At 69.1% G+C, this 111,717-nt stretch carries 112 protein-coding genes and 1 tRNA gene (1 of these 113 only partly in view); 37 read left to right on the top strand and 76 right to left on the bottom strand.

Annotated elements, in window-relative coordinates; genetic code table 11:
• A protein-coding gene (locus LC041_RS16205; protein WP_226534122.1) for a hypothetical protein crosses the window boundary here: on the top strand, positions 1-437 show its end. Its footprint begins 496 nt before the window's first position; 437 of the gene's 933 nt are visible here — the last part of the coding sequence; its start codon lies beyond the left edge, outside the window; the stop codon is at positions 435-437.
• Between the two features lie 149 nt (positions 438-586).
• On the opposite strand, the gene LC041_RS16195 is transcribed toward LC041_RS16205, so the two are convergent.
• The 6 genes from LC041_RS16195 to LC041_RS16170 form a co-directional block, all read right to left on the bottom strand.
• Complete coding sequence (locus LC041_RS16195; protein WP_226534121.1) at positions 587-1,000, bottom strand: heat shock protein transcriptional repressor HspR; 414 nt, start codon at positions 998-1,000, stop codon at positions 587-589.
• Positions 1,001-1,127: 127 nt separating this feature from the next.
• Positions 1,128-2,111 (bottom strand): DnaJ C-terminal domain-containing protein, encoded by a 984-nt coding sequence (locus LC041_RS16190; RefSeq protein WP_226534120.1) that lies wholly within the window; start codon positions 2,109-2,111, stop codon positions 1,128-1,130.
• 7 nt (positions 2,112-2,118) lie between these two features.
• Complete coding sequence (locus LC041_RS16185; RefSeq protein ID WP_226534119.1) at positions 2,119-2,772, bottom strand: nucleotide exchange factor GrpE; 654 nt, start codon at positions 2,770-2,772, stop codon at positions 2,119-2,121.
• 2 nt (positions 2,773-2,774) lie between these two features.
• Complete coding sequence (gene dnaK, locus LC041_RS16180) at positions 2,775-4,640, bottom strand: molecular chaperone DnaK (protein ID WP_226534118.1); 1,866 nt, start codon at positions 4,638-4,640, stop codon at positions 2,775-2,777.
• A gap of 150 nt (positions 4,641-4,790) precedes the next feature.
• Positions 4,791-6,092 carry an HNH endonuclease signature motif containing protein gene (locus LC041_RS16175; RefSeq protein WP_226534117.1) on the bottom strand — a complete coding sequence of 434 codons (1,302 nt, stop codon included), beginning with the start codon at positions 6,090-6,092 and terminating at the stop codon, positions 4,791-4,793.
• Positions 6,093-6,182: 90 nt separating this feature from the next.
• Positions 6,183-6,644, bottom strand: a complete 462-nt coding sequence (locus LC041_RS16170; protein WP_226534116.1) for a DUF3817 domain-containing protein — start codon at positions 6,642-6,644, stop codon at positions 6,183-6,185.
• 147 nt (positions 6,645-6,791) lie between these two features.
• On the opposite strand from LC041_RS16170, the gene LC041_RS16165 reads away from it, so the two are divergent.
• On the top strand, positions 6,792-7,709 hold the full coding sequence (locus tag LC041_RS16165; protein ID WP_226534115.1) for a helix-turn-helix domain-containing protein: 918 nt from the start codon (positions 6,792-6,794) through the stop codon (positions 7,707-7,709).
• A gap of 15 nt (positions 7,710-7,724) precedes the next feature.
• Here the strand turns inward: LC041_RS16165 and LC041_RS16160 are convergent, their stop codons facing one another.
• On the bottom strand, positions 7,725-8,921 hold the full coding sequence (locus LC041_RS16160) for an MFS transporter (RefSeq protein ID WP_226534114.1): 1,197 nt from the start codon (positions 8,919-8,921) through the stop codon (positions 7,725-7,727).
• Between the two features lie 115 nt (positions 8,922-9,036).
• Between LC041_RS16160 and LC041_RS16155 the strand changes: the two genes are divergently transcribed.
• Positions 9,037-10,140, top strand: coding sequence for a hypothetical protein (locus LC041_RS16155; RefSeq protein WP_226534113.1), 1,104 nt, complete (start codon positions 9,037-9,039; stop codon positions 10,138-10,140).
• A 186-nt stretch (positions 10,141-10,326) separates the two neighbouring features.
• Positions 10,327-11,202, top strand: a complete 876-nt coding sequence (locus tag LC041_RS16150; protein WP_226534112.1) for a serine protein kinase RIO — start codon at positions 10,327-10,329, stop codon at positions 11,200-11,202.
• A 1-nt stretch (position 11,203) separates the two neighbouring features.
• Here the strand turns inward: LC041_RS16150 and speB are convergent, their stop codons facing one another.
• The 4 genes from speB to LC041_RS16130 are packed head-to-tail and all read right to left on the bottom strand — an operon-like array spanning position 11,204 to position 16,808.
• Positions 11,204-12,151 carry an agmatinase gene (gene speB, locus LC041_RS16145; protein WP_226534111.1) on the bottom strand — a complete coding sequence of 316 codons (948 nt, stop codon included), beginning with the start codon at positions 12,149-12,151 and terminating at the stop codon, positions 11,204-11,206.
• 43 nt (positions 12,152-12,194) lie between these two features.
• The gene (locus LC041_RS16140; protein ID WP_226534110.1) at positions 12,195-13,796 is read right to left on the bottom strand and encodes a thiamine pyrophosphate-binding protein; all 1,602 of its coding nucleotides are present in this window, start codon (positions 13,794-13,796) and stop codon (positions 12,195-12,197) included.
• 10 nt (positions 13,797-13,806) lie between these two features.
• Positions 13,807-15,474: an amidohydrolase gene (locus tag LC041_RS16135; RefSeq protein ID WP_226534109.1), complete on the bottom strand. Its 1,668-nt coding sequence runs from the start codon at positions 15,472-15,474 to the stop codon at positions 13,807-13,809.
• Positions 15,471-16,808 (bottom strand): MFS transporter, encoded by a 1,338-nt coding sequence (locus LC041_RS16130; protein ID WP_226534108.1) that lies wholly within the window; start codon positions 16,806-16,808, stop codon positions 15,471-15,473. Before LC041_RS16130 ends, LC041_RS16135 begins: the two co-directional genes overlap by 4 nt.
• A 222-nt stretch (positions 16,809-17,030) precedes the next feature.
• Here LC041_RS16130 and LC041_RS16125 point away from each other — a divergent pair, with 222 nt between their 5' ends.
• Positions 17,031-17,927: an Lrp/AsnC family transcriptional regulator gene (locus LC041_RS16125; RefSeq protein ID WP_226534107.1), complete on the top strand. Its 897-nt coding sequence runs from the start codon at positions 17,031-17,033 to the stop codon at positions 17,925-17,927.
• A 142-nt stretch (positions 17,928-18,069) separates the two neighbouring features.
• A complete protein-coding gene (locus LC041_RS16120) occupies positions 18,070-19,476 on the top strand; it encodes an MFS transporter (protein ID WP_226534106.1) in 1,407 nt (468 codons plus the stop codon).
• Positions 19,477-19,578: 102 nt separating this feature from the next.
• Here the strand turns inward: LC041_RS16120 and LC041_RS16115 are convergent, their stop codons facing one another.
• Positions 19,579-20,160: a MarR family winged helix-turn-helix transcriptional regulator gene (locus LC041_RS16115; RefSeq protein WP_226534105.1), complete on the bottom strand. Its 582-nt coding sequence runs from the start codon at positions 20,158-20,160 to the stop codon at positions 19,579-19,581.
• 103 nt (positions 20,161-20,263) lie between these two features.
• Here LC041_RS16115 and LC041_RS16110 point away from each other — a divergent pair, with 103 nt between their 5' ends.
• Positions 20,264-20,929 carry a hypothetical protein gene (locus LC041_RS16110; RefSeq protein ID WP_226534104.1) on the top strand — a complete coding sequence of 222 codons (666 nt, stop codon included), beginning with the start codon at positions 20,264-20,266 and terminating at the stop codon, positions 20,927-20,929.
• A gap of 72 nt (positions 20,930-21,001) precedes the next feature.
• Here the strand turns inward: LC041_RS16110 and LC041_RS16105 are convergent, their stop codons facing one another.
• Positions 21,002-21,646: a TetR/AcrR family transcriptional regulator gene (locus LC041_RS16105; protein WP_226534103.1), complete on the bottom strand. Its 645-nt coding sequence runs from the start codon at positions 21,644-21,646 to the stop codon at positions 21,002-21,004.
• Between the two features lie 72 nt (positions 21,647-21,718).
• Here LC041_RS16105 and LC041_RS16100 point away from each other — a divergent pair, with 72 nt between their 5' ends.
• Positions 21,719-22,669 (top strand): alpha/beta hydrolase family protein, encoded by a 951-nt coding sequence (locus LC041_RS16100; RefSeq protein ID WP_226534102.1) that lies wholly within the window; start codon positions 21,719-21,721, stop codon positions 22,667-22,669.
• Positions 22,608-23,642 carry an FUSC family protein gene (locus LC041_RS17410; protein ID WP_226534101.1) on the top strand — a complete coding sequence of 345 codons (1,035 nt, stop codon included), beginning with the start codon at positions 22,608-22,610 and terminating at the stop codon, positions 23,640-23,642. Before LC041_RS16100 ends, LC041_RS17410 begins: the two co-directional genes overlap by 62 nt.
• 6 nt (positions 23,643-23,648) lie before the next feature.
• On the opposite strand, the gene LC041_RS16090 is transcribed toward LC041_RS17410, so the two are convergent.
• From LC041_RS16090 to LC041_RS16080, 3 genes are read right to left on the bottom strand one after another with little or no spacing between them, the layout of a single operon-like run.
• Positions 23,649-24,125 (bottom strand): hypothetical protein, encoded by a 477-nt coding sequence (locus tag LC041_RS16090; RefSeq protein ID WP_226534148.1) that lies wholly within the window; start codon positions 24,123-24,125, stop codon positions 23,649-23,651.
• A 1-nt stretch (position 24,126) separates the two neighbouring features.
• Positions 24,127-24,732: a dCTP deaminase gene (gene dcd, locus LC041_RS16085; RefSeq protein WP_226534100.1), complete on the bottom strand. Its 606-nt coding sequence runs from the start codon at positions 24,730-24,732 to the stop codon at positions 24,127-24,129.
• A gap of 9 nt (positions 24,733-24,741) precedes the next feature.
• Positions 24,742-25,542 carry an IclR family transcriptional regulator gene (locus LC041_RS16080; RefSeq protein WP_226534099.1) on the bottom strand — a complete coding sequence of 267 codons (801 nt, stop codon included), beginning with the start codon at positions 25,540-25,542 and terminating at the stop codon, positions 24,742-24,744.
• 126 nt (positions 25,543-25,668) lie between these two features.
• On the opposite strand from LC041_RS16080, the gene LC041_RS16075 reads away from it, so the two are divergent.
• The 7 genes from LC041_RS16075 to LC041_RS16045 all read left to right on the top strand — a co-directional run bounded on the left by LC041_RS16075 (position 25,669) and on the right by LC041_RS16045 (position 31,894).
• Complete coding sequence (locus LC041_RS16075; RefSeq protein WP_226534098.1) at positions 25,669-27,012, top strand: MFS transporter; 1,344 nt, start codon at positions 25,669-25,671, stop codon at positions 27,010-27,012.
• Between the two features lie 30 nt (positions 27,013-27,042).
• Positions 27,043-28,080, top strand: a complete 1,038-nt coding sequence (locus tag LC041_RS16070) for a zinc-dependent alcohol dehydrogenase (protein WP_226534097.1) — start codon at positions 27,043-27,045, stop codon at positions 28,078-28,080.
• Entirely contained in the window at positions 28,077-29,255 is a 1,179-nt protein-coding gene (rhmD, locus tag LC041_RS16065) for an L-rhamnonate dehydratase (protein WP_226534096.1), read from the top strand. Before LC041_RS16070 ends, rhmD begins: the two co-directional genes overlap by 4 nt.
• A 16-nt stretch (positions 29,256-29,271) precedes the next feature.
• Positions 29,272-30,126 (top strand): fumarylacetoacetate hydrolase family protein, encoded by an 855-nt coding sequence (locus LC041_RS16060; RefSeq protein WP_226534095.1) that lies wholly within the window; start codon positions 29,272-29,274, stop codon positions 30,124-30,126.
• Positions 30,127-30,228: 102 nt separating this feature from the next.
• A complete protein-coding gene (locus LC041_RS16055) occupies positions 30,229-30,912 on the top strand; it encodes a TetR/AcrR family transcriptional regulator (RefSeq protein WP_226534094.1) in 684 nt (227 codons plus the stop codon).
• Positions 30,896-31,729, top strand: a complete 834-nt coding sequence (locus LC041_RS16050; protein WP_226534093.1) for an alpha/beta fold hydrolase — start codon at positions 30,896-30,898, stop codon at positions 31,727-31,729. The genes LC041_RS16055 and LC041_RS16050 overlap by 17 nt, the downstream gene beginning before the upstream one ends.
• A gap of 91 nt (positions 31,730-31,820) precedes the next feature.
• A tRNA-Gly gene (locus tag LC041_RS16045) sits at positions 31,821-31,894 on the top strand.
• Positions 31,895-31,960: 66 nt separating this feature from the next.
• Here the strand turns inward: LC041_RS16045 and LC041_RS16040 are convergent.
• Positions 31,961-33,124 carry an MFS transporter gene (locus LC041_RS16040; protein ID WP_226534092.1) on the bottom strand — a complete coding sequence of 388 codons (1,164 nt, stop codon included), beginning with the start codon at positions 33,122-33,124 and terminating at the stop codon, positions 31,961-31,963.
• A 4-nt stretch (positions 33,125-33,128) separates the two neighbouring features.
• Positions 33,129-34,154, bottom strand: a complete 1,026-nt coding sequence (locus LC041_RS16035; protein WP_226534091.1) for a zinc-dependent alcohol dehydrogenase family protein — start codon at positions 34,152-34,154, stop codon at positions 33,129-33,131.
• Between the two features lie 126 nt (positions 34,155-34,280).
• Here LC041_RS16035 and LC041_RS16030 point away from each other — a divergent pair, with 126 nt between their 5' ends.
• Positions 34,281-35,183, top strand: coding sequence for a helix-turn-helix transcriptional regulator (locus tag LC041_RS16030; RefSeq protein ID WP_226534090.1), 903 nt, complete (start codon positions 34,281-34,283; stop codon positions 35,181-35,183).
• Positions 35,184-35,239: 56 nt separating this feature from the next.
• Here LC041_RS16030 and LC041_RS16025 read toward each other — a convergent pair whose 3' ends face one another.
• From LC041_RS16025 to LC041_RS15990, 8 genes are read right to left on the bottom strand one after another with little or no spacing between them, the layout of a single operon-like run.
• Positions 35,240-36,646, bottom strand: a complete 1,407-nt coding sequence (locus tag LC041_RS16025) for a rhamnulokinase (protein ID WP_226534089.1) — start codon at positions 36,644-36,646, stop codon at positions 35,240-35,242.
• The gene (locus tag LC041_RS16020; RefSeq protein ID WP_226534088.1) at positions 36,643-38,679 is read right to left on the bottom strand and encodes a bifunctional aldolase/short-chain dehydrogenase; all 2,037 of its coding nucleotides are present in this window, start codon (positions 38,677-38,679) and stop codon (positions 36,643-36,645) included. Before LC041_RS16020 ends, LC041_RS16025 begins: the two co-directional genes overlap by 4 nt.
• Positions 38,680-38,719: 40 nt before the next feature.
• Positions 38,720-39,886 carry an L-rhamnose isomerase gene (gene rhaI, locus LC041_RS16015; RefSeq protein WP_226534087.1) on the bottom strand — a complete coding sequence of 389 codons (1,167 nt, stop codon included), beginning with the start codon at positions 39,884-39,886 and terminating at the stop codon, positions 38,720-38,722.
• Positions 39,883-40,245 carry an L-rhamnose mutarotase gene (locus LC041_RS16010; protein WP_226534086.1) on the bottom strand — a complete coding sequence of 121 codons (363 nt, stop codon included), beginning with the start codon at positions 40,243-40,245 and terminating at the stop codon, positions 39,883-39,885. The genes rhaI and LC041_RS16010 overlap by 4 nt, the downstream gene beginning before the upstream one ends.
• Before the next feature lie 56 nt (positions 40,246-40,301).
• Positions 40,302-41,348 (bottom strand): rhamnose ABC transporter substrate-binding protein, encoded by a 1,047-nt coding sequence (gene rhaS / locus LC041_RS16005; RefSeq protein ID WP_226534085.1) that lies wholly within the window; start codon positions 41,346-41,348, stop codon positions 40,302-40,304.
• A gap of 42 nt (positions 41,349-41,390) precedes the next feature.
• The gene (locus LC041_RS16000; protein WP_226534084.1) at positions 41,391-42,446 is read right to left on the bottom strand and encodes an ABC transporter permease; all 1,056 of its coding nucleotides are present in this window, start codon (positions 42,444-42,446) and stop codon (positions 41,391-41,393) included.
• On the bottom strand, positions 42,443-43,435 hold the full coding sequence (locus LC041_RS15995; RefSeq protein WP_226534147.1) for an ABC transporter permease: 993 nt from the start codon (positions 43,433-43,435) through the stop codon (positions 42,443-42,445). Before LC041_RS15995 ends, LC041_RS16000 begins: the two co-directional genes overlap by 4 nt.
• A 23-nt stretch (positions 43,436-43,458) precedes the next feature.
• On the bottom strand, positions 43,459-44,985 hold the full coding sequence (locus tag LC041_RS15990) for a sugar ABC transporter ATP-binding protein (protein ID WP_226534083.1): 1,527 nt from the start codon (positions 44,983-44,985) through the stop codon (positions 43,459-43,461).
• Between the two features lie 159 nt (positions 44,986-45,144).
• Between LC041_RS15990 and LC041_RS15985 the strand changes: the two genes are divergently transcribed.
• Entirely contained in the window at positions 45,145-46,149 is a 1,005-nt protein-coding gene (locus LC041_RS15985) for a LacI family DNA-binding transcriptional regulator (RefSeq protein WP_226534082.1), read from the top strand.
• Positions 46,150-46,169: 20 nt separating this feature from the next.
• On the opposite strand, the gene LC041_RS15980 is transcribed toward LC041_RS15985, so the two are convergent.
• From LC041_RS15980 to LC041_RS15945, 8 genes are all read right to left on the bottom strand, one after another.
• Complete coding sequence (locus tag LC041_RS15980) at positions 46,170-46,805, bottom strand: DUF1684 domain-containing protein (RefSeq protein WP_226534081.1); 636 nt, start codon at positions 46,803-46,805, stop codon at positions 46,170-46,172.
• Positions 46,802-47,644, bottom strand: a complete 843-nt coding sequence (locus tag LC041_RS15975; RefSeq protein ID WP_226534080.1) for a hypothetical protein — start codon at positions 47,642-47,644, stop codon at positions 46,802-46,804. Before LC041_RS15975 ends, LC041_RS15980 begins: the two co-directional genes overlap by 4 nt.
• Positions 47,645-47,734: 90 nt before the next feature.
• A complete protein-coding gene (locus tag LC041_RS15970; RefSeq protein WP_226534079.1) occupies positions 47,735-48,505 on the bottom strand; it encodes an SDR family NAD(P)-dependent oxidoreductase in 771 nt (256 codons plus the stop codon).
• Complete coding sequence (locus LC041_RS15965) at positions 48,502-49,116, bottom strand: nucleoside/nucleotide kinase family protein (protein ID WP_226534078.1); 615 nt, start codon at positions 49,114-49,116, stop codon at positions 48,502-48,504. Before LC041_RS15965 ends, LC041_RS15970 begins: the two co-directional genes overlap by 4 nt.
• A 96-nt stretch (positions 49,117-49,212) precedes the next feature.
• Entirely contained in the window at positions 49,213-50,220 is a 1,008-nt protein-coding gene (locus LC041_RS15960) for a sugar ABC transporter substrate-binding protein (RefSeq protein ID WP_226534077.1), read from the bottom strand.
• 52 nt (positions 50,221-50,272) lie between these two features.
• Entirely contained in the window at positions 50,273-51,310 is a 1,038-nt protein-coding gene (locus LC041_RS15955; protein WP_226534076.1) for an ABC transporter permease, read from the bottom strand.
• Positions 51,307-52,806 (bottom strand): sugar ABC transporter ATP-binding protein, encoded by a 1,500-nt coding sequence (locus tag LC041_RS15950; RefSeq protein ID WP_226534075.1) that lies wholly within the window; start codon positions 52,804-52,806, stop codon positions 51,307-51,309. The genes LC041_RS15955 and LC041_RS15950 overlap by 4 nt, the downstream gene beginning before the upstream one ends.
• Entirely contained in the window at positions 52,803-53,858 is a 1,056-nt protein-coding gene (locus LC041_RS15945; protein WP_226534074.1) for an NAD(P)-dependent alcohol dehydrogenase, read from the bottom strand. The genes LC041_RS15950 and LC041_RS15945 overlap by 4 nt, the downstream gene beginning before the upstream one ends.
• Before the next feature lie 182 nt (positions 53,859-54,040).
• On the opposite strand from LC041_RS15945, the gene LC041_RS15940 reads away from it, so the two are divergent.
• Positions 54,041-55,108: a LacI family DNA-binding transcriptional regulator gene (locus LC041_RS15940; RefSeq protein WP_226534073.1), complete on the top strand. Its 1,068-nt coding sequence runs from the start codon at positions 54,041-54,043 to the stop codon at positions 55,106-55,108.
• A 26-nt stretch (positions 55,109-55,134) separates the two neighbouring features.
• Here the strand turns inward: LC041_RS15940 and LC041_RS15935 are convergent, their stop codons facing one another.
• Genes LC041_RS15935 through LC041_RS15925 form a run of 3 tightly spaced genes read right to left on the bottom strand, consistent with a single transcriptional unit; the run spans position 55,135 to position 57,946 of the window.
• Positions 55,135-55,791, bottom strand: a complete 657-nt coding sequence (locus LC041_RS15935) for a transaldolase family protein (protein WP_226534072.1) — start codon at positions 55,789-55,791, stop codon at positions 55,135-55,137.
• Between the two features lie 8 nt (positions 55,792-55,799).
• Entirely contained in the window at positions 55,800-57,257 is a 1,458-nt protein-coding gene (gene xylB / locus LC041_RS15930) for a xylulokinase (protein WP_226534071.1), read from the bottom strand.
• Positions 57,254-57,946, bottom strand: a complete 693-nt coding sequence (locus tag LC041_RS15925) for an SIS domain-containing protein (RefSeq protein ID WP_226534070.1) — start codon at positions 57,944-57,946, stop codon at positions 57,254-57,256. The genes xylB and LC041_RS15925 overlap by 4 nt, the downstream gene beginning before the upstream one ends.
• A gap of 97 nt (positions 57,947-58,043) precedes the next feature.
• On the opposite strand from LC041_RS15925, the gene LC041_RS15920 reads away from it, so the two are divergent.
• Positions 58,044-58,994, top strand: coding sequence for a sugar-binding transcriptional regulator (locus tag LC041_RS15920; RefSeq protein ID WP_226534069.1), 951 nt, complete (start codon positions 58,044-58,046; stop codon positions 58,992-58,994).
• Positions 58,994-59,647, top strand: a complete 654-nt coding sequence (locus tag LC041_RS15915; protein WP_226534068.1) for a hypothetical protein — start codon at positions 58,994-58,996, stop codon at positions 59,645-59,647. Before LC041_RS15920 ends, LC041_RS15915 begins: the two co-directional genes overlap by 1 nt.
• On the opposite strand, the gene LC041_RS15910 is transcribed toward LC041_RS15915, so the two are convergent.
• Together LC041_RS15910 and LC041_RS15905 are read right to left on the bottom strand one after the other, a co-directional pair.
• Positions 59,644-60,954 carry an FGGY family carbohydrate kinase gene (locus LC041_RS15910; RefSeq protein WP_226534067.1) on the bottom strand — a complete coding sequence of 437 codons (1,311 nt, stop codon included), beginning with the start codon at positions 60,952-60,954 and terminating at the stop codon, positions 59,644-59,646. The genes LC041_RS15915 and LC041_RS15910 overlap by 4 nt on opposite strands.
• 66 nt (positions 60,955-61,020) lie before the next feature.
• The gene (locus LC041_RS15905; protein ID WP_226534066.1) at positions 61,021-62,310 is read right to left on the bottom strand and encodes a serine hydrolase domain-containing protein; all 1,290 of its coding nucleotides are present in this window, start codon (positions 62,308-62,310) and stop codon (positions 61,021-61,023) included.
• Positions 62,311-62,407: 97 nt separating this feature from the next.
• On the opposite strand from LC041_RS15905, the gene LC041_RS15900 reads away from it, so the two are divergent.
• Positions 62,408-62,719 carry a DUF2470 domain-containing protein gene (locus tag LC041_RS15900; RefSeq protein WP_226534065.1) on the top strand — a complete coding sequence of 104 codons (312 nt, stop codon included), beginning with the start codon at positions 62,408-62,410 and terminating at the stop codon, positions 62,717-62,719.
• Between the two features lie 82 nt (positions 62,720-62,801).
• Positions 62,802-63,449, top strand: a complete 648-nt coding sequence (locus LC041_RS15895; RefSeq protein WP_226534064.1) for a biliverdin-producing heme oxygenase — start codon at positions 62,802-62,804, stop codon at positions 63,447-63,449.
• An 11-nt stretch (positions 63,450-63,460) separates the two neighbouring features.
• On the opposite strand, the gene LC041_RS15890 is transcribed toward LC041_RS15895, so the two are convergent.
• Positions 63,461-64,846: an ATP-dependent DNA helicase gene (locus LC041_RS15890; protein ID WP_226534146.1), complete on the bottom strand. Its 1,386-nt coding sequence runs from the start codon at positions 64,844-64,846 to the stop codon at positions 63,461-63,463.
• Positions 64,847-64,960: 114 nt separating this feature from the next.
• On the opposite strand from LC041_RS15890, the gene LC041_RS15885 reads away from it, so the two are divergent.
• A complete protein-coding gene (locus LC041_RS15885; protein WP_226534063.1) occupies positions 64,961-66,031 on the top strand; it encodes a hypothetical protein in 1,071 nt (356 codons plus the stop codon).
• An 18-nt stretch (positions 66,032-66,049) separates the two neighbouring features.
• Here LC041_RS15885 and LC041_RS15880 read toward each other — a convergent pair whose 3' ends face one another.
• From LC041_RS15880 to LC041_RS15775, 22 genes are all read right to left on the bottom strand, one after another.
• Complete coding sequence (locus LC041_RS15880) at positions 66,050-68,008, bottom strand: cytochrome c oxidase assembly protein (protein ID WP_226534145.1); 1,959 nt, start codon at positions 68,006-68,008, stop codon at positions 66,050-66,052.
• A 142-nt stretch (positions 68,009-68,150) separates the two neighbouring features.
• Entirely contained in the window at positions 68,151-68,438 is a 288-nt protein-coding gene (locus LC041_RS15875) for an HU family DNA-binding protein (RefSeq protein WP_017203554.1), read from the bottom strand.
• Between the two features lie 312 nt (positions 68,439-68,750).
• Entirely contained in the window at positions 68,751-69,575 is an 825-nt protein-coding gene (locus tag LC041_RS15870) for an endonuclease domain-containing protein (RefSeq protein WP_226534062.1), read from the bottom strand.
• A 338-nt stretch (positions 69,576-69,913) separates the two neighbouring features.
• Entirely contained in the window at positions 69,914-70,219 is a 306-nt protein-coding gene (rpsN, locus tag LC041_RS15865; protein ID WP_017829734.1) for a 30S ribosomal protein S14, read from the bottom strand.
• Positions 70,220-70,222: 3 nt separating this feature from the next.
• Entirely contained in the window at positions 70,223-70,393 is a 171-nt protein-coding gene (rpmG, locus tag LC041_RS15860) for a 50S ribosomal protein L33 (protein WP_017203558.1), read from the bottom strand.
• The gene (rpmB, locus tag LC041_RS15855) at positions 70,393-70,629 is read right to left on the bottom strand and encodes a 50S ribosomal protein L28 (RefSeq protein ID WP_025102729.1); all 237 of its coding nucleotides are present in this window, start codon (positions 70,627-70,629) and stop codon (positions 70,393-70,395) included. The genes rpmG and rpmB overlap by 1 nt, the downstream gene beginning before the upstream one ends.
• 186 nt (positions 70,630-70,815) lie before the next feature.
• Positions 70,816-71,559, bottom strand: a complete 744-nt coding sequence (locus LC041_RS15850; protein WP_226534061.1) for a DNA-3-methyladenine glycosylase — start codon at positions 71,557-71,559, stop codon at positions 70,816-70,818.
• Between the two features lies 1 nt (position 71,560).
• Positions 71,561-73,375 carry a DUF3999 domain-containing protein gene (locus tag LC041_RS15845; RefSeq protein WP_226534060.1) on the bottom strand — a complete coding sequence of 605 codons (1,815 nt, stop codon included), beginning with the start codon at positions 73,373-73,375 and terminating at the stop codon, positions 71,561-71,563.
• Positions 73,365-74,162: a TIGR03943 family putative permease subunit gene (locus LC041_RS15840; RefSeq protein WP_226534059.1), complete on the bottom strand. Its 798-nt coding sequence runs from the start codon at positions 74,160-74,162 to the stop codon at positions 73,365-73,367. The genes LC041_RS15845 and LC041_RS15840 overlap by 11 nt, the downstream gene beginning before the upstream one ends.
• Positions 74,155-75,195, bottom strand: a complete 1,041-nt coding sequence (locus LC041_RS15835) for a permease (protein ID WP_226534058.1) — start codon at positions 75,193-75,195, stop codon at positions 74,155-74,157. Before LC041_RS15835 ends, LC041_RS15840 begins: the two co-directional genes overlap by 8 nt.
• Entirely contained in the window at positions 75,192-75,608 is a 417-nt protein-coding gene (locus LC041_RS15830; RefSeq protein ID WP_226534057.1) for a Fur family transcriptional regulator, read from the bottom strand. Before LC041_RS15830 ends, LC041_RS15835 begins: the two co-directional genes overlap by 4 nt.
• Before the next feature lie 132 nt (positions 75,609-75,740).
• Positions 75,741-76,619, bottom strand: coding sequence for a metal ABC transporter permease (locus tag LC041_RS15825; protein WP_226534056.1), 879 nt, complete (start codon positions 76,617-76,619; stop codon positions 75,741-75,743).
• A complete protein-coding gene (locus LC041_RS15820) occupies positions 76,616-77,449 on the bottom strand; it encodes a metal ABC transporter ATP-binding protein (protein ID WP_226534055.1) in 834 nt (277 codons plus the stop codon). Before LC041_RS15820 ends, LC041_RS15825 begins: the two co-directional genes overlap by 4 nt.
• Positions 77,446-78,429 (bottom strand): metal ABC transporter solute-binding protein, Zn/Mn family, encoded by a 984-nt coding sequence (locus tag LC041_RS15815; RefSeq protein WP_226534054.1) that lies wholly within the window; start codon positions 78,427-78,429, stop codon positions 77,446-77,448. The genes LC041_RS15820 and LC041_RS15815 overlap by 4 nt, the downstream gene beginning before the upstream one ends.
• Before the next feature lie 163 nt (positions 78,430-78,592).
• Positions 78,593-80,605 carry a BCCT family transporter gene (locus tag LC041_RS15810; RefSeq protein ID WP_226534053.1) on the bottom strand — a complete coding sequence of 671 codons (2,013 nt, stop codon included), beginning with the start codon at positions 80,603-80,605 and terminating at the stop codon, positions 78,593-78,595.
• A 165-nt stretch (positions 80,606-80,770) separates the two neighbouring features.
• Positions 80,771-81,178, bottom strand: a complete 408-nt coding sequence (locus LC041_RS15805; RefSeq protein ID WP_226534052.1) for an arsenate reductase ArsC — start codon at positions 81,176-81,178, stop codon at positions 80,771-80,773.
• Between the two features lie 23 nt (positions 81,179-81,201).
• Complete coding sequence (locus LC041_RS15800; RefSeq protein ID WP_226534051.1) at positions 81,202-82,191, bottom strand: metalloregulator ArsR/SmtB family transcription factor; 990 nt, start codon at positions 82,189-82,191, stop codon at positions 81,202-81,204.
• Complete coding sequence (arsB, locus tag LC041_RS15795) at positions 82,188-83,300, bottom strand: ACR3 family arsenite efflux transporter (RefSeq protein ID WP_226534050.1); 1,113 nt, start codon at positions 83,298-83,300, stop codon at positions 82,188-82,190. The genes LC041_RS15800 and arsB overlap by 4 nt, the downstream gene beginning before the upstream one ends.
• Before the next feature lie 49 nt (positions 83,301-83,349).
• Positions 83,350-84,690 carry a dihydrolipoamide acetyltransferase family protein gene (locus LC041_RS15790; protein WP_226534049.1) on the bottom strand — a complete coding sequence of 447 codons (1,341 nt, stop codon included), beginning with the start codon at positions 84,688-84,690 and terminating at the stop codon, positions 83,350-83,352.
• Positions 84,691-84,810: 120 nt separating this feature from the next.
• Positions 84,811-85,776 (bottom strand): alpha-ketoacid dehydrogenase subunit beta, encoded by a 966-nt coding sequence (locus LC041_RS15785; protein ID WP_226534144.1) that lies wholly within the window; start codon positions 85,774-85,776, stop codon positions 84,811-84,813.
• An 11-nt stretch (positions 85,777-85,787) separates the two neighbouring features.
• Entirely contained in the window at positions 85,788-86,915 is a 1,128-nt protein-coding gene (locus tag LC041_RS15780) for a thiamine pyrophosphate-dependent dehydrogenase E1 component subunit alpha (protein WP_226534048.1), read from the bottom strand.
• 106 nt (positions 86,916-87,021) lie between these two features.
• Complete coding sequence (locus LC041_RS15775) at positions 87,022-88,089, bottom strand: histidinol-phosphate transaminase (protein ID WP_226534047.1); 1,068 nt, start codon at positions 88,087-88,089, stop codon at positions 87,022-87,024.
• Between the two features lie 86 nt (positions 88,090-88,175).
• Here LC041_RS15775 and LC041_RS15770 point away from each other — a divergent pair, with 86 nt between their 5' ends.
• From LC041_RS15770 to LC041_RS15760, 3 genes are all read left to right on the top strand, one after another.
• Positions 88,176-88,382, top strand: coding sequence for a ribbon-helix-helix protein, CopG family (locus LC041_RS15770; protein ID WP_226534046.1), 207 nt, complete (start codon positions 88,176-88,178; stop codon positions 88,380-88,382).
• On the top strand, positions 88,379-88,741 hold the full coding sequence (locus tag LC041_RS15765) for a type II toxin-antitoxin system death-on-curing family toxin (protein ID WP_226534045.1): 363 nt from the start codon (positions 88,379-88,381) through the stop codon (positions 88,739-88,741). The genes LC041_RS15770 and LC041_RS15765 overlap by 4 nt, the downstream gene beginning before the upstream one ends.
• Positions 88,742-88,807: 66 nt before the next feature.
• Positions 88,808-89,212 (top strand): phage holin family protein, encoded by a 405-nt coding sequence (locus tag LC041_RS15760; RefSeq protein WP_226534044.1) that lies wholly within the window; start codon positions 88,808-88,810, stop codon positions 89,210-89,212.
• Between the two features lie 8 nt (positions 89,213-89,220).
• Here LC041_RS15760 and LC041_RS15755 read toward each other — a convergent pair whose 3' ends face one another.
• Together LC041_RS15755 and LC041_RS15750 are read right to left on the bottom strand one after the other, a co-directional pair.
• Positions 89,221-90,504: a hypothetical protein gene (locus LC041_RS15755; protein ID WP_226534043.1), complete on the bottom strand. Its 1,284-nt coding sequence runs from the start codon at positions 90,502-90,504 to the stop codon at positions 89,221-89,223.
• Positions 90,501-90,758: a hypothetical protein gene (locus LC041_RS15750; RefSeq protein WP_226534042.1), complete on the bottom strand. Its 258-nt coding sequence runs from the start codon at positions 90,756-90,758 to the stop codon at positions 90,501-90,503. Before LC041_RS15750 ends, LC041_RS15755 begins: the two co-directional genes overlap by 4 nt.
• Before the next feature lie 86 nt (positions 90,759-90,844).
• Between LC041_RS15750 and LC041_RS15745 the strand changes: the two genes are divergently transcribed.
• Together LC041_RS15745 and purB are read left to right on the top strand one after the other, a co-directional pair.
• Positions 90,845-91,384: a low molecular weight protein-tyrosine-phosphatase gene (locus tag LC041_RS15745; protein WP_226534041.1), complete on the top strand. Its 540-nt coding sequence runs from the start codon at positions 90,845-90,847 to the stop codon at positions 91,382-91,384.
• A 23-nt stretch (positions 91,385-91,407) separates the two neighbouring features.
• Positions 91,408-92,790 carry an adenylosuccinate lyase gene (gene purB / locus LC041_RS15740; RefSeq protein ID WP_226534143.1) on the top strand — a complete coding sequence of 461 codons (1,383 nt, stop codon included), beginning with the start codon at positions 91,408-91,410 and terminating at the stop codon, positions 92,788-92,790.
• A 13-nt stretch (positions 92,791-92,803) separates the two neighbouring features.
• Here purB and LC041_RS15735 read toward each other — a convergent pair whose 3' ends face one another.
• The 3 genes from LC041_RS15735 to LC041_RS15725 all read right to left on the bottom strand — a co-directional run bounded on the left by LC041_RS15735 (position 92,804) and on the right by LC041_RS15725 (position 95,314).
• The gene (locus tag LC041_RS15735) at positions 92,804-94,234 is read right to left on the bottom strand and encodes an MFS transporter (protein WP_226534040.1); all 1,431 of its coding nucleotides are present in this window, start codon (positions 94,232-94,234) and stop codon (positions 92,804-92,806) included.
• A gap of 76 nt (positions 94,235-94,310) precedes the next feature.
• Positions 94,311-94,667: a hypothetical protein gene (locus LC041_RS15730; RefSeq protein WP_226534039.1), complete on the bottom strand. Its 357-nt coding sequence runs from the start codon at positions 94,665-94,667 to the stop codon at positions 94,311-94,313.
• Positions 94,664-95,314: an acyl-CoA synthetase gene (locus LC041_RS15725; RefSeq protein ID WP_226534038.1), complete on the bottom strand. Its 651-nt coding sequence runs from the start codon at positions 95,312-95,314 to the stop codon at positions 94,664-94,666. Before LC041_RS15725 ends, LC041_RS15730 begins: the two co-directional genes overlap by 4 nt.
• Positions 95,315-95,613: 299 nt before the next feature.
• Here LC041_RS15725 and LC041_RS15720 point away from each other — a divergent pair, with 299 nt between their 5' ends.
• Positions 95,614-96,537, top strand: coding sequence for a hypothetical protein (locus LC041_RS15720; RefSeq protein ID WP_226534037.1), 924 nt, complete (start codon positions 95,614-95,616; stop codon positions 96,535-96,537).
• Here the strand turns inward: LC041_RS15720 and LC041_RS15715 are convergent.
• The gene (locus LC041_RS15715; RefSeq protein ID WP_226534036.1) at positions 96,525-97,364 is read right to left on the bottom strand and encodes a sulfurtransferase; all 840 of its coding nucleotides are present in this window, start codon (positions 97,362-97,364) and stop codon (positions 96,525-96,527) included. The genes LC041_RS15720 and LC041_RS15715 overlap by 13 nt on opposite strands.
• 157 nt (positions 97,365-97,521) lie before the next feature.
• On the opposite strand from LC041_RS15715, the gene LC041_RS15710 reads away from it, so the two are divergent.
• The 3 genes from LC041_RS15710 to LC041_RS15700 all read left to right on the top strand — a co-directional run bounded on the left by LC041_RS15710 (position 97,522) and on the right by LC041_RS15700 (position 99,078).
• Positions 97,522-98,181: a GTP cyclohydrolase II gene (locus LC041_RS15710; RefSeq protein WP_226534035.1), complete on the top strand. Its 660-nt coding sequence runs from the start codon at positions 97,522-97,524 to the stop codon at positions 98,179-98,181.
• 29 nt (positions 98,182-98,210) lie between these two features.
• Complete coding sequence (locus LC041_RS15705; protein WP_226534034.1) at positions 98,211-98,684, top strand: MarR family winged helix-turn-helix transcriptional regulator; 474 nt, start codon at positions 98,211-98,213, stop codon at positions 98,682-98,684.
• Between the two features lie 64 nt (positions 98,685-98,748).
• Positions 98,749-99,078 (top strand): helix-turn-helix domain-containing protein, encoded by a 330-nt coding sequence (locus tag LC041_RS15700; protein ID WP_226534033.1) that lies wholly within the window; start codon positions 98,749-98,751, stop codon positions 99,076-99,078.
• A gap of 21 nt (positions 99,079-99,099) precedes the next feature.
• Here LC041_RS15700 and LC041_RS15695 read toward each other — a convergent pair whose 3' ends face one another.
• Entirely contained in the window at positions 99,100-99,690 is a 591-nt protein-coding gene (locus LC041_RS15695) for a ClpP family protease (RefSeq protein ID WP_226534032.1), read from the bottom strand.
• The gene (locus LC041_RS15690; RefSeq protein WP_226534031.1) at positions 99,687-100,301 is read right to left on the bottom strand and encodes a ClpP family protease; all 615 of its coding nucleotides are present in this window, start codon (positions 100,299-100,301) and stop codon (positions 99,687-99,689) included. The genes LC041_RS15695 and LC041_RS15690 overlap by 4 nt, the downstream gene beginning before the upstream one ends.
• A 124-nt stretch (positions 100,302-100,425) precedes the next feature.
• Here LC041_RS15690 and LC041_RS15685 point away from each other — a divergent pair, with 124 nt between their 5' ends.
• Positions 100,426-100,899, top strand: a complete 474-nt coding sequence (locus tag LC041_RS15685; RefSeq protein ID WP_052193822.1) for an acyl-CoA thioesterase — start codon at positions 100,426-100,428, stop codon at positions 100,897-100,899.
• Between the two features lie 14 nt (positions 100,900-100,913).
• On the opposite strand, the gene LC041_RS15680 is transcribed toward LC041_RS15685, so the two are convergent.
• The gene (locus LC041_RS15680) at positions 100,914-102,128 is read right to left on the bottom strand and encodes a trans-sulfuration enzyme family protein (protein WP_226534030.1); all 1,215 of its coding nucleotides are present in this window, start codon (positions 102,126-102,128) and stop codon (positions 100,914-100,916) included.
• 112 nt (positions 102,129-102,240) lie between these two features.
• Between LC041_RS15680 and LC041_RS15675 the strand changes: the two genes are divergently transcribed.
• Positions 102,241-102,708, top strand: coding sequence for an Lrp/AsnC family transcriptional regulator (locus LC041_RS15675; RefSeq protein WP_226534029.1), 468 nt, complete (start codon positions 102,241-102,243; stop codon positions 102,706-102,708).
• A 188-nt stretch (positions 102,709-102,896) separates the two neighbouring features.
• Entirely contained in the window at positions 102,897-104,606 is a 1,710-nt protein-coding gene (locus tag LC041_RS15670) for an AMP-binding protein (protein ID WP_226534028.1), read from the top strand.
• Between the two features lie 4 nt (positions 104,607-104,610).
• On the opposite strand, the gene LC041_RS15665 is transcribed toward LC041_RS15670, so the two are convergent.
• The 5 genes from LC041_RS15665 to LC041_RS15645 form a co-directional block, all read right to left on the bottom strand.
• Positions 104,611-105,030, bottom strand: coding sequence for a hypothetical protein (locus LC041_RS15665; protein WP_226534027.1), 420 nt, complete (start codon positions 105,028-105,030; stop codon positions 104,611-104,613).
• 135 nt (positions 105,031-105,165) lie between these two features.
• On the bottom strand, positions 105,166-106,638 hold the full coding sequence (locus LC041_RS15660) for an MATE family efflux transporter (protein ID WP_226534026.1): 1,473 nt from the start codon (positions 106,636-106,638) through the stop codon (positions 105,166-105,168).
• Between the two features lie 213 nt (positions 106,639-106,851).
• Positions 106,852-107,475: a response regulator gene (locus tag LC041_RS15655; protein ID WP_226534025.1), complete on the bottom strand. Its 624-nt coding sequence runs from the start codon at positions 107,473-107,475 to the stop codon at positions 106,852-106,854.
• Positions 107,472-108,782: a sensor histidine kinase gene (locus LC041_RS15650; RefSeq protein WP_226534024.1), complete on the bottom strand. Its 1,311-nt coding sequence runs from the start codon at positions 108,780-108,782 to the stop codon at positions 107,472-107,474. Before LC041_RS15650 ends, LC041_RS15655 begins: the two co-directional genes overlap by 4 nt.
• Positions 108,748-110,877: an MMPL family transporter gene (locus LC041_RS15645; RefSeq protein ID WP_226534023.1), complete on the bottom strand. Its 2,130-nt coding sequence runs from the start codon at positions 110,875-110,877 to the stop codon at positions 108,748-108,750. Before LC041_RS15645 ends, LC041_RS15650 begins: the two co-directional genes overlap by 35 nt.
• A gap of 116 nt (positions 110,878-110,993) precedes the next feature.
• Here LC041_RS15645 and LC041_RS15640 point away from each other — a divergent pair, with 116 nt between their 5' ends.
• The gene (locus LC041_RS15640) at positions 110,994-111,647 is read left to right on the top strand and encodes a YigZ family protein (protein WP_226534022.1); all 654 of its coding nucleotides are present in this window, start codon (positions 110,994-110,996) and stop codon (positions 111,645-111,647) included.
• The last annotated feature ends 70 nt before the right edge of the window (positions 111,648-111,717 follow it).

Below are 111,717 nucleotides of genomic sequence, written 5' to 3'. Positions count from 1 at the left end.
ACCTGATCCTCACCGCGACGATGGGGAACTGGGCGCGATTGCGGCGGCTTCAGCTCGCCGACCGCACGGTGACACCCGCAGAGCTGTGGCCGGACTTCTCCGGTACTTCATTCACCCGGCACGGACGCTTCCCCCTCGCCGAGCTCATGCGCGATGGTGAGGCGGCGGTCGTGAGCGCGACGGGCGACGAGGAGGACCCCTGGTCGGTCGACTACTCCGCCGATACCGCTGCGCACTGGCGCTTTCTCGGCCGACGCGCGGTGCAGACGTGGCGCGTCGACGACCCGCACCCCGAGCTCGAGGCCGTGGTGAACGCGCGGTGGTCCTACTGGGCGAGCGCCTCGCCGATCCCGGGCGGTCCCGCCTACGAGAACTTCGAGATCATCGAGCCCTTCCGTCAGGGGGCCGCACTCCGGTTCTCGGTCGAACCCCTCTGAGCCGGACCCCCCTGAGCCGAACCCCTCTGAGCCGAACCCCTCTGAGCCGGACTCCCCTGAGCCGGACTCCCCTGAGCCGGACCCCTCTGAGCCGAGGCGCCTACACGTCGACGGTCCACCCCCGGTCGGCTCGGTGACGAGAGCGGTTTCTACGCGTGGCCGCGCGGATCCCAGAGCACGATGTCGGTCGAACGGCGGATGCGACGGCCGCTCGGCACGGGCACGACGCCCGCGGAACCGGCAGCGAAGACTCGCACACCGGGACGGTTCTCCCGCTCGGTGCGCAGGGCGCCCTCGAGCACGGCGATGCGACCACGGAGCGCCCGATTCTCGTCTTCGAGGTCGAGCAGACGCGCGATCGCAGGGAGGCTCACGCCTTCCGAAGAGAGCTGGGCGACCTCGCGCAGCTGTTCGATGTTGCGGGCGGAGTACCGACGCGAGCCACCCGACGTCCGCCCCGGGACCACGAGTCCGATGCGGTCGTACTGCCGCAGGGTCTGCGGGTGGAGACCGGAGAGCTCGGCCGCAGCCGCGATCGCGAACACCGGCGTGTCAGCGTTCATCACGGGTTCCTCTCTCCTCCCTCGCACTCGTGCGCAGGCAGAAGCGCCGGATCAGGCACGTTCCTGTCAGAACGGCCTGATCCGGCGCGAATGCCTGATTCCACGCGCTGCGAGGGGGCGAGGCAGGTCATCGACGCGCCTTCGCCATCAGCTCCGCCCGCGGATTCTCCGTGGGCTCGAGCTCCTGGAACTTCTCCAGAGCCTCCCGCGCGGCGTCATCGAGATGCGTGGGCACCGCGACCTGGAGCTCGGCGAGCAGGTCGCCCGTCCCCTTCGCCGTCGCGACCCCTCGGCCCTTGACACGCAGCACCCGCCCGGAGGGGGTACCGGGGGCGACGCGGAGCTTGACCACGTCGCCGCTGAGCGTCGGGACCTCGATCGTCGCCCCGAGAGTCGCCTCGGTGAAGGTCACCGGGACGACGACGCGCAGATTGAGCCCGTCGCGGGTGAAGACGGGGTGCGGGCGCACCGTGATCTGCACGACGATGTCACCGCTCTCCCCGCCGTCAGGCGAGGGACGACCGCGGCCGCGCAGGCGGATCTTCTGTCCGTCTGCCACGCCTGCAGGGATCTTCACCTTGAACGGCTTGCCGTCGTCGCCCTGGAGGGAGATGGTCTCGCCCTGCACGGCGGTGACGAAGTCGAGCGTCGTGCGTGCGGTGACGTCGGCACCACGCTGCGGTCCACCGAAGCCGCGGTATCCGCCGCTCGGCTGTCCGAACCGCCCGCCTCCGAAGCTCGACCCCTGTCCCTGGTTGAACATCGCGAAGATGTCCTCGAAGTCCGCGGTCTGCCCGCGACCCTGCTGGCCGAACCGGCTGAACACGTCTTCGAAGCCGCCGGCGCCCTGGCCGCCCGCCGTGAAGCGAGCACCGGAGCCCATGGCGCGGATCTCGTCGTACTCCTTGCGCTGTTCAGCGTCGGAGAGCACCGAATAGGCTTCGCTGATCTCCTTGAACGTCGCCTCTGCTTTGGCATCACCCTGATTGGAGTCCGGGTGGTACTTCCGCGCGAGCTTGCGATAGGTCTTCTTCAGATCCGCATCGCTGACGTCCTTGGAGACCCCGAGGGTCTTGTAGAAGTCCTTGTCGAACCAATCCTGGCTGGCCATCGATCACCTACTCTGCAGGGACAGCGACGACGACCTTCGCGGGACGCAGCTCGATGTCACCGAGGCGGTAGCCCACCTCGACGACCTCGAGGATCGTCGTCTTCTCGGCGCCGGGAGTCGGCTGCTGGAAGATCGCCTCGTGGCGCTGCGGGTCGAATTCCTCACCCTTCTCACCGTACGCGGCCACCCCGAGACGCTCCACGACCGCTCGCACCTTCTCGGCGATCACGGCGAAGGGCGTGCCCTCGACCAGATCGCCGTGCTGAGCGGCGCGATCGAGGTCGTCGAGCACCGGGATGAGGCCCTTGGCGGCCTCGCCCTTCGCCCGCTCGATCTCGATCTGGCGCTGCTCCTCGGTGCGGCGGCGGTAGTTCGCGTACTCGGCCTGGAGACGCTTGAGGTCGTTCAGCAGCGTGGACTCGAGGTCGGCGAGCACGGCGTCCTCCGCCGCGGCCTCGCCGGTCTGCGTGGCTCCGAGGATGTCGTCGACCGTGAGGTCATCGACACCGTCTTCCGGAGTCTCGTCCGAGCCCTCAGCGGCCTTCGCCTCGGTGGAGTCCGGGTTCTGCGGCGCGGGGCCGGACGCCTGAGCGTCCGACCCCTCGCTGCGACCTTCGGCGGACTCAGGATTCTGGTTCTCGTCGAAGTTCTTATCCGTCATGATTACTTCTTCTCGTCCTCGTCGTCGACGACCTCGGCGTCGATGACGTCCTCGTCGGAGGAGGGAGCGTCACCGGTAGGGGCCTCGCCCTCAGCCGACGCACCGGCAGCGGCATCCGCCTGCGAGGAGGCGTAGATGGCCTCGCCGAGCTTGGACTGCGACTGGTTGAGCGTGTCGAACGCGGTCTTCACGGCCTCGTCGTCTTCGCCGGCCAGCGCCGTCTTGAGCGCTTCGACGTCGGCCTTGACCTCGGTCTTCACGTCTTCGGGCAGCTTGTCGTCGTTCTCGGTGATCAGCTTGTCGATCGAGTACGCGAGCGTCTCGGCCTGGTTGCGGACCTCGGCGGCCTCACGGCGCACCTTGTCCTCAGCCGCGTGCTCCTCGGCCTCGCGCACCATGCGCTCGATGTCCTCCTTCGACAGCGAGGAGCCGCCGGAGATGACGATCGACTTCTCGGTGCCGGTGCCCTTGTCCTTGGCGGACACGTGCACGATGCCGTTGGCGTCGATGTCGAAGGTGACCTCGATCTGCGGGATGCCACGGGGCGCGGGAGCGATGCCCGTGAGCTCGAACGTGCCGAGCGGCTTGTTGTCGCGGGTGAAGTCGCGCTCGCCCTGGAAGACCTGGATCGCGACGGACGGCTGGTTGTCGTCTGCCGTGGTGAAGGTCTCGCTGCGCTTGGTCGGGATGGCCGTGTTGCGCTCGATGAGCTTGGTCATCATGCCGCCCTTGGTCTCGATGCCGAGGCTGAGCGGGGTGACGTCGATCAGGAGGACGTCCTTGCGCTCGCCCTTGAGGACACCGGCCTGGAGAGCGGCGCCGACCGCGACGACCTCATCCGGGTTGACACCCTTGTTGGCGTCCTTGCCGGTCTCGCGCTTGACGAGATCGGCGACGGCGGGCATACGGGTGGAACCACCGACGAGCACGATGTGGTCGATCTCGGACACCTTGATGCCGGCTTCGCGGATGACGTCCTCGAAGGGCTTCTTAGTGCGGTCGAGCAGGTCCTTCGTCAGGTCCTCGAACTTCGCACGGGTGATGGTCTCGGAGAGCGACACCGGGCCGGACTCCGTCAGCGACAGGTACGGCAGGTTGATGCTCGTCGAGGTGGAGGAGGAGAGTTCCTTCTTCGCCTGCTCCGCGGCCTCCTTGAGACGCTGCAGCGCGATCTTGTCGCCCGCGACGTCGACGCCCGTGGTCTCCTTGAACTGCTTGATCAGGTAGTCGACGAGACGCTGGTCCCAGTCGTCGCCACCGAGACGGTTGTCACCGGCGGTCGCGCGCACCTGGATCGTGGAGAAGTCATCGTCCTTGCCCACCTCGAGCAGCGAGACGTCGAACGTGCCGCCACCGAGGTCGAAGACCAGGATGAGCTCGTCTTCCTTGCCCTTGTCGAGACCGTAGGCGAGGGCTGCCGCGGTCGGCTCGTTGATGATGCGCAGGACGTTGAGGCCGGAGATCTCACCGGCCTCCTTGGTGGCCTGGCGCTCGGCGTCGTTGAAGTACGCGGGGACCGTGATGACCGCGTCGGTCACCGTGTCGCCCAGGTACGCCTCGGCGTCGCGCTTGAGCTTCATGAGGATGCGCGCGGAGATCTCCTGCGGCGTCCACTTCTTGCCGTCGACGTCGAAGCTCCAGTCCGTGCCCATGTGGCGCTTGACGGAAGCGATCGTCCGGTCGACGTTGGTGACGGCCTGGCGCTTCGCGGTCTCACCGACCAGCACCTCCCCGTCCTTGGTGAAGGCCACGACCGAGGGGGTCGTGCGGAAGCCCTCGGCGTTGGCGATGACCTTGGGCTCGCCACCCTCGAGGACGCTGACGACGGAGTTGGTGGTTCCGAGGTCGATACCGACAGCACGTGCCATGTGTTCTCTCCTTTGTTGGAAGTTGCTTGGTGGAAATTCGTTGGGTTCGAAAATCTGCGGCGATCAGGGAAACCTGAGTCGCGATGACTCAACTGTACGCCGACGCTCCACGGGTGTCAAATCAACTTGATACGACTCGACTCAACTTTTTCAGAAGGGCGCGAGAACGGTCGGATCTTCCATGAAAGTGACGGTGTTCGGGGCTGGGGGCCGGTCGACGTAGACCCTGCCGGTCGGGCTCGTCCAGGCGTAGACGCCACCACCCAGGGGCTCGACCGCCCACGGTGAATGATGCTTGAGCACATGATGGCGACGACACAGGTGACCGAGGTTCGACTCCTCGGTGGCTCCCCCGAGCGCGGCATCGTGATGATGGTCGATGTCACAATCGACAGCCGCATGGCTGCAGGTCGGGAATCGACATCGCTGATCCCTCGCCCTCAGATGCCGCTTCAGGTCCGGACCGGGACGATAGCGGTCGACGGCGAGGACCGCGCCGGTGATGGGTTGGGTGAGGATCCGGTCCCACCCCGCTGCCGCACCGGCGAACCGGCGGGCGGTCGCGGGGTCGACCGGAGTGCGGCCGTTCAGCTCGGCCGGAGTCGGGTCCTCGCCGATCAGCGTCGTGACAGGAACCGTGATCGACACCGCCCCGCGAATCGCCGCCAGGAGCCCTTCGGGGCAATCGTGCCCGACCGGAGCGCCGGTGAGGAGCAGGTCGAGGGCGAGATCGGCGCGGCGTTGCGCGAGGGTGCGCCGATCGGGATCCCGGGATTCGGTTCCCAAGGATTCGGGTTCCTGGGACTCGGGTTCCCGCACCACCGCGGCCATCTGCGTCAGGCGATCGAAGACCCCGTGCACGAGAGCCGAGGGACCGAGCAGGCCGAGTTGCGTCATTCCGTCACCGACGTCGTTCACCCACACGGCTCTCTTCTCGCGCGCGTCGAGGTGCCGCTCATCGATCGACCGCGTCTGGAACCGCTCCGCCACCCGGCGAGCCATCCGTCCGACACGGGCGGGAGATTCCGTCTCGGCGAAGGGGATCATCTGAGTCGCGTAAGCGGCGCGGCTCGCCGCATCGTCGAGGTGCTCGCCCGCTTCGCACACGATTCGGGCGTGCGCCGCACTGATACGACCTGCTCCTTGCGCTTCCCAGACCAGCGGGAAGTGCTCCACGACCCAGTCCGCATCCGCCATCCGGCGCTGCACCGTCCGATCACTCACCCGGAGGGCCGTGGCGAACTCCGCGGCGACCGTGCGGGCCGACATGTCTCCATTATCGGGATGCTCCGCCTGCGCGGCCACTTCGAGTGCGAGCCGCGAGCCCACGGCCAGGATGCCGTCTCGCGCGGCCTGCAGACTGCTGATCGTGCGCTCGACCTCGACGAGCATCTCGGTGAGCGCTGCGAGGGCATCCACCTGCTCGTGAGTCGCATCCGCCAGTGCCGTCATACCCTCAGTGAACCAGGGGCCACCGACATTCAAAGGCCCAGATCAGGATCGGAAACCGAGATACCGGAATGGGCGCGGACGCGGCTCGGCTCACTTGCCGCCGGGCGGTCCGACCAGCAGCAGGATGACGTAGAGCGCGACGATGCCGACCACGAGCAGCACCGCGAGCGCCCAGGGCTTCCGGAGGAACCAGCGCATCAGCCGGTCGTACCACCGTCGATCGCGGGGATCGTCCGTCGCCTCCAGACGCCACGCACCGTCGAGCCGCCGGGTGCGGTGCAGCCAGATCTCCGTCGGGATGGTGGCGTAGGGGACGACCGCGCTCGCGACCGCGAGCACGCCGACCCCGACGTGCCAGCGCTGGTTCAGGGCGACCAGGATCGCCGTCGCCGCGTAGGCCAGGAAGACGAAGCCGTGGACGCCTCCGCCCACCGTCACCACCACGCCGGGGGCGCCGACGGCGCGGGCGATGATGGCGCCGATCAGGATCGTCCAGGTGATCGCCTCCGCGATCGCGAGGACTCGGTACAGACGGTCGGGGGTGCGGAACACGGTACTCCTCGGGTGGGGTGCTTCCACCGTATCCGGCCCGTCATCCCCTTCGAATCAACCGAATGGTTGAGTCCGTCTGGACAGACGATCCCCCCCCCCCGGAATCGACGGCGGAATAGCAGACCGCGCGACGACGTTGCCGAAGGCATGGTGACAGTGGATGCGGATGCGCTCTCGAGCGTGCTCGGTGCGGTCGACCTGCGCGTCGGCATCGGACGCCGAATCTCGGTAGCTGCGGGAGCGCTGCTGCCGATCCCCGCCGATACCATCACCCTGGTCTACATCGCCGAGGGCGCTGTGCAAGGCCATCCTCCACTCCGAGATGGCTGCCGCCTCGACGTCGACCCCGCCTCGCAGCGGCTCAGGCTCGACACGGAGACCCGCCACGACCTTCTCGTGACGGGTGACGCGTTCCTGACCCTCGGCCGGTCGCCGTTCGCGCTCGAGGCCCACGACGAGACGAGCCTGATGATCGCCGACATCGAGCTCGCGGATGCGGCGTCGCCCCTGCCTGCGCTGCTGCCCCCTTTCCTCACCGTGACCGGTTTCGACACCGTGGAACCCGCCGCCGCCGCGCTCGCTTTGAACATGGGGGTGGTCGACCACACGGTCATGCCCGCCCGCCAGGGAGATCCGGTGATCTGCCGTCTGATGGCCACGACCGTCCTGTTGTCGGTCATCCGCGCCTGGGCCGCGAACGGCTGTGCCCCCACGGGCTGGCCCTCCGTGTCGCGCGATCCCTTCCTGGACCGCGTGATCGACGCCATCCACGAGGAACCGGGTCGCGACTGGACGGTCGAGCGTCTCGCCGGCATCGGAGCGATGTCGCGCTCGACCTTCGCCGAGCGATTCCGCAGCGCCGTCGGACGCTCTCCGGCCGACTACGTCACCGAGGTGCGCGTCGACGCGGCGAAGCGGATGCTCGACGCGGGGCGCTCCGTCTCGGACATCTCCCGCGAACTGGGCTACGCCTCGGATGAAGGGTTCAGCCGCGCGTTCCGACGCCGCACCGGGCAGAGCCCGTCCGTCTGGCGCCTCGCGAACCGCACTCCCGTCTCCGCCTGACGGTCCCGGCACGGGTCAGGCTCTGCTGCTGACCCGGTTCGAGGCGCCGAACAGCACCGCGCCGGCAAGCAGCGAGACGGCACCGATCACGTAGACCAGTTCGACGCTCAAAGTGTCGACGAGCACTCCGCCGAGGCCGGCCGCGAGCATGATCGCGCCCTGGAACCCCACGACGACCAGGCTGCCCCCGGCTTCGAGCCGATCGGGCATCCGGTGTCCGACCCAGGTGTTCACGACGATCAGCCAGGACGAGAAGAAGAAGCCCCACACCAGCACGACGACACCCACACCGGCGATCGATCCGGAGAGCAGGATCATCGCGGTCACCGACACGGCGATCACCAACGGCGCGAAGACGGCGAAGAAGGCGAACGTGCGGTCGATGACGAGCCCGATGGTGATGTTGCCGAGCAGACCACCGACGCCGAACAGTGCGAGCAGCACGACGATGGTCGAGGCGTCGACGTCGGGGATGCGCTCCAGAGCGAGACGCACGTAGGTATAGGCGAGGAAGTGCCCGAGGACGACGAGCACATGCCCGACCATGCCGAGGCCGATGCCCGGACGGCGCAGGGTGTCGACGAGCAGCCGCAGACTCGACGCCTGTTCTGCCGGAACGGACGGCAGGGCGAACCGCAGCACGACCGCGAGCACGAGCATCAGCACGCCCGCGAGAGCGAAGACGGTCCGCCAGTCCATGAGCTCACTGAGCATGACGCCGAGCGGCACTCCCGCGACCGTCGCCAGCGACACACCGGCGGAGGTGAACATGACACCGCGTCCGAGGTTCTCAGGCCCAGCCAGGCGTGCAGCCACGGTGATCGACATCGCCCAGTACGCGCTGATCGCGGCGCCCAGCAGGAAGCGCGCCAGCAGCACGATGATCAGATTCGGCGCGATCGCCACGATGAGGTTCGACACGGCCGCGGCGAGCGCCATCCACAGCAGCAGCGACCGTCGGTCGAGGCGCGGGAAGATCAGCCCGACCGTCGGAGCGACGACGAGACCGACGAGTGCGGTCACGGTCACCGTCTGCCCGGCCTGCCCCGGGGTCACCCCGAGGCCATCGGCCATCTCGGTGAGCACGCCGTTGGGCAGGAACTCTCCCGTGACCAGCAGGAACCCCATCAGCATCAGCACGATCAGCCCGCCGTAGCGGATGCGGGACGCCGCAGAGGAAGACACGGTGGGTACAGGGGCTGTGGTGGTCATGATTCCACGGTCGCAGGGTCCGGACGCCTTCGCCCGACCACGCGTCCGCCGCATCCGACCGATCGTCCGGGGCGGACCCGGCAGGTTCCCAGCCGGAGCCCGCAGAGTGGTCGGTATGCAGGAGCGGGGCGGAGCACGGCGACGGATGGCGCGCGGCGCCCTGATCGTCACGGGAATCCTGGTCGTCTCCGGTTGCACCCCGGAGCCCGTGGTCGGTCCGGACGACTGGGGCCTCGAGCCCATCCCGTTCCAGAATTCCGTCACCGGATCCGGCCCACACGCCGAGCCGGTCGGGCGTCCGATAGACCTGGCCTACGGGATGCACGTGCTATCGGCCGACGGGGCGGGCGGGTTCTGGACCGTGTCCTCGGGGTCGTGGCTGCACGTCGATGAAAACGGCGAGACACTCGCCCGGTTCGACACCGAGCCCGGTGACGCACTCTCGCAGATCGCAGCGATGGCGCCGATGTCGGAGACCGAGCTGGTCGTGGTGCAGGGCGATCGGGCCCACGTGATGCCGCTGCTCTCGGTGCTCGACACCACCACCATGACGATGCGCGATCTGCCGGGCGACGCCGTGGGGGACGAAGGCGACTTCGACTACGGGGACTTCGAGTTCGGCGACGTGGCCGTACACGACGGCGACGCGATAGTGGTGCGGTACCAGCCGCGACCTCCCGAGCAGTACCTCGACTACGAGGTGCTGCGCGTCGACCTCGACAGCGGGGCACGGACCATGCTGCACAGCGAGCCGATCGAGTTGGACGATGCACCGGGCGCCCGGCCCGGGGTGCCTCCGATCGGCCTCGATGTCGACGACGAGGGACGCGTCTATCTGGCGACCCCTTCCGCACGGATCGTGCTCGCCGCCGACGGAGAGGAGTTGAGCCGGGAGCCCCAGGTCGCCAACCGCCCTCTGGTCGCCGTCGCGTCCAACGGGGCTGTGCTGTGGTGGGGCGGAGCGCCGGAGAGCACCGGAGCCCAGGGTGTGATCGTCGGTGGCTCCTCCGAAGCGCGGGCGGCGATCGAGCCACGCCTGCACTGCCCCGAGACCTCCGACGGCGATGCGCTCCGCCTCAGCGACGACGCAGGACAGCATCCGCTGCCGTTCCTGTGCGGTGCGAACGCCGCCGCGTGGACGGGCGGCTCCTGGGTCGTCGCGACCGGCGGCGAGGGCGACGGCGTGCTCATCCGGCTCACTCCGCCGGTCGGGCACTGACCTCGCCCCTGGACAGGCTCGACGGAGAAGCCGTATGCTCGACGACGCACCGGGATGAGCCCGGGAAGCCCGAGCGGAAGGAGCCGAGGACATGAACACCGTCTTTGTCGCGCTCTCCGCCGACGACCTTCCCCTCGAGGCCACCCGCTCCTGATTCCGGCGTGGCCTCCCTCCTGGAGCCACACCTTGACTGATCTCTCCGCTTCCCCGGAAGCCTCCTCGTTCGACGCATCCTCGTTCGAGACCCTCGAAACCGAACTCTCCTTCGCCGACGTCGACCCCGGCGAGGGCCAGCGCTGGTCCACCTGGCCGGCGATCACCCCGTCCGAGCGCGGGCCCGAGCCGTGGCCCGCGTGGCTGGTGACCTCCGCCGGTGCGCTCGACACCGAACGGGGCGTCCTCAAGACCGGCAAGGAAGCCGACGTGTTCTTGATCGAGCGCGCCGTGCCCGGTGATCCGGCGCAGCACACACTGCTCGCCGCGAAGCGCTACCGCAGCGCCGAGCACCGCAGCTTCCACCGTTCCTCGACCTACACGGAGGGTCGCAGCACCCGCAACACCCGCGACACCCGAGCCCTCGCCAAGAAGTCGAGCCACGGTCGCGATGTCGCGGCCGCGCAGTGGTCGTTCGCCGAGTTCGAAGCGCTGTGCCGAATGTGGGAACTCGGCGCGCCGGTGCCGTACCCCGTGCAGGTGAACGGCACCGAGGTGCTGATGGAGTTCCTCGGCGACGCGGACGGCACGGCCGCGCCCCGGCTCGCGCAGTCCCGCGGCGACCGTGCCGAGCTTCGGGAGTACTACGCCCAGATCGTCGATCTGATGCGGATCTTCGCGGCGGCCGGCTTCGCCCACGGCGACCTCTCCGCCTACAACCTGCTTGTGCATGAGGGACGGGTGCGGGTGATCGACCTGCCGCAGATCGTCGACATCATCGCGAACCCACAGGGGCTCGACCTGCTGCACCGCGATTGCGTGAACATCTGCGACTGGTTCGCCCGGCATCGCGTCGAGTGCGACCCCGAGGAGCTGTTCGCCGAACTGCTCGCGGCGTCGTTCGCCTGAGTCAGGCCGCGAGGCGGGCGGCCAGCAGCGTCACGAGCTCGTACACGACATGGCTCGCGGCGATGCCGGTCATCTGCGCGTGGTCGTAGGCGGGCGACACCTCGACCACGTCCGCACCGACGATGTTCTGCGCGGACAGGGCGCGCAGGATCCGCAGCAGCTCCCGGCTCGTGAGGCCACCGGCCTCGGGCGTACCGGTCCCCGGCGCGTGGGCGGGGTCGAGCACGTCGATGTCGATCGACACGTACAGCGGCTTGTCGCCGATGCGTTGGAGGATGCGGGCGATACCGGCCTCGACCCCGTGCTCCTCGATGTATTCGCTCGACACGATCGAGAAGCCCAGCCGCTCGTCGTCCTCGAGGTCCTGCTTCGAGTACAACGGGCCGCGGGTGCCGACGTGGCAGCTGGCGGTGAGGTCGATCAACCCCTCCTCGCTCGCGCGACGGAAAGGCGTGCCGTGGGTGACGGGCGCTCCGAAGTAGGTGTCCCACGTGTCGAGGTGCGCATCGAAGTGCAGCACCGCGACGGGGCCGTGCTTCGCGGCGACCGCGCGCAGCAGCGGCAGCGCGACCGTGTGGTCTCCGCCGATCGTGACGATGCGCTGCACCTGCTCGCCGAGCACCAGGGCCGCGCGCTCGACCTCGTTCACGGCTTCCGTGAGGTCGAAGGGGTTGACCGGGATGTCACCGGCATCCACCACCTGCGCGATCGCGAACGGCGACACGTCCTGCGCCGGGTTGTACGGCCGCAGCAGTCGCGACGACTCGCGCACGTGTGACGGACCGAACCGCGTGCCCGGCCGGTAGCTGACGCCCGAGTCGAAGGGGATGCCGACCACGGCGATGTCGGCGCGCGGCACGTCTTCGATCCGCGGCAGCCGCGCGAAGGTCGCGATACCGGAGTAGCGGGGGTTCACGGACGCGTCGATGGGGCCCACGTTCTCGGTCATGGCTCGTTCCTGTTCGTCGGGGAGGATTCGTCGGATGCTGGTCTCAGAGGGCGTGCTGCGGGATGTGCACCAGCTGCACGCCGCCGTCGGCGATCGCGTTCCGGATGCTCGATCCGATGTCGTCCCGTCGTGGCACACGACGCCCGGTCGCGCCGAAAGCCGTGGCGAGAGCCGCCCAATCGGGCTGCACCAGATCGACGCCGATCGGGGTCATGCCGCGGTCGACCTCGTTCTGCCGGATCTCGGCATAGCCGCCGTTGTCGACGCACACGATCGTGACGTCGAGGCGCTGCTCGACCGCGGTGACCAGCTCGTTCACGCAGAACATCAGGGCTCCGTCACCGATCACCGTGACGACCGGATGCTCCGTCTGCGCGACCCGCGCACCGATCGCGGCGGGAAGGCCGTAGCCGAGGGTCGCGTAGGTGGGCGTGTAGAGCAGGGAGTGCGGATGGGCCGACTGCAGCACGCTGCCGAGTGCCAGGTAGACGATCTGGGACGAGTCGCCCGCCACGATCGCATCCTCGGGGAGGGCATCGGCGATGATCCCGGCGAGCGCCACCGTCTCGGGGGCGGTCTCGCGCATCTCGGCCTCGATCGCGGTGCGTTCGGCGGCGAGGTCGGGCGTGCGCGCAGGGAGCTCCGGAAGGGCGGCGAGCAACGCCCCCAGCGCGGCAGCCGCATCCGCCGTGATCCCGACCGTCGCGGCGAGGTTCTTGTCGCGCTGCGCCGGCGAGATGTCGATACGGATCACGGAGCCGCAGGCCGCGAGCCGCGGTGCCCACAGCTCGGCTTCGCCGAGCTTCGAGCCGACCACGAGCAGCACGTCGGCGTGCTCCGCCACGGCACGAGCCGCCGCGAGGCGGAGGTTCGAACCGAGCGAGAGGGCGTGCCGCTCATCGACCACGCCCTTGCCGTTCAGCGTGGTCAGCACCGGGGCCCCCAGTCGCTCGGCGAGGGCTGTGACCTCGTGCGCCGCATCCGTCGCTCCCCCACCGGCGACGATCACCGGGGTCTTCGCGGCGGTCAGCAGGCGCACGGCCTCGGCAAGCGCCGCCGCATCCCCGGACACCCGTGCCGGGACCGGACGCGGCCGGCGCGCCTCGGCGGCGACATCGGCCGGTGCCTCCAGCACGTCGAGGGGGATCTCGATGTGCACGGGACGGGGGCGACCGGTGCGGAACAGCGCGAACGCGTCGTGCACGGCCTCGACCGCCTCGGCGGCGCTGGTCACCCGTCGCGACCATTCGGCGATAGCGCCGACCATGGCCGTGGCGTCCTTCGTCTCGTGCAGCGTGCCCACGTCGGCGAACTCGGCACCGAGCGGCACCCCCGGAGAGAGGACGAGGAGGGGACGCGATTCGCAGAACGCGGTGCCGATCGCGCTCAGGGCGTTCTGCAGGCCGGGCCCGGAGGTGGTGATGACCACCCCGGGGAGACCGGTCTGCTGCGCCCAGCCGTCTGCACCGTAGCCGGAGCCCTGCTCGTGGCGGTTCGTGATGGCGCGGATCCCGAGCTCGGCGAGCGGCCGGTAGAGCTCGAGGTTGTGGGTGCCGGGGATGCCGAAGATCGCGGTCACACCGTAGGCGCGGATCGTCTCCAGGACCGCCCGGCCCGCGGTGTCGGCGTACTGCTCGGAGTTCATCGGATCATCCTCACACCCGGTGGCGGCGAACGCCGTCGACCCAGGTCTCGCGCACGGTGATCGTCGAGATCTCCTCAGCCGGAACGGACAGCGGATCGCCGGACAGCACCGCGAAGTCGGCGTACTTCCCGACTTCGAGGGAGCCCAGATCGTCTTCGCGACCGATCGACGCGGCGCCCTCGATCGTGTGCGCGCGCAGGGCGGCGAGCGCGGAGATCCGCAGGTCGTCCGGTCCGAGCTTGTGCCCTCGTCGGGTGACGCGGGTGACGGCGGTCTGGATGGCCTCGAGCGGGATCGGCTCCGCGACAGGCGCATCCGAGGAGATCGTGATCGGCACCCCGGCCCGTTCGAACTCCCCGAGCGGGTTGAAGCGCTCGCCCGGGGTCCCGATCGCCTCCTCGACGCCCTCACCCCAGTTGAAGTAGTGCTGCGTCTGGTTGACCGGACGGATGCCCGAGGCGGCCATCCGCTCGATCTGCGCGGGCGTCGGCAGACCACAGTGCTCGATGCGATGGCGGGCATCGTCATCCGGATGCTCGGCGAGCGCGGACTCGATCGCCGCTACGACCATCTCGATCGCGGTGGGCGACTGCGCGTGCGTCGCCGTCTGCAGCCCCGCGGCGTGCGCCTTGCGGATGAGCCCCGCGTACTCCGCGGGCTCGTGGTAGAGCTGACCGGTGCGGCAGGGGTCGCCGACGTAGCCGTCCGGGAAGTACGCGGTCCAGCCGCCGAGCGTGCCGTCGGCGTAGAACTTGATGCCCGCGAAGCTCAGATGCGCGTTGCCGAACTGACCGACGAGACCCATCTCGAGCGCCTCGTCGAGCAGGTGCGACAGCAGGTACATCGACACCCGCAGCTCCAGGCGTCCGGCCTCGGCCAGCCGCAGGTACATGTCGAACTCGCGCCGCGTGACCTGACAGTCGCCGATCGAGGTGACACCGCCGGCGAGGAAGCGCTGCGTCGCCGCATCCAGCTGTCGCAGGTGCTCCTCCGGCTCATCGGCGAGGTGGAAGTTCGGGCCGTGGTGGCCGATCTTCACGCCGTGCACTCCGGTGAGGATGTTGCAGGCGGCGTCCGAGAGCTCGCCCGTCAGCTCGCCGTCCGCGTCGCGGAAGAACTCGCCGCCGTCGGGGTTCGGGGTGTCGCGGTCGACGCCACCCGCCTGTAGCGTGTACGAGTTCACGACGCCGCCGTGACCCGAGGCGTTCATGAGGTACACCTCGCGATCGGCGGCGACCTCATCGAGCTCGAACCGGGTGGGGTGCCGCTTCTCCGCCAGGTTGCGCTGCTCGTAGCCGTAGCCGCGCACCGGTCGCCCCTCGGGCAGATCGGCGGCCGCCGCCTTCAGCAGCGCCACGATCTCGGGGATGCTTCCGGCCTTCTCGGGCCCGCAGTCGACCCAGGTCATCATCTGCCCGAACATGAGCGGGTGCGCATGCGCGTCGACGAAGCCGGGGACGACGACCGCGTCACCGAGATCGATGCGCTCAGGCGAAAGACCCGCCCGTTCGACCGCGGCCTCGCACTCCGCGGACGTGCCGATCGCGAGGATCCGCCCCCGGTCGGTCAGCATCGCCGTGGCCGTGGTGGCTGCGGCATCCGCGGTGTGGATCGCCTGCGCGGTCAGGAGGACGGGTGTCTCCTGCGCCGAGCGGTCGAAGGGGGTGAGCTTTCTCATGGCAGCCTGTTCGCGGTCGTGTCGGTGCGGGCGGTGAAGGAGGCGGTGACGGGGGCCTCGTCGGAGTGCTGCGGCGCGAGACGCGTGCAGATGCCGGCGATGAGGGCCATGCCGATGAACATCGCGATGACCGACCAGATGCTGCCCGTCCAGGCGATGAGCTGGGTCGCGAACCAGGGCGAGAACCCGGCCCAGACCGCCGCCCCCACGCCGTAGGACAGCGCGATCGAGGTGTAGCGGGCCTGTGGGCGGAACATCTGCGAGAGCAGAGCGGCGATCGGCGCATAGGTCGCGCTCATCGCGATGCGCACCAGGGAGGCGAAAAGGAAGATGAGCGGTTCGACGCGGCCGGGCAGGATCAGCAGGAACGGCACGAAGGTGAGCACCGAGGTGAGCAGGCCGAGGTACATGACGGTCTTGCGCCCCCACTTGTCGCCCAACCAGGCGACGGGGAGGGTCACCACGAACTCCACGAAGGAGGCGATCGTCATGGCATCGAGGATGACCTGCTCGCTGATCGCGACCGGCTCGCCCGTGGCGTACGCGGTGGCGAAGGTCGTGGCCAGGTAGTAGCCGCCGGTCGAGATCGGCAGGATGCCGATGCCGAGGAGGATCGGACGCCAGTTGGTGCGCAGTGCGAAGGCGAGCGGCATCGACTGCTTGCGGCCCTCGACCTTCGTCTCGAAGACCGGGGTCTCCTCGACGCGGTAGCGCACCCAGAAGCCGACGCCGACCAGCACGATCGACAGCAGGAACGGGATGCGCCATCCGCCGTTGATGATGAAGTCGTCGCCCATCCGCGTCATGATCGCGAAGATGCCCGACGCCAGCAGTGCGCCTGCCGGGTTGCCGAGCTGCGTGAAGCCGCCGTAGAAGGTCTTGGACTTCTCGGGGGCGTGCTCGACGCTCATGAGCACCGCGCCACCCCACTCGCCGCCGACTGCGAGGCCCTGCACGGCGCGGAGCAGGATCAGCAGGATCGGGGCCAGGATGCCGATGTTCTCGTACGTCGGCAGGCAGCCCACGAGCACCGTGGCCGCGCCCATCATCAGCAGCGTGATGACCAGAGACGTGCGCCGGCCGAGCTTGTCGCCGATGTGGCCGAAGATGATGCCACCCAGCGGGCGGACGAGGAAGGCGACGGCGAAGGTCGCGAAGGCCGCTGCGGTCTCGGCCAGCCGGTCGCCGCTCGGGAAGAACAGCGGACCGAAGACGAGCGCCGCGGCGGTCGCGTAGACGTAGAAGTCGTACCACTCGATGGTGGTGCCGACGAAGGCGGCGATGCCGGCGCGTCGTGCCCTGCTGTGCGTGCCGCTGGTGGGGGTGGTGGTCATGAGGGTGCCCGCTCCTTTGCGGAAGTTGTCGGATAGCGAAGGATGCTACGGACGTGAGGAGTCATCAGCAAGGTCAGAACTCCAGCGAGAATGAGTATTCACTGAACTTCTGATCGCAGAACCGCGCAATGCTCTCCTTCTCGACAGCACGAGCGCTCCTAGACTGGATAAGCGCGCGGCAAACCGTGCGTTCGCGGGAATCTGACGAATCGAGGCGAAACCATGGATTTCGATGCCGAACTCATCCGTGCGCTGCAGGAAGACGGTCGCGCCAGCATCCTCTCGCTCTCCGAACGGCTCGGGCAGTCGCGGGCGGCCGTCGCGACGCGGCTGCGGACCATGCTCGCCGACCGCACGGTCCGGGTGGTCGCCGCCGTCGATCCGGTCTTCCTCGGGCAGCACGTTCTCGCCCACGTCTCCCTCCGCACCGACGGAACGGTCGAGCACGTCGCCGAGCACCTGCGCGACATGAGCGAGACCGTGCTGGTGTCGGCTGTCGGCGGCTCGCACGACGTGGTCACCGAGGTGCGCGTCGGGTCGATGTCGGAACTGCACGATCTGCTCGCGCTCATCCGAGCGATCGACGGCGTCCACGACATCAGCACCATCATCTACTCGACCGTGATCAAGGGCTTCTTCGTCTCCGAGTACCACGGTGACGTCACACTCGATCTGATCGACGAGGCGCTGATCGAGCGACTTCAGGCGGACGGCAGGGAGAGTTTCCGCGCCCTGGGTGAGGAGGTGCGCCTCTCCCCCTCGGCCGTGGCGACCAGGGTGCAGCGACTGATCGACGCCGGGGTCATCAAGATCAGCGCGGTCGAGGCACGCGGGCTCGCGCACCGGCAGCTGTCGATGGGAGTCGGCATGACGCTCGGCGACGACGACGGAGCTGTGATCGACGAGCTGCGGCGCGGGCGCGGGGTGGACTTCGCCGCACGCACCCTCGGTCGCTTCGACGCGGTGGCCACGCTCGTCGAGCCCTCGGCCGGAGCGCTGTATGCGAGCCTGGAGCGGCTGCGTGCGCTGCCCGGCGTGACGCGCATCGAGGCCTGGCTGCATCTCGCGGTCCTCAAGGAGGACTACGCCCGCACGCTCCGTCCCCTCCGCACGGACTGACCCCATCGCCCCCGCTACCTTTCGAATCGCGTGAATGGCGGTATCCGGGCCGGAGATCCGACCAGTTGCGCGATTCGAAGTCGGAGGTGTCGACGCGGCGCGCCGTCACCGGACGTTCACCGGAGGCCGCCAGACTTCCCCCATGAGCGAACCCGAATCTCGCCCTGGCGTCCCGGAGCCCGCAGCGACTGCCAACAGCGGCGCCGTCGCCGTCGTCGGGCTCGACCTCCGCGGTGAGACCCCCGCCCCCAGGAAGCAGGTCTACTCCTGGGCGCTGTGGGACTGGGCGACCCAGCCCTTCAACACCGTCATCCTCACGTTCGTCTTCACCGCGCTGTATCTGGTCAGCGAGTCCTTCCTCCCCGCCGACATCGCGGCTCTGAGCGAGGACGATGCGGCCCGGATCGCGGCGGAGGCGGACCTCGCCTCCGGGCTCGGCCTCGGGTCCACCATCGCCGCCTTCGGCATCCTGCTCCTCGCACCGGTGCTCGGCCAGCGCGCCGATGCCGCCGGTCGGCAGAAGCTCTGGCTCGGGATCGGCACCGGTGCCCTGATCCTGTGCATGCTCGGGCTGTGGTTCGTGGAGCCGGCCCCGAGCCTGTTCTGGCTGGGCGTCGCGCTCATCTCGGCGGCGACCGTGTTCCAGGAGATCGCCGCGGTGAACTCCAACGCGATGCTCATCGGCATCGCCACACCTCGAAACGTCGGCCGCATCTCCGGGCTCGGCTGGGGCTTCGGCTACCTCGGCGGCATCATCGCCCTGGTGATCGTCGTCGTGCTGGACACCTTCGACTGGTTCGGGATGTCCACCGACAACGGACTCGCCTACCGGTTGATCGCGGTCGGCTGCGCGGTGTGGGCGATCATCTTCAGCATCCCGATCTTCCTCAATGTGCCCGAGCCCTCGCTCGGCCGCCCGGAGCGCAAGGTCGGCTTCTTCGCCTCCTACCCCCTGCTCGTCAAGGACGTCGCCGGGCTCTACCGCAACGAGGAGACCCGGCCCACCTTCTGGTATCTGCTGGCGAGCGCGGTGTTCCGTGACGGACTCGGCGGCGTCTTCGCCTTCGGTGCAATCATCGGGACGGCAGTCTTCAAGTTCGGCACTCAGGACATCATCGTCTTCGGCATCGCGGCGAACCTGATCGCCGGAGTCTCGACGATCGCCGCAGGCCGACTCGACGATCGACTCGGACCGAAGCGGATCATCCTCATCTCGATCGGCTCGATGATCGTCGCGGGCCTCGCGGTGTTCTTCCTGCGGGACGTCGGCGCCATGGTGTTCTGGATCGGCGGCCTGATCCTGTGCGCGTTCGTCGGACCTGCCCAGGCAGCGGCCCGCTCCTTCCTCGCCAGGGTCACCCCGGCCGGGCGCGAAGGCGAGATCTTCGGTCTGTACGCCACCACCGGGCGGGCGGCGAGCTGGATGGCCTCCGGCGCGTGGACCCTGCTGATCGTCCTCACGGCTCAGACCGCGTTCGGCATCCTGGGCATCGTGATCGTGCTGCTCGCCGGCTTCCTGCTGCTGCTTCCCGTGAAGGCGCCGCGCTGACGGGAGGCTCCCGTTCACAACTCCGGAGAAACGGGCCGAAACCGCGCCTCAGGGGGCGTTCAGACGGCGGGTCGCCGATTTCTTCCGGAGTTGTGAACGAACTCAGCGCTGCCAGTTGTCTGCGAGCTTGTTCAGCAGCCTGGCGAGTTCGACACGCTCCTCCTCGGTGAACGAGGCGAGCGCAGTCCGCAGCATCTCGCGCCGCTCTCCGCGCATGCCGCGGGCGATACGGCGTCCCTCGTCGGTCAGCGCGATGCGCGTGCGCCGCGCGTCGTCGGGGTCGGCCTCGCGACGCACATAGCCACGCTCGACGCCCTGCTGGACAAGCCGTGATGCCCGCGGCTGGTCGACGCCGATCGCCGCACCGAGGTCGCTCACACTGAGCGGAGCCGCGGCCGCGGCCAGCGCCTCCAGCATCCGCATGCGGGCAGGACCACCGAGGCGTCCGGAGGGGTCCGCCATCCAGGGTGGCATGCCCGGGTGTCCACGATGGTGATCGAAGTGGTCATGCGCATCGTCGCCGTGCGGCCCACCGTGCCAGCCGTGCGGGCCGCCCTGACCACGACCGGCCCCACCTCGCCCGCCGGGACCGCGCTCTCCCTGACGGCGTCCACGCAAGCGGGACAGAGCCTGGGCGATGGCCTCGGCGGGATCCGGCTGGGCGTCGTTCGAGTCTGGGGTCACCTCTCGATTTTACATGCGACTTGACATGCATTCCAACTTCATGTCACACTACATATACATGCACTGTGACATACACATGCACACGGACAACGAAGGACTTCCCATGAACACCTCTGAATCACACAACTCCGAGAACACCACCCGCCCGTTCGGCTATTGGCTGAAGGCCGCCGACCGCCTGATGGCGGCCGAGTTCGCCGCCGCCTTCGACAGCGAGCACGCGAACCGCCGCGACTGGCGGATCCTCAACGCCGTCGACGGCACCGTCGCGCCGGATCGTCCGCTGAACACGCACAAGCTGCACGGCCTGATCGAGCGCGGCTGGGTCGCCGCCGACGGCGACGGCTGGGCACTCACCGACGATGGTCGCGCGGCGAAGGATCGCCTGGGCGCCATCGTGGACGAGATCCGCGCGAAGGTCGCCGATGCCGTGCCCGCCGAGGACATGGCCACCACGCTGGCGTCGCTGGAGAAGATCGCACGCGCGTTCGGCTGGGACGAGGAGACCCCTCTTCCCCGCGGGCGTCGCCACGGATTCGGCGGCCACCGCCTTGGTCGCGGGGCCCGCCACGGGTTCGGCCACCCGTTCCGCCGGGACTTCGGCCCGGGCACCGACACCGAGCACGGATGCCGTCATGGCCACCCGCACGAGCACGGCCACCCGCACGAGCACGGCCACCCGCACGGACACGCTCCGTCCGGACGCAAGGCTCAGCGCGCGTTCGAGCGCGGCTTCGACGCCGGCTTCGCCCGCGGTCGCGACGCCTGACGCCCTGCACACCATCGACGAAACGCCTCATCCGGCAGCGGGTGGGGCGTTTCGCGCGTCGCAGCTCCGGCGTCAGAAGTCGAGGAGCGCCACCGCGGACTCCTCCGCACCGGCAGCACGGAGGCGACCGCGCATCGCCGCGGCGGCGAGCGCGTACGGGCGATCATCGTCCATCAGCAGCGAGCGCGCGTTGGCATGCTCGTTCAAGGCGATGAGCTCGAACGCGAGCACCTCCGCATCGGCGTCGATCTCCCCCGAGGCCACCGCGTGACGGAGCTGGGCTTCGAGGTATCCGTACCAATCGACCAGCGCCGCACGCACCGCGTCACGGACGGGTCCGGACTTCGAGTCCACGTCGGCCGCGGTGGCGGCGAAGAAGCATCCCCCGCTGAAGACCCGATCCTTCGAATAGGCGAGGGAGTTGCGCAGCAGCGCGGCGAGGCGGTGGACACCCCGCGGATGCTCCCGAGCGGGCTCGACGACCCGGGAGGTGAAGATCTCCCTCGCGGCCTCGACCGTGGCGAGCTGCAGGCCCTCCTTGCTGCGGAAGAGCGTGGCGATGCTGCTCTTGCTCGACCCGGAGGCCTCGGCGAGCCTCCCAATAGTCAGCCCGTCCAGACCTTCGACGGAGGCGAGATCGGTCGCGCTGTGCAGCACGATGCGACGGGAGGCATCGCCACGAGCCCGCCGCCCGTCCTGCACCGTATGGATCGACATCCTCCTAGTATACGAACGATCGTTCGCCTAGTATACGTATGATCGTTCGTATTGTTTGGCGAAAGGGTCCCCATGCCGTCGATCCCCGTGCTGCTCACCCGCGGCATCCACGCCGCAGCCCGCGTCTCCCCCGCGCTCGCGGGCGACCTCGCGTACCGCCTCTTCTTCAGCACCTCTCCCCGGATGCCGGTGCGCGACGCCGACACCCCGACGTTCGACGACGCGCGCCTCGGGAGTCTGCGCGTGCGAGGCGTCGACGTGTCGACGTACGAGTGGGGCCGCGGCCCCCGCGCAGTGCTGCTCCTGCATGGGTGGCGCGGACGGGCCTCGCAGTTCGCACCGCTCGTGCGCGAACTCGTCGCAGAGGGCTTCCGCGTGCTCGCCTTCGACGCGCCCGCCCACGGCGACTCCGCCGGCGGCCGCACCGATGTGCGCGACTGGGTCGACGCCGCCGAACAGCTGCACACCGCCCACGGCCCCTTCACTGCGATCGTCGGCCACTCGTTCGGGGCCTTCGCCGCGTTGACGGCCGCCCGATCCACGGTGCCCACCGACGCGGTCGTCGCGATCGCCGGAGCAGCCGGGCCCGACGCCTTCCTCGCGGAGTTCGCGCGGGAGCTCCGCCTCGATCCTCCGACGACCGCGCGACTCTCGGAGCGATTCCGCCGACGGCTCGACCTGGATCAAGCCACGATGCGGGCGCGCTACGACGCCGTACGGTATCCGCTTCCGGCGCAGACCGCACTGCTGGTCGTGCACGACCGCGATGACGGACGGATGCCGGACTCCGATTCCCTCCGGCTGCACGCGGCCCACGGCGAGCGCTCCCGCCTGCTGCGCACCGAAGGGTTCGGACACACCCGCGTACTGTCGGCGGATGCGACGCTCGACGCAGTCGTCGCGCTCGTGACGGGCGGGCTGACCCGTCCGGCGCCGGCCCCGTCGGACGTAGGCTGGATCGGTGGCGGAATCCCGGGGAAGAGTATGGACGGGCGTCCTCCGCGTCGAACCGCACCGCGGTGATCACCGAGTGGCCCTCCGAGCGGCGATCAGCGTGGCGGCGCCATTGCTCGTGCTGTGGATGCTGGGCCGCCTCGACCTGAGCATCTATGCGAGCTTCGGCGCCTTCGCCGCCCTGTACGGGCGTCATGACGTGTTCCGCGATCGCATCCGGATGCAGGCGAGCGCCGGCGGGATCATCCTCGCGTCGATGCTCGTCGGCACCGCGCTGTCGGCCCTCGCCGTCCCCGCTGCGGTCAGCATCCTCGTCGTCGCCGTGATCGCCTCCGCCGTCACCCTGCTCGCCTACACGATGCGCTGGCACCCGCCGGGGCCGCTGTTCCCGGTTTTCGCGGTCGGAGCGTGCGCGACCATCCCGGCCACCGTCGCCTCCTTCGGCGACGTGCTGCTGGTCGGCGGACCGAGCGTCCTGTTCGGGCTATCGATCACCGCGCTCGTCGGCGTCTTCACCCGCCGCACGGACGACGTGCCGCCGAAGACTCCGCAACCCGTGGGCCCGATCGCCCGGGAGATGGCGCTGTCGGTCGGCATCGCGATCGTCGGGGCGGGCGTCGCCGGGCTGCTGATCATGGACTCCCACTGGTACTGGGCGGCCGTCGGAGCGGTCGCCGCCGTCAGCGGCCCACAGCTCAACGCCCGCGTGATCCGCGGGATCCAGCGTCTGCTCGGGACGCTGCTCGGGGTGCTCGTCGCAGCCGGGATCCTCGCCTTCGACCTGCCGCCCCTCGCGGTCATCGCCCTCGTGGTGATGCTGCAGGCCGCCGCCGAACTCTTCGTCGGGCGCAACTACGGCATCGCGATGGTGTTCATCACACCGCTCGCGCTGCTCATGGTGCACCTCGCCGCCCCGGCGCCCGTCGACGTGCTCCTGCAGGATCGCGCGATCGAGACGGTCATCGGCGTGACGGTCGGCACGCTCGTCGCCGTCGCCTCGGCCGCCCTGCGCCGGCGGCGACGGATCGGGAAGAGCGCCTGAGCGACCTCAGATCCGCAGGACGACGGCAAGCGTCTCCCCGCCGTCGGCGCCGGCCCAGGGGAAGCTCACCGTGTTCAGCAGGAACACCACGAGTCCGATCGCGGCGATCAGGAGCACGAACAGGAAGACGAAGATCGCCACGGTGAGACCGCCGTAGCTGCCGGAGGTCGGGGCCTCCGGCGCGACCGAGGGCCGAGCCCAGTCATCGGCGACGGCGGCGGGTGGTTCGCCGTCGAGGATGGCGGGGGTCGGTCGCGGTCGGTCGGAGCGTCGACGCGTCTCGGACGGAGGCGGTGGGAGCACCGCATCCGCGGGTGGGATCGCTGCCGACGGGGGCGGGCTGAGCAGGCCGTCCGGAATCGGGATGTCCGGCGGGGGCGGCGGGATCACCGCCTCCGCGGGCGGAATCAGCGGCTCCTCGGGAACCCCGCCCTCCTCAGGGCCGATCGGTTCTTCCGGGGTGGTGCCGCTGATATCGCTCATCTCAGCCTCCGACTGCTCCGACGTCGGTCACGCCGACGTCCGTCCGATGGAAGTTCTGGAACGACCGGGAGGCCGTCGGTCCGCGCTGTCCCTGATAGCGGTTGCCGTAAGGGCCGGACCCGTAGGGGTTCTCCGCGGGCGACGTCAGCCGGAAGAAGCACAGCTGCCCGATCTTCATCCCGGGCCACAGCTTGATCGGCAAGGTGGCCACGTTCGCGAGCTCCAGCGTCACATGGCCCGTGAATCCCGGATCGATGAACCCGGCCGTCGAGTGCGTGATGAGCCCGAGACGCCCGAGCGAGGACTTGCCTTCGAGGCGGGCGGCGATGTCATCCGGGAGGGTGACCTGCTCGAACGTCGCCCCGAGCGCGAACTCGCCGGGGTGCAGGATGAACGGCTCCTCGGGGTCGACCTCGATCAGACGCGTGAGCTCCGGCTGATCGACCGACGGATCGATGAACGGATACTTGTGGTTGTCGAACAGCCGGAAGTAGCGGTCCAGACGCACGTCGATGCTCGACGGCTGGATCATCCCCTCTTCGCGCGGCTCGAGGCCGACGCGGCCGGATGCGAGTTCTGCTCTGATGTCGCGATCGCTGAGAAGCACGGCACCAGCCTAGTTGCCCTCGGCACGCGCGACGCCGGGCAGGTTCATCTCCTCGCGCATCCGGATCACCGTGCGCCGCAGCGGCTCGACCATCGAGTGGGGCCATCGCGCGTCCGTGCGGCTGGTCGGCATCGTCACGCTCAACGCAGCCGCGACCCCGGTCTCCTCCGGCCAGGTGACCGGCATCGCCACGCACCGGCATCCGTCGATGAACTCCTCGTCGTCGACGAAGAAGCCCACGTCGCGCCCTTTCGCGATCACCTCGAGGATGTCGTCCGGATCGGTGATCGTCCGGGCGGTCAGACGAGGGATGGCGACCTGTCGCAGTCTCCGGGAGGCGTCGTCGTCCGCCAGCGTGCTCAGCAGCGCCTTCCCGATGCCCGTCGCGTGCGCGTGCAAGCGCATCCCGACGTTCGAGGCCAGCCGCATCGGGTTGGGGGAAGGACTGATGGCGATGTAGACGTTCTCGACCCCGTCCAGGCGTGCCATCTGGACGGTCTCCCCCGTCTGATCGGTGAGCGCGCGCATGAGTGTCGGTCCCGACTCCAGGAGCAGACGATGCCCGTCGTAGCGCTGACCGATCTGCCAGGCCTTCAACCCCAGGGAGTAGCGCTTGGTCACCGGATCGAGCTCCACCCAGCCGGCCGCGACCAGTGTGCGCAGCAGACCGTGCGTGCTCGAACGCGGCAAGCCGAGGGCTTCCAGGAGCTGGAGGAACGTCTGCGCCTCGGACTCCGCGAGATGCTCGATGATCTCCAGCGCGCGCCCCGCGGACTTCACAGCGCTCGGCGTGTGCTCGGTGTCCGTCATGTCTCCCCCGATGGATGAATTGTGCGGGACGCGATCGTGTGTCACACTATCGCGCGTTCAGGTCTGAGACACTCAGTTCACATACGTGAACGCATTGGATACCCACCCGTCAATGGAGATGCCCCGATGTCCACTCAGTCCACCACGCGGCCCGAACTCGCCGCGATCGTCCGCAAGGTCACGCTCCGGCTGATCCCGATCCTGCTCCTCATGTACATCCTCGCGTTCCTGGATCGCGCCAACCTCGGCTTCGCCAAAGTCGCCTGGCAGGCCGACACCGGCATCTCGGATGCGGCCTACGCCCTGGGAGCCGGGATCTTCTTCCTCGGATACGCCCTCTTCGAAGTCCCCTCGAACCTCATCATGCGCAAGGTCGGCGCCAAGATCTGGCTCGCGCGGATCATGATCTCCTGGGGCATCGTCTCCGGACTCATGGTCTTCGCGACCAACGAGTGGATCTTCTACATCCTCCGCGTGCTGCTCGGCATCACGGAGGCCGGGTTCTTCCCCGGAGTCATCCTCTTCCTCACCTATTGGATCCCGCTGAAGTACCGTGCGCGCGTCAACGGACTGTTCTACTTCGGGGCGCCGCTCGCCTTCATCTTCGGTGGCCCGCTCTCCGGAATGCTGCTCGACCTCGACGGCAAGGTCGGCATCCACGGCTGGCAGCTGATGTTCCTCGTCACGGGCGCGCTCACCGTCCTCGTCGGCATCATCGCCTTCTTCTACCTCGACAACGGCCCGAAGGACGCGAAGTGGCTCGACGAGGGAGAGCGCTCGACCCTGCTCGCCGCGCTCGAGGCGGAGGACACCGCCAAGGAGAACCACTCCCCGCGCGGCGCCCTGCGCGCGCTCGGCAACCCGATCGTTCTCTACTTCGCCGCCATCTACCTGACGATCCAGATGAGTGTCTACGGGGTGACCTTCTACCTCCCGACGCAGATCGCCACCATCGTCGGCAAGCCTGTCGGACTCGAGGTGGGACTGCTGACGGCGGTGCCCTGGACGTTCGCGCTCATCGTGACCTTCGTGCTCTCCCGGCTCGCCGACAGCACCGGGCAGCGGCGCCTCATCGCCACGTGCGCGCTCGCTGCCGCCGGTGTGGGCATCGTGCTCTCGGCCGTCATCCAGGACCCGATCCTCGCACTGGCCGCCCTCAGTGTCGGCGCCGCGGGGTTCATCTCGGTGCAGCCCGTGTTCTGGACCCTGCCGACCTCGTTCCTCCTCGGCGCCGCGGCCGCGAGCGGCATCGCTCTCATCAACTCGCTGGGCAGCCTCGGCGGCTTCCTCGCCCCCATCCTGAAGAACTGGGCCGATGCCACCTTCGGCGACAGCGCCGGACTCGTCGTCCTGGCGGCGATCGCCCTGCTCGGCGCGGTGCTCATCGCGCTCAGCCGGATCGTGAGCCCCGCGGTCCGCGAGACCGACGGGGTCGGACTCGCCGCGACCATCCCCGCCCGCCAGCGCTGACCCCGGTCAGCAGAATCAAGGAGACAGCCCATGCGCGAGCTCGTCCTCACCGAGATCGGACGCCTCGACGTCCGTGAAGCCCCCACACCGACGCCCGGACCCGAGGAGGTGCTCATCCGGGTGACTGCCACGGGGATCTGCGGATCCGACGTGCACGGCTACACCGGAGAGAACGGCCGACGGTTCCCCGGCCAGGTGATGGGGCACGAGTCGAGCGGCACGATCGCCGCGATCGGCGACGGTGTGGACGGGCTCGCGATCGGCACCGCGGTGACCTTCAACCCGGTCGTCGTGCCCGCGGAGGATGCCGCCGCCTATGCGGGACGTGAGCAGCATCATCCGGGAAAGCACGTGATCGGGGTGGCGGCCGCGATCCCGGCCGCGTTCGCCGACTACGTCGTGGTGCCGCAGCGCAATGTCGTACCGCTCCCCGACTCCCTGCCGATCGAGCTCGGCGCGCTGATCGAGCCGCTCGCGGTGGCCGTGCACGCGGTCCGGCGCCTGCCGAAGGAGAGCCTGGGCCGCGTGCTCGTGATCGGCGGCGGACCCATCGGCCAGTCCGTGGTCATCGCGCTGCGGAATGCGGGGGCAGGAGAGGTGATCGTGAGCGAGATGGATGCCGCGCGCCGCGACCTGGTGCAGCGCCTCGGCGCCGAGACCATCGATCCCGCCGACGGCGCGGTCGCCGACCAGCTGCGAGACCGCGGCGGGCTCGCGGACGCGGCCCTCGACGCCGTCGGCATCACTCCCACGCTGCGCGACGCCCTCACCAGCACGGTGCTGGGCGCGCCGATCTGCCTGGTCGGCATGGGAGCGCCGCAGGTGAGCCTGGACGCCTTCCTCATCAGCACCGAGGAGCGCGCGCTCATCGGAAGCTTCACCTACGGATCGGACGACTTCATCGACGCCACCGCGATCATCGGCGCAGAGCCCGACACCTATCGCGCACTGATCAGTCGGGAGATCGACGTCGCCGACGCGGATTCCGCCTTCTCCGCCCTCGCGGCCGGAGACGGCACCCCGGGCAAGGTGCTTGTCCGGTTCGACCGAGAGGAACAGACACGATGATCGGCACCCCGACCATCCGCGAGGTCCGCGCGTACACCGTGCGCGGCGGCGGCGCGGACTACCACGACCAGGGCGCGGAGCACTGGATCGACGACCACATCGCCACCCCGATGAGCGTGTACCCCGAGTTCCGTCAGTCGCGTCAGAGCTTCGGCATCAACGTGCTCGGCACCCTCGTGGTCGAGATCGAGGCGAGCGACGGCACCGTCGGCTTCTCGATCACGACCGCGGGCGAGATCGGCGCCTTCATCGTGGAGAAGCACCTCGCGCGCTTCCTCGAAGGACGCCCGGTCACCGATATCGAGCGCATCTGGGACCAGATGTACAAGTCGACGCTCTACTACGGTCGTCGCGGGGTGGTGCTCAACGCGATCAGCGGCGTCGACCTCGCGCTGTACGACCTGCTCGGCCGCATCCGCCAGGAGCCGGTGTTCGCCCTGCTCGGCGGTCCCGTGCGCGACGAACTGCAGTTCTATGCGACGGGCGCGCGCCCCGACAAGGCCAAGGAGCTCGGCTTCATCGGCGGCAAGATGCCCCTGCACCACGGCCCGGCCGAGGGGGAAGAGGGCCTGCGCAAGAACATCGCACTGCTCGCCGACATGCGCGAGAAGGTCGGCGACGACTTCTGGCTCATGTACGACTGCTGGATGTCGCTCGACGTCGACTATGCGACCCGCCTGGCGCACGCCGCATCCGACTACGGCCTGAAGTGGCTGGAAGAGGCCCTCATCCCCGACGACTACTGGGGCTATGCGGAGCTGCGCAAGCGCGCCCCCTCGTCCATGCTCATCACGACGGGCGAGCACGAGGCGACCCGATGGGGCTTCCGCCAGCTGCTCGAGACCGGTATCGACCTCATCCAGCCCGATGTGGGATGGTGTGGCGGGATCACCGAGCTCGTCAAGATCTCGGCGCTCGCCGACGCGCACGGCACGATGGTCGTCCCGCACGGCTCCTCGGTGTACTCGTACCACTTCGTCGTGACCCGCACGAACAGCCCGTTCGCGGAGTTCCTGATGATGCACCCGACGGCGGAGGAGGTCGTCCCGATGTTCTCCCCCATGCTCGTCGGCGAACCCGTCCCCGAGAACGGACGCCTCAAGGTCCCCGAGACGCCCGGCTTCGGCGTCGAGCTCTCGGACGCCATCCAGAAGCACCGCCCCCACACCCACTGACCCGGGAGACTGACCCATGGAGTTCCTCCGACTCGGCGCGCTCGGCGCCGAACGCCCTGCGGTGCGCCAGGACGGCCGCGTCCACGACCTGGCGCCCCTCACGACCGACATCGACGGCGACTTCCTCGCCCGCGGAGGCATCGAGCGTACGCGGGAAGCGCTCGCCACCGGTGCTCTGCCCGTGCTCGACGGCGCCGAGGCGCTGCGCATCGGCGCCCCCATCGCCCGCCCGATGGCAGTGCTGTGTATCGGGCAGAACTATGCCGCACACGCCGCGGAGTCCGGTGACGCGCCGCCCGCGGTGCCGATCCTGTTCCACAAGCACCCCAACACGATCGTCGGCCCGTTCGACGACGTTCTCATCCCGCCCGGCGCCGAGAAGGTGGACTGGGAGGTCGAGCTCGGCGTCGTGATCGGCACCACCGCGCGCTATCTCGACAGCCCCGAGGCCGCGCTCGCGCACATCGCCGGGTACGTCGTGTCGCACGACGTCTCCGAACGGGCGTTCCAGGTCGAGCAGTCGGGCGGGCAGTGGTCGAAGGGCAAGAACGCCGAGACGTTCAACCCGCTCGGTCCGGCGCTCGTGCCCGCAGACGAGGTCGACCCGCAGGCGCTGCGGCTCTGGTCCACCGTCAACGGCGAGACCCGTCAGGACTCGAACACCGCGGACATGATCTTCACCGTCGCGCAGATCGTCCACCACCTGTCGCAGTACCTCGTGCTCGAACCGGGCGATCTGATCAACACCGGCACTCCGCAGGGAGTGGCCCTCTCCGGTCGCTTCCCCTACCTGAAGTCCGGCGACGTCGTCGAGATCGGCATCGACGGACTCGGCAGTCAGCGCCAGCGCCTGGTCGACGCCCGACGCTGAGTCACGGCGCCGACACCGGAGCGGGGATGGCGCGAGGGCGGTTAGCCGTGTAATGTACACCGTTAATTAGGCCCATTCGCCCGCACCGCCACCGGAGGATCCATGACCACAGCACGCGCGGGGCGGGGACGCGGCCGGGGAATCCCTGCGGGTCTGAGCACGGAGCGCGTGATCGAAGCCGCGGAGCGAGTGGTCGACCGTGGAGGGTTCGAGGCCCTGTCGCTGCGCCACGTGGCCACCGAGCTCGGGGTGTCCCCCACAGCCATCTACAACCATGTACGAGATCGCTCTGCGTTGATCGATGCCGTAGCCGACGCCTTCGTCGCGCGCGAGATGGTCGCTGACCTCCCGACGGATGCCACCCCCGTGGAGGTCGTTCGAGAGGCCGCTCGACGCGTCCACCGTGCAGGGTGCCGACACCCCGAGCTGCTCCTCTCCATCGCCGGCCACCGCCCCGAGGCGGATCGCACGGCGCAGCACCTGTTCGGGGAGCTGATCCTCGAGAACCTGCTGGCGGCCGGGGCGTCGGAGGAGCGGGCGCAAGATCTCTACCGCACGATCGTTGCGCTCGCCGCCGGAGCCGCGATCGCCCACCGCAACCTCTCCCGCCCGTCGTCGACCCCGACATCGCTACGGCGGGAGCAGCAGCGCGCTGCGTCGAGCCGTCCGGCCGCCGCACGTCTGCTGCACGAGCTTCCCGCCCCCTGCGACGAGGCAGCGTACGACAGGCAGCTCGACCTCGTCCTGGACGGCCTGAGGCAGGAGCACGATGAACGCACACGATGAGAGCCACGTGTCGTTGAGCACCGGCGACGCGGTGACCGTGCTCGGGGAATCCGGCCCTGCGGTGCTCCTCCTCCCCGGCGGGGCCGAGCCGAGCGCGGGATTCTTCCCCGGCCTCCCCGAGGGTCTGCTCCGCACCCCCGGATGCCGCGTGATCCTCTTCGACCGGCCGGGGACCGGGCACTCGGAGCGCGAGGGACGTCTCTCCACGGCGACCGAGGACCTTCATCGCCTGATCACCGAGCTAGGTCTCGGCCCCGTGCTGATCATCGGCCAGAGCCTGGGAGGCGCCGTCGCCGCCCTGCTCGCCCGCGACCATCCCGACGACGTCGCCGCCCTCCTCCTGCTCGACCCGACCCCGATCAACGAGCCGGCCTTCGCCGCGCGTGTCGAAGCGAGCATGCGGCGACTCGAACGCATCTCACGCACCCCCGTCCTGGGCCGCGGCGTCGGCGCACTGCTTCGGACGGCCGCACGGAGGTCCGCACGGCGTCATCGGATGTCACCCGAGGCCACGGAGGCCATGTGGGCGACGGCGCACGCCGACCTCCCGCAGCTGGCACACGCGGTCGCAGGGCTCGGCGCTCTGGCACGCACGTTCGATGACGCGCCTCTGCCGCAGAGACCCTCGGTCGTGGTCACCGCGGATCGCCCCGAACGCTCTCCCGCCCGCCGCGCGCACGTCCGACTCGCCGACACCCTCGGCGCCACTCTGGTGTCGTGGCCGAAGGCCGAGCATCACGTGCACCTCACCCATCCCGCCGAGGTGCTCGACACCGCCCGCGCTCTCATGCGCACGATCTCAGAGCCCGAGGGTTGAAAGACCCTCGAGTGCGTTTGGGCATTCCCTACCCGCCCTGTAGGCTGACGGTACTCTTTCGCGCCGCGGAATTCCGCGGGTGCTCGAGTACGGGGCTGTAGTTCAATGGTAGAACTTCTGCTTCCCAAGCAGACAGCGCGGGTTCGATTCCCGTCAGCCCCTCCACTGGCACCTCGCCCTCTTCCGGCGCCGTCGCGGGAGGCGGACGCGCCGCTCGGTCGCGCCCCGCAATCAGACCGCGATGGGGGCTTTCGACCGTTCGAGGACGGCAAGCGCGCCGAGCGGAAGGAAGATCAGGACTCCGAAGACGACTCCGATGATGGCCGGCTCGTTGGATCCCCACGGGCCGAGCAGGAGTGCGCTCGTGAGTCCGGTCCCGAGCGCGGTCCCCAGATTGAAGATCGACGTAGGCATCGCCGCAGCCAGCGCCTCCGACTCCCCGCCGAATCGGACAGCGAGTGACACCATGATCGGGTTCGCGGAAAGTCCCACCAGTCCCAGAAGCGTGAACAGCACGAGCAGCACCACAGGTTGCGACGAGAAGGCCCAGATGCCTGCGCACGCGATGAGGGTGACTCCGGCCGTGACGAACGAGGTCGCGTATGGATGCCTGTCGCCGAGGCGTCCGCCCACGACATTGCCGACGAGTGCGCCGACACCGAACGCCATGAGCGCGAACGGGATGACCGCCCCGGGCAGGCCTGCGCTGTCGGTGATGAGCGGGGCGATGTAGCTGTACACGGAGAGCACCCCGGCGTTGATGACGGCGCAGGTGATGAGCACGAGCCACAGGCGTCCGTTGCGGAGGAGGCGGAGTTCATCGAGAGCGGTCGGACGCTTCGCGGGCGCTGTGTCGGCCGGGACGAGTCGCGCGACCCCTACGGCGGCGATGGCGGCGAGCACGGCCAGTGCCCCGAAGGTTCCGCGCCATCCGATGAGCTGTCCGCTGAGGGAGCCGAGGGGAACGCCGAGGACGTTCGCGAGCATGCCGCCGCCGAGGACCAGACCGAGAGCGCGCGAGCTCGCATCGGGTCCAGCGCTGCGAGCAGCGGCGGCGGATCCGACGGCCCAGAACGCACCTGTTGCGACGGCGGTGAGGAAACGAGCCACGAGCAGGAGTTCGAAGCTCGTCGTCAGCGCGACCGCGACATGTCCGATGGCGAACACTCCGAGCGCCGAGGCGAGCGTCACCCGGCGAGGCAGTCGCAGTGTCATGAGAGCCATCGCGGGCGCGCCGACGATCATTCCCACGGCGAAGACCGTGATGGACAGGCCGACGTGGGCCACGGTGGTGCCGAAGTCAACGGCCATCTCGGGGAGAAGGCCGGCAACGACGAACTCGGTCGTGCCCATGAGGAAGGTGCCGACGGCAAGGACGTAGATGACGAGCGGCATCGGTTCAGAGAGTCAGCAGCACCTTGATGGCGCGGCGTTCGTCCATGGCTTGGTAGCCCTCGGCCGCCTCCTCGAGCGGGAGGGTGAGGTCGAACACCTTGCCGGGGTCGATCTCACGGTTCCAGATCTTCTCGATGAGTTCGGGGAGGAATCGGCGCACGGGTGCGGGACCGCCGTGCAGATGCACCTCGGCGAAGAAGAGTTCGTCGAGCGGGAGGGTGACGCCCTCATGGGCCACGCCGACGAAACCGATGTGGCCGCCGCCGCGGGTGGAGCGGATGGCCTGGAGCATCGACTCCTCAGTGCCGACGGCCTCGATCACGCTGTGAGCGCCGAGTCCGTCGGTGAGCTCCTTGATGCGGGCGGCTCCCGCCTCTCCGCGCTCTTCCACGATGTCGGTGGCACCGAACTCACGGGCCAGCGCCTGACGATCCGCGTGGCGGGACATCGCGATGATGCGCTCGGCGCCCAGCTGCTTGGCGGCGAGCACCCCCATCAGGCCGACCGCTCCGTCGCCGACCACGGCGACGGTCTTGCCCGGTCCGACCTCGGCAGCGACCGCAGCGAACCAGCCGGTCCCGAGCACGTCGGATGCGGCCAGCAGCGAGGGGATGAGGTCGGCGTCAGGCTGACCGGGAGTCGCGACCAGCGTGCCGTCGGCGTGGGGAATGCGGGCGAGCTCGGACTGCGTGCCGATGCCCATCGACACGAACTGGGCGTGCACGCACTTGGAGGGGTATCCGGACTGGCAGATCTCGCAGGTGTTGTCGGAGATGACGAAGGACCCGACGACGAAGTCGCCGACCTTCAGGCTCTTCACCTCGTCGCCGATCTGCTCGACGACACCGACGTACTCGTGTCCCATGACGGTGTGGTCGACGGGCTCGACGCCCCGATAGGGCCACAGGTCCGAACCGCAGATACAGGTCGCCGTGAGCCGGATGACGGCGTCGGTCGGATCGACGATGGTGGGGTCTTCGCGTTCTTCGACCCGAACGTCGCCGGGGGTGTGCATGACGACTCCGCGCATGATGATCTCCTTCGTCTGAGGGCGTTGTCACCATTGAACGCCGCATCAGGAACGCGGGGGAGTCTCTATCGAAAGGTGTACCAGGAGGGCACCCCTCGCGGGCGGGCTCGGACGTATGGTCGGGGTATGGACAATCGAGCAGAGGTCCGAGAGTTCCTCATGTCGCGTCGCGCCAAGGTCTCGCCGGAGCAGGCTGGTCTGCCTGCCGGTCCGAACCGGCGGGTCGACGGCTTGCGGCGGGCGGAGGTCGCGATGCTGGCCGGAGTGAGCGTGGAGTACTACGCCAAGCTCGAACGTGGTGCGATCTCCGGCGCCTCGGCTTCGGTCCTCGACGCCGTGTCTGGTGCGTTGCAGCTCGACGACACCGAACGCGCTCACCTGTTCGATCTCGCGCGAGCCGCGGACGGCATCCCCGCCTCTGGTCGCCCACGTCGTCGGGCCTCGAAGCCAGGGAACTTGCGACCCAGTCTGCACTGGGCCGTGGACTCCATCGCCGACGGCATCGCCTTCGTGCGCAACACCCATCAGGACATCCTGGCCACCAACGAACTGGGGCGAGCGTTCTACTCGCCCCTCATCGGCGACGGCGGCCGCACTCCGAACCTCGCCCGCTTCCAGTTCCTCGACCCCGCGTCGCACGAGTTCTACCCCGATTGGGACCTCTTCGCCGAGATGTGCGTCGCCATCATGCGCGCCGAAGCGGGGCGCGACCCCCACGACAAGAGCATCCAAGAACTCGTCGGCGAGTTGTCCACCAGAAGCGACGTCTTCCGGCGTCTGTGGGGAGCCCACGACGTGCGCAGCCATGGCGCCGGGACGAAGCGCTTCCACCACCCCGTCGTCGGCGAGCTCATCCTCGCCTACGAGGAGCTCGCCATCACGGCCGACCCCGGTTCCGTGCTCATGATCTACACCGCCGAACCGGGATCGCCGAGCGCGGAACGACTGCGGCTCCTCGCCAGCTGGGCCGCGTCGAACCGTCCAGCAGTGACCGCCGTCACGGAAGAAGCCGCGCACCAGATGGACTGATACCCGGCGATTCCGTTCCCGGCCGAGGGCTACAGCAGATCGGCGAGATCGATGCTTCAGCTCGGGTCGAACCGACGGGACGGATGGGTCGCGGCGACCAGGGTGCGCAGCTCTTCCAGCTCGACCTTCGCGCCCTCTCGCGCTCGCGCCTGCATGAGCACGTTGCCGAGAGCGGTCGCCTCGACGGGGCCCGCCAGCACAGGAAGCCCCGAACGATCGGCCGTCGCCTGACACAGCAGCGCGTTGAGGGAGCCGCCACCGACGAGGTAGATCACGTCGACCTCACGCCCCGACAGCGTGGACGCCGTGCGAACGGCGTCGGCGAACGCAACGGCGATGCTCTCGACGATGCTGCGCGCGAACGCGGTGCGAGTCGACGGAACGGACGCTCCGGCCGCCTGGATCAGCGCGGCGATGCGCGCCGGCAGGTCGCCGGGAGCATTGAGCGACGGGTCGTTCGCATCGAACAGCGGCACCTCTTCCGCGACCGCGGCCGCTGCCGCGAGCAGCTCCGGAAGATCGATCGACACGCCGTCCTCGGCCTCCCACGCACGCACGCTCTCGCTCAGCAGCCACAAGCCGGTGACGTTGTGCAGGAAACGGTATCGACCGTCGACGCCGAGCTCGTGGGTGAAGTTCGCCTCGCGCGCGGCCTCCGTCAACACCGGCTCGGTCAATTCCAGTCCGACCAGGCCCCACGTGCCGCACGAGATGTACGCAGCGGAGGGCGAGGCCAGAGGTACCGCGACCACCGCGGATGCCGTGTCGTGCGAACCCACCGCAATCACCGGCAGATCCTTGCCGATCCGCCCGGCGACCTCGGGTCGGAGCGACCCGATCACCGTGCCGGGATCGATGAGCGGGGGCAGCATCTGCGTCGGGATGCCGATGCACGTCGCGAGTTCGACGTCCCACTCGCCGTCGTCCACTCCGAGCAGCCCGGTCGTCGAGGCGTTCGTGCGCTCCGCGGCGCGGACGCCCGTGAGCAGGAACGCGATCAGGTCGGGGATGAGGAGGGCGGTGTCGGCGTCCGCGACCCTCTCGTCGATCCGATACTGGTAGAGCGTGTTGAAGGGCAGGAACTGCAGGCCGTTGCGCGTGTAGAGCTCCGAGAACGGAATGATCTCGTGCACCTCGACCACGCCGCGCGCCGTGCGCTCATCGCGATAGTGGAAGGGCTCGGCGAGAAGCTCCCCTCCCGCGATCAGACCGTAGTCCACGGCCCACGAGTCGATGCCGATGCTCTCGATCGCAGGCTCTCGGCGCACGGCCTCCGCCAAGCCTGCGAGCACGTTCTCGTAAAGGGCGTCGAAGTCCCAGTGCAGTCCGTCGCTCCGCACGACGGGGCCGTTGGGGAATCGTGTCACGAGCTCGAGGTCGAGCCTGCCGTCGCCTACGCGGCCGATCATGACCCGGCCACTGGTCGCGCCGAGGTCGACGGCCGCGACGGCGCGCATGCTCATCGCAGGAACGCCGCGGCGACGCCGGAGTCGACCGGGATGTGCAGACCCGTGGTGCGGCTGAGCTCCGGCCCCGTGAGCACGTAGACAGCGTCAGCGACGTTCTCGGGCACGACCTCGCGCTTGAGGATCGTGCGGTTCGCGTAGAACTGTCCGAGGTCCTCTTCGGCGACGCCGTAGGTCGCTGCGCGGTTCGCTCCCCAGCCGGAGGCGAAGATGCCGGAGCCTCGCACGACGCCGTCGGGGTTGATCCCGTTCACACGGATTCCGTACTCGCCCAGCTCGACCGCGAGCAGGCGCACCTGGTGGGCCTGGTCGGCCTTGGTCGCGGAGTACGCGATGTTGTTCGGGCCGGCGAAGACGGAGTTCTTCGACGAGATGTAGACGATGTCGCCGCCGAGCTTCTGGTCGATGAGCACGCGCGCGGCAGACTTCGATACGAGGAACGAGCCCTTGGCCATGACATCGTGCTGCAGATCCCAGTCCTTCTCGGTGGTCTCGAGCAAGGGCTTCGAGAGCGAGAGGCCGGCGTTGTTGACGACGAGGTCGACGCCGCCGAACGCGAGCACCGCGTCGTTCAGCGCGGCCTGGATCGCGTCGGCGTCGGCCACGTTCGCCGCGACGCCGATCGCGACGTCGGTGCCTCCGAGCTCAGCGGCTGCGGCCTGGGCCTTGGCGAGGTCGAGGTCGGCGATGACCACACAGGCGCCTTCCGCGGCGAGGCGGGTGGCGATGGCCTTTCCGATGCCGGAGGCGGCGCCCGTGACGAAGGCGATACGGCCCTGATGCGACTTCGGCTTCGGCATCCGCTGCAGCTTGGCCTCTTCCAGCGCCCAGTACTCGATACGGAACTTCTCGGCGTCCGAGATCGGCGAGTAGGTCGACAGCGCCTCGGCCCCGCGCATCACATTGATCGCGTTGACGTAGAACTCGCCGGCGACGCGGGCGGTCTGCTTGTTCGCCCCGTACGAGAACATGCCCACCCCGGGGACGAGCACGATGAGCGGATCGGCACCGCGGATCGCGGGGGACTCGGCCGTCGCATGCGCATCGTAGTACGCCTGGTAGTCGGCGCGGTACTGCTCATGGAGCTCATGCAGACGGGCGATCTGCTCCTCGGCGGACGCCGTCGGCGGCAGATCGAGGATCAACGGCTTGACCTTGGTGCGCAGGAAGTGGTCGGGGCAGCTCGTGCCCAGCGCGGCGAGGGACGGCGCCTTCTCGGATGCGAGGAACTCGAGCACCTCCGTGGCATCCGTGAAATGCCCCACCATCGGACGGTCCGTCGAGGCGATGCCCCGGATCGTCCCGGCGAGCGCGGCGGCGCGTTCACGGCGCTCTTCCTCGGGCAGAGCTTCGAAACCGGAGCGGATGCCCCCGAACGGATCGGCCGCGCCGTTCTCCGCGATATATGAGGCTGCGGTGTCGATGATCCACAGCGAGTTCGCCTCGGCCTCGTCGGACGTGTCACCCCAGGCCGTGATGCCGTGTCCGCCGAGGATGCATCCGATCGCCTCGGGGTTCGCCTCCTTGATCGCGGCGATGTCGAGGCCGAGCTGGAACCCGGGGCGACGCCACGGTACCCACACGACCTTCTCGCCGAAGATCGTCCCGGTCAGCGCTTCGCCGTCGGCCGCCGTCGCGATCGCGATGCCGGAGTCCGGGTGCAGGTGGTCCACGTGCGCGGCGTCGACGAGACCGTGCATGGCGGTGTCGATCGAGGGGGCGGCTCCCCCCTTGCCGTGCAGACAGTAGTCGAACGCGGCCACCATCTCGTCTTCACGCTCGAGACCGGGGTACACGTCGACGAGCGCACGCATCCGGTCGAGGCGCAGCACCGCGAGGCCGCTCTCGGTGAGGGTGCCCAGGTCGCCGCCCGAGCCCTTGACCCACAGCAGCTCGACCGGCTGCCCGGTGACCGGGTCGATCTCGGTGCCCTTCGCGGAGGTGTTGCCACCGGCATAGTTCGTGTTCTTCGGGTCGGCGCCGAAGCGGTTGCTCCGCGCGAGGAGGGCGGCGGCGGTCGGATTCGTCATGTGTGTCGTTCCTTGATCGATGGGTCGAAGGACGGAGCGCTCAGGCGCCCCAGCCGGCCTGGACGCCGCCCACGCGCTCGGCCGCGATCTTCTGCTGGTATCCCGAGGCGAGGTAGGCGGCCATCGGGTCGGCGGCGAGGCCGCGGCTCTCGCGCCACTCTGCGAGCGCGGGACGCACGTCGGTGTAGAACGCATCCATGAACACGGCGTTCGCAGCCAGGACGTCGCCCGCCGTCTGCGCAGCAGACAAGGCCTCACGGTCGACGAGCAGCGCGCGGGCAGTCATCTCCTGCACGTTGAGCACCGAGCGGATCTGGCCGGGGATCTTGTCTTCGACGTTGTGGCACTGGTCGAGCATGAACGCCACGTCGGGGTTGTTCAGACCACCGCCGCGCACGACCTCGAACAGGATGCGGAACAGCTGGAACGGGTCGGCGGCGCCCACGATCAGGTCATCGTCGGCGTAGAAGCGCGAGTTGAAGTCGAACGACCCCAGCTTGCCGAGGCGCAGCAGCTGCATCACGATGAACTCGATGTTCGTGCCGGGGGCGTGGTGCCCGGTGTCGAGGCACACCATCGCCTTGTCGCCGAGGGCACTCACCTGGGCGTACGAGGTCCCCCAGTCCGGAACGTCGGTGTGGTAGAAAGCGGGCTCGAAGAACTTGTACTCCAGCACGAGCCGCTGGTGCTCGCCCAGACGGTCGTAGATCTTCTGAAGCGAGTCGTTCAGGCGGTCCTGACGTCCGCGCAGATCGGCCTGGCCGGGGTAGTTCGACCCCTCGGCGAGCCAGATCTTGAGGTCGCGGCTTCCGGTCGCATCCATCACGTCGATGCAGGCCAGGTGGTGGTCGATGGCCTTGCGGCGGATCGCGGCGTCCTCGTGTGTCAGGGCCCCGAACTTGTAGTCGTCGTCCTGGAAAGTGTTGGAGTTGACGGTGCCGAGCGAGACGCCCAGGTCTTCGGCATACGCGCGCAGGTCGGAGTACGAGTCGACCACGTCCCACGGGATGTGCAGCGCGACCGCGGGGGCGAGCGCCGTGTAGCGATTGACCTGCGCGGCATCTGCGATCTTCTCCCAGGGGTCGCGCGGCGTCCCGGGGGTGCCGAACACCTTGAACCGGGTACCGGAGTTGCCGAACGCCCAGCTGGGGAGCTCGATGCCCTGCTTCTCGAGGGCTGCGAGGTTTTCAGGGGAGAGGATGCTCACGATGTACTGCTTTCGTTGTGAAGATCGGAGGTGGGGAGCTGGTCCTCGAGGTGGAACACCTCGGGAAGTATGGTGGCGGCCTGGTCCGGCCGTCCGTCGAGACCGACGAAGAAGCGAGCCATCTCTGCCTCCCAACGGGCGGCGATGGGCGACGCGGCGAGATAGGCCTGAGCCGCGGCATCGTCATCGGTCTCGTAGTATCCGATGAGCTCGCCGTCGGGCGCGAGGAAGAGCGAGTAGTTGCGCCGTCCGGCTGCCGCGATCTCGGCGAGCATCTCCGGCCACACGGGCGCGTGACGCTCGCGGTACTCGTCCAGAAGCTCGGGCCGCACCTGGAGCTTTACGCACACGCGCATCATCGGGACCTTTCTGCGAGCGCCCGGCCGGTGCTCTGCCGACCGGGCGCTCGATTCGCTCAGAAGTCGAACTCGCCGATGTTGTCGGCGTCGAACACGAACGGGTCGCCGAGCAGCACGACTCCGTCGTCTCCGACCGTGTACTCGCCGAGCTCGCCCGCCGTGAAAGTGTCGCCCTTCTCGCCGGTGATGTCGCCCTCGATGAGCGCCTGGGCCGCGAAGGCCGCGAGGTAGCCCAGGTCCTCCGGGTTCCACAGAGCGAAGGAGGTGACGGTGCCGTCTTCGACGTACTCGCGCATCTGGTTCGGGGTGCCGAGGCCGGTCAGCGAGACCTTGCCCTTGTAGTCCGAAGTGGACAGGTAGCGGGCCGCCGCGGCGATGCCGACCGTCGTGGGCGAGATGATCCCCTTCAGGTCGGGGTGGGTCTGCAAGAGCGCCGCGGTCTTGTCGAACGACGTCTGGTCGTCGTCGTCACCATAGACGGTCTCGACGAGAGTGATGTCGGGGTAGTCGCTGGCGAGGTACTCCTTCATCAGGTCGATCCACGCGTTCTGATTCGTCGCGTTCGCCGAGGCCGAGAGGATCGCGATCTCACCGGCACCGCCGATCTGCTCCGCGATCTGGTCGACCTGCACCTTCGCGATGCCCTCGGAATCCGCCTGGTTGATGAAGACGTCGCGGCACTCCGGGTTGGTGTCGGAGTCGAAGGTGACGACCTTCACGCCGGCATCGCGCGCTTCGTTCAGCGCGTCGCAGATCGCCTTCGGGTCGTTCGCCGAGACGACGAGGGCTCCGACGCCCTGCTGCGTGGCCGTGTTGATGTAGCTGACCTGGGCGTCGGGGGTGGCCTCGGCCGGTCCGACCTCGGCGAAGGTGCCGCCGAACTCATCGACGGCTGCCTTGCCGCCCTTGCTCGACGTGTCGAAGTAGGGGTTTCCGAGGTTCTTGGGCAGGAAGGTGACGGCGAGGTTGGCGTCACCGCCGCTGCCGCCGTCGCCGCCGTCGCCGCCGTCGTCCCCGCCGGTGCTCGCGCATCCGGACAGGGCGACCGCTGCGGCCACCGCGAGGGCGGCGAATGCGGTCACACGCTTACGTGCAAACATCATTGTTCTTTCCTTTCGTGAGGTGCCGCGACTGCGGCGTCGGCGTCATGAAGCTGTGGAGGTGGCGCCGGTGGTTGAGCGTCCTGGTCTGCGTCGGGTCTTCTGCAGCCAGGCGAGGAGGCTGGCGGCCACCACGGAGACGACCAGCAGGGCACCGGTGATGATGTTGATCACATCGGAGGTCACATTCATCAGACGCAGCGCGCTGGCGAGCGAGCCGATGAGGAGCGCTGCGGCGACGACACCGTAGATCTTGCCCCGCCCGCCGAACACCGACACTCCGCCGAGGACGACGGCGGCGATCACTTGGAGCTCCAGGCCGGTGGCGTTGTCACCGCGGGCGCTGCCGTAGCGGAGCGTGTAGAACACCCCGGCGAATGCGGCGACGAGTCCGGAGAGCGCGAAGAGGATGAACTTCGTCCGCTCGACGTGCACGCCGGAGAAGCGGGCGGCGTCCTTCGCGAGACCGATCGCGTAGACGCCACGACCGAACGGCGTGTAGTGCAGCAGCAGGATGAAGCCCACCAGCAGGACGAGGAACGGGATCATGACCACAGGAACCGTCGTGCCCGCGATCTTCGCCTTGGCGAGGTCGGTCCAGAACTCCGGGAACTCCGTGACCGCCGCCGTGCCGAGAATGCCGACGGCGAGGCCTCGGAACAACGCCAGCGTCCCGATGGTGACGGCGAGCGACGGCAGACCGACCACGGTCACGAGGAATCCGTTGAAGGCTCCGCCGACAAGGCCGACGAACAGTGCCGCAAGGGCGGCGACCTCGAACGGGATCCCTCCCTGTACCAGCGCTCCGGTGACGACGCTGGAGAGGCCGACCATGCTGCCCACCGACAGGTCGATCTCACCGGTGATCATCACGAGCGTCATCGGCAGGGCGATCAGCAGGATCGGGGCGATGTCGAGGAGCAGGTAGGTGAGCGTGATCGGCTGGCCGAAGCCGCGGACGGTGCTCGCGGACACGATGACGACGAGGACGAGCAGGGCGACGATCGCCATCTCTCTGGTGAGAAGGACGCGTCGCCACAGCGGCTTGTCGAAGGCGCGGATGACCCGGGTGGTCGCGGTCGTCGTGGTCGCGGCGGTCATGACTGGTCCCTCGCTTCGATGAGCCGACGTTTCTGGCGGACGGCGAGGACGCGGTCGAGCACGATCGCGCCGATGATCAGGAGGCCGACGACGGCGCGCTGCCAGAAGTCGGGGATACCGAGGATCGGGAGAGCCCGGTTGATGGTGAGCAGCAGCACAGCACCGATCGCCGCGCCCCACACGGAGCCGATGCCGCCCGTGATCGCGACGCCCCCGATCACGGCTGCCCCGACCGCGTCGAGCTCCCACCCGGCCCCGGCCTGCGAGTTGATGGTGCCGTAGCGGGCGGCATAGAACACGCCGGCGAGACCGGCGAGGGCACCGGAGACGACGAACGCGGTCAGCACACGGCGAGTGACACGGAGGCCGTACAGCTCCGCGGCAGCAGGATCGGAGCCGATCGCGTAGTACTCACGGCCGCCTCGCGTGTTCTTCATGTACCAGGCGGCGCCGGCGAGGACGATGAAGGCCACCATCGTGAGGATCGGGATTCCGACGAGCTGCCCGGTGCCGAGGGCCAGGAAGTCCTTCGGCATGTCCGAGGCGTTCACCCGGTCGCTGCCGGTCCAGAGCACGTTGATGCCACGGTAGGCGTAGAGCGTGCCGAGGGTGATCACCATCGCGGGCACCTTGGCGAAGGCGACCAGGGCACCGTTGACGAGTCCGAGAAGCGCTCCGAACACGACGGCGGCCACCACGACGATCACGATCGGGATCCCGGGGACGTCGATGAACAGGCGACCGGTGAGGTAGGCGGTGAGCCCCATGACCGAGCCGACCGAGAGATCGACGTTGCGCGTGATGAGGACGATCGCCTGCCCGACCGCGACGAGCACGAGGATCGACGGTGTGAGCAGCAGGTCGCGCCAGCCGTCGGGGCTGAACAGGAAGTTCGAGTTGTTCGTCGTGGCGGCCACGATCACGAGCACCAGGGCGAGCAGGATGCCGAACTCCCGTGCCCTGCCGAGCGCGGAGAGCCTCTTCGTCATCGAGGAGACGGGGATTGCGGTGGTCACGAGGGAAGCTCCGATGCGTGCGTCGCGGCGTACATGACGTTCTCGGACGTTGCCTCCGAGCGGGCGATCTCTGCGGTGATCCGCCCCTCGCGCATGACGAGGACGCGGTCGGCCATGCCCAGCACCTCCGGGAGTTCGGACGAGATCATGAGGACTCCCATGCCCTTCCCCGCGAGCTCCGAGAGCAGCCGGTGCACCTCGGACTTGGTCCCGACATCGATCCCCCGGGTGGGCTCATCGATGATGAGAACCCTCGGCTGCGTGGCGAGCCACTTGGCGAGGACGACTTTCTGCTGGTTGCCGCCGGAGAGCGTGGCGGCGACGGTGTCGAGGGCGTGAGTCTTGACCTCGAGCCTGGTCGCCCACTCTCGGGCGGCGCGGTTCTCGATGCCGGTGGTGAGCAAGCCCAGCTTCGCGAGCTGGCGACGGATCGAAAGGGTGATGTTGCCGCCGACGCCGGACTCGATCACGAGTCCCTGCTTGCGGCGGTCTTCCGGCACGAGTGCGAGGCCGGCACGCATGGCGTCGGTGGGACGCCCGCGCGGGATACGCACGCCCTCCATCGTGACGCTGCCCTCGCGATAGGGATCGACCCCGAAGACCGCACGAGCCACCTCGCTGCGCCCCGCGCCGACCAGACCGGCAAGCCCCACGATCTCTCCCGCCCGCACGGTGAAGGAGATGTCGTGGAAGACACCGGGACTGGTGAGGTTCTCGACTTCGAGGAGCGGAGCGCCGACGGTGGTCTCCTGTTTCGGGAACAGCTCGGTCACCTCCCGGCCGACCATCTGGTGAACGATCTCCTCCACCGAGGTGTCCGCGATCGCGCTGGTGGCGATGTAGGCGCCGTCGCGCATGACCGTGACCGTGTCGCAGAGGGCGAACACCTCGTCGAAGCGGTGCGAGATGAAGATGAGCGCGCGCCCCTCGTCGCGAAGGCTCCGCGCGATCGTGAAGAGACGATCGACTTCGACGCCGGACAGCGCGGCCGTCGGCTCATCCATGACGAGCAGGCTCGCGTCGAGGGAGACGGCCTTGGCGATCTCGATGACCTGCTGGTCGGCGATCGACAGACCTTCCGCCGGACGGTCGGGATCGATCGTCACGCCGAGTCGGGTGAACAGACGCTCGACCTCGTGCCGCATGGCCTTGCGATCGATGCGTCCGAAGCGCCCCGTGGGCTGGCGGCCCATGAAGATGTTCTCGGTGACGGACAGGTCGGGGAAGAGCGTCGGCTCCTGGTAGATCACGGCGACGCCCGCGCCCTTGGACTGCGCGGTCGAGGTGAAGTCGACGTCTTCTCCGTGGAAACGGAAGATGCCGTCGTCGCGCTGATACAGTCCGGCGACGATCTTCACGAGGGTGGACTTGCCCGCGCCGTTCTCGCCGACCAGAGCGTGGATGGATCCACCGTCGACCGAAAGAGTCCCGGAGCGGAGCGCGACCACCGCGCCGAAGGACTTTCGGATGTCGCGGAGTTCGAGCGCCGGCGGAGAGCCTGGAGCCCCTGAGGGAATCGTCATTGATCGGACCTAAACTGCAGAGCGTTCCTGCGGATTGAATCGTTTTAAAATATTGCGCATCTGTAAACTACGACCCTCGGAGTCTGACTGTCAAGTCATGGAACAGGCGATGGTACGTTTCAGGGACAGGTTTCACGGGTCCCGCCGAAAGGAAGCGCCGTGGTCGTCAGTGTTCGAGATGTCGCTCTCGCCGCATCCGTCTCCGTGGGGACCGTGTCGAATGTGCTGAATCACCCGGACAAGGTCTCCCCGGCCACCGTGGAACGTGTCACAGCGGCCATCGAAGAGCTCGGCTTCGTGCGCAACGATGCGGCCCGGCAGCTCAGGGCCGGCCGCAGCCGTTCGATCGGCCTCGTGGTGCTCGATGTTCGCAACCCGTTCTTCACCGATATCGCGCGGGGAGCGGAGGAACGCGCCGCCGAGGCGAGGATGACCGTCACCCTCGGCAACAGCGACGAGAAGGTCGAGCGCGAGCGCGCCTACATCGACCTGTTCGAGGAGCAGCGCATCGCCGGACTCCTCATCTCCCCCCTCGCCGACGATCTCCCGCGTCTGCGCCGCCTGCGCGACCGCGGCACGAGCGTGGTGCTCGTCGACCGCGAAGTCGCCGACGAGACCTTCTCCTCGGTCTCGGTCGACGACGTCGGCGGCGGCTACCTCGCCGTCCAGCACCTCGCGTCCCAGGGTCGACGACGCATCGCCTTCGTCGGCGGTCCGATGAGCATCCGCCAAGTCGTCGACCGGCTGGAAGGGGCCAGCAAGGCGGCCAGTGAGGCCGGCATCTCACTCGAAGTCATTCTGACCGACTCGCTGAGCGTGCTCGCCGGTCGCACCGCGGGCGACGCCCTCAGCGCGCGCGCCCCGGAGGATCGACCGGATGCCGTCTTCGCCGCGAACGACCTGCTCGCGATGGGCGTGTTGCAGGCGCTCATGATGCGGAACAGCATCCGGGTGCCCGACGAGATCGCCCTCATCGGGTATGACGACATCGACTTCGCCGCGGCTGCCGTCGTCCCGCTCTCGTCGATCCGCCAGCCTGCCGAACTCATCGGCTACACGGCCGTCGACCTGATGCTGCGAGAAGCGGACGGGCAGTCGAACCCCGAGCGCGTGGTGTTCCAGCCGGAACTCATCGTGCGGGAGTCGACTGCTCGACACGCCTGAACCTGGTCTGAGAAGAGGGCTCAGACGCTCCCTGTCCCATACCTCTCTCCCACGGGCACCGGAGCGGTCAGGACGTTGCCCGGCTGCGCAAGCGGACAGGCCCAGGCGGGGTCGTAGGCGCAGGACGGGTTGTAGGCGAAGTTGAAGTCCAGCACGATCGTGCCGCGCTCTGCATCGGACCCGAGATCGGCGCCCTTGATCGTGTCGACCAGATAGCGACCGCCGCCGTACGTGCCACCAGGACTCCCCGCGAGCCCGTCACGGACGGGGACGAACAGACCACCGCCGTAGGAGGCCAGTCGCCAGACATCGAGCGACCCGGCATCGGGGATCTCGACGCGGCCGACGCGCTCGAACGGCACGACACCGTCGGTGCCGGTCTCGAAGTCGAAGCCGCCGGCTTCGGCGGGCAGGATCGGAAGCTCGAACCTCCATTCCGGGTCGTACGAGGCGATCGGCAACCCCTCGAACAGGGCGCGGTCCGGAGGCAGCAGCGGGGTGGCCGGATGCCGGAGCATCAGGTCGTCGCGCTCGATCCGCCAGAGTTCGTGCGCCTCTTCCGGGGAGTCGGCCAGACGCACCGCGGCGTAGAGCGCGAAGACACGTCGGCGCCAGTCGACGACCTCGACGGCGGTGCGTGCGGCGTTGGCTGTCATGCCTCCAGGCTACGTGTCGGGGGCGACATGTCGGCGATCATCGCCCGGTACCCCTCCTCGTAGGTCGGGTACTCGAGGTCGCCGAGCACGGCGCGCAGCAGAGCCCCGTCGTACACGAAGCCACTCGGCCCTGCGGACCCCACGTCGGGCGGCACCTGACCGCCCCATTCCTGCGCGATGAAGCGGACCACGTCGCCGAGCGGTGCGGGGCGCTCATCCACCGCGTGCACGAGCCGGGGCGGAGCATCCATCCGCACCAGAAGATCGAGCGTGCGGACGAGGTCGCTCTCGTGGATCCTGTTCGTGCGCCGCTGATGGTCTACCGCGGCCCCCTCCCGCACCTTCCGGAGCAGGAACTCACGGCCCGGTCCGTAGATCCCGGCGGGCCGGACGACCGTCGCGTCGAACAGCTCGATCGCGGCCCGCTCACCATCGCGGAGCCCCCGCGAGCGGTCCGTCGCTTCCTCGGGCTCGTCGCTCTCGGTGAGCGGTCGCGCGGACCCCGCCCCGTCGAAGACCCCGGTCGACGAGACGAAGACGGTGCGGGCAGGAGGAACCGGCAGCGCCCGAGCGAGACGAGTCAGCGCGGCACGGTAGCCGGAGACCTCCCCGGGCGGGGGAAGGGTGACGACCATCGCCTCGACCTCGGGCAGTGGCGGCACCGAGGCGGACACGTCGGCCGTGATCGCCGACACCCCTCGCGACAGCGGCCCCTCGGTCCGGCGCACAGCGAAGACGTCACCGCCGTCGCCGATCAGGCGTGTGGCAAGACGCGCGGCGAGTCTGCCGGAGCCGACGAGCAGGGTGCGAGGGGGCGGAGGTGCGGGCGCGTCTTTCATCCGTCCCAATCTCGCACACGCGGCCGGGAGCGCGTTGCATCGGATGCCGCCGGAGGCCCAGGAGCCCTCCGGCGGCATCCGCTCCGCAGGTCAGAACAGGGTGTAGCCGCCGTCGACCACCAGCACGGTGCCCGACATGAAGCTCGCCGCGTCGGAGGCGAGGAACACCACGGACGGGCTGACCTCACTCGGCATGGCGTAGCGCTGCTGCGCGGAATCCTCGATCCAGAAGCGACGGAACCGCGGCTCGTCCACCGGCGACATGTCGGTCTTGATGTATCCCGGGGCGACGGCGTTGACCCGCACGCCCGCCGGAGCCCACTCCGCCGCGAGCGACTTGGTCAGGTGGTGCACGGCGGCCTTGGAAGCGTTGTAGGCGGGCTGGAACTGAGGACGGTTGACGATCTGCGCGGAGATCGACCCGACGTTGACGATCGAGCCGGAACCGCGTCCCACCATGTGCGCACCCACCGTCTGCGACATGCGCCACAGCGCGGTCAGGTTGGTGTCGATCACGTGCGACCACTCGTCATCGGTCACCTCCAGCGCCGGACGGTGGATGCACGCACCGGCGTTGTTGATGAGGATGTCGAGGCTCCCGCCGGCCGCCTCGATCGCCTCGGCCGCGATGCGATCGACGGAAGCGCGCTCTGTCAGGTCGCCCAGGACGACCCAGGCGCGACGGCCGCGCTCCTCGATCTCGCGCACGACGTCGTTCGCGGCCTGCTCATCGCGGCCGTGCACCACGACGTCCGCTCCGGCTTCTGCCAGCGCACGGGCGAACTCCCTTCCGAGGCCGCGGGTGGCGCCGGTCACCAGAGCGGTGCGGTCGGTGAGGTCGAATGCGTTCATGACGCTCATGCGTCGTCTCCTTCGGTCAGAGTGATGATCGCGTCGGCCCGGTGCCGGGTCGCGCGGATGAGGACGGCGTTGGGGCCGTCGACGTCTGTGGCCCAGCGCACGGCCTCGGCGTGCGGCCGGCCGAACGACTGGTGCCGGGCGACGAGCCGGCGCACGCGGAGATCCTCCGGCACGTCGAGGTACCACACCTCGTCGAGGAGCGGACGGATGCGTTCCCACCCGTCCGCGTCGTGCAGCAGGTAGTTGCCCTCGACGACGACCACACGGTCCCGAGCGCACAAGGGGAGCGCTCCGGCGACCGCCGCGTCGAGGTCGCGGTCGAACCTCGGCGCCACCACGTCCTCCCCCGCCCGCAGCCTCGCGAGCTGGGCGGCGAAACCGTCCACGTCGAAGGTGGCGGGAGCACCCTTGCGGTCGCGCAGCCCGAGGCGGTCGAGGTGCTCGTTGGCGAAGTGGAAGCCGTCCATCGGGAACGACGGCTCGCCGAGCGCCTCGGCAAGCGTCGACTTGCCGGCCCCGGGCGGACCGACGATCCCCAGCAGGAAGGGACGTCCGTCCCGGGCGAGCCGACGGGCCCTGTCACGGGCGTCGGCGAGGGTGAGGTCGCGCATCGCGGGATCCACCTTCCTGGTGCGAGCGGGCAGACGTCGGGGGAACAGGCGGGCGCCTGCTCCCCCGACGACGGTTTTCTCAGGGTTCGAGGGGCCTCACTGCTCGAGGAGGCCGGCCTCCTTGTACAGGTCGATGTACTCCTGCACGTTGTCCTTCGTGATGAGCGGGTTGCCGATGTCGACGTTCACCTCGTCCTCGGCACCCGTGAGCAGATCGTGCACGGCCTTGAGGTTGAGCTCTGCCAGCTCACGCGCGTTCTGCAGCGAGGTCGCCGTCATGGTGCCAGCCTCGATGAGCAGCACGGCTTCCGGGGTGCCGTCGACGCCGTACGCGAGGATGCCGTCGAAGCCGCCCTTGCCCTTGACCGCTTCCAGAGCGCCCGAGGCCATGTTGTCGTTCATCGAGATGATCGCGTCGATCTGCGGGTTGGCGAGCGACCAGTCCTCCATGAGGGTCATGGCCTCGTCCTTGTTCCAGTTCGCGATGTCCTCGGCGACGATGTTCACATCGGGCCGCTTCTCGAAGAACTCCGCCTCCCAGGCGTCGCGACGAGCCGTGCTGTGGAAGTTGCCTGCCGGACCGTTGAGGACGACGACGTTCGCGCCCTCGGGGATCTGCTCGACGGCGAGTTCCGCCACCACGGCACCCTGCTTGTACGGATCGGCGTCGACAGAGTTGCCCCCGGTCAGTCCCTCCACGCGCGGGTTGGTGGTGATGGTGACGATCCCGGCGTCGATGGCCTGCTGGATGTACGGCAGCTGGGCGTCGGCGTTGTTGGCCTGGATGATGACGGCGTCGAAGCGGTTGGCGATGGCGTTCTCGATCATCTTGTTCTCGATCTCGTCATCGGCCTGGCCGTCGAAGACCTCGAGCGTGATGTCGTCGTAGGTCCCGGCCTCCGCCTTCATCTCGTTGGCGAGCCATGCGGCGAACGAGTCGGCCTGGGCGCGGGCGATGTACGCGACTCGGTACTCGTCCTTGTCCTCGCTGGCGCCGCCTCCGCCTCCTGCCGGGTTCCCGGTGGTGACGGCGCAGCCGGCGAGGCTGATCGCCGCGGCTGCTGCGGCGCCGAGCGCGATGATCCTGCGGGTAAGACTCTTCATTGTCTTCTCCTGATTTCTGTGTGGGTGGGTGAAGCGGTGCGGAGGGGAGAGGTCAGGCTTTCACCCGGCCGCCTCCCGGATCGGAAGAGGGAGAGGAGACCGGGAAGGGATCGCCCTTCGTGTCGGACTTGAGGATGGTGGTCTTCGCCTTGCCTCGCTTGCTGAAGACGTCGTAGGCGACGGCGACCACGATGATGGCGCCCATCACGATCTGCTGGATGTACGAGCCGATACCGATGAGGTTCATGATGTTGCCGAGGATGCCGACGATCAGTGCTCCCGCGAGGGTGCCCATCACCGTTCCGACGCCGCCGGAGAAGCTCGTGCCACCGATGATCGGGGCGGTGATGGCCTGCAGCTCATAGCCGACGCCCGCATTGGGGAGTCCGGCGTTGACGCGCGACATGAAGATGACACCGGCGATGCCGACCAGCGCACCGTTGACGAGGAACGCCTGGTACTTCACGCGCTCCACGGAGATGCCTGCGGCGCGCGCCGCCTCCTCGTTCCCGCCGACCGCGTAGACCGAGCGGCCGTAGCGGGTCTGGTTCATCAGGTACCAGATCACGATCGTGACACCGATCAGCACCAGCACCGGGATCGGCAGCCAGCCGAGGTTCCCCTGGCCGATCAGGACGAAGTCTCCGAGCTGGAGGACGTTCTGGCCCTGGGTCAGCTCGAGGACAGCGCCGCGGGCCATGAGCATCATGCCCAGCGTCACGATGAACGCCGGGGTCTTGAGCGTCGCGACCAGGAAGGCGTTGACGAGGTTGCAGAGCATGCCGATGAGGATGCCGGCGAGGATCGCGAGCAGCAGGTTGCCGGTCGACTTGTACACCATGACCGAGACGACACCGGCGAAAGCCATCACGGCTCCGGCGGAGAGGTCGATCATGCCGCCGATGATGAGCGTCATCGCGCCGAAGGCGAGGATGGTGATCACCGCGACCTGGCGGAGCACGTTGAAGATGTTGTCCGAGCTCAGGAAGTTCGGGCTCAGGAAGCTCGCCGCGACGATCACCACCAGCAGGATGATGTAGATCGAGAAGCGGTTCACCTCGAGTCTCTTCAGGGTCTGGAGCATTGTCATGCCACCTCGATTTCATTCATGGCGTAGGTGAGGATGGTTTCCTGCGAGAACTGATCGGGCGTCAGCTCCGCGGTGAGGCGTCCGGCCGACATCACGTAGATGCGGTCGCACATGCCGATGAGCTCGGGGAGCTCGGAGGAGATCATGAGGATGCCGCGCCCCTGGCGGGCGAGCTCGGTCATGATCTTGTAGATCTCGAACTTCGCCCCGACGTCGATGCCGCGGGTGGGCTCGTCGAGCAGCAGCACCTTCGGGTCGGAGATCAGCCAGCGTGCGAGGAGCACCTTCTGCTGGTTGCCGCCGCTGAGATTGGCGATGCGCGTCTGGAGGCTGGGTGCCTTGACGTTCATCTTCTGGAAGTACTCGGTGACGAGCTGCTCCTCTTCGCGCCGCCGGGCGAAGCCACCGCGGATCACCTTGCGCAGACTCGCGAGCGTCGCGTTCTTCATGATGCTCAGCTGCGGCACGATGCCGACGAGCCGGCGGTCCTCGGAGAGCATCGCGACGCCCGCCTTGATCGCCTGGGTGGGGTTCTTGATCCTGATGGTCTGCGTGTCGACCTCGATCTCGCCGCTGTCGAGCTTGTCGAGTCCGAACACCGCGCGGATGACCTCGCTGCGTCCGGCGCCGATGAGACCGGCGAGGCCGACGATCTCCCCCGCACGGATATGCAGGTCGATGTCCTCGAACATGTGAGCGGCGGAGAGCCCGGTCGCGCGGAAGACCGTGTCGCCGATCTCGACCTGCTCCTTGGGGTAGGACTGGTGATCGAGATCACGGCCGACCATCTGCGCGATGACCTGGCTCGAGGTGATCTCCGACGCGGGCTGCGAGCTGACGACCGTGCCGTCGCGCAAGACGCTGATGTCGTCGGCGAGCTCGAAGACCTCGTCCATCTTGTGCGAGATGTAGATGATCGACTTGCCCTGGGCCTGCAGATCGCGGATCTTGGCGAAGAGCGATTCGACCTCCTTGTGCGCGATGGCGGAGGTGGGCTCGTCCATGATCAGCACGTCGGCGCTGTGGTAGACGGCGCGCAGGATCTCGAGGGTCTGGATCTCCGAGACCGTGAGCGTGCCGAGGCGGCGGTTGATCGAGAAGTCCAGCCCCTCCTCGGCGAGGATGCGCCGTGCTTCGCTGCGGATGAACCGCCAATCGACCTTGCCGAGCTTCATCGGAAGACGGCCGAGGAAGAAGCTCTCGGCGATCGTCATGCCCGGCACGTAGTTGAGCTCCTGGGAGATCATCGCGATGCCGCGGGCGCGGGCGTCGATCGGGTTCTTGATCCGCACCTCCTCGCCGCGCACGCGGATCGTGCCGCCGTCGGGCTGATAGATCCCGTTGATGATCTTCATCAGGGTCGACTTGCCGGCACCGTTCTCCCCGCACAGGGCGTGGACGGTGCCGGGGCGCACGTCGAAGGACACGTCGTCGAGGGCCTTCACGCCCGGGAACGACTTCGAGACGCCTTCGACGGAGAGCAGCGTGTCGGTCATGATGCGGCCCTGACGGAAGGCTCCTCGACCCGTCGGGTGCGAGGCAGCACGATGCGCTTGAGCGAGTCGACGGCCCCCTCCCCCGAGAGCGCCTCCTCGACCTGCTCGATCCCGTACACGTGGGTGACGAGCGAGTCGAGCTCCACCTGACCGGACTCCAGCAGCGCGCGGGCGATCGGCCAGGTGCCGGTGTAGCGGAAGGTTCCGGTCACGTTGAGCTCGCGCATGGCGACCTCCGGCACCGAGAGCGGGAACTCGTCGGCGCTGCCGACCAGGACCACCGTTCCCCCGGCGCGCGTGGAGCGGATGCCGTTGACGATCGCCGGCGTCGCTCCCGAGGCATCGATGAAGACGTTGGCCTCCAGCTCGACGGTGGACTCGGCGGCCGGATCGACGACGCGGACGCCGTACGAGGCCGCCAGCTCGCGGCGCGCCGGGTTGATGTCGGCGATCACGACGTCAGCCGCGCCGAACGCGCGAGCGACCTGGGCGGCGATGATGCCGATGGGCCCTCCGCCGGCGATCAGCACGGTGTCGCCGACCTTGACGCCGCCCTTCTGCGATGCGGCGATGCCGACCGACAGCGGCTCCATGAGCGCCGCGGCGTGGTCGCTGATCGCATCGGGGATGTCGTAGGCGAAGTCGTCCTGGATGATCACGTAGTCGCAGAAGGCGCCGTCGATCGGCGGGGTCGCGTAGAACTCCATCTTCGGGCACAGGTTGTACTCTCCGGCGCGGCAGAAGTCGCAGCGGCGGCAGGGACGCTGCGGCTCGATGGCGACGCGTCGCCCGATGCGGGCGGGGTCGACCTCGGACCCCACGGCGACGATCCGGCCGCTCACCTCGTGGCCGAGGACCATCGGGCTCTCGACGATGTACGGCCCGATGCGACCGTGCTCGTAGTAGTGCACGTCCGAGCCGCACACCCCGACACTCGCGACCTCGACCAGCACCTCGTCGGCGGCGGGAACGGGAACGGCGCGCTCTTCGAGCACGAGATCCTTCACCCCTCGCAGCACACTGGCGGTCATCTTCGACGGAAGCTCAGTCATGAGAATCCTCTCTCTCCTGTGAGAACGGGGTGAGGCGAAGCTTCGGGGCTCGCACTCGTTGCATATTAGAACGTAAAACGAATGAGGTCAACATTGCCATTTCTGCTTTGATTTCGTGCTAAATCTCGGGAGCCAACGCTTCGATCTAGTCCTTGAAACGTCAAATCCACTAAGCTGACCAGATGACCAAGACGCCTGGAGCGCCGCCTCCGACGCTGACGAGCATCGCGCGGTCGCTCGGCCTGTCTCCGGCCACGATCTCGAACGTGTACAACCACCCCGAGCGCGTCAGCGAGGATGTGCGTGAGCGGGTGCTCGCGACCGCCGATGCGGTCGGATACCCCGGACCCGACGCCGCCGCGCGGCGATTCCGGCGCGGGAAGTCGGAGACGATCGGCGTCGTGTTCACCGACGAGATGCCGTTCGCCCTCGCCGACCCCGCATCCGTCGCCCTGCTCGCCGGGCTCTCGACGACCTTGCAGGAGGCGCGCCTGAACCTCCTGCTCCTCCCCGCCGGTCCATCGATCGACGAGTCGCGTGTGTCGAACGTGATGAGCGCCGTCGTCGACGGCTTCGTCTTCTACTCGGTGCCGGAGGGTGATCCGCATCTGCAGGCGGCACTCCGCCGCCGACTTCCCACCGTGGTCGTCGACGAGCCGCGTGACGACCTCGGGGCCGACTGGGTCGGTCTCGATGATCGCGCCGCCGCGGCCGAGCTCGGCGAACACCTGGCCGGTCTCGGACACCGGAAGGTGGGCGTGATCACCTCGCGGCTCGGACGCGCCCGCTACAACGGACCCGCCGACGAGCAACGCTGGACTCAGGCGGTCTACTCGGTGCAGCGTAATCGGATCGCCGGCCTCCGCGAAGGTCTGGGCGGCGCTCCCCTGGTGGTCGAGGAGAGGTTCGAGAACGCCGTCGAAGCCGGCGCCGCGGCCTTGCACTCGCTCCTTCAGCGTCATCCCGACCTCACCGCTGTCTGCTGCTTCGGTGACGTGCTCGCGATCGGCGCCCTCGAGGCCGCCCGCCGTCAGGGCCTGAGCGTTCCGGGCGATCTGACCATCACCGGCTTCGACGACATCCCCGAAGCGGGACGCATGGGCCTCACCACCGTGAGTCAGCCCCTCGTCGAGAAGGGCCGCATCGCGGGCGAGCTTCTGCTGAGCAACGCCCTGTCGGAGACACCCCGACGCCGCTTCCTGCCCACGGCGCTCGAGATCAGGACGACGAGCGGACCCCCGAGACGCTGAGAGCGTTGTGTCGAACGGTGCCGCGATCATGACGGCACCGTCGCCGAACGCACGGCTCTCGTCACGAGGTCCTCGAACTCGGCGCTCGCCGCGAGGGTGAGCTCGTCGTCGAAGAGCGCACGGGCGATGGTCGGTGCGAGCGTGAGATCGTGCGCCCCGCCCGCCGCGACGGCTGCCACCTGGTCGGGCGAGCGCAGACTGGCGGCCAGGATGCGCACCCCGGGCGCGCTGCGGGCGATCCGCTCGACCAGCGCGATGCCGTCACGACCGTTCTCGCTCGCCCTGCCCACGTAGGGGGCGATCTCGGTGGCCCCCGCCGCGGCGGCGAGCAACGCCTGTGCCGGGTGGTAGACGGCGGTGATCAGCACCTCGCGCCCGGCGCTCGCGAGCTCGTGAGCCACGGCGAGGGCATCCTGGGTCGCCACGAGCTTGATCACCACGTCATCGCCCAGCTCGGCGACGCGCCAGGCCGAGTCGCGCACCTGCGCACGCGTGGACCCACTGGCCTGTGCGTAGAAGCGCGTGACTCCCTGAGACCGCAGCCATGCGGCGAGCGCGGGCAGATCGTCCGATGTCAGGCCGGAGCGGGCGAGGATTGCGGGATTGGTGGTCACGCCCGCGAAGAGTCCCGTCGCCAGGAGCGGCGCGAGCTGGTCGCGGTCTGCGCTGTCGAGATAGAGCATGCGTCCCCCTAGAAGCTTCCGCCGTCGGCCTGCAGATCGGCGAGGCGGAGGTAGCGGTCCCAGACGTCCGAGCGGTCGGCGAGCGGCTCGGTGACGGAGGTCGTCTCGGGGCGCCAGGCGGCGGTCACGGCCGCCACGGTCTCGCCGCGCACCACTGCGGCGGCCTGGATCGCCGCTCCCCGAGCCGTTCCCTCCGGGGCGTCCACCGTGTGCACTGCGCGCCCGGTCACGTCGGCGATGACCTGTCGATAGGCGTGCGACCGCGCGCCGCCGCCGATCGCGATCGTGCGTCCCGTCGCCGGGATGCCCAGGTCTGCGAGGGCGCGCTCGCCACGGAACAGCCCGAACGCGACTCCCTCGAAGGCCGCGAGTGCCAGCTCCTCCCTCGTCGTCGCCGTGCTGAGGCCGGCCAGCAGGCCCCGCGCCTGCGGCAGACGCGGCGAGCGCTCCCCGTCGAGGTAGGCGGCGAGGACGAGCCGGTCCGGATCGAGTGGGGCGGCGAGGGCGAGGGCGGCGAGCTCGGTGTAGTCGACGCCGAGCAGACGTGCGATCGTCTCGGTGACCTTGGTCGCGTTGAGCGTGCACACGAGAGGGAGGTACCCGCCCGTGGCGTTCGCGACGCCGTCGACGGAACCGGTGAGGTCGACGACCGGATCGGACGTGGTGGCGAAGACCACGCCCGAGGTGCCGAGGCTGTACGCCACGTCGCCCTCGCCGAGTCCGATGCCCTGCGCGGCGAGGTGCTGGTCCCCACCCCCTGCGCCGACGACCGCCTCGGGGTCGATGCCGAGCTCGGCTGCGGCCTCGGGGTCGATCCGTCCTGCAGCCTCTTCGGGACCGAGCACCTCCGGCAGCATCGGCGCCCATGCGCGCTCCGCCACGACGTCATCGAGGATGTCGGTGCGCCAACGCCCCGTGTCCGCGGAGTAGTACCCGGTTCCCGAGGCGTCGGAACGGTCGGTCACCCGGCGCCGCGTCAGGCGGAAGGTGAGCCAGTCATGGGGAACCGAGATCTGACGCACGCTGTCGAAGATCTCTGGTTCGGTCTGCGCGAGGAGTGCCAGCTTCGTCACGGTGATGGCCGCCGACGGCACGATCCCGATCTGCTGAGCCCACCAGGAAGCGGGGTGCCGTTCGAGCAGGGCGGCGGCCTGCGGGCCGGAGGTCGTGTCGTTCCACAGGCGCGCGGGGCGGAGCACGCGGTCCGCTCCGTCCGAGACGACGAGCCCGTGGCACTGAGCGCCGACGCTCACACCGATGATGCGCACGTCGACATCACGTCGGGCCTGTGCCATCGCATCGACGAGCGCGCGCCACCACGACTCCGGGTCCTGCTGACTCTCAGGCGGATGGGTGACCGGATGCGGGGCGCGTCCGGTGGAGATCAGCACGCCCGAAGCGGCATCTCGGAGTTCGACCGTGCACGACTGCGTGGAGCTGTCGACTCCCGCGACCACCTCGATCATCGCCCGACCTCCTCCGGGGCGGGGACGACGACGCGGGGCGGATCGGCCGGAAGGTCCTCCAGCCGTCCCACGGCACCGGCCGGGTGCGTGGTCATGAACTCGGCCCAGGTGTATCCGCGACCGCGCATGAGCACTTCCGCCAGGGCGTCGCCCCACGCGGACTGCGCGATGGTGATGCCGGTCGCGACGATGCCGCCGATATCGGCCGAGGAGTCCACGGCCACCGCGACACTGTGGTCCGCGAGGCGTGCGAGCGGGGTGTCATGCGCACGGGTGAGCGAGATCACCCTGGCCCCGCGGCCCCGGGCGATGCGGGCCAGCTGCACGACCTCGTCGGAGGCGCCTCCGTTCGAGATGAGCAGGACGATGTCGCGGGAGGTGATCGCACCCGATGCGCCGTGCAGGCCGTCCATGGGCGAGAAGGGCAGCGACGGCGTTCCGGTCACGGAGAGGATGTGCGCCATCCGTCGCGCCACGGTGCCCGAGGTGCCGGACCCGCCGATGAAGAGCTTGCCCGTACCGGAGAGGATCAGAGACGCCGCGGTGACGAGGGAGCCGTCGACGGTGTCGATGAGCGCCGCCACAGCGTCCGCCTCCGCGCGCAGGCGTCCGCGCGCTACCGCCAGGATGTCTTCGTTGACCGTCAACACGTGCTCCTTCAATCGCGCGATGATTTCAGTCGCGCTCATCTGTGATGCTTGGATGTACGTTTGAGCATAGGAAATCCGCCGATCCCCAGGAAGGCAGTCGTCACATATGTCACAGATTCGTGATTTCGCCGCTCAAATGAGCGATGTCTCGACGGGCATGGACCATGAGCGCGCCCTCATGGCGGCGGTGGCCCGTGCCCACTACCTCGAGGACCGCTCGCGCGTGGAGATCTCGGAGGCGCTCGGGATCTCGCGCTTCAAGGTCGCACGTCTCCTCGCGCGCGCTCGCGAGGAGGGTGTCGTCACCATCGAGATCCACGATTGGGGCCTGCCCGATGTGGAGCTGAGCCAGCGCCTGCAGGACAAGCTCGGGCTGGAGCGCTGCCTCGTCGTGCGCTCGCACGGCGACGACGACACCGTCCGCCGCCAGATCGGCGGCGCCGCCGCCCGCGTCCTCAGCGAGAGCCTGCAGGAAGACGAGGTCCTGGGTGTCACCTGGGGTCGGACCCTGACGGCCACCGTCCGCCAGTTCGAGCACCTCCCCCGGCTGTCGATCGTGCAGCTGACCGGCGTCGTGGCCGGCGACCTCGCCTCTTCCCCCATCGAGGTCGTTCGCCAGACCTCGCGACGCTCCGGCGGCGACGTCTACCCGATCTTCTCCCCGCTCATCGTCGACGACCTCGAAACCGCCCGCAGCCTTCGTCGGCACCCCGACATCCGCTCGGCGATGGATCTGTTCCCCGATGTCACGACCGCGCTGCTCTCCGTCGGCGCCTGGAATCCGCCCGTGTCGCAGGTGCGCGACGTGCTGCCGATCGACGATCTGGCGAACGCGCTCAGCAAGGGATGCGTCGCCGACATCGCCGGCATCCTGATCCAGAGCGACGGCACGCCCGTCGACCCCGGCTTCCAGGACCGTTGCGTGAACATCTCCTACGAGCAGCTGCAGAAGGTGCCCCGCGTGGTCGCCGTCGCCGGCGGCGCGGCCAAGGCCGACGCGATCCGCACCGTGTCACGCGTCGGGCTCATCACCGAGCTGTTCACCGACCACACGCTCGCCGAGGCCGTGCTCGCGGAGGACAGCTGATGCAGATCGCCGGATCCCTCTGGTCCGTTCCCCCGGCGGACCGCCTGCCCACGGCGCTGCGGTTGCGCGACGCCGGCCTCTCCCGCCTGCACTGGGACACGACCGACGGCAGCTTCGCCGCGGCGGGCGGGTTCTCCCCCGACGCCGCCTCCGAGCTGGCGGCCGCGACGGGACTGGCTGCCGAAGCGCATGTGATGGCGCATCGCACGGCCTCGGAGGTGGACGCCTGGGCCGCGTTCTGCGACCTCGTGATCGTGCACATCGAGAGCGAGGATTGGAAGCAGGCGATCGACCGCATCGCGCGCCGCGGCGCTCTGCCGGGGCTGGCCGTGTCGCCGCAGACCCCGGCCACGGCGGTGCCGGGCGATGTCGCCGCGCTGTGCATGTCCATCGTGCCGGGACAGGCGGGCAGCGCCTTCGATTCCGGCGTCCTGGAGAAGATCGCCGCGCTGCGTGCCGCATCGCCGCGACGGCGGATCGGAGTCGACGGCGGTGTGCGGCGCATCCACGCCGATGCACTCGCGACCGCCGGAGCGGATTGGGCCGTGGTGGGGACGGATCTCGTCTTCGACCGTGAGGACGCGTGGGCGGATCTGCTCGGCGGCGAGGCGGACCCGTCGATCCCGCGAGCCGCACTGCGGGACGCTCGCTAGGCCGCGGGCGGCAGCTCCCGTCCGATCGTCCGCGCCGCCTGCCGCGCCATGCCCCACGCCACGAATTCGCCCGGGGGCGGGGCGGTCATCGGGATGTCGAGGATCTCGGGGGCGATCGCCCGCACCGCAGCCGACCGCGCGCCCCCGCCGATCAGGATGCCGCGGTCAGTGGGCACCCCGAGCTCGCGGATCGCGTTGAGACCGTAGAGGAGACCGCCGAACACGCCCTCGTACGCGGAGCGGGCGAGGTTCTCGCGTGTGGTCGAGGCGAGCGTCAACCCGAACAGCGTTCCCGTCGCATCGGGGAGGTTCGGCGTCCTCTCCCCCTCCAGATAGGGTTCGAGCACGAGGCCGCCCGCTCCCGGCGCGGCGGCGAGAGCGAGCACGCTGAGCCCCTCGTGGTCCACGCCGAGCAGAGCGGCGACCGTGTCGAACACGCGCGCGGCACTGAGCGTCGCCACGAGCGGCAGGTGCCCGCCGGCGGCATCGGCGAAGCCGGCGACGGTGCCGGTGGGGTCGATCGTCCGGTGCGAGCTGGTCGCGAAGACCGTCCCGCTCGTGCCGATGGAGACCACCACGTCACCGACCTGTGCCCCCAGACCCAGAGCGGCCCCCGCGTTGTCGCCGGACCCCGGCCCCACGGATCGACCTTCCGCGTCGTGGACCACGGCGTCGTGGGAGAGCACTCTCGGCAGGATCGCGTCCCGTCCGAGCGCGTCGCCGAAGAGGTCCCTGTCGTAGCCCTCATCGGTCCAGTAGCCGGTGCCGGAGGCCTCCGACCTGTCGGTCACGAGCTCGTCGAGATCCGGGCCGAGCGGTGCACCGGGTCCATACCCGCGCAGGCGCCAGGTGAGCCAGTCATGCGGGAGCGCCACAGCGCCCACGCGGCGAGCGTGCTCCGGCTCGTTCTCGCGCAGCCAGCGGACCTTGGTGAGAGTGAACGAGGGGACGGGCACGAGACCGGTCCGCCGCGCGAGAGCCTCCGCGCCGTACTGCGCGATCAGGGCTGCGGCGGCATCCGCCGAACGCATGTCATTCCACAGGAGCGCCGGGCGCACGACGCGCCCCTCGCCGTCCAGGGCGACCATGCCGTGCTGCTGGCCGCTGATGGCCCAGGCTCGGACATCGTCGAGGCCTCCGGCCGCGGCGAGCGCGTCCTGCAGTGCTCGCCACCAGTCCTCAGGATCGACCTCCGTGCCCGCTGGGTGCAGCGCACGGCCCTCGCGGACCACGGCGCCGGACTCGACGTCGGCGATGACGACCTTGCAGGACTGGGTCGAGGAATCGATTCCCGCCACGAGTTCCATGATGCGATCATCCCATGCCCGGCGGAGCCCGACGATCGTCGCCCCCTCGCAGGGATCAGACGCCGGTCACTCCGCGGGCGGCTCGACGCACGTGATCGCCCCATCGGTGATCGACTGGTGATACTGCTCCGCGGTGAAGGGGAGCCCGAACTCCGGCGCGGTCTGTCCGGACGCCGCCTGCGCCTTCGAGGCGATGGCCGCGAGCTCCCACGAGAGCTGCTGCGCGAACTTCGACCCCGCCGTCGAGTCGTTCAGCACGACCGCGACCGTGAACCCGGTCGCCGGGTCCGAGTACGCCGAGGTGGCGTAGCCGGGGACCCAGCCGTGCTGACCGACCATCGAGCCGACGAGATACGCACCGCCGGTTGCCTGGTACCACGAAGGGCCCTTTTCGCTGACCGGCAGCGGTGACCCGAAGCGGTCCGGCTCCGGGTCGTCGCCTCGCAGTGCCTGGCGCGCCTCCGCCTGGATGTAGCGCCCGAGATCCTCGATGGTCGATACGGCGCCGGAATCGGTGAAGCCCGAGCTCGAGGAGAGGGTGGAGATGTCGGTGGGGGCCGCGCAGGTGAATCCGCCCTCGACCGCAGGGAGGACGTGCCCCTTCATCGGGTCGGCCCCCGGAGCGGCCGGAGCAGGGTCGGGGAGCGACGTGGCCGCGAGGTCGAGCGGGTCGGCCACGTACTCCGCGATGAGTTCGGACGCGGTCATCCCGGTGGCGCGCTCGAGGGCGAGGCCGAGCAGGAGGTACCCCGCATCCGAGTCGCGGAAGGCCGTGCCAGGGTCGACACGCGGGCGCGCCAGTCCGTACCCCGCGAGCTCCAGCGGCGCCCAGATGCGCTCGGGTGTATTGATCAGCGCGGTCTTCGTGGTCGACTTGGACGAGCCGGCGCCGCTGGTGCCGTTGCACAGATCGAGGAGCGTGACCCCCTGCTCCCGCATGTCCGCGACACCGGAGACGTAGTCCGCGACGTTCGCGTCGAGCTCGACCGTTCCCTCATCGGCGAGGGCGTAGAGCACGTCGCACGTCATCAGACGTGTCACATCGGCGATGCGGAAGGACATGTCGGTGGAGACCTTCCCTCCCCCGTCCCGGTCCTGCGTGCCCGCGGCGGTGACCCAGCTGCCGCTCCAGGGCACCCAGACGCCCACGATCGCTGCGGTGGCCCCGGACGCGAGGAGCGCGTTGTCGACAGCGGCCTGCATCGACGCGACCGTTTCATCGGGCAGGGCCCCGTCGACCTGAGCCGGCGGCGTGTAGCTGAAGGACTCCTCGGAGGAGCATCCGGTGAGGACGAGAGCGAGCGCGGCCGCACTGGCCGCAGCGGCACGCCAACGGCGCGACGAGAGAAGCTGCATGTAGGAACCCCCGAGGATGTATCCCCCGAGTCTAGAGCGACCTTCCTGAAAGACGGCATCGGGCCGGGCACCTTTCGGCGCGCGTAGGGTGAGAACCGTGCCCCATTACTTCGATGCCGACGTCGTCGCCGCCGTCCTGCGCCATATGAACGGCGACCACACCGACGACAACCTCTTGATCGCCCGCGCGTTCTCGGAGCGCTCCGACGAGATCACCGCCTCCGTGATGACCGGATTCGACGGCGATGGAGGCGTCTGGGAGATCACCATCGACGGCGAGCCCTCCGAACTGCGCGTCGCGTGGCCCGGCGGCTCCATCGCGGATCGCCCCGCGGTCCGTCGCGAGGTCGTCGCGCTCTACGACCAGGCCTGCGCGCGCCTCGGGGTCGAGCCCCGCCCGCACGCCTGATCCGGTCGCGACGACATCGCCCAGCTCGACCTCGCGCGGAGGGGGCTTCCTTCCGAGGTAAGGCAACCCTTACACTAGGCACATGCCCGAGATCCTCTCCTTCTCCGCCGCCCTGCGCGAGCGCTCGTCGGGATCGCACTCCCGCAGCGAGACCGCCGGCTTCATGTCCGATCTCCTGAAGGGCGAGGGCTCCCGCGAGGACTACATCTCGCTCGTCGCTCAGCACTACTTCATCTACGAAGCGCTCGAAGGTGCGGGCGAGCGCATGCGGCAGGATCCGGTGGCAGCGGTCTTCCTCAGCGACAAGCTCACGCGTCTGCCCGCCCTCGAGGCAGACCTGGAGTTCCTGCTCGGTGGCGACTGGCGCGAGCAGATCGTGCCGCTGCCGACCACCGTGCGCTACGTCGAGCGCATCCGCCAGGTCGGTGCCACGTGGGCGGGCGGCTTCATCGCCCACCACTACACCCGCTACCTCGGCGACCTCTCCGGGGGCATCTTCATCGGCCGGGTGATGGCGCGTCGTTTCGGCTTCGAGACGAACGGCATCGGGTTCTACCTGTTCGACGACATCGCCGACCCCGCCGCGTTCAAGGACGTCTACCGCGAGCAGCTCGACGCCGCCCCGTGGGACGACGCCGAACGGGAGCGGGTGATCGACGAGGTGCTCCTCGCCTACCGCTTCAACACCGAGCTCTTCGAGGATCTCGACCGGGCCCGCGCGGCCGCCTGACCGCGCCGGCGTCAGGTCTTCGGCAGCTCGGGCGTCGACGCCGCCAACCAGGCGTCACGCATGAACCGGCGCACGTCTTCATCCACCCGGATGTCTCGGGGACGCAGATCGCGCGACAGGTACAAGCCGTCCAGCGATGTCAGTCGACTCAGCGCCACGTAGGTCTGACCCGGTGCGAACGCCCCGGATCCGAGGTCGATGATCGCGCGCTCGTAGGTCTTGCCCTGCGACTTGTGGATCGTGACCGCCCAGGCGAGGCGCAGCGGGAACTGGGTGAATTCGGCGACCACGTCGCGGGTCAGCTTCTTCGTGTTCTGGTCGTACGCGTAGCGGAACCGTTCCCACACGGCGGGCTCGACGTCGACCTCCTCGCCGTCGATGTCGACCCGCACGGCGCTGCCGAGGATGCGCGTCACCGTGCCGATGGTGCCGTTCACCCACCGTGGCGGCTCACCCGACATGGCCGTGTCGTTGCGAAGGAACATCACCTGCGCGCCGACCTTCAGCTTCAGTTCGCTCTCGGCGGGGAGAGCGGCTTCACCGCGCCCGAAGTCGCCGCTCACCTCGGCCCGCGCGGTCTGCTCCTTGCCGGGCAGCGCGTTCAGGTGCTGGCTGTTGATCCTGTTCACGATGTCGTTGCGCGTCGCCAGGGTGATCATGGGCACCTCGCCCGGCTCCGGTTCGGGCGGCGTGCGCCGTCCCTGCGTGTTCAGCACTCCCGCGATCTCCGCCGTCACGCGGCCGTAGCGCACCGCGTTGAGCATCGACTTGAAGCCGTCGTCGGACTGCCGGTGGATCTGCACCAGCTCCCGCACGTGCAGTTCGGCACGGGTGTCGACCTCGAACAGCCCCTGCTGGTCCGAGATCCCCGATCCACCCGACCAGACCTTGGCATCGAAGAACCAGAACGAGCGGTAGTGGTCCTGGACGTAGCGCGCCTCGTCGCCGCGGGGTGGGACGGGGGCGAGCTGATAGGGGTCGCCGAACATGACGACCTGTACACCGCCGAAGGGCTCGCCCCGGCGCCCCCTGGCCTGACGCAACGAACGGTCGATTGCGTCCATCAGGTCGGCGTTGACCATCGAGATCTCGTCGATCACCAACGTCTCGATGGCGTTCAGGATGCGCCGGGTCGCGTCGTTCTGGTCGATGTCGGCGTCACCGATCAAACCGATCGGCAGACGGAAGAGCGAGTGGATGGTCTGACCCTCGACGTTGAGGGCCGCGACGCCCGTCGGGGCGCAGATGGCGATCTGCTTCTTCGTGTTCCAGGCGAAGTGCTGCAGCAACGTCGACTTGCCGGTGCCGGCGCGACCGGTGATGAAGACGTGCTCGCCCGTGTCCTCGATGAGCCGGAACAGCTCTTGCTGCTCCTCGGACAGGGCGGGAAGGGACACGGCACTCACAGGGGCAGCGGGCGGGAGACGGGCGCCCTCCATGCTACGTCCCGGCATCCGCGCCGGGCCGCCGACGCTCGGCGTCCCCCCAGGACGCACTCCTAGACTGGCGCCATGGAGCGGGCCAGGTCGAGCGCGCCCCGGCGGTCGCGCCTGGGCGTCGATCTTGCGATGCTCGCGGTGGTCGGGCTGATGCTCATCGCGGCGATCGGCGCCGGCGGCGCCACGCTGTACCAGCAGTTCTACGGCCCCTCCGCCTTCGTCACACGCTACCTCGACCTGCTCTCCTCCGGCCGCGCGGCGGATGCCCTCCGGGTGCCCGGCGTCGCGATCGACCGCGACATCCTCGAGCAGTCCGGCATCGATCCCGCGGCGTCCGAGGCCATGCTGCGTCACGCCGCGCTCGCGCCGCTGACCGAGGTGGAGGTGGACTCCGAGGAGCAGGTGAAAGGCGGCACCTCCGTCACCGTCAGCTACGAGGCGAGCGGTCACCCCGGCACCAGCACCTTCCTGGTCGAGCAGGACGGCTGGGCGGGGGTCACGCCGAACTGGCGCTTCGCGGAGAGCCCGCTGGCCGTCGTCGAGCTCACCGTCCGCGGCGTGGACCAGTTCGCCGTGAACGGCTTCGCGGTCGACCGACGGCAGGTCTCTGCCGCGGGTGCCGAGGCCGACACGCTCGAGCCACTGCCTTTGCTCGTGTTCACCCCGGGACTGTACGCCGTGACGGTGGACACCCCGATCGCGACGGCCTCCGGGCACGGCGTGCTCGCGGACACCCCGCTCGCCGTCACACCTCTCGACGTGCAGACGACACCGACCGACGAGTTCGTCGACGTCGTGCAGCAGCGGGTCGAGGAGTTCCTCACCGCGTGCACCACACAGGACGTGCTGCAGCCGACCGCCTGCCCGTTCGGCCTGCGGGTCACGAATCGCATCTCCTCGCCGCCGAAGTGGTCCATCGCGACACAGCCCGAGGTCTCGGTCACCCCCGACGGCGGACAGTGGCAGATTCCCACGACCGATGCCGTCGCGCACGTCGACGTCGAGATCCAGTCACTCTTCGACGGCTCGATCGACCCCGTCTCGGAAGACGTGCCGTTCCAGCTCAACGGCACCATCGCGATCCTGCCCGACGGTTCCGCGTCGATCAAGATCGGCTCCCCGGGCGAACCCCCCGTCGACTGACGGTGCCGTCCGCGGGCCTCAGCGCCTCTCGCGCTCCTCGCGCCGCTGGTCCTGGGCGGCGAGCTCGGCCAACCTGGCGTTGTACTCCTCGAGTTCCGCGTCTCCGGTGCGATCGGCATGGCGGTCGCGCCGGCGCTGCAGCTTCGTGTCGCTCCGGCTCCACTGGATCGCGACCGTGATGGCCAGGATCAGGGTCGGGATCTCGCCGATGGACCAGGCGATGCCGCCGCCGACGTACTGATCCTGCAACGGGCTGGCACCCCAGTCACGGCCCATCGACCCGAACCACTCCGCGACCATCAGCCCCTCCTGCATCATGATCGCGATGCCGAAGAAGGCATGCATCGCCATGACGGCGATCAGGGTGATCAGGCGTCCCGGGTAGGGAAGTCGGTACGGCACCGGATCGGCACCGATCAGGCTCATCACGAACAGGTAGCCCGAGATCAGGAAGTGGATGACCATCCACTCATGCCCGATGTGCTCGACCATCGCCCACCGCACGAGGTCGGTGAAGTAGAACGCCCACAGCGACAGGATGAAGACGGCCGCGGCGACGAACGGATGGGTGACGACTCGCGCGAAGGGCGAGTGCACAGCCCACATGATCCACTCACGGCCACCGCGCGTGCCGTCGTCGCGCTTGTGGATCGCACGCAGGGCGAGCGTGATCGGTGCGCCCGAGACCAGCAGAAGCGGGATGGCCATGGACAGCATCATGTGGCCCATCATGTGGATGCTGAACAGGTACTCCTGGTAGGCGTTGAGCGGGCCGGAGGTCACCCAGAAGAGCATGAGCAGACCGAGCACCCAGAACACCGTGCGGTGAATCGGCCAGCGGTCTCCGCGCAGACGCAGACGTCGCACGCCGGCGAGGTAGAAGAAGAGACCGAACGCCGCTGCGACGACCCACAGCACGTCGAAGTCCCACGCCGTGAACCAGCGTTCGAGCGTCAGTTCGGGGGGAAGCGTCGAGCCGGTGAGGATCTGGGCGGGCGTCTGCAGGAAGGCCGCGGTCTCCCCCGTCGGCGGGGGCGTGCGGGCGAGCGCTGCAGCGGCACCCGAGGCGAGCCCCATCAGCGCGACTTCGCACAGGACGAGAAGCCAGAACCACCCGGCTGCCCGCTGCCCGGTGAGCTTCGGGATGAGGCGAGCGCGGTACCAGGCGCCGAGCAGTCCCATGCCGCCCAACAGCGCGGCCTTCGCGAGCACGATCCAGCCGTACTGCGTCGCCCACAGCGCCTCCCAGCTCCCGACGGACACGATCGACCGGGTGAACCCGGAGAAGGCCACCACCACGAACGCCGCGATCGCGAGCGAGGAATAGCGTCCGACGAGTCGCGCCGTGTCGACGTCGCCGCGTCCGCGCAGCAGCACCAGCAGCAGGAGACCGCCGAGCCAGACCGCGGCGCCGACCGTGTGCAGCAGGATCGAGTTGACGGCCATGTTGTGGCCCGCGAGGTCGCCCGCGTGTCCCTGGGTCGCGAGCGGGATGAACGAGGCCGCAGCGAGGAGCGCCGTGATGAGCGTGGGCGTCCACGACCGCCAGGCGAAGGCGAGCACCGTGATGATCGCTCCGAAGATCGTCGTGATGAGCCAGGACTGGCCCAACGGCAGTTCCAAGAGGAAACGACCGAGCTGCGTGCCGAACTCCCGCTCGATGCTGAGCTTCGGGTTGAAGGCGGCCATGAACGCGAGGAATCCGGCGAGACCCGCGGAGACCGTGAACACCGCGGCGCCGACGGAGGCGATGTTGAGCGCCGCATCGAAGGAGCGCTCCCCGGCGCGCAGGCCGAACAGCGCGAGGACGAGAGAGCCGAGCATGACGGCACCCGACATGTTCATCACGAGCTTCGCGAGCGGAGTGCCCCAGAGGACGATCGGCCCCGGATCCTGCAGCAGCGGTGCATCGGCACCGCCGCCCACCAGGAGCGCCAGTACCAGGCCCACCAGCGCGGCGACGAGGAGGATGACCATCCCGGCGATGCGATACGCCGAAATCCGACTCGTCGACTCGCTGCGGGAACTCACCCCTCCAGCCTAGGCGCGCCGGGAGGGGCGAGAGCACGAAGGCCGCTCCCGTCGGAACGGGAGCGGCCTTCGAAGAGGTGCGGTCTGCTTACTTGACGGCAGCCTTGAGCTTGGAGCCAGCGGTGACCTTGACGCGCTTGCCGGCCGGGATCTTGATCTCGGCGCCGGTCTGCGGGTTGCGGCCCGTGCGAGCAGCGGTGTCGACCTGCTCGAAGGAGATCCAGCCCGGGATGGAGACCTTGCTGCCCTTGGCAACAGCGTCGGAGACCGTGGCGAACAGCGAGTCGAGGACACCGGAGACGGTGGCCTGGCTCTGGCCCGTGGCGCTAGCGATGCTCGCGACGAGCTCGGTCTTGGTGATGGACTTGTCAGCCATGTCATCCTCCAGCGACGAGATCCCGTCGCATCGTTGTGGGTATCGGGGCGGGTGCCCCTGGTCGAGTGACCGCCTCGAATGTATCAACGACCACCCACATATCCGCGTCATTTCGCGGGTTTTGGGCAATTACTTGGCGTGTCGCGTCACATTCGTCACTCCAGTCACACGTTTGGGGCTCGGGGGCGGCCCTACACGCGCATGCGGTGGGGGAGTTCTCGTGCCATGAAGGAGTTCTCGCACCATGAAGGAGTTGATGCGACATGCGCTCCTTCACTCCGTGAGATCTCCTTCGCAACGCGAGGAGTGCGATCAGGAGAGGTGGGCGCCCTGCGCCACAGCCTCCATGATCACGGACTGCACCTCGTGCCAACGGTGCATGACCTGTTCGTAGCTGAAGCGCAGCACGCGGTAACCACGGAGGGTCAACTGCGCGTCGTGCGCGATGTCTCTGTTCCGCTGCTCCCCGGTGTGCGTCGCACCATCGATCTGGAGCACCAGCCGGTCGCCGATGAGCAGATCCACGCGCCGATCGAGGCACCAGGCTTGCGGCAGCATGCGGAGTCCCAGCCAGCGGAGCCGGTGGATGACGATGGTCTCCAGCCCCGAGTCCGCAAAGGGCCGCGCCCGCTCGAGGAGCGCTCGCGCCGGCGCCGGAAGATCGAGGCCACGGAGGCGCGCGCCGTCGACGAGCCCCTTGTTCATGGCCGACTCCCAGATGACCAGCGCGGTCTCGAACGGCTGGCACTGCGCGATCACGGCCAGCACATTCAGCAGGTCATCCACGACCGTGTCTGGCGGCCGAGGGACCACCGGCTTCGACCAGTGCACGACGACCTGAGTCGGCACGCGGATCCGCGCCGCGTTCGGGCGTGCGGCGACATGGAGTGGCGTCTTCTCAGGAATCCAGAGTCCCTGTCTCTCCGCCGCGGTGACGCAGCTGAGCACGACACCGCGAGCGACGGCTCCGACGAGCTGGGGGTCGGCGTCCGGCAAGGCCACCCAGCCCTGCCGCACGGTGACGATCTCGCGCCGCTCCTTCGACCGTCGGAGCGAGTGCGCGCTCACTCCAGCCGCGCGCAGAGTGCGTACCCGCGCGACCCCGCCGCGACGCGACAGCTCATCCACCGGATCCATCGGACGATCCTGCCTCCGGAGGACCATGGGCCATCACCGGATCACCAGCAGGAGCGCAGACCTCTTCGCTCAGGTGCCCCGGTGCAGGAACAGACCCGCCGGAGGGGACCTCGCGGAATGAAGGAGACCTCGCCGAATGAAGGAGACCTCGCCGAATGAAGGAGACCTCGCGGAATGAAGGAGAGAATCTAGGATCCACTCCTTCGATTCGCGAGAAGTCCTTCAGAACGCGAGTGGGAGGGCAGGGTCGAACGCGTGGGAGGGAGACGACGCGCGAGGGGGATGCGAAAGGGGCGGGGATCCGAAGATCCCCGCCCCTTTCGACGGTGTGCTGAGACTTACCAGCTCGACTTGGTCACGCCGGGCAGCTCGCCGCGGTGTGCCATGTCACGGAAGCGGACACGCGAGATGCCGAACTTCGTGAGGACACCGCGGGGGCGGCCGTCGATGACGTCGCGCGAACGCACGCGAGCCGGCGATGCGTTGCGCGGCAGCTTCTGCAGGCCGACGCGTGCGGCCTCGCGGGCCTCGTCGGTGGCGTTCGGGTCGACCAGGGTCTTCTTCAGCTCGGCGCGACGCTCGGCGTAACGCTCGACGATGACCTTGCGCTGCTCGTTGCGAGCGATCTTGCTCTTCTTAGCCATTGATCAACGCTCCTCTCGGAATTCGACGTGCTGACGGATGACCGGGTCGTACTTCTTGAGCACGAGGCGGTCGGGGGTGTTGCGGCGGTTCTTCTTCGTCACGTAGGTGTAACCCGTACCTGCCGTCGAACGCAGCTTGATGATCGGACGGACGTCCTGAGCCTTCTTGGCCATTAGAGCTTCACACCCTTCGCCTGGAGGTCCTTGACCACGTTCTCGATGCCGCGGGCGTCGATCACCTTGATGCCCTTGGCGGACACGTTGAGGGTGATCTTACGACCGAGCGACGGAACGAAATAGGTCTTCTTCTGCACGTTCGGGTCGAAGCGGCGCTTCGTCCGGCGGTGCGAGTGCGAGACGTTGTGACCGAAGCCGGGAACTGCTCCGGTCACCTGGCACACTGCTGCCATGATGGTGACTCCTTCTATACCGTGAGGCCGGACGGCCCCACCCAAGATCCCTTGTCTGCACGCCATCCGACCCGCCGATCTCTCGGCCACGGAAGGGGAAGCATGCGAACTGCGCACAGGAGTGTGCGCAGACAAAGAGTCAGTCTAGCACGGAGTCGACTCACATAGCCCCGACGTTCGAATCGCTCAAGTGGTCGCATCCGGGAGTGATTTCGAACCATTCACGCGATTCGAAAGCTCGGCGGCTCCTCTCCCCCACCGGAACGGAGACACGGTCGGATCCGCGTCGATCCAGAAGCGCCAGGGGAAGGCGTCGGTCCCGGCGACGCCCGCGACACCGACCCTGGGGCCGCGCACCACGTCGTCGCGAGGCCCGCCGAGCCACAGCTCAGCCCTGGCCCCGTGCCGTTCCTCGCCGGTGACCGCGTCGATGCCGTCATGCAGCGGGTGTCGCAGCCCCACGGCCTGTCCGAGACGACCGGGGCCGCGCGCGAGGTCCCGTCGCGCGATGCGGCTGAGCGGCAGCGTCGCGCCACGGCGCTGTGCCGCGGCGTCAGCTCCGGCCACGATCTCTCCCGCGCGCAGCAGCACGCCGTCGCCCTGCCCCGCGGGTCCGCACACCACATTGACGCAGGAGTGGATGCCATGGCTCAGGTAGACGTAGAGGTGCCCTGGCTCGCCCCACATCGTCGCGTTGCGAGGCGTGCGCCCCATCCGTGCGTGGGATCCGGGGTCCGCGGTCTCGCCGGTCCCCTGCCCGTGGTACGCCTCGACCTCGGTGATGCGCAGCCGCACCTCGAAGGGATCCGCGCCGTCAGGGCCCACGGCGAGCGTCCGGAGCTCGCCTCCGAGCAGCAGCGGCGCGACCTCGACCGCCGAACCGCTCAGGTCCGCGCGGGCTGCTCGCCGCAGGCCACCGTGCTGCGGCATCTCAGAACCGCGGAGCCGTCTGGCACCAGGACGCGTCGAACCCGGTGAGGGCGACCATCTCCTTGCCGCTCTCCATGTCGATGAGGTGCGTCTCGACCTTCTCGGGCAGGGGCAGCAGCATCCCGTCGTAGGGGTTGTTCGCCAAGTCGGGTGCGATCGCCACGGCCGCGTACTGACCGCTCGGGGAGGCGCACGCCTGCAGGATCGAATCGGTCGCCCCGATCTCGACCAACGGCGTGGCCTGGCCGTCGTCGTCCACGCGGACGACGGCCTGCCCGATCGGCAGCCCCGCCTCGTCACGCGCGACGACATGCCGGAGCGTGCCTCCGGGGAACGGGGTGATCGAGGTCGCCGTGCCGTAGTCGGGGTCGGATGCCGCGAGCGGCTGCTCCGATCCGTCCGCGAGGTTGAGCTCGACCACGGCCCCGTCGAGGCGCTCCACTATGGCGGTGTAGGTGCCGCGGGAGATGCCCTGGATCATGGCGGCGAGACCGAGGGACTGCACGCCCGCGTCGCTCGAGCGGTCCACGAGCGACAGCGCACCGTCGAAGTCGATGAACAGCACGGCCGCGCTGTCGGGGACGAACTGCCACACGAAGACGCTCGCCTCCGCACCGGCGACCTCGATCACCTGCGGCTCGTCCTTGCCGCTCAGCGACTGGGTGACGAGCACGCTCGCGCGCCCTTCGTCATCGCTGAGCTCGCGGTCCGAGTAGCTGTACCCGACCAGACCGCCGCGGTCGGAGACCTGGACCGCGCCCACGTAGCCGTCGCCTGGCAGGTCGAGTTCGCGCTGGTTCTTCCCGTCGCGGTCCATCACGAGGAGGTGGGAGCCGTCTTCCTCCTCGACCGCGACCACGAGCTCCGTCGAGGTGGCTCGGAAGTCGTTGATCTTCTCGTGCTCGTACACCGCCACCCCGTCGCCCTTGAGGTCGGTGAGGAAGATCTTGTCCTTGCCGTCGACGTCACGGTGGAGCAGGAAGATCGTGGACGCCGGCGTCGTGAACGACGTGGTCAAGGTGCTGGTCGGACCGCCCCCCGCACCGGCGACGTCGGCGACGCGGATCGTGTATTCCGTCGAGTCGTCGAGCGGCACCGTGAAGCGGACGCCGACGCCACGGCCCGCGGCATCGACCGTGAACGGCGTGGCCGGCTCGACCGTGACCTGCTCGGGGTCGATGTCGGCCAGGGCTTGGTTCGCGGTGAGGATGACCCTGCTCCCGGAGGACTCGATCGCATGTTCCGCGTCCACCTGCACATCGCTGATCCGCGGCCCCTGCAGGAGACTGACGATACCGAGACCGGTGCCGGCGAGCACGAGGACGCCGAGCACTGCGCCGAGAGTGAGGAGGAACCTCCGCGGGTTCCGTGGCGGGCTCGGGGCCGCTGCCTCGGACGCAACCGTCACCGAGGGCTCAGCGGGATCCGATGTCGCCGCCGCCTCATCGATCTGCGGGGCGGCCCCGACGAACACAGGCTCGGGCGCCACAGGAACGGCAGGCAGCGCTGTGGCCTCGGCGTCCTCCCGCGCGGCGGCCTCGAACGCGGCCATCTTCCGTGCGGCGGCCTCCTGTTCCGCGACCTCCCTTTCACCGGCCCAGCGCACCGCCGCCTCACGAAGGGCGGCTTCACGAAGATCGGCGCCGTCCTCGTCGGCATCGGGCTCGTCGGCGGGCTGTGCAGCGTGATCCGGCGGGGTGACCGCGCGTTCGATCCGCTCGGCCTCCGCCGCCTCTGCGGCTTCGCGGGCCGCGCGCAGTTCGGCACGGGTGCGCGGGACGGCGGGCGTCTCCGGGCGCTCGTCGTCAGTACTCATACGGGTCCCCCGGCTCGTCGATCGCGACGACGTCGGTCGGTTCGATGTGGAGCTTCCCTTCACCGTCCGCGCGCACGGTTCCGGTGACCTCGACCCACTGCCCGGTCGGATAGTCGTCCGGGTCGACCGTCACCGGCAGTGCGGCGGTCTGCGCATCGATCACGCAGTGCGTGATCACCAGGCGGGTCAGGTTCACGCCGTCGCCCGATCCCGGGGTCACGAAGCCGATGAGCGTCACGGGCGCACCGTCGTAGGCCGAGGTGTTCGTCGAGGCCGCGAACACGCTCGCCCAGTCGCCGACGCCGAAGGTCGAGGTGTCGGCGACGCCGAGTGCGACGGTGTCGGAGCCGGCGAACAGCGCGCTCTGCTCCCCCGCACGCGACATCGCCAGCTCGACCGAGAGCGACGCCGGCGGCAGCACCAGGGCCGCGATGACGACGCCTGAGGCGATCACACCCCCCGTCACCGCGCCGACGCCCGCGAGGGAACGACGGTGCGGCGTCGCGGACGGCCCGGATTCCGTTTCGACGGCCACCTCCGTACCGTGCCCGTGGTCATGTCCGTGATCGCCCTCCTCGCCGAGGGGCAAGGTGCACGACCAGACCGCGCCGGCCAGCGTGACGACCGCGGCCGCGCACGCGAACCATACGGTTTCGGGGCTGATGTAGAGCGTGAGGCGCCCGGTGATACCGAGGCCGAGGGTGACGACCGCGATCACCGCGGCGAGGCCCACCCCGAGCCAGCGGGTGCCGAGGGCACGCGCACGTGTGGCGGTCTGCTCAGACAAGGACGTTCACCCCGATCCCGATCGCGAATGCCGATGCCAGGACGATCCCGACGATCCCGACCAGCGTGCGGCCGGTGAAGGTGGTGCGCATGAGCGCGAGCATCTTGATGTCGACGAGGGGTCCGACCAGCAGGAACGCGACGATCGCACCGGACGAGAACGTCGAGGCGAACGACAGTGCGAAGAACGCGTCGACGTTCGAGCAGATGGCGACCGTCATCGCGAGCGCCATCATGGCCACGATCGACAGCACCGGGTTGGAGCCGATCGCGAGCAGCCACTCCCGGGGGATCAGCACCTGCACGGCACCGGCGAGCGCGGAACCGATGACCAGCGCGGGCATGACAGCACGCAACTCGATGAGGAACTGGGTCAGGCTCCGGCGCACCGGCGTGCCGGGTTCGTGTGTGACCCGGTCGCAGGTGTCGACGAAGCGCTGCGTGAGCATGCCGTCGGGGTCGGGGTGACGACTGTAGATCCAGCCGATCAGGTTCGCGATCAGGTACCCGCCGACGAGGCGCGCCACGAGGATCCCGCCGTCCCAGCCGAACGCGGCGTGCGTGGTGAGGATCACGATCGGGTTCACGATCGGCGCTGCGATCAGGAAGGTCATCGCCTCAGCCGGGGCGAGACCGCGCATCATGAGCCCCCGGGCGAAGGGCACGTTGCCGCACTCGCACACGGGGATGAGCATCCCCAGCAGCGACAGCACGGCACGCCGAGCCCACGCGCGCTTCGGCAGCCAGCGGTGGATGACATCGGCGGGCAACCAGACCTGCACCACGATCGACAGCAGCACGCCGAGGATCACGAACGGGAGCGCCTCGATCAACACGCTCAGGGCGAGGGTGAGGCCGTCCTGCGCGCGGGTGGGCAGTGACGCCGGGAACAGGGTCGGCAGGAAGGCGTCGACCAGGAAGAGCGCCGCGACGATGACGGCACCGAGGCCGACGCCGATCCACGCCGAGCGCGCGGTGGGCGCCGGGCGGTGGGAGTGACCGTGACGGGTCGCCGTCGCTGCCGAGGGGCTCACGCGTTCGCAGCCCGTTCGGCGTCACGCTTGTTCGCGCACGGGGTGCACAACCCGAAGATGTCCACCACGTGGGCGGCATCGGTAAAGCCGTGCAGCGCTGCGGTGCGATGCGCCCACTGCTCGACGTCCTTGGCCTCGATCTCGACCGTCAGTCCGCACGATCGGCAGATGAGGTGGTGGTGGTGGCCCTGGGTCGTGCAGGCGCGATACAGCGCCTCGCCCTCGGGGCTCTGCAGCGAGTCGGCGTCACCGGAGGCGGCGAGTCCCGCGAGAGCGCGGTACACGGTCGCCAAGCCGATGCCGGTGTTGTCGTCGCGCAGGGAGGCGTGCAGGCTCTGCGCACTCACGAATCCGCGAGCGTCGGCGAGTGCTTCGCGCACGCGTTCGCGCTGCCAGGTGTTCCGCTGAGCCATACGTCGAGTCTAGGCCGCCGGGGTTGGCGAGGGCTGGGAGCGGCCGCGCCCCGTTCGAATCGCGTGAATGGTCGCACTTCGGACGGAAAAGCGACCATTCACGCGATTCGAAAGCGCCGGGGGTGGTGGCACTCAGACCCGCACGCGACGGACCCGGGACCGCGCCCGCTGCACGATCCAGCACACGACGTAGATCGTGAACGAGAGCGTCGTGATGTAGGGGCTCACGGGCAGCGTCCCGGCGAGGGCCAGCAGGATGCCGCCGACCGCCGAGACGAACCCGAACAGCGCAGCGAGCAACGGCACGGCGATCGGACCGGCCGTCACACGCATGGCCGCCGCCGCCGGGGTCACCAGCAGGGCCATCACGAGCAGCGCCCCGATGATGTGCACGCTTACCGCGACTATCAGCCCGAGCAGCACCATGAACAACAAACTCACCACGCGGGTCGGCACGCCACGGGCGGCGGCGGACTCCGGGTCGAGCGAGTCGAAGCGGAGGGGGTTCCACATCACCAGGAGTCCGAGCAGCACGACCAGGCTGATCCCGATGAGCCATCCGAGGTCGGGCGTGGACACCGACACGATCTGCCCCGTGAGCAAGCTGAAACGGTTGGCGCTGCGACCGTCGTAGAGCGAGAGGAAGAGGATGCCGAGACCCAGGCCGAACGGCATCAGCACACCCACGATCGAGTTGCGGTCCCTGGCCTTGGCGCCGAGGATGCCGATGAGGATCGCGGCGGCGAGCGCGCCCGCGAGGGATCCGGCCACGACGCTGCCGCCGAACAGCAGGGCCGCCGCGGCACCCGCGAACGACAGTTCACTGACCCCGTGCACCGCGAAGGCCAGGTCGCGCTGCATCACGAACACGCCGATCAGACCGCCGACGACGCCGAGGACGGCGCCCGCGATGATCGAGTTCGCGAGCAGGGCCACCAGCTCGCCGTAGTCCTGGAAGGAGAAGACGTCGCTCCAGTCGACCAGCGGCACCAAGGCCGATGCGACGTTCATGCGGCTCCTCCGTGCTCGTGATCGCCGTGGTCGTGGTGCGGTTCGGCATCGGGAACTCCGACGACGACCAACCGGTCGCCCGCACGGAGCACGAACACCGGGGTGCCGTAGAGGTCGGTGAGCACGCGGGTCTGCAGCACTTCATCCGGTGTCCCGAGCAGGAATCGGCCCCCGGCGATGTACAGGATCCGGTCGACACGGCCGAGGATCGGATTGATGTCGTGCGTGACGAACAGTACCGCCGCCTCGCGCTCGCGGCGCTGACGGTCGATGATGTCGGTCACCGCGACCTGGTTGGCGAGGTCGAGGTTCGACAGCGGTTCATCGCACAGCAGCAGGGCGGGCTCGTCGGCGAGAGCCTGTCCGACCCGGAGTCGCTGCTGCTCTCCGCCCGAGAGCAGACCCACCCGTCGTTCGGCGAACTCCGACGCCCCGACCGCCTCGAGCAGACGGTCGACCTTCGCGCGGTCGCCGCTGTGCGGGATCGGGAAGCCGAAGCGGCTGCCCTGCACTCCGAGGGCGACGAGATCGCGAGCCCGCATGCTGGTGTCGGGCGCCAGCGAGCGCTGCTGCGGGATGTAACCGATGCGGGGGTTGCCGCGGTGCACGGGCTCGCCGCCCACCTCGATCACCCCGGACGACAGCGGCTGAAGTCCCAGGATGCTGCGCAGAAGAGTGGTCTTGCCCGACCCGGAGGGTCCGAGCACGGCGATGAACTCTCCCGGGGTCACGGTCAGGTCGAGTCCCGACCAGAGCTCTCGATCGCCGCGATGCAGGGACGCACCCGAGATCTCGAGGACCGGATTCTCGCGCGGTACCGCGCCGCTCACGACTGGACGGCGGCGGCGAGGCTCTGGATCGCGTCACTCATCCACTCAGAGTACGACGATCCGTCCTCGAGCAGCTCGGTGAAGGCGACGACGGGGATCCCGGCCTCCTCGGCCGCGGCCTCGACGCGCTCCGTCTCCGCACCGCCGGTCTGGGCGTTGGTGAGCAGCGCGCCCACCTGACCGCCGCCGATCACGTCCAGCGCTTCGAGCAGCACGGCGGGCGCGACATCGGTGCCCTCCTCCACGGACTCCGCGAATCCTTCCGGGGTGACGTCGGTCAGGCCGGCAGCGGCGGCGAGATATCCGGGCAGCGGCTCGGTGATGAAGACCTCGACGCCGGCGGCATCCGCCTTGATCCCCTCGAGGTCGGCCTCGAAGCCCTCCAGGTCGGCGATGAGGTCGTCGGCGTTGGCCGCGAAGTCCTCCGCGCCCTCCGGGTCGAGCTCGGTCAGCTCGTCGCTGATCGCCTCGACCACGTGGATCATCGTGTGCGGATCGAACCAGACGTGCTCGTTGAAGCCCTCGATGTGGTCATGCCCCTCGTGGCCTTCTTCGCCCTCGGCGTGATCGTGGTCAGCGTCGTCGTGGTCAGCGTCGTCGTCGTGGCCCTCATTGCCGGGGAAGTCGTGCGAGAACTCGACCGCCGTGATGACGTGCGGGTCCTGCGCATCCTGCAGCAGCGTGTCGATGAAGGCGTCGTACCCACCGCCGTTCTCGATCACGAGGTCGGCCTTCTGCACGGTGAGCCGGTCGCGTGCACTCGCCTCGTAGGAGTGCGGGTCCTGCGAGGCGGACGTGATGATCGACTGCACGTCGACGCGGTCACCGCCGATCTGCGAGGCGATGTCGCCGTAGACGTTGGTGCTCGCGACGACCGTGATGGCGCCGTCATCGCCCTCCCCCGCGGCGGGGGTGGAGCATCCGGCCAGCGTGAGTGCGGCGACGGATGCGAGGGCGAGGGCGACGACGGGCTTCTTCATGCCCCCACTCTAAACGCTAATGAGAACCATTATCAAACTGACGTCCGCGCACGCCGAAGGAGATCTCTCATCCCGACGGAGCGTTCGTCGTTCTCGCTCCTTCAGAACGCGAGATCTCCTTCATGGACGACCAACCATGGACGACCAACCCAACGACTCGAGGTCAGGAGCCCCCTTCGTCCCCGCCCGCTTTCTCCTCCGGCGCCGTCTCCTCCGGCTTCCGGCGTGCGCGGAGTCGATCCTCCCGCCGGTTCTCGCCGACGGTCAGGGAGGCATCCCCCGAGGCGGTGTGAGCGGGGTTGCCCGGCCCCCGGGGCTGGATGCGCCCCGGCTCGAGCGTGCGGGTGACGTCTTCGGCCGAAACGACGGGGATCTGACCGGTGGCGGTCTCATACCACTCCGTCAGGGCAGGATCGTCGGTGTCGATCCCTGCTCCCGCGCCTTCGTCGGCGGCCACTTCGGTCGCGCCGAACACGAAGTCGTCGCCGTGCTCCGCGATCCCACGGCGAACACCCTGCGCGATCGCCGCACGCGCATATCGGTGGCGCAGCATGTACGGGTCGGTGCGCAGCTCCTTCGCCCACGCGATCATGATGCCGATCACGATGATCGCGAACGGCAGCGCGGAGACCACCATGATCGACTGCAACCCGGACAGCGCCGTCTGACCACCCGCGAGGAGAAGCGCGAGTGCTGCCGCCCCGAGAAGGAGTCCCCAGGTGATCGTGACCCAGGTGGACGGCTCCGGCTTGCCGCGCTGGCTCATCGACCCCATCACGATCGCCGCGGAGTCCGCGGAGGTCACGAAGAACAGGATGATCGAGATCATTGCGAGCACGGAGAGCACGACGCCGAACGGCAGTTCTCCGAGCACGGCGAAGAGGATCGCTTCCGGCGAGCCCGCCTCCGCGATCCCGCGCCCCTCGGATTCGAACAGCATCGTGGTCCCACCCAGGATCCCGAACCAGACGACGCAGACGATCGACGGCACGACGATGACGACGGTGACGAACTCCCGGAGCGTCCGCCCGCGAGAGATCTTCGCGATGAACATCCCCACGAAGGGCGTCCAGGAGATCCACCAGGCCCAGTAGTAGTTCGTCCAGCTCGACATGAACGCGGCGGCGTCCTCGCTCTGAGCGGGGTTCCGCGTGAGCATGATCCACAGCTCCCCGAAGAACGCCGACACGCTGGCGGGGATCATGTTCAACAGGAACAGGGTCGGACCGGCGATGAAGATGAACAGCCCGATCACGGCGGCGATCACCATGTTGATGTTCGACAGCGCCCGGATACCGCGCTTGATGCCGGAGACGGCGGAGACCACGAACGCGGCGGTGAGGATCGTGATGATGACGATGAGGCCCGTGTTGCCGAGCGGCCCGATGCCGGTGACGACTTCCACACCGCTGGCGATCTGCAGCGCGCCCATACCGAGCGTGACCCCGGTGCCGAAGAGCGTGACGATGATCGCGAAGACGTCGATCACCGCGCCGATCCACCCGTCGGTGCGCTCTCCGAAGATCGGACGGAAGATCGCCGAGATCAGGGGGGCGCGTCCCCGTCGATACGCCGCATAGGCAATCGCCCCACCGACAAGCGCGTAGAACGCCCACGCCATCGGACCCCAGTGGAGGATCGACTGCGCGAGGGCGTCGAGCATCGCGTCACGGCTGCCCTCGGCGGCGTTGAAGCCCGGCGGCGGATCGGTGAAGTAGGTCAACGGTTCAGCCGGCCCCCAGAACAGCAGGCCGATCCCCATGCCTGCGGAGAAGAGCATCGCGATCCACGACACGGTCGAGAACTCCGGCGACTCGTCGTCCGCCCCCAGCCGGACACCGCCGGTGCGTCCGTAGCCGACCACGAACATGAAGGCGATCGTCACCACGGCCAGCAGGGAGAACAGCCATCCGAAGTTCTCCGTCACCCATCCCAGCGATGCAGCGCCCGCTGCGCTGATGCTCTCCGGGGCGAGGAAGCCCCAGATCACGACCGCCAGCACGAGCACACCCGCGACGCCGAACACGATCCAGTTCGTGTTGAACACGCGGGGAGTGTCTTCCACCCCGATCCCGGGGATCAGCGCGGGGTGGGTCACTTCCTTCAGGATCTTCTTCGGCGAAGGCTTCCCTGGCATCGAGGTCTTGCTCTCGGCGTCTCGTTCTCGGTCGATCATCGTGATCTCCTTACGCGGCCGGTTCTTCGGGTCGAACTGGTCTTCCCACGAGGGCTGAGGTACTGGACCTCACGATAGGCGAGGGTTCCACGCGGACCCGCGCAGGAACACACGACTCGACGGCAACCCGGCGCTCCGCGACGAGATTCTCCGACGTTTCGCCCGCTAGACGAGTTCGCTCACCAGCTGTTCGATGCGCGCGCGGATGTCGTCGCGGATGGGGCGCACGGCGTCGATCCCCTGGCCGGCGGGATCGTCGAGCTTCCAGTCCTCGTAGCGCTTGCCGGGGAAGAACGGGCAGGCGTCGCCGCATCCCATGGTGATGACGACGTCGGATGCCTGCACCGCTTCGGTCGTGAGCACCTTGGGCTGTTCGGCGGTGATGTCGATACCGAGCTCGCTCATCGCCTCGACGGCGATCGGGTTGATCTGGTCGGCGGGCAGGGACCCGGCAGAGCGGACGTCGACACGATCGCCGGCGATGTCGCGGAGGAATCCGGCGGCCATCTGGGAGCGTCCGGCGTTGTGCACGCAGACGAAGAGGACGGAGGGCTTGGCGGTCGCATCAGTCATGGTTGCTCCTGAGGAGGGTGCGGTCAGTGGAGGAGGTCTTCGACGAGTGCGCGCACGCGTTCGGCGATGTCGTCGCGGATGGCTTCGACGCCTTCGCGCGAGGCGAGGGCGGGGTCTCCGACCACCCAGTCGTCGTAGCGCACGCCGGGGATGATGGGGCAGACGTCGCCGCACCCCATGGTGATGACGACGTCGGCCGCGCGGACGGCGTCGTCGGTGAGCGGCTTCGGGAAGCGCTCGGCGGCCCGGTCGCCTTCGATCTCGGCGAGGAGCGAGCGGACGTGCGGGTGGATGACGTCGGCGGGAGCGGAACCGGCGGAGCGCGCGACCACTCTCCCTGCTGCGAGCTCGTTGACGAGCGCGGCGGCGAGCTGCGAGCGGCCGGCGTTGGCGACGCAGACGAAGAGCACCTGGGGCACGGACGCGTGGCGGTCGCGGGTGAGGTCTGCGAGCCGCTGCCGGGCGAAGCGTTCGGTGAGAGGAACGAGAGCCGAGGTGACGCGTGCGGTCCGCGCGAGCGCGGTGTAGGACTCGCGGACGATCGTGCGCACGACGTCGGGATCGAGCTCAGGAACCTCTGCGGAGAGCTCGTCCGCGAGGTGGGTCACCCGCGTATCGAAGTCGGGCCGTCGATGCTCCTCCTCCGCGACGCTCCAGGGCGCGACCGTGGCCGGTGCGAAGGAGTCCAGCAGCGCGGTCACGGCGCCGCGCCGGTTCGGATTGATGCGGTACCAGACCCAGGTTCCCCGTCGTTCGGAGGTGAGGACATCGACGTCTTTGAGCACCTTCAGGTGGTGGGACACCGTGGGCTGGGAGACGTCGGCGAGGTCGGCGAGGTCGCACACGCAGGATTCCCCGCGGGGGTCGGAGGCGATGGCCGACAGCATGCGCAGGCGGAGCGGGTCCGACAGCGCCTTCAGGGTGGCCGCCACGGAGGAGGCTGCCTCCAGCCCGATGGCATGGGTGGCGACGGGACTGCAGGTGTCGTCTGCGGTCGTTAGCGTGACGTTCATGACTGCATCCTTTCGGCGGTGTACGGGTCGGTGTGGAACCAGCGGCGGGCCGCCCAGAGGGAGACGTACACGAGCCCGACGAGAACCGGGACCTCGATCAACGGCCCGACGACGCCGGCGAGCGCCTGCCCGGACGCCGCTCCGAACGTGCCGATGGCGACGGCGATGGCGAGCTCGAAGTTGTTGCCGGCCGCCGTGAAAGCCAAGGTCGACGAGCGTGCGTAGCCGAGTCCGAGTGCTTTCCCTGTGAAGAGGCCGATGAACCACATGACCGCGAAGTAGGCCAGCAGCGGGAGCGCGATCCGGGCGACGTCCTCCGGGTGGCTCGTGACCTGCTCGCCCTGCAGCGCGAACAGCAGCACGATCGTGAAGAGCAGTCCGTAAAGGGCCCAGGGGCCGATCGTCGGCAGGAAGCGGTCTTCGTACCAGTCGCGCCCCTTCGTGCGCTCGCCGATGAGGCGAGAGGCGAAGCCGGCGACGAGCGGGACGCCGAGGAAGATCAGGACGTTCAGCGCGATCTGCCAGACCGAGATGTCCAGTCCCTGCGCGTCGAGGCCGAGCCAGGCGGGGAGAACCGTCAGGTAGAACCACCCGAGCAGTGAGAACGCGACGACCTGGAAGACCGAGTTGATGGCGACCAGGACCGCTGCGGCTTCGCGGTCACCGCAGGCGAGGTCGTTCCAGATCACGACCATCGCGATGCACCGCGCGAGCCCGACGAGGATGAGTCCCGTGCGGTACTCGGGCAGGTCGGGGAGGAGCGCCCAGGCGAGGACGAACATCAGCGCAGGACCGACGAGCCAGTTGAGCGCCAGCGACGAGATGAGCAGCTTCTTGTCTCCGGTGACGGCGGCGATCCTGTCGTAGCGGACCTTCGCGAGGACCGGATACATCATCACCAGCAGGCCGAGGGCGATGGGAACCGAGATCCCACCGACCTCGAGACCGGCCAGGAGATCGGAGACTCCGGGGAGGAAGCGGCCGACGAGGATGCCGCCGGCCATGGCCAGGCCGATCCACAGCGGCAGCCACCGGTCCAGCGCCGACAGACGCCGAGTGGTCGACGCGGTGGTGGGCGCACTGACCCGTTCAACCCTGTGAATCGACATGCGTCTATATTGACGGTTTTCGATACTGGAGGCAACCGTCGCCCAATAATCAGTCCACCAGCAGCGCGGGTTCCTCCAGAACCGAAGCCACATCGGCGATGAAGCGGCTCATGCCGTCACCGTCGATCACACGGTGGTCGAAGGACCCTGCGACCGTGGTCACCCAGCGCGGACGCACCTCGCCGTCGACGACCCACGGCTTCTGACTGATGGTGCCCATCGCCACGATGCCGGCCTCGCCGGGGTTGATGATCGGGGTTCCCGCATCCATCCCGAACACGCCGATGTTCGTGATGGTGATCGTGCCGCCCTGCTGATCGGCCGGCGGGGTCTTGCCCTCGCGCGCGGTCAGCGTCAGACGGTTCAGCGCTCGTGCCAGGTCCTTCATCCCGAGGTCCTGCGCGTCCTTGATGTTCGGCACGAGCAGGCCGCGCGGGGTGGCGGCGGCGATCCCGAGGTTCACGTAGTGGCGCACGGCGATCTCGGCACCGGCTTCCGTCTCGATCCAGGCCGCGTTGACCATGGGCGTGCGGCGGGCGGCCCAGATCACGGCGCGAGCCATGATGAGCAGCGGCGACACCCGGATGTCGGCGTAGTCGGGCGAGGCCTTGAGGCGCTTGACGACTTCCATCGTGCGGCTGGCGTCGATCTCCTTCCACACGGTCACGTGCGGGGCCGAGTACGCGCTCTGCACCATCGCCGAGGAGGTGGCCTTGCGCACACCCTTGACAGGGATCGACTCGGTGCGGTCGTCTCCCGCGGCGGACGGCTGGGTCGGGGCCAGACCACGCGCGAGCCCTGCCGGCGCAGCCTGCGGCGCGGGCACGGTCTCCTCACGCACGGCCCCCCATTCCGGGGTCTCGATGTTGCGGAAGACGCTGGCCTGCGACGCGTGCTTCATGACGTCGTCCCGGGTGACCTCACCGTCGACGCCGGTGGGGGTCACGGTCGTGAGGTCGACGCCGAGGTCGCGCGCGAGTTTGCGGATCGGCGGCTTCGCGATCACGCCGACCGAAGAGCGTACGGGGCGCTCAGCCGGACGCTTGCGCCGCGAGGTGGCACCGCCGCCGTTGCCGTAGCCGACGAGCACCGACCCGCCACCCTCCTCGACGGCGGGGGCCGGAGTCGCGGGGGGAGCGGGGGCCGCGGCATCGCTCACGAACGTGATGATGGGCGTGCCGACCTCGACGGTCGCTCCCTCCTCGACGAGGAGTTCGCCCACCACGCCGGCGTGCGGCGAGGGCAGCTCGACGAGCGACTTCGCCGTCTCGATCTCGCAGATCACGTCGTTGATCGCGACCGTGTCGCCCGGTGCGACCTTCCACGCCACGATCTCGGCCTCGGTGAGGCCTTCGCCGACGTCAGGGAGGTTGAAGTTCTGCGTGCTCATGATTGATCCTCTCGTGGACCGCGTGCACAACTCCGCAGATTCGACGCCGAACGCGTCATCCGGACGGGTTTCGAGCCCCGTCCGAGCGTTTCTTGAGGAGTTGCACACATGGAAAGACGGTCAGTAGGCCAGGGAGCGGTCGACGGCTTCCAGGACGCGGTCGGCATCCGGGAGGTAGGTGCCTTCGAGCTTCGCGGGCGGGAACGGGGTGTCGTAGCCGGAGACGCGCAGCACCGGAGCTTCGAGCGCGTAGAACGCGCGCTCCATCACGGTCGCCGCGATCTCGCCGCCGATGCTGCCGAACCCCTGCGCCTCCTGCGCGTAGACCATACGTCCGGTCTTGCGCACCGAGTCGAGGATGGGCTCGTAGTCGACCGGCGAGAGCGAGCGCACGTCGACCACCTCGCAGCTCGTCCCCTCGGCGTCGGCGAGCGCCGCAGCCTGCAGCAGCGTGGTGACCATGGCCCCGTGTCCGACGAGGGTCACGTCGCTGCCGGTGCGCACGACGCGCGAGGAGTGCAGCGGCACGGCGGACGCGTCGAGCTCGACCTCGCCCTTCTGCCAGTAGCGGCTCTTCGGCTCCATGAAGATCACGGGGTCGTTGGACGCGATCGCCTCCTGGATCATCCAGTACGCGTCATTGGGCGTCGACGGGGAAACCACGCGCAGGCCGGGGGTGTGCGCGAAGTACGCCTCCGGGCTCTCCTGGTGGTGCTCGACCGCGCCGATGTGCCCGCCGTAGGGGATGCGGATCACGATGGGCATGCTGATCGCGCCCTCGTGCCGGTTGGTGAGCTTCGCCAGCTGCGTGGTGATCTGGTCGAACGCGGGGAAGACGAAACCGTCGAACTGGATCTCGATGACCGGACGGAAACCCGCCATCGCCATGCCGATCGCGGTGCCGACGATCCCCGATTCGGCGAGCGGGGTGTCGAGCACCCGACGGTCGCCGAAGTCGCGCTGCAGGTGCTCCGTCACGCGGAAGACGCCGCCGAGCTTGCCGATGTCCTCGCCCATGAGCACGACCTTCGGGTCGTTCTCCATGGCCTTTCGCATCCCCGCGTTCAGCGCCTTGCTGAGCGGCATCGTCTCCAGAGTCACTGGGCTCCCCCTTCGAACGACGCTTCGTACTGCGCGCGCCAGGCCTTCTGCTGGTCGATCAGCGGATGCGGCTCGCTGTACACGTGGTCGAACATCTTGTCGGCGCTGGGCGGCCCGAGCTCCACGGTGCGGGCACGCAGATCCTCCGCAGCATCCGCTGCCTCGGCCTCCACGTCGGAGAACAGCTGCGCCGATGCTCCGCGGCCTTCGAGGAACGCGCGCATCCGGACGATCGGGTCGCGACCCGCCCAGTACTGCTCCTCGTCACTGCCGCGATACTTCGTCGGATCGTCACTCGTCGTGTGCGCGCCGAGCCGGTAGGTGACGGCTTCGATCGCCTGCGGCCCCTTGCCGCTGCGGGCCTCGTCGAGAGCGGTGCGGGAGACCGCGTAGCTGGCGAGAACATCGTTGCCGTCCACGCGGACGCTCGGGATGCCGTAGCCCGCGCTGCGCTGCACGAGCGGCACGCGCGACTGCGTGGAGACCGGCACCGAGATCGCCCAGTGGTTGTTCTGGAGGAAGAACACGGTCGGCGCCTGGTAGCTCGCGGCGAAGACCATCGCCTCATGCACGTCGCCCTGACTGGAGGCGCCGTCGCCGTAGTAGACGATGACCGCTTCGTCACGATCGAGATCACCGGTGCCGGTGCGTCCGTCGAAGGCGAGGCCCATGCCGTAGCCGGCCGCGTGCAGCGCCTGGGAGCCGAGCACGAGCGTGTAGAGCCGGGTGTTGCCGTTCTTGGGATCCGTCGGGTCCCACCCACCGTGCGAGACGCCGCGCATCAGCTTGATGATGTCGACTGGGTCGACGCCCCGGATGCGGGTGACCACGTGCTCCCGGTACGAGGGGAAGATGGTGTCCTGCGCGCGGGCGGCGCGACCGGAGCCGACCTGCGCCGCCTCCTGGCCCCGGCTCGGCGGCCACAGCGCCAGCTGCCCCTGCCGCTGCAGGTTCGTCGCCTGGGTGTCGATCGCGCGGATGACGACCATGTCCCGGTAGAACTGCTCGAGCTCGGCATCACCGATCGCCTCGATCAGAGGAAGGTATCGCTCAGCGGCGGGGGTCGGCGCGTACCGTCCGGTCTCGTCCAGAACGCTCACAAGGGGTGTCTCGGAGGTGGTCACGCTCTCACGCTACCCGCGCCCGCATGCCCGGTCACGCATACCTAGGACACCCTTGCAACTGCCCGGAAACCGGAGAAACACGGGCGATGACGCCCGCGGGAGGCATTCAGCGGACGGAAGCCGCAACCTCCAGCACGCGAGCGATGGAGGCTTCCTCGCCGACCGAGATGCGGATGCCGTCGCCGGAGAACGGACGGACGATGAGGTCGCCGGCGACGAAGGCCGCGGCGACCTCGTCGGTGCTCTCCCCCGTGGGCAGCCACACGAAGTTCGACTGGGAGTCCGGGACGTCCCAGCCCTGCGCGCGGAGACCTTGCACCAGGCGATCACGTCGCTCGACGATCACGGCGACGCGTTCGAGGAGCTCCGCCTCGGCGTCGAGGCTCGCGATCGCGGCGTTCTCCGCGGCCGAGGTGACGGACAGCGGGATTCCCGTGGTGCGTGCGGCGTCGAGCACCTTCTCGTGCCCGATCGCGTAGCCGACGCGGAGCCCGGCGAGGCCGTACGCCTTGGAGAACGTCCGCAGCACCACGACGTTCGGGTGCGCGTCGAACACCCGCTCGGCGAGACCGTCGACCGCATCGGGTGCCGTGACGAACTCGGCGTACGCCTCGTCGAGGATGATCAGGACGTCGTTCGGGACGCGCTCGACGAAAGCGGCGAATTCCGCCGAGGTGATGATGGGCCCGGTCGGATTGTTGGGCGTGCACAGGATGATCGCGCCCGTGCGGTCGGTGACGGCGTCGGCCATGGCACCGAGGTCGTGCCGGGAGTCCGCGGTGAGCGGCACCTGCACCCCGGTCGCGCCCGCCACGAGCGGCAGGCTCGGATACGCCTCGAAGGACCGCCAGGCGTAGATGACCTCATCGCCCTCCGACGCGGTCGCCAGGATCAGCTGATGCAGGATCGAGACGCTGCCGGAGGCGACGTGGACCTGATCGGGCTCGACGCCGTAGCGAGCACCGAGTCGTTCGCGCAGACGGGTCGCGGTGGCATCCGGGTAGCGGTTGACCGGCGTCGTCCGCTCCAGTGCCTCCAACACAGCGGGCAGCGGATCGAAGGGGTTCTCGTTGCTGGAGAGCTTGAACGCGTCTGGCCCCGCTTGCTTGCCCTGACGGTACGGCGCGAGGGCGGCGATGGCAGGACGAATGCGGGGCAGGATCGGCTCGGTCACGACGTCGAGTCTACGAGGGCTGCGGCCAGGGCAGGAGTGTCGATACTCCCCTGTTCTCGCCGGGTGCGCGGTGGTACCATTTTGGTATGGCTATGACGGTGCGACTCCCGGAAGAACTCGATGCACAGCTCGGCGAGCTGGCATCGCGACGACACACGTCCAAGCACGCCCTCCTGATCGAGGCGGCGGATCGCTTCCTCCGCGAAGAGGTGACCACCGAGCAGGCGGTGACCATCGCCCGCGGCATCGCCGACCGGTACGCCGACCTTCTCAAGAAGCTCGAAGACGCGTGACCCGGTACGTCGAGCTTCCACACGCCGTCGCGGTCGCCGAGGAACTGGGCCTCCACATCCGAGACATCGGCCTGCTCTCCTCCGCACTGGCACGCCCCTCCAGTTCGATGTTCGGTGTCGAGGCCTACCCGGACCTCGACGTGAAGGCTGCCGCTCTCCTGTCGTCACTGAGCCAGAACCACCCGTTGTTCGATGGCAACAAGCGCTTCTCCTGGGTCATCACTCTCACCTTCCTCGAGATGAACAGCGTCCTCATCGACATGGACACGGAGGTCGCCTTCGATCTCATCCTCCGTGCCGCGCAGAACCTCGCCGATCTCGATGAGATCGCCGCACTGTTCCGGTCGAATCGGCGCTGAGCATCCGCACGGTCAGCGCCCCCACGGGCTGACACCCGCGGACGCCCGTGGGACACTGGTCGGACTATGCGCTTCATCATCCGTGTCGTCGTCAACGCCTTCGCCCTCTGGGTGGTCACACTGATCCCCGCCCTGCAGGTGACCATCACGGCCTTCCCTCCCGGTGAGACCCTGCAGCTCGTGCTCACCCTGCTCGCGGTGGCCGCGATCTTCGCGCTCGTGAACACGATCATCGGCACGGTGGTGAAGATCGTGGCGTTCCCCCTCTACATCCTCACACTCGGCCTGATCGGCTTCGTCATCAACGGCTTCCTGTTGTGGTTGACGGCGTGGATCACGAGCGGCTTCGGATGGGGCCTCGCGGTCGGGGACTTCTGGTGGGGCGTGCTCGCCGCGCTCATCATCTCGGTGATCAACGGCATCTTCGGCTTCATCCTGCGCCCGCAGAACAAGAACTCGCGCCGCGACTGAGATCCCCATCACCGGGGCGTTCTCTCGGCACGATACTCGGTGCGTTCGACCTCCGCCGCGGTGGCGAGCTCGGCCCAGTAGGCGTCGAGCGCCTCGGCCCGTGGATCATCGGACGCATCCACCATCTCAGCCGTCTCGATGTACGTCTCGAGCGCGTGGGCACGCAGCGCGAGATCCTGAAGCCCGGCCCGGGGATCACCGACGCGCGTCGCCGTGAAACTGTCCGCCGACCCGGTGCCTGCCGCAGACCCTCCCGCGGCGAGGTTCGAGACCAGGTCATCGGAATGCCGAAGCTGGATGAGCGTCTGATCGTCCCCCAGCAGAGGCTGCTGCGGACTCCCCGCGGTCACCTGCATGCCGACGTCGTACGGACTCTCCGTCGCCAGGTGCGCGGCGATCATGCCCCCTTGCGAGTAGGCGACGACGTCGACGCGGTCGCCCGGCTCCGCCCCCGCCGCCGCCAGCGCGTCGAGGGTCGCCTGATACGACGCCGACCTGTGGCCCTGATAGAGCTCGACGTTCGACTTCATGTCCCACGGCTCCTCCTCTCCGCCCGCCCAGGGCACACCGTTCCTCGTGCCCGAGATGTACGTCACGTAGCGAGTCGCGCCGTCGGACATCGTGTACTTCTCCACCGCCACCTGCGCGGTCGCGGACGGCATCCGACGGAGCGCGCCGGCGAGGTCCTGCGGCGCGGCCGGGGTCGAGGCCTTGACCGCAGTCACCCGCACCGGATCCGCCTGTCCCTTCAGCGGTGCCCCCGTGCCCACCGCACCGAGTCCTGTGGTGACGCCGATGAACGCGCCCGCGAAGAACAGGGGCGACAGCAGGCCTCCCGCATCGAACTGGCGGCCCACTCCCTGGAACCGCCGATCCTCCCAGTCCTCCACCAGCCACGCGGCCATCACCCCGACCCGCTCGTCGCCGCTCACCAGCTGCGCGAGACGCGCCTCCGCGACGGCCGCAGCCGCGGCATCGGTCAGAGCGAGCGCCTCGACCTCGGCCCGCAGCTCGACCACCTCGAAAGCATCGGCCATCAGCTCGGTCCCCACGCACGCGTCATCGAGCTCAGCCCTCAGTGCGCCGAGGCGCTCGACGCTCACTCCCAGGGCGTTCACGTCGACCTCCGGGCAGGCGGCCGGCGCGGACAGGATCGCCTCCTGTGCGCGCAGGACCGCAGCGCGGGTTTCTTCGTAGCGCTCGGCCACCCCGCGCAGGCGGGACCCGAGGTCGCGCAACTGTCCGGTGTCGACGGCGATCGCGCCGCCATGCCCGATCTCGAGCCCGCTCACCCGTGCCCTCCGAGTTCCCACTCCCGGACCGTCAGCCGCCCGAGCTCAGCGCCCGTCTCATCGCGAAGCCGCCCCAGCAGGTCGTGCAGCGCACGGAACCCTTCTGACTGCCAGTCCGCGTCGTCGACGAGTTCCACGAGCGCCGCACCGGCCTCCTCCAGTGTCGAGACGGCCGACCCGATCGCTTGATGGGCGACGAGCCGAGCCCAGAGTTCGGCAGAGGTGGAGACACGACCAGGGGCGAGCGAGTACATGGCTTCAGCCTGCGCGATCGGCCAACGGCTCCGAGCGCGAATCCCGCAGCCAGTGGAGAGACGGGAGCTCCCCCACGCTGTGCAGGATGGCCGGAGGCGGGCAGAATGTACCTGTGACAGCCCCCGTTCCCTTCCGCGTGATCTTCGTGTGCACGGGGAACATCTGCCGCTCCCCCATGGCCGAGGTGGTCTTCCGCGACCTCGCCGAGAAGCAGGGACTCGGCTCGCGCATCGTCTCCCGCAGTGCGGGAACCGGAGACTGGCACCTCGGCGAGCGCGCCGACGAACGCACGATCGACTCGCTCTCCCGCCGCGGATACGACGGCTCGCTGCACCGCGCACGGCAGTTCACGTTCGCCTCCTTCGGCGAGAACGACCTCGTCGTCGCACTCGACCGCACGCACGAGCGCATCCTGCGGGAGTGGGCGCGCGACGAAGACGAGGAGGGCAAGGTCACCCTGCTGATGGCCTTCGACCCGAACGCGTCGACGCACGATGTCCCCGACCCCTACTACGCGGGCGCGGAGATGTTCGATTCGGTGCTCGGTATGATTGAGACGGCGACCCGGGGTCTGTTCCGCCAACTCGAGCCCGCCCTGCGCCAGCCCCGCACGCCCCGCATCTGAGGGGCCCGATCAGGAGGATTCCCCTGACTTTCCAGCCTTCGCTCCCGCCGCAGCCCCTGAGCCCGCTCGACGGCCGCTACCGCGGCGCCGTCACCGGTCTCGCCGACTTCCTCTCCGAAGCCGGCCTCAACCGCGCGCGCGTCGAGGTCGAGGTCGAGTGGCTGATCGCCCTGACCGACCGCTCGCTGTTCGAGACGACACCGCTCTCGGACTCCGACAAGGACCGCCTGCGCGCGCTGTACCGCGACTTCGGCCAGGCCGAGATCGACTGGCTCGCCGAGAAGGAAGCCGTCACCCAGCACGACGTGAAGGCCATCGAGTACCTCGTGCGTGACCGCCTCTCGACACTCGGCCTCGACGCCATCGCCGAGCTCACCCACTTCGCCGCCACGAGCGAGGACATCAACTCCGCCTCCTACGCCCTCACCGTGAAGCGCGCGGTCGAGCAGGTCTGGCTCCCCGGCCTCGACGCGGTCATCGCGAAGCTCCGTGAACTCGCCGTCGAGCACGCCGACGCGGCGATGCTCTCGCGCACGCACGGCCAGCCCGCGACCCCGTCGACCATGGGCAAGGAACTCGCGGTGTTCGCCTGGCGCCTGGAGCGCGTGCGCGGTCAGATCGCGGCCTCCGACTACCTCGCCAAGTTCTCGGGTGCGACCGGCACCTGGTCGGCGCATCTCGCTGCCGACCCCGACGCCGACTGGCCGACGATCGCCCGCGAGTACATCGAGGGCATGGGACTGGGCTTCAACGTCCTCACGACCCAGATCGAGTCGCACGACTGGCAGGTCGAGCTCTACGACCGCGTGCGGCACGCCGGCGGGATCCTGCACAACCTCGCCACGGACGTCTGGACCTACATCTCGCTCGGGTACTTCGCGCAGATCCCGGTCGCCGGAGCCACCGGCTCGTCGACGATGCCGCACAAGATCAACCCGATCCGCTTCGAGAACGCCGAGGCGAACCTCGAGATCTCGGGCGCCCTGCTCGCATCGCTGGGCCAGACCCTCGTCACCAGCCGCCTGCAGCGCGACCTCACCGACTCCACCACGCAGCGCAACATCGGCGTGGCCTTCGGTCACTCGCTGCTCGCGCTCGACAACCTGCGCCGCGGGCTCAACGCGATCTCGCTCTCACGCGACGTGCTGCTCGCCGACCTCGACGTGAACTGGGAGGTCCTCGCTGAGGCCATCCAGACCGTCATCCGCGCCGAGGTGGTGGCCGGTCGGTCGACGATCACCGATCCGTACGCGCTGCTCAAGGAGCTCACGCGCGGCCACCGGGTGGGCGCCGCCGAGCTCGCCGCTTTCGTCGAAGGACTCGAGATCGGGGACGCCGCCAAACAGCGGCTCCTCGCGCTGACCCCCGCGACCTACACCGGTCTGGCGGAGCGCCTGGCGCGCTGACCCGCTCTCGCGGCTACGCGGGTTCGCCCGAGAGCTCGGACACGTGATCGCGCGGCATGAACGCGGCCGCGAGCAGCGTGAGCACGGCCGTCGCCGCGACCGCGACGAACACCCACACCGAGGCGTGGATGATCGTCTGCGGATCATCGGCGCCTGCTCCCTGTGCGATGACCGCGTTGGAGATCGCCCCGAACACCGCCACGCCCACGGCACTCCCGGCGGAACGTGCGAAGGCGTTCATGCCCGTCACGGCGCCGCGTTCGCCCCAGCCCACCGACGACTGCGCGGCGATCAGGGTCGGCGCCGCCGACCACCCGAGACCGAAGCCGAGCACGAACGCGATCACAGAGACCACGTACGGATTCGGCCAGGAGGAGACAACGGCCAGCGCGGTCGCCGCGACCGTGGCGATGCTCATCCCGATCAGGGTGGTGCGGCGGAACCCGATGCGCAGGTAGAGCCTGCCGACGTTCGCTGCGGCGATGGGCCAGCCGAGCGTCAAGGCGGCGACCGCGAGGCCGGACAGGAGGGGCGCGATGCCCAGCGACCCTTCCAGGTAGGCGGGAGCGAAGCTGGTGACGCCGATCATGAGAGCCCCCACCCCGAGTGACACGAGCGTGGTCGTCAGGATCAGCGGCCGTGCCGCGAGGCGGAGGTCGACGATCGGCTCTGCCGCCCGCCGCTCGACCATCGCGAAGAACACGAGGGCGACGATGCCCACCCCGAAGCAGAGCGCGCTCTGGACGGAGATCCAGTCCCAGGCGTTCCCGCCTTCGAGCATCCCGAGGATCAGGCCCGTGAGCCCGATCGTGAGAAGGACCGCTCCGGCGTAGTCGATCCGGTGCCGACGGGTCTGCTTCTGCTCCTTGTACTTGAGCTGCAGCATCCACGCGGCGATCAGACACAGCGGGATGTTCACCCAGAAGATCCATCGCCACGCGTCGAGCTGCGCGAAGATGCCGCCGAGCGCGGGGCCGACCACCGACGAGATCGCCCACACGCTCGCGATGTACCCCTGCACCTTCGCGCGCTCGGCGACCGTGTAGATGTCGCCCACGATCGTCATCGCCATCGGCGCCACCGCCCCGGCCCCCAAGCCCTGGACGAGGCGGAACAGGATCAGCGCGGGCATGCTCCACGCGAACCCGCACAGCACCGAGCCCAGCAGGAACAGCCCGATCCCGAGAAGGATGATCGGCTTGCGACCCACTGTGTCGGCGAACCGCGAGTAGATGGGGACGCTCACCGCCTGCGCCAGCAGATACACCGAGAACAGCCAGGGGAACTGCTGATAGCTGCCGAGATCGCGGACGATGCTGGGGACGGCGGTCGCGAGAATCGTGGCGTCGATCGCGATGAGGCCGGTCGCGAGCATCAGCGCGCCGAGGATGGGGCCTCGCGCCGAACGGAGTCCGATGGAGGCGCGGTCGACGGGGGCAGTCACTTCAGGAACAAGCGGTCGGACGGCGCGAGTATTCCGGGCGAGGGCGGAACGGCAGCGGATGCCGCACGCCTGCCGGTCACGACGAAGCCGCGCGGCCGGGCTGCTCGCCGTCCGCCCCGCCCTCGGGCTCGGGCTCGTCGTACAACACGGGGCGGTCGATCGTCTTGGTGACATCGGCCGGGTCGACCGCCAGGATCAGCATCGCCAGGATCAGGAGCGTGACGATGAACGCGCCGCCGCCGACCACGAGACCGAGCGCCACAGGAGTCAGCCCGTCGTAGCTCCCGTTCGCGATCGCCGTGTTGACCCTGGCGGTGAAGGCTCCGGTCGAGACCAGCGTCACGACCATGGCGAAGACGCCGCAGCCCAGCGCGATCAGCAGGAGGTGCAGCGGGCGCAGGATGTCCCGACGGGTGGGCTTCTCGTCGCTCATCGCGTTCCTCCGTGCTCCGCAGCGGCGGTGTCGTCGTTCGATTCGGAGACCGCCGTGTCGGCATCCACTCGCTTCGGTGTGAGACCGGCGATGCCGAGGAAGACGGCGACGATCGCCGCATAGCCGCCGAACATCCCGACACCGAGGATGATGCCGGACAGCTCGAACGTGCCGGCCTTCTCGATCGTGTACTCCTGGACGAAGCCGGCCGGGATCAGCAGCAGCACCACACCGAGCAGCACCCCCAGCGCGCCGACCGTGATCGCGTCGCGCGACAGCGGGTCGGCGTTCCTGCGGGAACGGATGCCGGCGAGGAGCTCGATGCCGCCGCTCAGGATCGCCCAGGTCGAGACGACGATGAAGAACAGGTCGTCGGAGCGCCAGGCGGGGATGCCGCTGACGGCACCGGCGAGCGTGCCGACGACCCCGAGGAGGATGAAGGACCAGCGCGACCCTGCGGGGACGACGAGCCAGGCCGCCAGAAACTGCACGAGCGCGGTCACGAAGACGAAGCCGCTGAACACCGAGAGGCCGACCGGGGCGGAGTGGTCCGACGAGAACGTGATCATCAGAGCGGCGACGGCGGCGAACAGAGCGCGCAGCAATTGCACGTGGCGCATGGTGAATGCGCGAGCAGGGGCAGACATGACGATCCAGAGTCCTCCGGGGTGTTCCTGCCAGTCTACGCGGGGCGCGGAGCCGCAGTGCCCCGCGTGCGGGGACGTTTCGTGAAGCCCGGCGGATCTCCCCAGATCGATTGCCGGGCTTCACGACGTACGCAGCAAGGGGGGCATCACTGCGTCAGGCCGGCCTTCGCACGGTCGGGCACCCTACCTGCGATGACGGCCAAGTGACCCCACATGCCCACCCGGTCCCCTGAGGTATGCGCGTGCGGTCGTATGCTCACTCTAGGGCGGTGTGCTTCACATACCGGAGGGGGGCTGTGATGAGTTACGAATATGACGCGCGCAGATCCGGATCCGATGCCTTCGCGGACGCGCTGCGCGACGCGATCAACGCCAGGGACGTGACCCTCTCCTGGTTGCAACAGCAGCTCAACGCCCGCGGCAACCGCGTCTCGATGGCCACCCTGAGCTACTGGCGCTCCGGCGCGCGGCGCCCCGAGGGTGTGCAGTCGCTGGCCGCACTCGCCGACATCGAAGACCTCCTCCGACTCGACGTCGGCACCCTGAGCAGGCTGCTCCGGTCGACGAACCGCACGGGCCCGCTCGGGCCCAACCAGTTCCCGATCGATGAGGAAGAACTCGAGCGTGCGGTGATCGACGCCTTCCACGCGCTGGGGGCGTCGTACCCCGACACCTCGCGAGAGCTGACGACGCATTCGGTGACCGATGTCGGGGCCGACGGCAACGTCGCCTACAGCATCACCCGCAGCATCGTGCAGTCGACGGTCGGCACCATCACGGCGATCCCATTCCTGGAGATCACTCCCGGGGTGCGCACACCCGCTCCCGTGATCGAAGCGGTCTCCGGAGGCAGGATCGCCGCGCGGTACTCCCACCCCGACGGTGAGGTCCACGGGGTCCTGTTCGAACTCGACGTTCCGCTGACGGCACCGGACACCGCAATGGTCGAGTGGTCGGCGGAGTATCCGCCCGACTACCCGGAGACGCGGGACACCGGTCACGCGCTGGCGCAGAAGGCCAGGGAACTGCTGGTGTGGACCCGCTTCCATCCGGACGCGATCCCGGACTGGTGCGAGGAGCACCTGGAGACCCCCGACGGCGTCACCCTGACGCCGCTCCCGCCGCCCCGAGGCACCTCGGTGCACCTGGTACGCCGGGCGTTCGGCCCCGGTGCACTCGGCCTGCGCTGGGGCTACGGACCCCGCGAGGATCAGCCGGGCTGATCGCCCGTCGCGACCGGACGGCCAGGGGTGTTCGACCACTGGCTCCAGGATCCGGGGAACACCTTCGCCTCGATGCCCACCTCGTGCAGGACCAGCGCGGTGTGGGCAGCCGTCACTCCCGAACCGCAGTACGCGGCCACCGGCGTACCGGGGGTCACGCCCACCTCCGCGAACGTGGCGAGCACGGTGTCGGCGTCGAGCAGCCTCCCCTGGTCGTCGAGGTGGAGCATGGTCGGCAGATTTCGCGCGCCGGGGATGTGACCGGCCACCGGGTCGAGCGGCTCGGTCTCGCCGCGGTACCGCTCGGGGGCGCGAACGTCGAGCAGGACTCCGACTTCCGGGAAGGCCGCGGCTTCGTCGATCGACAGGGCATCGCGACCGACGTCGTCGAGGACCACATCACCGGGTGCCGGACTCACATCGTCGGTCGTGACCTCGAACCCTTCGGCCTGCCACCCCCGGAGACCGCCGGCGAGCACTCGAACCTCCACTCCCGCTTGACGCAGCAGCCACCAGGCTCGCGCCGCCGCGGTGCCCTTGGCATCGTCGTAGGCGACCACGGTGTCGCCCGCGCGAACTCCCCAGCGCCGGGCCGCGGCCTGGAGGGTGGCCGTCGACGGAAGCGGGTGGCGCCCCTCCGAGGGCTCACCGTGGGTGGACAGCTCCGTGTCGAGCGCGGCGAACACCGCACCGGGGACGTGCCCTGTGAGGTAGTCGTCGTGTCCGGCCTCCGGGCGATCCAGTCGCCACCGCACATCGATCACGCGCACCGGCGCGCCCCGGGTCAGCAGGTCGTTCAGCTCGACGGCACTCACGAAGTCGCTCATGCTGCGAGGCTACCGCCCGTTCCCCCTCCCCCCTCCCCCCTCCTCCGCCTTCGAATCGCGTGAATGGTCGCATCCGGTGGCAGGATCGGACCGTTTGCGCGATTCGAAGGCGGGTTCGGATCGGGAATACTCCGACGGATCGAGCGTTGCACCCGGCATGATTGAAACTTCAACCGTCGTTCCGGTCGCCAAGGAACGCACGCGCGTCCGCGTGCCACTGCGCTTCGGCGACGGCTTCTCCACGACCGCCGATGTCGTCACGTTCGACGGACTCGTCGACGGCCGCGAGCACCTGCTGCTCGGACTCGGCGATTGGCGTGCAGCACTCGAACGTGCGGCCGACGGCGGCGACGCCCCTCTCGTGCGTCCGCACAGCGAGTGCCTCACCGGGGACGTCTTCGGCTCCGAGCGCTGCGACTGCGGGCCCCAGCTGCGCGAAGCCGTCGAGCGCATCGCGCAGGATGGCGGCTTCCTGCTCTATCTGCGACAGGAGGGCCGGGGCATCGGCCTCTACGCCAAGCTCGACGCCTACGCCCTGCAGGACGCGGGTCTCGACACCTACGAGGCGAACGTCGCCCTGGGGCACGGCGAGGACGAGCGCGACTACACCGTGGCCGCCCAGATGTTGAACGCGATCGGCGTCGACGGCATCCGCCTGCTCAGCAACAACCCCGACAAGGCCGCGCAGCTCGAGGCGCTCGGCATCCGCGTGACCGAGCGTGTGCGCACCGAGGTGCACCTGTCGGAGTCCAACTCGCGCTACCTGCAGGCCAAGCGCGACCACACGGCGCACACGCTCGACCTGTCGGCCGCGTGACGGGCGGCGTGACACACGAGGAGGACACCATGGCGGCGGAGCGGCAGCATCCGCGGCGACTCGACGACCCCGAGATGGACACCTGGCTCCCCGTCATCCGGTTCGTCCAGCTCCTGCCGCAGGTGCTCGACCGCACGCTGAAGGAGGAGGTCGGACTCAATCACGCCCGCTACGCCATCCTCGTCACGCTCGCCGGGCAGGGGGAGGGCGTGGTCACCATGACCGAACTGGCGCGCATCGCAGGGCTCAGCCGTTCACGCCTGAGCCATGCCCTCGACTCGCTCGAGGAGCGCGGCTGGGTCGCCCGAACCTCCTGCAGCACCGACAAGCGAACCCTCTCGGCCGCGCTCACCCCCGCAGGACGGGAGATGCTGCGCACGGCGGCTCCGGTGCATGTCGAGCAGGTGCGGGAACTGGTGCTCGATCCGCTCACCCCCGAGGAGCGCGAACAGCTGAGCGCGATCCTCGGCAAGCTGCTGCCCGGTGTCACCGCGGCCCTGTGACCGAGTGGTTCTGCTCTGAGCAGAACCACTCGAAGCCTCCGGATACCCCGGTTTATCGTGAGGCATGGCCGACATCGTCCCGTTCCCGCGCGCTCCTCGTTCCGACCGCCCCCAGCCCAGCGAACCCGAACCGCTGTGGCGACACCTCCTGGGCGACCAGCTCCGCAGACGTCGACATGACCGCGAGGAGACACTCACCGCCACCGCGGAGAAGGCGGGGGTGTCGCCGCAGTACCTCTCGGAGGTCGAGCGCGGGTTGAAGGAGCCCTCGAGCGAAATGATCGCCGCGATCGCGGGCGCCCTGGACACGAGCCTGGTCGAGCTCACGAGCGCCATCTCCGAGGAGCTCCGGGTGACCGCGGTCCCGCGCGGCGCCTTCGCTCTCGCCGCCTGAGCACGGCGCGGCGTCGGCCCGTCAGGTGCGCGCACCGAGAACGGTGTCGATCAGGCCGTAGTCGCGCGCTGCGGACGCGGTGAAGACGCGGTCGCGGTCGGTGTCGGCGCGCAACTCCGCAACCGTGCGGCCCGTATGCTCCGCGAGGATCTCCTCCATGTCGGATCGCACCCGCACCACCTCGTCCGCCGCGAGGATCAGGTCGGGGATCGCGCCGCGCGACTGCCCCGCGGGCTGATGCAGCACGATGCGGGCGTGGGCGAGGGCGGCTCGCTCTGCGGGCTCTCCGGCGGCGACGAGCAGTGCCGCGGGACCGATGGCCTGCCCGACACAGGTCGTGGCGATGCGCGGGCGGATGTGCCGCATGGTGTCGTAGATCGCCAGCGCCGCTCCGGGATCACCGCCTTCACTGTTGATGTAGAACTGGATGCCGGACTCCGGGCTGTCGGCGTCGAGGTGCAGCAGCTGCGCGATCAGGGCGTTGGCGACGCCCGCATCGATGCCGGTGCCGAGGTAGAGGACACGCTCGGCGAGAAGGTGCGAGTACACGTCCATGACCCGCTCCCCGCGAGGGTGATGCGCGATCACGTTCGGGATCGTGTAGCTGCTCATGCGTCCACCCCCAGTCCGACCCGCGGACGTCGTCGCGGCATCACCTCGGTGATCGACGCCACGATCCCGTCGATGAACCCGTACTCCCGCGCCTGGGTCGCGGTGTACCAGCGGTCGTGGAGGGAGTCCTCGAAGATGCGCTCGAGCGGCTGACCGGTGTCGGCGGAGATGAGTCCGAGCACGGTGTCACGCATGTGGCGCAGATCGTCGGCCTGCGTCTCGAGCTCGCCGGCGGACCCGCCGATCCCCGCGGAACCCTGATGCATCAGGATGCGCGCGTGCGGAAGGGCCCGCCGCTTGCCGGGCGTGCCCGCGGAGAGCAGGAACTGTCCCGCGCTGCAGGCGAGCCCCAGGGCCAGGGTCGCGACATCGTTGGGCACGAGACGCATGATGTCGCGGATAGCGAGCATGGACGGCACGGAGCCGCCGGGCGAGTGGATCCAGAGGGCGATGTCGGCGACGGGGTCTTCGGCGGAGAGCGCGAGCAGCTGCGTCATCAGCAGAGTGCCGTTGTCGTCATCGAGTGCGCCGTCGAGCACGAGCACCCGCTCGTGGAACAGCGCGCGTCGGGCCTCGGGGCCGAAGTGCGGGATGGGGTTGTCTTCGCTCATGCCGCCAGCCTGCGGCCTCCCGCCGTGCGTCCGGCGGGATTCTGCCGTGGGCGGCTCTGCCCTGAGCGGAGGCGGAAAGCGAGCCGTAACATCGCCGACTCACGGGGCCCGTACCCTCGGGCTCATGGCGAAGCAGAAGGCACCGGCCTGGCAGTGGTCGGAAGACGGACTCAACTTCCGCACCCGCAAGTGGGTGCGCCCGGAGGACCTCAACGCGAACGGCTCCCTGTTCGGCGGGAGCCTGCTGAAGTGGATCGATGAGGAGGCGGCGATCTATGCGATCGTCCAGCTCGGCAACTACCGTGCCGTCACCAAGCACATCTCGGAGATCAACTTCGAGGCCTCCGCGGTGCAGGGCGACCTGATCGAGATCGGCCTGCAGGCCACTCACTTCGGGACGACCTCGCTGACGATGCGCGCCGTGGCCCGCAACATGATCACGCGCAAGCGCATCCTGACGATCGAGAAGATCGTGTTCGTGAGCCTCGACGACGACGGAGTGCCCACCCCGCACGGGTATCACGAGATCACCTACGATCGCGATCGGATGCCCACCGAGCGCATCGCCACGGGGACGATCCGACTCCCCTCGCTCTGACGCGGCTCTGCCGGCTACGCGTGGAGGACCTCTTCCGGTGCACCGCTCCGGAAGAGCGAGGCGACCGTGAACGCCTGATCCAGATCCGCGATCAGGTCATCGACGTCCTCCAACCCGATCGACAGCCGCAGCACGTCGGCGGCCGGGCGCGCCTCGGGCGGCACCGGCCGGTGGGTGAGAGCCGCCGGATGCTGGATCAGCGAGTCCACGCCGCCGAGCGAGACGGCATGGGTGAACAGCCGCGTCGCCGTCGTCACCGCGGAGGCCGCAGCGAATCCACCTCGCATCCGGATCGCGATCATCGCGCCCGTGCCGCGCAGCTGCCGGTCCAGGATCCCGCGCGGATCGCCGTCGAGCCCCGGGTAGAAGACCTCGGCGACCTCCGGCCGGTCGATCAGCCACTGCACCACTCGCTGCGCACTCCCCTGCTGGTGCCGCACCCGCACCGGCAGGGTCGTGAGGCCGCGATGCAGCAGATACGCCCCGAGCGGGTGCAGGAGCCCCCCGGTCACCGCCCGCACGCGGCGCAGCGCCTCCGCGGTCTCTTCGCTGCAGGCGACGACCCCCGCGATGACATCGCCGTGGCCGCCGAGGTACTTGGTGGCGCTGTGCAGCGACATCGCCGCGCCCAGGTCGATCGGGTTCTGCAGCACCGGGGTCGCGAAGGTGTTGTCGACCACCACGGGCACCGACCCCGCCTGGCGCACCACATCGGCGATGTCGGCGACCTCCAGAGTCGGGTTCGCCGGGGTCTCGACGACGACGAGGCCGGTGTCCGGACGCACGGCGGCGGCGACCTCGTCGGGAAGACAGTAGGTGTTCTCGACACCGAGCAGTCCGGAACCGAGCAGGTGGTCGGTGCCGCCGTAGAGCGGACGCACCGCGACCACGTGTCGCGCACCCGTCGCGCCGGTGTGCGCGAGGATCACGGCGGTCATCGCCGCCATGCCCGACGCGAACGCCACCGAGGCCTCCGCATGCTCGAGCTCGGCCAGCGCCTCCTCGAACCGGGCGACCGTGGGATTCCAGAGGCGCGCGTAGACCATGCTGCCGTCCGCCGGCGGGCGCCCGCCTGTGGCCATCGCCTCATACGAGTCGCCACCGCGTTCGATGTCGGGGAGCGGATTGGTCGTCGACAGGTCGATCGGCAGCGCGTGCACCCCGAGACCCTCGAGGTCGGAACGACCGCTGTGAACGGCGACGGTGTCGGGATGCAACGGTGCAGTCATCCCTCCACGTTGCCGGAATCACAGTTCTTCTGCATGAGATCGACAGAATCCGCCGAGTATCGAACTCAGAACGCTATTCTGGGCAAGATCTGACCGAAGAAGGAGCCAGAGGTTGGCGAAAGCGCAACTCGACGAGATCGACCTCGAACTGCTCGCGGTCCTCACCCGCGACGCCGAGATCACGAACAAGGCCCTGGCGCACCGGCTACGCCTCGCCGAGTCGACCTGCGCGCATCGCGTCCGCTCCCTCCGTGAGCGCGGGGTGATCCGAGACACTCGCATCCGCGTCGACGGGGCGGCACTGGGATTCCCGCTGCAGGCGATCATCAAGGTGCGTCTCGCGAATCACACGGGCGACAAGGTGACGGCGCTGTTCGATGCGCTCGCCGACGTCCCTCGGGTGCTGCAGGTGTTCCACGTCGCCGGTGTCGACGACTTCCTCGTGCACGTGGCCGTGGAGGACGCGACGGCGCTCCGCGACATCGTCCTCGAGCACATCACCGTCCACCCCGTCGTGCGCGGCACCGAGACCCAGCTCGTGTTCGAGCTGCGCGACGGCCCCGGCCCCTTCCCCCGCTGACCCGTCCCACCCGTCCGTCCCGCCCCGTCCCGCCCGTCCCGTCGGTCCCGCCGGTCCCGTCCGCTGGTTGCGGGATCGAAAAGGTGCCGGAAACGGGGCCGTCGGGCGCGTTTCTGCGCTCCCAGCGACAAGCCCGCACGCGACATGCTGGAACACGCGACAAGATGGAAGACGAGCAAGGGAGCACCATGAGCCGCAGCGCCACCGCCGCCACGCAGACCATCCGCGAGATGCGGGACTTCCTCTTCGCGCACGCCACGGACTACACGGCCGCGCGAGCAGGGTTCGCCTGGCCCGAGGTCGACGAGTTCAACTTCGCACTCGACTGGTTCGACCAGGTCGCGGCGGAGAAGCCGGATCGCCCGGCCGTGCAGATCGTCGACGCAGACCTGAGTCTGCGCACCTGGACCTACGGCGAACTCTCGACGCGCTCCGACCAGGTCGCCGCCTGGCTCACCGGTCTCGGCCTCCGCCGCGGCGACCACGTGATCGTGATGCTGAACAACACGATCGAACTGTGGGAGGTGATGCTGGCGATCACGAAGATCGGCGCCGTGTCGATCCCTACGTCCACACTCCTGTCGGCGTCCGACCTCGAGTACCGGGTCGACCACGGCCGTGCCCGTGCCGTCATCACCCTCGGACCCCTCGGCGAGCGACTCCTGGGCGTCGACCCCGGCGTCCTGCGCATCGGTGTGGGCGACGGCCTCCCCGCGGGGTGGGAGCGCTTCGAGGATTCGACCGACACCCCCGCCGACTTCGAGCCGGACGGCCCGACACCCGCGTCCGACACCGCCCTGCTCTATTTCACCTCGGGCACCACGAACCGCCCGAAGCTCGTGCAGCACACCCACGTCTCCTACCCGGTCGGGCACCTGTCGACCATGTGGTGGCTCGGATTGCGCCCCGACGACGTGCACCTCAACATCTCTTCTCCCGGCTGGGCGAAGCACGCATGGTCGAGCTTCTACTCGCCGTTCCTCGCCGAGGCGACCGTGTTCGTCTACAACTACGCCCGCTTCGACGCGAACGCCCTCATGCAGGTCATGGAGACGCACCACGTCTCGACGTTCTGCGCACCGCCCACCGTCTGGCGGATGCTGATCCAGGCCGACCTCGCCCGTCTCACCCACCCTCCGCGCGAGCTGGTCGGCGCGGGCGAGCCCTTGAACCCCGAGGTCATCGACCGAGTGCGGGACGCCTGGGGCGGCACGATCCGCGACGGTTTCGGGCAGACCGAGATGACGGCGTGCATCGGCAACTCCCCGGGTCAGACCGTGAAGGTCGGATCCATGGGGCGCCCCCTGCCCGGCTATCCCGTCGTGTTGCTCGACCCGGTGACCGGAGAAGTCGTCGAGCATGAGGGGGAGATCGCACTCGATCTGGCACACCCGCCGCTCGGGTTGATGGCGGGGTACTTCGACGATCCGGAGAAGACCGCGCAATCTCGCGCCGGCGGCTACCACCACACGGGAGACATCGCGGTGCGCGATGACGACGGCTACCTCACCTACGTCGGCCGCTCCGACGACGTGTTCAAGGCCTCGGACTACAAGATCTCACCGTTCGAGCTCGAGTCGGTGCTGCTCGAGCACGACCTCGTGGTGGAGGCAGCCGTGATCCCGAGCCCGGATCCGACTCGCTTGGCAGTGCCGAAGGCATATGTCTGCCTGGCCCCCGGAGCCACGGTCGCCGAGACGGAGGCCGCCCGCGCGATCTTCGCCTACGCCCACGAGCGCCTGTCGTCGCACCTCTGGGTGCGGATCATCGAGTTCGTGCCCGAGCTGCCGAAGACCATCTCCGGCAAGATCCGTCGTGTCGAGCTGCGGGGGCGCGAGGCCGCGCGAGTCGACTCCGGCGATGAGGCCGGACAGCACCGCGACCGCGACTATCGCTGAGCGCTCAGGGGACGACGGCGATCGACGCGGTCGACGGTGACGTCGCCACGCGCGCCTGCTTCGACACGACGGCGGCCTGCTTCGATGTCGGCACCGGAGCGGGCAGCGCCTCGCCCTTCTCACGCCCCGCCCGCTCGACACCGGACGCGCTCACGATGGCCCGCGCGACACCGCCGATCACCAGCATCCCCACGAGCACTGCGCCGGACAGGATCAACGGCGTCCATTCCTGCGCGAAGGATGCCGTGACGCTCATCAGCGCACCGACGATCCACAACCCCACCGCCCCACCGGCGAGCCCTCCGGACCCGCGGATCACCGCAACCGCCGCCACGATCGCGCAGGCACCGGCGATCGCCGCACCCACGTATCCGATCGGCACCATCACCGCGGCCAGATCGCTGGCCACTCTCATTGTCGTCATGACGACCCCCCGTCAGCGGAAATCCCGCTACCTCGACACTAGAAGTGTGTCGCGGAAAGGCCATCCGTCTCAAGTCCGATCGACATCATCCTGCAGACGGATATCTCAGCGGCCGGACCGCCGTGTCGCGAGCGGTCAGCGCCGACTCGGCCACCGCAGCCGGCGGGCGCGCACCACCCGCACGGGCTGGGTGACGACGGCGTCCACGACCATCGAGCCGTCGGTCGGTCCGACGATCGCGATGGCCGAGGTCTCGGTCGCCTCGAGCGGCGCGACGGGGAGATGCACGAGCGCCCGATGCGCGCGGATGTACGCGGGCACCAGCAGCACGATGGCACCCACCCACGCGAGCGGATTGCTCAGGGCGACGCCGTCGAACCCGATCCAGGCGCCGAGGACGATGGCCGCACCGACGCGCATCACCAGCTCGATCACGCCGGTCACGGTGGGGACGAGCGTGTGGCCGAGCCCCTGGAGCGCGCCGCGCAGCACGAACAGCATGCCGAGCGCCCAGTAGCCGCACCCGTTGATGATCAGCATCCGATGCGCCATGTCGACGACGTCGTCGGATCCCTCTCCGATGAACAGACGCACCATCGGCGCCCCGAAGGCGATCAGCAGCCCCCCGAGCACCACGCCGGCGCCGACCGCCATCCACGTCGCCTCGACGACACCACGACGGATGCGATCTGGTCGCCGTCCGCCGTGATTCTGCGCCACGTACATCGAGACCGCGAGGCCGAGCGATGACAGCAGCGCGACCGCGAGGCTGTCGACCCGGGAACCCGTCGTGTACGCGGCGACGGCATCGGCCCCGAGCGTGTTCAGGGCCACCTGCACGGTGAGGGTGCCGATCGCGATGATCGAGGCCTGGAAACCCATCGGCAGGCCGAGACGCAGGTGCTCGGCGATGTCATCCCGCCCGATGCGCCAGTCGGCACGACGAAGGTGCAGCATGGGCAGGCGGCGGCGCACGAACTCGAGACACAGCGCCACCGACACCGCCTGCGCCACGACGGTCGCGAGGGCGGCTCCCGCCACACCCCAACCGAGCGGGCCGACCATCAAGACGACGAGTCCGACGTTCAACCCACAGGCGATCGTGAGGAAGACGAGGGGCGTCTTGGAGTCGCCGATGGCGCGGATGATCGCCGAGAGGTAGTTGAAGAACATGGTCGCGCTGGCGCCGAGGAAGCTGATCTGCGTGAAGACCGTGGCCTCGGGCATGAGCTCGGACGGCGTCTGCAGCAGCGCGAGGATGGGGCCTGCGAGCAGCGGCGCCGCGACCGTGAGGATCACGCTGGTGATGGCGCTCAGGAACACACCCGTCGCGACCGAGCGGCGCACGGCGGCATCGTCGCGGGCGCCGAACGCCTGCGCGATCGGGATCGCGAATCCACTCGTCAGCCCCCAGGCGAACCCGAGGAGCAGGAACAGCAGGCTGCCGGTCGCGCCCACCGCGGCGAGCGAGGTGACGCCGAGGTGCCTGCCGACGACGATGGCATCGGCGAACTGGTACAGCTGCTGGACCACATTGCCGAGCAGGAGGGGGATGGAGAAGGCAAGGATGACGCGCCACGGACGGCCCGTGGTGAGAGAGGTGGCCATGAAGGAGCGGCTCGCAGAGCTGGGGGATGGATCGGGGCGCGAACCAGCTTATCGAATCGATTCGGCGAGCGGTGCCCTCGATTGCTTTCGAATCGCGCAAATGGCTCGATTCGCCCGAGGAATGGGGCCAGTTGCGCGATTCGAAGGCAGAGTCAGGCGGGCTTCGGCGCGAACAGCCGCGTGCGGAGCTGCCTTCGGGGCTGTACGGCGGACTCAGAGCAGACCGGTGTCGCGGGCGATGGCGATGGCGCGGGCACGGCTGTCGGCGCCGAGCTTCTCGAACACGTGCACGAGGTGCGTCTTCACGGTGGCCTCGGTCACGAACAGGGTCTTCGCGATCTCGCGGTTCGAGGCGCCCGTGTCCAGCAGCCGGAGCACGTCCAGCTCGCGTTCGGTCAGTCGCACGCGAGGGGCGCGCATGACCTGCACCACCCTCTCGCTGAGCTCCGGCGTCAGCACGAGCCCTCCCGCGGCCGCCTGACGGATCGCTCGAACGATGTCCTCGGGGGCGACATCCTTCAGCAGGTACCCGGAGGCGCCGGCTTCGATCGCCCCGAGGATCTCGGTGTCACGGTCGAACGTGGTCAGGATGAGCACGGCCGGCGCCGGGTCCAGCCCCCGGAGCGCGGCTGTCGTCTGCACGCCGTCCATGCCCTCACCGAGCCGCAGGTCGCAGAGCACGACATCGGGATGCAGGTGCCGCGCGAGCGCCACAGCCTCCTCGCCGGACGCCGCCTCCCCGACCACCTCGACGTCATCCCGGCGGTCGAACAGCGAGCGCACACCGGCCCGGACGATCGGGTGGTCGTCGACGAGCAGCACGGTCAGGGGGCTCACCCCTCTCCTCCCGTCACGTGCCGGGCCGGCGCCGCCGCGCCGAGCGGAACGTGGGCCGACAGCGCGGTGCCGTCGCCCGGGGCGCTCTCCACGTCGAGGCCCCCTCCGAGTTCCCGCAGCCGCGCGCGCATCGACCGCAGACCGTAGCCCCCGCCCCGGCCGCCGACGCCGCCCTGCGCATTCCAGCGTCCGGCGTCGAAGCCGATCCCGTCGTCGACGATGTCGAGCCGTACCGCGTCACCGGCGTCGGCCAGGGTGACCACGACCCGGGAGGCCCCGGAGTGGGAGCGGACGTTCGCGAGAGCCGACTGCGCCGTGCGCAACAGGGCGACCTCCGCGTCGATCCCGAGCGACGGGAGGTCGTCGTCGGCGTGCAGCGTCGCCTCGATCCCGGTCTCCTCGGTGAGACGCTCGAGCATGCGGGCGAGGGCATCGCCGAGGGCGGAGGACTCGAGTTCGGCGGGCATCAGGGCGTTCACGATGCGCCGCGCATCCGCCATCCCCTCCGTGGCGAGCGCACCGATCTGCTCGAGCGCACGGGCGCGCTGCGCCGGATCATCCGCCTCCAGCGCCGAACGCGCCAGCATGCCGATCGACGACACGCTCTGCGCGACCGTGTCGTGGATGTCGCGCGAGACCCTGGTGCGTTCCGCACTCGCCCCCGACTCGCGCTGGGTGCGGGCGAGCTCGTCCTGCAGGGCCGCCATCTCCTCCTGCGTCGCGACGAGCGAAGCGATGAGTCGACGCCGTTCCCGCCCGTCGCGCACGAGTTCGAGATAGCCGCGGGAGATGCCGAGAGCGAAGATCCCTCCGACGAGGGGTCCGATCACGTTCGCGTAGGTCGTGCTGCCGGTGTGCAGCAGCGGAGCGGTGACCACGACCGCGAGCACCACCGCGCTCAGCAGCAGCGCCCAGCGCAGGCGCATCACGAACCCGGCGAGCAGCCACAGGGGAAACGCGAGCCACACGAACTCCGGCGACACCACGACGGCGCCGAGCCAGATGAGCGTCAGCCCCAGCAGCCACCACGTCGCCAGACGGCGGTCGGAGGTGCGCTCACCGAGCAGCAGTCCCCCGCCGTACCACCCCGCGAAGACGAGGGCGAGGGCGAGCACCCACGGCAGCGGCACGCCGTCGGCGGCCGCCCGCCAGGCACCGATCACGAGCAGCACGACCGTGATGACGGCCTGCCCGATCCGGATCGACCCGACCAGACTCGCCCACGTGCGCGGCGCGCGGATCCCTGCCGCGGGGTCGACGCGGCCGGGACGCTCAGCCCGCGTCTGCGGGGACGGCGACTGCGGCATCCTCGTATTCTCCCCCGCGCGGTCGGTCTCCGGGTCGATCGGCGCGGGATCCGGCGCCGTCGACCTTCCCCGGCCACCACAGCCGCTCGCCGACGATCGCGAACATCGCGGGAACCACCAGGGTGCGCACGACGAAGGTGTCGACGAGCACGCCGATCCCGACGATGAGCCCGATCTGTCCGAGCGTGACCAGGGGCAGCAGCCCGAGTGCGGCGAACACCGCCGCGAGCACGACTCCGGCACTGGTGATCACCCCGCCCGTCGCGGTGACGGATCGCACCATCCCCTGCCGCGTGCCGACCGTGTGCGCCTCCGTCCGGGCGCGATGGACGAGGAAGATCGTGTAGTCGATCCCGAGCGCCACGAGGAACAGGAACGACAGCAGAGGGACCTGCAGGTCGAGCGCGTCCCATCCGAACAGGACGCGGCTCAGCCACGTGCCCGCACCGATCGCCGCGACCGCGCTGAGGATGTTCACCGCGAGCAGCAGCAGCGGTGCCACCAGGGAACGCAGCAGCACGACCAGCACGACGAGACTCACCGCGAGCACGAGCGGGACGATGAGCCGCAGATCGCGCTGATTGCCCTCGCGCGCGTCGAGATCCGCGGCGACGGGTCCGCCGACCACGGCATCCGCCCCCGGCACCGACGCCGCGGCCTCGCGCACCGCACTGACCAGATCGAGGCTCTCGGTCGTGCCCGGTGCCGGCTCGCCGACCACGAGCACCCGCGACAGGGTGCCGTCGGTGCTCTCCCCGGTGGTCGTGACCCGGAGCACGCCGGGGACATCCTCGATCGCCGCAGTGACGGCGTCCGCGTCGGCCGTGCCGGCGATCACGATCATCGGCTGCGCCTCGCCCGCCGGGAAGTGCTCGCCCAGAACGGTGAGACCGGCCGCCGACTCGGACTCGACCCGGAACTTCTCGACCTGGGTGAGCCCGACGGATGCCCCGGCCAGACCACCGGCGAGGACACCGAGCAGCGCGAGTCCGCCGAACAGCGGCACCCACGGGCGACGGGAGACGCGCTGAGCCACCGGGCCCCACACGCGACCGGTGGTGGCGGCGTCTCCCACACGCGGCGCGAACGGCCAGAAGAGTCGGCGCCCGCACACGGCGAGCGCGGGCGGCAGGACCAGCAGCACGGCGGCGAGGGCGATGAGCAGTCCGACGGCCGAGGCGATGCCGAGACCGCGGGTTCCGGGGATGACCGCCAGCGCCAGCGTCGACAGCGCCAGGACCACGGTGACGTTCGAGGCGACGATCGCGGGGGCGGTGGACCGCCACGCAGCGACGAGCGCACGACGGTGGTCCGTGTCGCGGGCGAGTTCTTCCCGGTAGCGCGAGATGAGCAGCAGGGCGTAGTTCGTCCCGGCCCCGAAGACGAGGACGCTCACGATCCCGGAATCGAACTGCAGGCCGAGCCCGGCGCCGATCGCCGCGGTCGCCTTGTTCGCCAGCTGGTCGGCGAGGGCGACCACGACGAGCGGGATCACCCAGAGCACGGGCGAGCGGTAGGTGACGATCAGGAGGAGTGCCACGATCCCGAGCGTCACGATCAGCAGGGTGAAGTCGGCGCCGTCGAACGCGGAAGCGACATCCACCCCGAATGCGGGGCCACCGGTGACCTGCACGCTCACCCCGTCGATCGGGTGTTCCGCCACGATGTCGCGCAGACCGTGCACGGCCTCGGCGGCGGCATCCTCCTCGTCACTGAGACTCAGCGTCGCCTGGATCGCCGCGGCCTCGCCGTCCTCGCTGACGATCGGGCCGCGCGGTTCGTGCCCGGTCTCCGCCTCGACCTCGGACGAAAGCGCGCCGAGCGCGGTGAGGTCGGCGTCGCGGAGCTCCTCGCCGTCGTCGCGGGCCGCGACCAGCAGCACCGTGTGCTCGTCCGCATCGGGGAACTGCTCCGCCAGAGCCGCCGCTCGAGCGGAATCGGAGTCGGGCGGGGCGTCGTCGGTGCCGGCCGGAAGCGACGCCCGTCCGAGCGCGCCGAGTAGGGCCGAGAACGCCACGACCGCGATCAGCAGGGAGACCCACGCGCCGCGACGGGAGGTGAGCCACAGGGGGAGGGAGCGGAGAGTGCGGAGCATGGTTCCAGTCCAGCCGCCGACGCTGCCCCGTGGATCGCGCGGGGGACGGAGGCGGGTCTCCACCATTCGATGGATCCGCTCTCGCTGCAGTATGCGGCCTGGGTAACGTGAGGTGGGTGACCTCCTCCCGCACCTACCCCGCGACCATTGCCGCCGCGGTCGAGCACGAGACGGTCATCCGCAAGTCGCGCTTCGTCACGCACATCGCGCCCGTGACCTCGGTCGAGCAGGCCGAGGCGGTGATCTCCGGGATCCGCAAGAGGGCCTGGGACGCCAACCACAACTGCACCGCGATGGTCACCGGGCTGCTCGGCGATCAGGCCCGATCGTCGGATGACGGCGAGCCCTCGGGCACAGCGGGGATCCCGATGCTCGAAGTGCTGCGCCGGCGTGACCTGACCGATGTGGTCGCGGTGGTGACGCGGTACTTCGGCGGGGTGAAGCTCGGGGCGGGCGGGCTGGTCCGTGCCTACTCCTCCGCCGTGTCCGAGGCGCTCGACCGCACAGCCCTCGTACGCCGGGCGGCGCTGCGGCAGGTGACGCTCGACGTGTCGCACTCCGACGCGGGTCGCTACGACAACCTGCTGCGCGAATGGGCCGTGCAGCACGGCGCGATGCTGGGCGAACCCGTGTATGGGGCGACCGCCACGCTCGAGCTGTGGGCTCCCGAGGCGGAGCTCCCCCGACTCGCCGACGACCTGGCAGCCGCATCCGCGGGAGCTGTCGTCCCTGAGCTCGGAGTCGAGCGCATCGTCGACGTGCCCGCCTGACCCCGTCCCCCCTTGTTTCGAATCGCTTGAATGGTCGCATTCTGTGCCGCGATGCGACCATTCAAGCGAT

This window comes from Microbacterium paraoxydans (assembly GCF_020524545.1).
GTDB classification, from domain to species: Bacteria; Actinomycetota; Actinomycetes; order Actinomycetales; family Microbacteriaceae; genus Microbacterium; species Microbacterium paraoxydans_C.
Note: the sequence above shows the minus strand (reverse complement) of the source record. Positions and strands in the feature narration are given on the sequence as shown.

What these genes read in the sequence shown, in the direction of transcription:
- LC041_RS15700 (WP_226534033.1), top strand. Translation starts at nt 98,749, where the DNA reads ATGGCCGACATCGTCCCGTTCCCGCGCGCTCCTCGTTCCGACCGCCCC.
- LC041_RS15715 (WP_226534036.1), bottom strand. Translation starts at nt 97,364, where the DNA reads ATGAGCGACTTCGTGAGTGCCGTCGAGCTGAACGACCTGCTGACCCGG.
- LC041_RS15880 (WP_226534145.1), bottom strand. Translation starts at nt 68,008, where the DNA reads ATGGTCATCCTCCTCGTCGCCGCGCTGGTGGGCCTGGTACTGGCGCTC.
- LC041_RS15685 (WP_052193822.1), top strand. Translation starts at nt 100,426, where the DNA reads ATGGCGAAGCAGAAGGCACCGGCCTGGCAGTGGTCGGAAGACGGACTC.
- LC041_RS15695 (WP_226534032.1), bottom strand. Translation starts at nt 99,690, where the DNA reads ATGAGCAGCTACACGATCCCGAACGTGATCGCGCATCACCCTCGCGGG.
- LC041_RS15650 (WP_226534024.1), bottom strand. Translation starts at nt 108,782, where the DNA reads ATGCCGCAGTCGCCGTCCCCGCAGACGCGGGCTGAGCGTCCCGGCCGC.
- LC041_RS16100 (WP_226534102.1), top strand. Translation starts at nt 21,719, where the DNA reads ATGCCGTCGATCCCCGTGCTGCTCACCCGCGGCATCCACGCCGCAGCC.
- LC041_RS16090 (WP_226534148.1), bottom strand. Translation starts at nt 24,125, where the DNA reads ATGAGCGATATCAGCGGCACCACCCCGGAAGAACCGATCGGCCCTGAG.
- LC041_RS16020 (WP_226534088.1), bottom strand. Translation starts at nt 38,679, where the DNA reads ATGACGAATCCGACCGCCGCCGCCCTCCTCGCGCGGAGCAACCGCTTC.
- LC041_RS15815 (WP_226534054.1), bottom strand. Translation starts at nt 78,429, where the DNA reads ATGAAGAAGCCCGTCGTCGCCCTCGCCCTCGCATCCGTCGCCGCACTC.
- LC041_RS15710 (WP_226534035.1), top strand. Translation starts at nt 97,522, where the DNA reads ATGATTGAAACTTCAACCGTCGTTCCGGTCGCCAAGGAACGCACGCGC.
- LC041_RS15830 (WP_226534057.1), bottom strand. Translation starts at nt 75,608, where the DNA reads ATGGCTCAGCGGAACACCTGGCAGCGCGAACGCGTGCGCGAAGCACTC.
- LC041_RS16010 (WP_226534086.1), bottom strand. Translation starts at nt 40,245, where the DNA reads ATGATGCGCGTGTGCGTAAAGCTCCAGGTGCGGCCCGAGCTTCTGGAC.
- LC041_RS15785 (WP_226534144.1), bottom strand. Translation starts at nt 85,776, where the DNA reads ATGCCGCTCAGCAAGGCGCTGAACGCGGGGATGCGAAAGGCCATGGAG.
- LC041_RS15920 (WP_226534069.1), top strand. Translation starts at nt 58,044, where the DNA reads ATGAGCGATGTCTCGACGGGCATGGACCATGAGCGCGCCCTCATGGCG.
- rhmD (WP_226534096.1), top strand. Translation starts at nt 28,077, where the DNA reads ATGATCGGCACCCCGACCATCCGCGAGGTCCGCGCGTACACCGTGCGC.
- LC041_RS15790 (WP_226534049.1), bottom strand. Translation starts at nt 84,690, where the DNA reads ATGAGCACGCAGAACTTCAACCTCCCTGACGTCGGCGAAGGCCTCACC.
- LC041_RS15990 (WP_226534083.1), bottom strand. Translation starts at nt 44,985, where the DNA reads ATGACGATTCCCTCAGGGGCTCCAGGCTCTCCGCCGGCGCTCGAACTC.
- LC041_RS15905 (WP_226534066.1), bottom strand. Translation starts at nt 62,310, where the DNA reads ATGCAGCTTCTCTCGTCGCGCCGTTGGCGTGCCGCTGCGGCCAGTGCG.
- LC041_RS15725 (WP_226534038.1), bottom strand. Translation starts at nt 95,314, where the DNA reads ATGTCTGCCCCTGCTCGCGCATTCACCATGCGCCACGTGCAATTGCTG.
- LC041_RS15915 (WP_226534068.1), top strand. Translation starts at nt 58,994, where the DNA reads ATGCAGATCGCCGGATCCCTCTGGTCCGTTCCCCCGGCGGACCGCCTG.
- rpmB (WP_025102729.1), bottom strand. Translation starts at nt 70,629, where the DNA reads ATGGCAGCAGTGTGCCAGGTGACCGGAGCAGTTCCCGGCTTCGGTCAC.
- LC041_RS15720 (WP_226534037.1), top strand. Translation starts at nt 95,614, where the DNA reads ATGAGTTACGAATATGACGCGCGCAGATCCGGATCCGATGCCTTCGCG.
- LC041_RS15810 (WP_226534053.1), bottom strand. Translation starts at nt 80,605, where the DNA reads ATGATCGACCGAGAACGAGACGCCGAGAGCAAGACCTCGATGCCAGGG.
- LC041_RS15910 (WP_226534067.1), bottom strand. Translation starts at nt 60,954, where the DNA reads ATGGAACTCGTGGCGGGAATCGATTCCTCGACCCAGTCCTGCAAGGTC.
- rhaS (WP_226534085.1), bottom strand. Translation starts at nt 41,348, where the DNA reads ATGATGTTTGCACGTAAGCGTGTGACCGCATTCGCCGCCCTCGCGGTG.
- LC041_RS16130 (WP_226534108.1), bottom strand. Translation starts at nt 16,808, where the DNA reads ATGACCACCACCCCCACCAGCGGCACGCACAGCAGGGCACGACGCGCC.
- LC041_RS15935 (WP_226534072.1), bottom strand. Translation starts at nt 55,791, where the DNA reads ATGCTCTATCTCGACAGCGCAGACCGCGACCAGCTCGCGCCGCTCCTG.
- LC041_RS15945 (WP_226534074.1), bottom strand. Translation starts at nt 53,858, where the DNA reads ATGACTGAGCTTCCGTCGAAGATGACCGCCAGTGTGCTGCGAGGGGTG.
- LC041_RS16160 (WP_226534114.1), bottom strand. Translation starts at nt 8,921, where the DNA reads ATGACCACCACAGCCCCTGTACCCACCGTGTCTTCCTCTGCGGCGTCC.
- LC041_RS15670 (WP_226534028.1), top strand. Translation starts at nt 102,897, where the DNA reads ATGAGCCGCAGCGCCACCGCCGCCACGCAGACCATCCGCGAGATGCGG.
- LC041_RS16110 (WP_226534104.1), top strand. Translation starts at nt 20,264, where the DNA reads ATGAACACCTCTGAATCACACAACTCCGAGAACACCACCCGCCCGTTC.
- LC041_RS16055 (WP_226534094.1), top strand. Translation starts at nt 30,229, where the DNA reads ATGACCACAGCACGCGCGGGGCGGGGACGCGGCCGGGGAATCCCTGCG.
- LC041_RS16185 (WP_226534119.1), bottom strand. Translation starts at nt 2,772, where the DNA reads ATGACGGATAAGAACTTCGACGAGAACCAGAATCCTGAGTCCGCCGAA.
- LC041_RS15965 (WP_226534078.1), bottom strand. Translation starts at nt 49,116, where the DNA reads ATGCGCGACCTCACCCTCGCCGACGCCCGTGACAGGGCCCGTCGGCTC.
- LC041_RS15870 (WP_226534062.1), bottom strand. Translation starts at nt 69,575, where the DNA reads ATGGATCCGGTGGATGAGCTGTCGCGTCGCGGCGGGGTCGCGCGGGTA.
- LC041_RS16025 (WP_226534089.1), bottom strand. Translation starts at nt 36,646, where the DNA reads ATGAGCATGCGCGCCGTCGCGGCCGTCGACCTCGGCGCGACCAGTGGC.
- dnaK (WP_226534118.1), bottom strand. Translation starts at nt 4,640, where the DNA reads ATGGCACGTGCTGTCGGTATCGACCTCGGAACCACCAACTCCGTCGTC.
- LC041_RS16035 (WP_226534091.1), bottom strand. Translation starts at nt 34,154, where the DNA reads ATGCGCGGAGTCGTCATGCACACCCCCGGCGACGTTCGGGTCGAAGAA.
- arsB (WP_226534050.1), bottom strand. Translation starts at nt 83,300, where the DNA reads ATGTCGATTCACAGGGTTGAACGGGTCAGTGCGCCCACCACCGCGTCG.
- LC041_RS15680 (WP_226534030.1), bottom strand. Translation starts at nt 102,128, where the DNA reads ATGACTGCACCGTTGCATCCCGACACCGTCGCCGTTCACAGCGGTCGT.
- LC041_RS16060 (WP_226534095.1), top strand. Translation starts at nt 29,272, where the DNA reads ATGGAGTTCCTCCGACTCGGCGCGCTCGGCGCCGAACGCCCTGCGGTG.
- LC041_RS15750 (WP_226534042.1), bottom strand. Translation starts at nt 90,758, where the DNA reads ATGTACTCGCTCGCCCCTGGTCGTGTCTCCACCTCTGCCGAACTCTGG.
- LC041_RS16140 (WP_226534110.1), bottom strand. Translation starts at nt 13,796, where the DNA reads ATGAACTCCGAGCAGTACGCCGACACCGCGGGCCGGGCGGTCCTGGAG.
- LC041_RS15825 (WP_226534056.1), bottom strand. Translation starts at nt 76,619, where the DNA reads ATGAACGTCGCATCGGCCTTGGTGCCGCTGGTCGACTGGAGCGACGTC.
- LC041_RS16175 (WP_226534117.1), bottom strand. Translation starts at nt 6,092, where the DNA reads ATGACGGCACTGGCGGATGCGACTCACGAGCAGGTGGATGCCCTCGCA.
- LC041_RS16155 (WP_226534113.1), top strand. Translation starts at nt 9,037, where the DNA reads ATGCAGGAGCGGGGCGGAGCACGGCGACGGATGGCGCGCGGCGCCCTG.
- LC041_RS16040 (WP_226534092.1), bottom strand. Translation starts at nt 33,124, where the DNA reads ATGCCGCTCGTCATCTACGTCCTTGCCGTCGGCACCTTCCTCATGGGC.
- LC041_RS15850 (WP_226534061.1), bottom strand. Translation starts at nt 71,559, where the DNA reads ATGCCGCAGCACGGTGGCCTGCGGCGAGCAGCCCGCGCGGACCTGAGC.
- LC041_RS15770 (WP_226534046.1), top strand. Translation starts at nt 88,176, where the DNA reads ATGGCTATGACGGTGCGACTCCCGGAAGAACTCGATGCACAGCTCGGC.
- LC041_RS15745 (WP_226534041.1), top strand. Translation starts at nt 90,845, where the DNA reads ATGGCCGGAGGCGGGCAGAATGTACCTGTGACAGCCCCCGTTCCCTTC.
- LC041_RS15660 (WP_226534026.1), bottom strand. Translation starts at nt 106,638, where the DNA reads ATGGCCACCTCTCTCACCACGGGCCGTCCGTGGCGCGTCATCCTTGCC.
- LC041_RS15980 (WP_226534081.1), bottom strand. Translation starts at nt 46,805, where the DNA reads ATGACAGCCAACGCCGCACGCACCGCCGTCGAGGTCGTCGACTGGCGC.
- LC041_RS16120 (WP_226534106.1), top strand. Translation starts at nt 18,070, where the DNA reads ATGAGCGAACCCGAATCTCGCCCTGGCGTCCCGGAGCCCGCAGCGACT.
- LC041_RS15760 (WP_226534044.1), top strand. Translation starts at nt 88,808, where the DNA reads ATGCGCTTCATCATCCGTGTCGTCGTCAACGCCTTCGCCCTCTGGGTG.
- speB (WP_226534111.1), bottom strand. Translation starts at nt 12,151, where the DNA reads ATGACCGAGAACGTGGGCCCCATCGACGCGTCCGTGAACCCCCGCTAC.
- LC041_RS15875 (WP_017203554.1), bottom strand. Translation starts at nt 68,438, where the DNA reads ATGGCTGACAAGTCCATCACCAAGACCGAGCTCGTCGCGAGCATCGCT.
- LC041_RS16000 (WP_226534084.1), bottom strand. Translation starts at nt 42,446, where the DNA reads ATGACCGCCGCGACCACGACGACCGCGACCACCCGGGTCATCCGCGCC.
- LC041_RS16125 (WP_226534107.1), top strand. Translation starts at nt 17,031, where the DNA reads ATGGATTTCGATGCCGAACTCATCCGTGCGCTGCAGGAAGACGGTCGC.
- LC041_RS16165 (WP_226534115.1), top strand. Translation starts at nt 6,792, where the DNA reads ATGGTGACAGTGGATGCGGATGCGCTCTCGAGCGTGCTCGGTGCGGTC.
- LC041_RS15950 (WP_226534075.1), bottom strand. Translation starts at nt 52,806, where the DNA reads ATGACCGACACGCTGCTCTCCGTCGAAGGCGTCTCGAAGTCGTTCCCG.
- LC041_RS15960 (WP_226534077.1), bottom strand. Translation starts at nt 50,220, where the DNA reads ATGAAGAGTCTTACCCGCAGGATCATCGCGCTCGGCGCCGCAGCAGCC.
- LC041_RS16195 (WP_226534121.1), bottom strand. Translation starts at nt 1,000, where the DNA reads ATGAACGCTGACACGCCGGTGTTCGCGATCGCGGCTGCGGCCGAGCTC.
- LC041_RS16050 (WP_226534093.1), top strand. Translation starts at nt 30,896, where the DNA reads ATGAACGCACACGATGAGAGCCACGTGTCGTTGAGCACCGGCGACGCG.
- LC041_RS16075 (WP_226534098.1), top strand. Translation starts at nt 25,669, where the DNA reads ATGTCCACTCAGTCCACCACGCGGCCCGAACTCGCCGCGATCGTCCGC.
- LC041_RS16105 (WP_226534103.1), bottom strand. Translation starts at nt 21,646, where the DNA reads ATGTCGATCCATACGGTGCAGGACGGGCGGCGGGCTCGTGGCGATGCC.
- rpmG (WP_017203558.1), bottom strand. Translation starts at nt 70,393, where the DNA reads ATGGCCAAGAAGGCTCAGGACGTCCGTCCGATCATCAAGCTGCGTTCG.
- LC041_RS15705 (WP_226534034.1), top strand. Translation starts at nt 98,211, where the DNA reads ATGGCGGCGGAGCGGCAGCATCCGCGGCGACTCGACGACCCCGAGATG.
- LC041_RS15800 (WP_226534051.1), bottom strand. Translation starts at nt 82,191, where the DNA reads ATGAACGTCACGCTAACGACCGCAGACGACACCTGCAGTCCCGTCGCC.
- LC041_RS15665 (WP_226534027.1), bottom strand. Translation starts at nt 105,030, where the DNA reads ATGACGACAATGAGAGTGGCCAGCGATCTGGCCGCGGTGATGGTGCCG.
- LC041_RS15645 (WP_226534023.1), bottom strand. Translation starts at nt 110,877, where the DNA reads ATGCTCCGCACTCTCCGCTCCCTCCCCCTGTGGCTCACCTCCCGTCGC.
- LC041_RS15995 (WP_226534147.1), bottom strand. Translation starts at nt 43,435, where the DNA reads ATGACGAAGAGGCTCTCCGCGCTCGGCAGGGCACGGGAGTTCGGCATC.
- LC041_RS15925 (WP_226534070.1), bottom strand. Translation starts at nt 57,946, where the DNA reads ATGAGCGCGACTGAAATCATCGCGCGATTGAAGGAGCACGTGTTGACG.
- LC041_RS15895 (WP_226534064.1), top strand. Translation starts at nt 62,802, where the DNA reads ATGCCCGAGATCCTCTCCTTCTCCGCCGCCCTGCGCGAGCGCTCGTCG.
- LC041_RS15805 (WP_226534052.1), bottom strand. Translation starts at nt 81,178, where the DNA reads ATGACTGATGCGACCGCCAAGCCCTCCGTCCTCTTCGTCTGCGTGCAC.
- LC041_RS16030 (WP_226534090.1), top strand. Translation starts at nt 34,281, where the DNA reads ATGGACAATCGAGCAGAGGTCCGAGAGTTCCTCATGTCGCGTCGCGCC.
- LC041_RS15975 (WP_226534080.1), bottom strand. Translation starts at nt 47,644, where the DNA reads ATGAAAGACGCGCCCGCACCTCCGCCCCCTCGCACCCTGCTCGTCGGC.
- xylB (WP_226534071.1), bottom strand. Translation starts at nt 57,257, where the DNA reads ATGATCGAGGTGGTCGCGGGAGTCGACAGCTCCACGCAGTCGTGCACG.
- LC041_RS15690 (WP_226534031.1), bottom strand. Translation starts at nt 100,301, where the DNA reads ATGAGCGAAGACAACCCCATCCCGCACTTCGGCCCCGAGGCCCGACGC.
- LC041_RS15940 (WP_226534073.1), top strand. Translation starts at nt 54,041, where the DNA reads ATGACCAAGACGCCTGGAGCGCCGCCTCCGACGCTGACGAGCATCGCG.
- LC041_RS16135 (WP_226534109.1), bottom strand. Translation starts at nt 15,474, where the DNA reads ATGAGAAAGCTCACCCCCTTCGACCGCTCGGCGCAGGAGACACCCGTC.
- LC041_RS16190 (WP_226534120.1), bottom strand. Translation starts at nt 2,111, where the DNA reads ATGGCCAGCCAGGATTGGTTCGACAAGGACTTCTACAAGACCCTCGGG.
- LC041_RS15885 (WP_226534063.1), top strand. Translation starts at nt 64,961, where the DNA reads ATGGAGCGGGCCAGGTCGAGCGCGCCCCGGCGGTCGCGCCTGGGCGTC.
- LC041_RS15970 (WP_226534079.1), bottom strand. Translation starts at nt 48,505, where the DNA reads ATGAGCGTCATGAACGCATTCGACCTCACCGACCGCACCGCTCTGGTG.
- rpsN (WP_017829734.1), bottom strand. Translation starts at nt 70,219, where the DNA reads ATGGCTAAGAAGAGCAAGATCGCTCGCAACGAGCAGCGCAAGGTCATC.
- LC041_RS15845 (WP_226534060.1), bottom strand. Translation starts at nt 73,375, where the DNA reads ATGAGTACTGACGACGAGCGCCCGGAGACGCCCGCCGTCCCGCGCACC.
- LC041_RS16070 (WP_226534097.1), top strand. Translation starts at nt 27,043, where the DNA reads ATGCGCGAGCTCGTCCTCACCGAGATCGGACGCCTCGACGTCCGTGAA.
- LC041_RS16080 (WP_226534099.1), bottom strand. Translation starts at nt 25,542, where the DNA reads ATGACGGACACCGAGCACACGCCGAGCGCTGTGAAGTCCGCGGGGCGC.
- LC041_RS15955 (WP_226534076.1), bottom strand. Translation starts at nt 51,310, where the DNA reads ATGACAATGCTCCAGACCCTGAAGAGACTCGAGGTGAACCGCTTCTCG.
- LC041_RS15730 (WP_226534039.1), bottom strand. Translation starts at nt 94,667, where the DNA reads ATGAGCGACGAGAAGCCCACCCGTCGGGACATCCTGCGCCCGCTGCAC.